The organism is Pseudomonas sp. MWU347, from assembly GCF_017947305.1.
GTDB classification, from domain to species: Bacteria; Pseudomonadota; Gammaproteobacteria; order Pseudomonadales; family Pseudomonadaceae; genus Aquipseudomonas; species Aquipseudomonas putida_A.
This window is the reverse complement of record NZ_JAFGZB010000002.1, coordinates 514674-630016: the sequence shown is the minus strand read 5'-3', so window position 1 is coordinate 630016 and position 115343 is coordinate 514674. Positions and strand designations below refer to the sequence as shown.

Genomic DNA, 115343 nt, shown 5'->3' with positions numbered 1-115343 from the left:
ACTGGATTTCTGGGGCCGCGTGCGACGTGAAACCGAAGCCGCCGATGCCAACCTCGAAGTCGCCGAAAACGACCGTCGCGGTGTGCTTCTGGCGGTGCTCGCCGACACCGCGCAGAACTACATCCAGCTGCGCGGCGTGCAAAACACCCGCGCGGTCACCGAGCAGAACCTCGACGTCGCCCGGCACAGCCTCAAGCTTTCGCAACTGCGCCTGAGCGATGGTGTGGCAACCGATCTGGACGTCGCCGAAGCCGCCGCGCAGGTTTCCGCCATCGAATCGCGCCTGCCGGCCCTCGAGCAGCGTCAGTCGCAATTGATCAACGCGATCAGCCTGCTGATGGGCGAACCGCCGCAGGCCCTGGCCAAGGAGTTATCCACAGACGGCGCGGTGCCGCAGTCACCGCTGCAAGTCGCCATCGGCCTGCCGTCGCAGCTGGCCGAACGCCGGCCGGACATCCGGCAGGCCGAGGCGCGTCTGCATGCCGCCACCGCCAACATCGGCGTGGCCAAGGGTGATTTCTATCCGCGCATCACCTTGTCCGGCAATCTCGGCTCGCAAGCGATGCAACTGAGCGATTTCGGTTCCTGGGGCTCGCGCGCGTTCGGTATCGGCCCGCAATTCAGCCTGCCGCTGTTCGACGGTGACCGCCTGCGCGGCATGTTGCAACTGCGCGAGGCCCAGCAACAGGAAGCGGCCATCGCCTACCAGCAGACCGTGCTGCGCGCCTGGCATGAAATCGACGACCAACTGACGGCTTACAACGCCAGCCAACGCCGCCGCGACAGCCTCGCCGAAGCCGTACGCCAGAACCAGATCGCCCTGCGCACCGCACAGCAGCAGTACGTCGAAGGCGTGGTCGATTTCGTCAACGTCCTCACCGTTCAAGGCGCGTTGCTGGCGACTCAGGAGCAGTGGGTGGAGAGCTCGACCGGGGTGTCGCTGGCGATGGTCGGGTTGTACCGGGCGTTGGGCGGGGGCTGGGAGTCGGTGTATCCGGCGGGGGAGGTGGCGCGGCGCTGAGATTGCGCCTGAGGGAGCAAATCGGCGAATTCGATTGGCCACTATACGGCTATTGCACAGTGGAAGATTCACAGGTTGAAGCGGGTTATGGCTGTTCAGCCTGCGAAATTTTCGATTTTGATTTGCCCGTCGGGAAAGGTCGCGATGATTTCAAGTTCGCCACCCATTGCCCGGATATAGTTGCGCAGCGTGCTGATGTACATATCGGTACGGCGCTCCATTTTCGAGATGGCCGCTTGGTTGACGTGCAGCATTTCAGCCAGCGTGGCCTGGCTCAAGGCCTTGGCTTGTCGCAGTTCGTTAAGCGGCATTTCCTTGATGTGTTGTTCGTAGATCGAATCGGCAAGCGCCCGTGCTTCGGGTGTCATGCGTGCTTCGAGGTCGGCGAATTTCTTAGCCATTGTTGCAACCCTCTTTGCGCAATGTTTCGAGATGCTCATCGTACAGTCGATCGGCGAGCGGGACGTTGAGTTCATACCAGCGGTCCTGACCGGTTTTATCTCCACCGATCAAAAGCAACGCGCAGCGTCTTGGATCAAACGCATAGAGCACGCGATACGGTCGCCCGCCATGCTGGACGCGCAATTCCCGTAAATGACCATGCCGCGCGCCATTGATTGCACTGCTATGCGGAAAACGCAGACCTGGGCCGAATTGCCCAAGCAGTTTGACGCTTGCCGCCACAGAACTCTGCTCGCTCTCAGTCAGTTCTTCCCACCAGTTGCCGAACTCGTCGGTGTATTCGATATCCCAATTCATGGGCACTAATATGAGTGTTATGGAATATTCCATCAAAGTCATATTTTCGATGGGTTGACCATAGCGCTTCGGTCGGATTACAGCAAGCGTAACGGCACAGTGATGGCCTTTCGCTTGACGCTAATCCCCGCTGTCGTAGACTCCGCTCATCCGTCAGGGAGTAGCGGTTATGCAGCGTTTGCGCGGTTGGGTTATCGGATTGACCTTTGTTACGTGTGCAGTTCAGGCGCAAACGCCCGGGCCAGACGATCCGCTGCTGGATAACGCAGCGCCTGCGGCAACCACGGCGAGCAGTGAGGCGCGGGGTGTGTTGCGAGCTCGGGATCAGGCGACGCTGGCCAGCGAGCTGTCGGGGCGGATTGTCGAGTTGCCGTTCAGCGAGGGCGAGTCGTTCAAGAAGGGCGATGTGCTGGCGAAGTTCGATTGCTCGGCGTATCAGGCTCAGCTCAATGCAGCGCAGGCTGCCAATCGCGGTGCCGGTGAGGAGTTGGCGCACAACCGGCAGTTGGCCGCGCTCAATTCCGTCGGGCGTTTCGAAGTGGCGCGGGCCGAGGCCAAGGTCAGCGAAACCCAGGCGCAATCTCAGGTTTATCAGGTTCAGGTCAAACGCTGCAGCGTGGTCGCGCCATTCGACGGGCAAGTGGTCGAGCGCAAGGTCCAGCGTTTCGAAAGCGTGGCGGCCGGCGCGCCGCTGCTGGACGTGGTGGATAACCGCACCCTGGAGATCCACTTGTTGGTGCCGTCGCGCTGGATGGCCAGGCTTAAACCCGGCCAGACCTTCAGCTTTGTCCCCGACGAAACCGGCCAGCCGCTTGATGCCACGGTCAAACGCCTCGGTGCGCGCATCGACGAAGGCAGCCAGACACTGTTGCTGGTCGCCACACTTCCCGAAGCCAAGGGCTTGCTCGCCGGCATGAGCGGCACGGCGCACTTTGCGGAGCTTAAATGAACGCCCCGGTAGCCGGCGCTGCCGAGCAGGTGTTCGCGCGGTTCCTTGACCTCGAACGCCAGACCCGCGCCGCCCGCGATGCCTCGCAACTGGCCTACAGTCTGGTCAATGACGGCCAGTCGTTGTTCGGCTTTCGTCATGCAGCGCTGCTGATCGCCGGCAAGGTACAGGCGGTGACCGGCGTCAGCGCGGTGGAGCCGAATGCGCCGTTCGTGGCGTTTGTCGAGCAAGCCGTGACGCAGTTGTTCCAGCAGGATGTGCTGAAGCAGGCGCGGGTGATTACCCCGCAACTGCTTGCCGAGTCGATTCAGGCCGACTGGCGCTCGCTGTCGGCGGCGCAGGTGTTCTGGCTGCCGCTGATCGACCGCCAGGGCGAGGTGTTCGGCGGTCTGTGGCTGGCCCGCGATGTGCCGTGGAATCCTTCCGAACAAGTGCTGCTGTCGCAACTGGGCGACACCTACAGTCACGCCTGGCTGGCGCTGCAGCCGCGCAAACCGTGGCGCCTGCGCTGGACGCGCAAGCGTCAGGTGGCGTTGGTGGCGGTGCTGTTGCTCGGGTTGCTGATCCCGGTGCGCCAGTCGGTACTGGCCCCGGCGGAGGTGGTGCCGCAGGGCGGGCGCGTGGTCGCGGCGCCGCTGGACGGGGTGATCGCCGAGTTTTTGGTCAAGCCCAATCAACCGGTGAAAACCGGCGACCTGCTGCTGCGATTTGAAAGCACCACCCTCAAGGCCCAGGCCGATGTCGCCGAGCGTGCCTTGGGCGTCGCGGAAGCGGAACTGAAATCCAACTCGCAACGTTCGTTTGCCGATGCCGAATCCAGTGCCAGGGTCGATTTGCTCGCCGCCCGTGCCGAGCAAAAACGCGCCGAGCGCGATTACGCCCGCGAGTTGCTGGCGCGCAGCGAAGTGCGCGCGGAGCGTGACGGCATTGCAGTGTTCGCCGATGCCGAGCGCCTGACCGGCAGACCGGTGCAGACCGGCGAGCGGTTGATGGAAATCGCTGACCCGAATCAAGCCGAACTGCGCATCGAACTGGCGGTGGGCGACGCGATTGCGTTGGCGCCGGGTGCCGAAGTCGCGCTGTTTCTCGACAGCGATCCGTTGCAGCGCCACCTCGCCACGCTGGAGCGCTCGGCTTACGAGGCGCAACCGACGGCGGGCGGGCAACTGGCTTATCGACTGGATGCCAATTTTGCTGATGCGCCACCGCGTATCGGCCTGCGCGGCACGGCAAAAATTTTCGGTGATCGCGCCCCGCTGGCCTTGTACCTGCTGCGCCGCCCTCTGGCCGGTCTGCGCCAGAGCGTGGGCCTGTAAATGAATCTGCCGAGCCTGCGTGCCGACCTGCAACTGTCGCCCGCGGCGCCGGCACTGGACGGTTCACCGCGCTGGACCCTGGCCGATCCGGTGCGCGGTCGCTATTTCAAACTCGGCACGGCGGCGATGCGTCTGCTGCGCCATTGGTCGCTGGGCGATGCCGAACAGGTGCTGCGCGCCGCCAACCGCGAACCGGGCTTGCCGCTGGACGGCGTCGAGCTGGAGCAACTGCTGACATTTCTGCGCGGGCATGATCTGATCAGCGCCCTCGACGATCAGCAGCGTGCCAGTTACTCGCTCAAGGCCCTCGCGCAACGCCAGAGTCTGTGGAAAATCCTGCTGCATCAATACCTGTTTTTCCGTATTCCGCTGTGGCGCCCGGACGCCTTTCTCAACCGCGCCTGGCCCTGGCTGGAGCGCTTCGGCCCGCGGGTGTTGCGCTACGGTTTGCCGCTGACGCTGGGTCTGGGAGTGTTTCTGGTGTCGCGGGACTGGCAGCGCTTTGTCGGTACTTTCCCGCACCTGTTCAGCCTTGGCGGCGCATTGGCGTTCGGCGTTGCGTTGTTCTTTGCCAAGCTGTGCCACGAGTTCGGCCATGCATTCATGGCCAAGCGTGCCGGGTGTCGGGTGCAGAGCATGGGCGTGGCGTTCATGGTCTTGCTGCCGATGTTTTACACCGATGTCAGCGATGCCTGGCGGGTCAATGATCGGCGTGCGCGGCTGCTGATCGGTGCCGGTGGGGTACTCGCGGAACTGCTCCTGGCGTGCATCGCGCTGCTGGCCTGGTCGCTGTTGCCCGATGGCCCTGGGCGCACGGCAGCGTTCATGCTCGCCAGCGCCACGTGGATCACTACACTGGTGGTCAACCTCAACCCGTTCATGCGTTTTGATGGTTATTTTCTGCTCAGTGATCTGTGGGAGGTCGACAACCTTCAGGGGCGAGCCTTTGCCCTGTGTCGCTGGCGGTTACGCGAATTTTTGTTCGGCTATGGCGCTCCGGCGCCGGAGCCTTGGTCGCCGAAGATGCAACGGCGCTTGCTGATCTGGGGGTATGGCTCGTGGTTGTGGCGCGCGGCGTTGTTTTTCGGGATCGCGCTGGCGGTCTATCACCTGTTCTTCAAGGTGTTGGGGATTTTCCTCATGCTGGTGGAACTGGTCTGGTTCATCTTCCTGCCAATCATGAATGAGTGGCGCCAGTGGTGGAGCCGCCGAGAACAGGCCCACGGTGCGCGTGTGCTGCTCAGCAGCCTGGCTGTGCTTGGTCTGCTGCTGGTGCTGATTGTGCCGTGGCGCAGCGCGGTGGAACTGCCGACGATGCTTGAGAGCGGCCGGGCCAGTGCGTTGCATGCGCCGGTGGCGGCGCGAGTCAAATCAGTCAAGGTCGCGGATGGCCAGAAAGTCGCTCAGGGCGATGTGCTGATCGAACTGGAGTCGCCGGACCTCGATTCGCAGCAGGCCATCGTCCGTCGGGAAATCCAGATCCAGCAATTGCTGATGCGCCGACAGGCCGGTCGCAGCGAAACCGCTGCCGACGCCAGTATCATCGAGCAACGCCTCGCCGAAGCCGTGGCGCAATATCGTGGTCTGAGCGCTCGACGCGAGCGCCTGCTGTTGCGCGCGCCCCATGCCGGCACTGTGCGTGATCTGCTGCCGAATCTGACGCCGGGGCGCTGGCTGTCGAGCAAGGATGCGCTGGCGCGGGTGGTCGAGGATGGTTTGCGCCTGCGCGGCTATATCGCCGAGGCCGAGTTGTGGCGGGTCAAACCGGGTGCAACCGGGCGGTTCATCGCCGATGATCCGATGCATCCGGCGATCAGCGTAAAACTGGATGAAATCGATACCAATGGCGTGGCCTATGTCGATCAGGAGGCGCTGACCTCCGATCATCACGGGCCGATTGCCGTGCGCCGTGATCAACAGCAACGAGCCGAGCCTGTACAGGCGCAATATGGCGCGCGATTGACAACGCTGGATCAGCCACCAGCCCCGGTTCAGCCGTTGCGCGGTGTGGTGGTGTTGCAGGGCAGGGGCGAGTCGGTACTCGGCGTGGCCTGGCGCCGGCTGGCGGCGCTGGGGGTCAGGGAAAGCGGTTTCTAGGGAGCGTGAACATGGCGAGCAACGCAGATGTGACGGCAGACGGATTGGTGGTGCGACCTGCGCGGGCCACCGACGAGCCGTTTTTGCACCACCTCTATCAGTCGGCGCGCCCGGATCTGCAATGGATCGACGGCGAGCAGGAAGTGGTGCAGCAAGTGATCGCCCAGCAATTCCAGGTGCAGGAACAGGGCGTGGGTGAAAACCATCCCAACGCCATGCACTACGTCGTGGAAAAACTCGGCACGGCCATCGGTGCACTGAGCACCGACTTCGGCCCCAATGAAATCCGCGTGTTATACATCGCCTTCATCCCCCAGGCGCGGGGCAAGGGTTACGGCCGCGCGGTATTGCAAGGCGTGCAAAAGGCCGCGCAGCAGGTTCGCTGCCCGGTGGCAACGGTGGTCTGGGCCAACAACCCCCACGCGCGGCAACACTATCTGGCGTTGGGCTTTGCGGTGGAGGAGCGTAATCCGGCGGCGGAGCGGCTGGTGTGGTATCCGCAATGAGGTGGGATTTCAGTTGAAGGAAATACAGAAATAACCCAGTTGCGGATCCCGCCCCATTGCTGGCACTCGTGACACGAAAATATCCTCCACTCGCCCCAGTTCCGGCAGTTCCAGTGCGCACAGGCCGTCGACGAACCCGGTCGGCACCAGACTGTTGAATTCGAGGCAGAACGGCATGCGCTCGCTGTAGCGCGTCTTCGCGGCGGGGACTTCGTCGAGGTACTCGATGTGGATCGGCAGCGCCGTGCCATCCGGCAGGTGCAGCGTGTGTTGCTGGCCCAGCAATGCCTGGACGTGTTGGATCTGAACCGCTTGCAACATGGTCTGACTCCAGTGAAGAGAAAAACGGTCGGGGGCCCGAGGCCCCCGACAGTGGTTCAGTTGCGCGAAGGGAACAGCCCGTTCAGCGCAATGCTGAAGTTGACGACCAGAGAGGGGTTGACGATGGGCAACGGCTGACTGCCGCCCGTGGAGGAAATGTCCCCGGTGACAGTCGTGGTCAGGCCTTTGATGGGAACCGGCGTGGCACCTTGGGCATCGGAATAGATGTTCGCCGAGCCAGGGCCGCCGCCGGACGCGCCGATGTACGAGTTGGTGGCGGTCGGCACGGTCGCCGGATTGCTTGCAGGCACAGCCAGTTGCAGGGCGGTGTTGGCAGAAAGGCCGGTCATCGCGTGGGTGTGGTTAGGCATGTTGGCGATCGTGGCCGTGACGTTTTCCGTGCCATACACCTGACCGATGACACGCGGCGTAAGCCCCTGTCCGTTACCCTGTGCCACGGGTACGCGACCTTGCAGGTCAGGCAACTGAAAATTGGTCGTGCCGTTGCCGCCGTAGAAGGTGCCCAGCAAAGCGAACAATGCCTGGTATTGCGAGATGCTCAGGATTTGTCCGTTGCACAAGGCCCAGCCACTGGGGGCGAAGTTGAAGGCGAACGGTTGAATCGTACCCATAAAGACTTCCATGGTTCCTCATCCTTCTGTTATGTGGTCGGCGCGCCGCGCGTTAGCCTTGGTTGCAGGACAGGCACAGATGCTGTGCTGACGCCTTGCGTTTGCGCGGGCAGGTCACGCCAAGCGGTAGCGTAGACCCGGATCGGCGGACTTGCCGGACGTCGTCGTGGCCGCGCGTCGACTTCGACTCTGGCCTACAGTGTGCGCAATGAATGGCGCTGGTTTTTACTCGGTAAATCTGTAAGGGAAGGTTGATGGAAGCGCGTCGCGAGACTCCGCTGGGGGATACCCAGGACCCGTTTGCCGCACCGAATGCCGGTGTCCGGCGTTTATGGCGCTGGGCTCGCCGGCAGTGGCTGATACCGATTCTGTTGTTGGCGACGGTGGTGCGTTTTTATGACCTGAACGCCGCCGCGATCTGGGGCGACGAAGGCTCAAGCCTGTTGCTGGCGAACTATTCGCTGAGTGGTATCTGGGAGCACGCGGCGTTCGACGTGCATCCGCCGTTGTATTTCATGCTGCTGCACGGCTGGATCGGGTTGTTCGGCGACACGATTCTGTCGATCCGCAGCCTCAGCGCGCTGGCCGGCATCGCCACGGTCGGGCTGGGTGTGTGCCTGGTCGATCGCCTGGCCACTCGTCGCGCCGCAATCATTGCCGGGGTGCTGCTGGCGTTGCTGCCGACGGCGGTGCGCTACAGCCAGGAAGTGCGCATGTACTCGCTGCTCGGCCTGCTCCTGATCGGTTCCACACTGGCGCTGATTTGTTGGGTCAGGCGTCCGCAGCGCCACCGGTATCTGCTGATCTATGCATTGCTGATGAGCGCCGCGTTGTATACCCACTACTTCGCCGTGCTGGCGGCGCTGAGCCATTGGCTGTATCTGGGGCTGATTCGCCTGCTGCCTGGCTATCGCCTGCGGCATATCCAGCGCAAGGACTGGTGGCTGGCCAATCTGGCCATCGTTGTGCTCTACCTGCCGTGGTTGCCGAACCTGCTTGATCTGACGCAACACATGGAAGAACTCAAGGTCGGTGGCGATGTGGGCTGGGAAGATCCAGTGACCCTGTCCTCGCTGCCGTCGATGATCTGGCTCTGGTTGATCCAGGACGAGGGCGAGCATCTGCCATTGCTGCTGTTCTGCGGCGTACCGCTGGCTCTGCTGGCGCTGGCGGGCGTGGCCGTGGCCCGCGACCGCAGCGTGAACCATGGCAGCGTTTTGCTGGCGCTTTACACCGGTGTGCCGTTGTTGCTGGTGTTCGCGGTGTCCTTCATCAGTCCGGTGTTCATCGAGCGTTACCTGACAGCCTATGCGCTGGGATTGCCGATGCTGGCGGCGCTGGCCATCGACCGGTTGTACCGCCGCGCTCGTGTGCTGGCAGTGGCGGTTCTGGTGTCATGGGTCGGGGTTGAGCTGGTGGGCGTAAACACCAACGCCACGGTCGACCCGCACGATCAGTTCAATGTCATGGTCGATTACATCAACCGGCATTTCGTCAGCGGTGACCGGATCGTCACCAGCGACATGCTCTGGTATCTCAGTTACGTCTACTACAACCGCACTGACGCTCAGGTGCGCCTGTTTACCCCGCCCGCCGCCGATGGTCGTTCGACGCGCCCGAATCACTACGGTTTCGGCACCCTGGTGTCTGAGGAGGTCTATCTGGATCGACTCGACGACCTGCCCAAGGGCAGTGCTCGCGTCTGGTTGATCGGTGATCTGGATGTGGACGTGCCCGATCCGTTCCGACCCTTGCCGAAGAACTGGCAGTTGCGTGATCAGACCCATGCCGGCGGCGCGAATGCGCGACTTTTTTCGTTGACCACCGATAACGGGACAGCGATGCAATGACTTAAACGGTTCACCTTTTCTTTGGCGATAAAAACAGATCTTCATAGTCCGTTTTGCTCTGTTTTGATATCAAAACACTACTAGTCGAAAGGGTATTGTTGGACTACGCTCGTCGGACAAAAGGACTTACAAAGTAGGGTGAAGGGATTGCAGCAGTTCCACTTTATCTCCGGCTTGCCGCGCTCAGGCTCTACCCTGCTTTCTGCGATTCTTCTGCAGAACCCGCGCTTTCATGCCGGCATGACCAGTCCGGTCGGCGCACTCTTCTCCGGTGTCCTTGAACAGTGCGGCGCCGGCAGCGAATTCGGCGCGGTGATCGACACCGAAATGCGCCGGCGCCTGCTGCGCGGGCTGTTCGATTCCTACTATGCCGACAAGGCTGACAAACCGGTGGTGTTCGACACCAACCGGCAGTGGAGTTCGCGCCTGCCGGCGATCAGCGATCTGTTCCCCAAAGCCAAAGTCATTGCCTGCGTGCGCAACGTCGCCTGGGTGATGGACAGCCTGGAACGGTTGTACCGCGCCAATCCTTATGAAAACACCAAGCTGTTCGGCGATGCTGTCGAACGCAACACGGTCTACAGCCGCTGCGAAACCCTGGCCCAGCGCAATCGTCTGGTTGGTTTTGCCTGGGCAGCGCTCAAAGAAGCCTATTACGGCGAGCACGCCGATTCGCTGCTGATCGTCGATTACGACTTGTTGACCCAGGCCCCGGAGCGGGTGCTGCGGCTGGTCTACGACTTCATTGGCGAACCCTGGTTCGAGCACGATTTCGAACACCTGGCCTATGACGCGCCGGAGTTCGACCAGGCCCTGGGTGTGGCCGGCCTGCACAAGGTCAAACCCAAGGTCGCCCTGCAGTCCCGACGCACGATTCTGCCGCCGGACCTGTTCAAGCAATACGCCGATCTGTCCTTTTGGCTCGATGGCTCAGCCAGCGCTGCCAATGTGATTCGTATGAAGTCCGACGCCGCGATCAGTTGATCGCGGCGTTTTTCATTGATGCGTTTACAACTGTTCGAGTCCGGGTGAGCAACATGTGGTGGAGCAAGCAAAAGTCGCGGGTAACCGAAGGCCAACGGACGCTGGCTGCGCCGCTGATCATGTCGCTGGAACCGCGCATGCTGTTCGACGGCGCTGTCGCGGCCACCGTGGCCGATACCGCTGCGGCCCAGCCCGACAGCCACCCCACTGCCGATGCAGCGAAGGCGCCCACGGCCGATCATCCGTCGGTCAGCAAGGACACCCACGGCCAGGCCGATGCCACGCCGGCTGCCAGCCCTGTCGCCGTACCGGGCCAGAGCGTGGTGTTCGTCGATGCCCGGGTCAAGGATGCCGACAGCCTGCTCAAAGGCGTTGCTCCCGGCGCGCAGGTGGTCAAGCTCGATGCCAGCAAGGACGGCTTGCAGCAGATCGCTGATTACCTCGACCAGCATTCGGGTGTCAGCTCGGTGCAGATCATCGCTCACGGCAACGCCGGTGACCTGTGGCTCGGCAACAGCTATCTGTCGGCGGACAACGTCGCGCAACGCAGTGCGGTGCTGGCGGAAATCGGCAAGGACATGAACGTCGGCGGCGACATTCTCATTTACGGCTGCTACACCGCCGAAGGTGACCGCGGCCTGAGTTTCGTCGACTCGCTGGCACAATTGACCGGCCGCGATGTGGCCGCCTCGAACAACCGCACCGGGGTGGGCGGCGACTGGGATCTGGAAATCGCCACGGGCAGGATCGAGAGCGCCAACGTGCTGTCGACCCTGTCGATGAGCGAGTACCAGTGGGGCCTCGCCACCTGGACTGCCACCAACAATGCGAACACCGGGGTCGGCTCGCTGCGCGCAGCGCTGGCGTCGGCGCAGAACGGCGACATCGTGACCTTCAGCAGCGGCATGACGGTGCAGCTCACCTCGGAATTGCTGATCAACAAGAACATCACCGTTGATGGCGACCTGAACAACGACGGGGTGGCGGACGTCACCCTCGATGGCCAGTACCGGACGCGGGTGGTGGAAATCACCTCCAGCAGCACGGTGACACTCGATGGTCTGGTCATTACTCGCGGATTGGTCTCGGGCAATGGCGGAAATGGCGGCTATGGCGCAACCGGGGCCATGGGCGGGGGGATTTTCAACGCCGGCGTCCTGACCTTGAACAACGTTTCGGTCACCGGTAACGCGGCGGCCGGTGGTGGCGGTGGTGGGGGGGTCACGGGAGCCAACTACGGCGGCGGCGGTGGCGGTGGCGGCGGCCTCGGTGGTCAGGGCGGCGGCCATGGCGGTACGGCCGGGCCGGGCACCGGGACGTTGGGCGGCCAGGCCGGCAGTGGTGGCGTCGGTGGCTACGGCGGTGGCTACGACGCCACGCACATGGGCGGCCGCGGCGGCTCCACCGTCGGCGGTGCCGGCGGCGTGGGCGTGTCCTATTACAGCAACGGCGGCAATGGCGGCACCGCGAACAACGGCACCATTTCGATTGGCGGCGGCGGTGGCGGCTCCGGCTGGGACAAGGTGGGCGGCGTCGGCGGCAATGCGGCCGGCGGCATTTACAACGCCTCCACCGGCACCCTGAAAATTGTCGGCACCTCGGTCATCAGCAACAACCTCGGTGCGGGCGGTGGTGGCGGCGGTGGTAGCGGCCAGGGCAGCAACAACCTGAACGGCGGCGACGGCGGACGGGGTGTCGGTGCGATCTGGAACCAGGGCGGCACGGTACTGATCACCGCCGCCAACTTCAGCGCCATCAGCGGCAACGCGGCCGGCAGCGGCGCCGGCGGCGCAGAACTGGGCGGCGGCGTGACGGGCTCTGTACCGTTGGCCTTCGCGGCGATCTACAACAATGGCGGCACACTCAATACCGCTTATGTGGAACCACCCACCGCAACCATCGTGATGGCGGACACGGCGTTGAAAATCGGCGAAACCTCGCTGGTGACCATCACCTTCAGCCGCGCGGTCACCGGTTTCACCAACGCCGACCTGACCATTGCCAACGGTACGCTGACAGCGGTCAGCAGCAGCGACGGTGGCCTGACCTGGACCGCGACCTTCACTCCGACCAACAACATCACCGACGCCACCAACCTGATCACCCTCGATAACACCGGGGTCAATGCGATCAGCGACGGCGTGGCGGGCGTCGGCACGACCAGTTCCGTCAACTATGCGATCGATACCGCGCGGCCGACCGTGACCATCGTGATGGCCGACACGGCGTTGAAGATCGGCGACACGTCGCTGGTGACCTTTACCTTCAGCGAAGCGGTCACCGGTTTCACCAACGCCGATCTGACCATCGCCAACGGCACATTGTCGGCAGTCAGCAGCAGCGACGGTGGCATCATCTGGACCGGAACGTTCACCCCGACCGCCAGCATCACCGATACCACCAACCTGATCACTCTGGACAACACTGGTATCGCCGACCTCGCCGGCAACGCCGGCAGCGGCACGACTGATTCGGCCAACTACGTGATCGATACCGTGCGGCCAACCGCGACCATTTTCGTGGCCGACAGCAATCTGGCAGCGGGTGAAACCTCGCTGGTGACCATCACCTTCAGCGAAGCGGTCAGCGGCTTCACCACCGCCGACCTGACGGTGGCCAACGGCACCCTGAGCGGTCTGAGCAGCAGCGACGGCGGCATCACCTGGACCGCCACGCTCACCCCGACCACCAACATCACCGACACCACCAACCTGGTCACCCTGGACAACACCGGGGTCGTCGATCTGGCCGGCAATGCCGGCAGCGGCACCACCAATTCCAACAACTACGCCATCGACACTGCGCGGCCGACCGCGACCATCGTGGTGGCCGACAACAACCTGCGGATCGGCGAAACCTCGCTGGTGACCATCACCTTCAGCGAAGCCGTGACCGGCTTCACCAATGCCGACCTGACCATTGCCAACGGCACGATGTCGGCGCTCAGCAGCAGCGATGGCGGCATCACCTGGACGGCGACCTTCACGCCGACTGCCAGCATCACTGATGCGACCAATCTGATCACGCTGAACAATACCGGCATCGCTGACCTGAACGGCAACGCCGGCAGCGGCACCACCGACTCCAACAATTACGCCATCGACACCGTGCGCCCGACCGCGACCATCGTGGTGGCTGACAACGCTCTGAAAATCGGCGAAACCTCGCTGGTGACCATTACTTTCAGCGAAGCGGTGTCCGGTTTCACCAACGCCGACCTGACCATTGCCAACGGCACGCTGAGCGCAGTCAGCAGCAGCGACGGCGGCATCACCTGGACCGCGACGTTCACTCCGAGCGCCAGCGTCACCGATACCACCAACCTGATTACCCTGGACAACACCGGCATTGCCGACCTGGCGGGCAACGCCGGTAGCGGCACCACCGACTCCAACAACTACGCCATTGACACCCAGCGCCCGACCGCAACCATCGTGGTCGCCGACAGCAACCTTACGGCCGGCGAAACCTCGTTGGTGACCATCACGTTCAGCGAAGCGGTGAGCGGTTTCACCAACGCCGACCTGACCATCGCCAATGGCACGTTGACGGCGGTGAGTAGCAGCGATGGCGGCATCACCTGGACGGCAACATTCACGCCGAACGTGGGCATCAACGACGCAAGCAACCTGATCACGCTGGCCAATACCGGTATCGCCGACCTGGCGGGCAACGCCGGCAGCGGCACGACCAACTCCAACAACTACACCATCGACACCGTGGTGCCGACCGCGACCATCATCGTGGCGGACTCCAGTCTGAAGATCGGCGAGTCCTCACTGGTGACCATCACCTTCAGCGAAGCGGTGACCGGTTTCAGCAATGCCGACCTGACGATAGCCAACGGCACATTGTCGGCAGTCAGCAGCAGCGACGGTGGCATCACCTGGACAGCGACCTTCACGCCGACCAGCAACATCACCGACGCCACCAACCTGATCACCCTGGACAACGCTGGCGTACAGAACCTGTCGGGCAATGCCGGCAGCGGCACCACCGATTCCAACAATTACTCGATCGACACTCAGCGCCCGACCGCCACCATCGTGGTGGCTGACACCGCGCTCGGCGTCGGCCAGACCAGCCTGGTGACCATCACCTTCAGCGAAGCGGTGACCGGTTTCACCAACGCCGACCTGACCATCGCCAACGGCACGCTGAGTGCGGTGAGCAGTAGCGATGGCGGCCTCACCTGGACCGCGACGTTCACGCCGGCGGCGGGGATCACCGACACCACCAACCTGATTACCCTGGACAACACCGGCATCGCCGATCTGGCGGGCAACGTCGGCAGCGGTACCACCGATTCCAACAACTATGCGGTCGACAGTCAGCGTCCGACGGCGACCATTGTCATGACCGACAGCGATCTGCGTCCCGGTGAAACCGCGCAGGTGACCATCACCTTCAGTGAGGCCGTGACCGGATTCGACAACTCCGATCTGAGCGTCGCCAACGGCACCCTGAGCAATGTTTCGTCGAGCGACGGCGGCATTACCTGGACGGCCACGTTCACGCCGAACATCGGTATCACCGACCTCACCAACCTGATTGTCCTGAACAACACCGGCATCACCGACCTGGCCGGAAACACCGGCACCGGCACCACCAGTTCGGCCAATTATCAGATCCAGACTCAGGTGCCGACCGCCACCATCGTGGTTGCCGACACGTCGCTCAGGGCCGGGGAAACCTCGCTGGTGACCATCACCTTCAGCGAAGCGGTCAGCGGTTTTGACAACAGCGACCTGACCATCGCCAACGGCACGTTGAGCAATGTCAGCAGCAGCGACGGCGGTATCACCTGGACGGCCGCCTTCACGCCGACAGCCAATGTCACCGACGCCACCAACCTGATCACCCTGAACAATGCCGGGGTGGCCAACCTGTCGGGCAACAGCGGCATCGGTACCACCGATTCCAACAACTTCGCCATCGACACCGCGCTGCCGACCGCTACCATCGTGGTTGCCGACAACCGCCTGGGCATCGGTGAAACCACCACAGTGACCATCACCTTCAGCGAGGCGGTGAGCGGGTTTGACCTGTCGGACATCAGCGTCGCCAACGGTGCGCTGTCGAACCTGACCAGCAGCGACGGTGGCGTGACCTGGACGGCGACTTTCACCCCGACAGCCGGCGTCAATGACGCGACCAACCTGATTCTGATCGACACCGCCGGTGTTCAGGATCAGGCCGGCAATGCTGGGGCGAGTATCGCCATCTCCAACAACTACATCCTCGATGCAACCCGGCCGACGGTGGATATCGTGGTCGCCAATCCGCATCTGGGCATCGGCCAGACCACCACGGTGACCTTCACCTTCAGCGAGGCGGTGAGCAATTTCGACCTGTCCGACCTGAGCGTGACCAACGGCGACCTGAGCAATCTGACCAGCAGCGATGGCGGCAAGACCTGGACCGCGACGTTCACGCCGACCGCGAATGTCACCGACCCGAGCAATTTCATTGCGCTGGACACCAGCAACGTCAGCGACCTGGCGGGCAACGCCGGCAGCACGGTGGCGGTGTCGAACAACTACGCCCTCGACAGCGAACGGCCGACCGCCACGGTGGTGGTTGCCAATCCGAATCTGGGTGTGGGCCAGACCTCGCAGGTGACCATCAGCTTCAATGAGGCGGTGACCGGGTTTGATCTCAGTGACATCAATGTCGGCAACGGCACCCTGTCGAACCTGAGCAGCAACGACGGCGGCAAGACCTGGACCGCGACGCTGACCCCGGGCGCCAACATCAACAGCGCCAGTAATGCGATCAGCGTCAACAGCGCCGGGGTCAGTGACCTGTCCGGCAACAGCGGCAGCGGTGTCAGCAGCTCCAATAACTACGCGATCAATACCGTGCCGCCGGTTATTCCGCCAACGGTGCCGACTACGCCGATCAATGGGGTGATTCCCGATCCGCTGTCCCGCAGCAGCGATCCGGTCGCACCGCCGCCGGCCCCGGACGTGCCGTTGCAACCGTTTGTGTTTACGCCACCGACCGGCAATCTCGGCTCGCCGCTGACCTTCCCGCCGCTGTTCGAGCAGCGTGTACTGGGCGACGGCATCCGGCCGCTGGGGGACATTTTCATCAATCACGGTGCTCTGAGCCCGAGCTTCATCGCCCAGGTATTCAGCAGCAGCGACGGAAGCGGTGACGGCAGCGGGCACGGCTTCCTCGGTTTCGGTGGCGGTGATGGCGGAGTCTTCGCCAGCAGTACGCTGTCGAGCCTGTTCCACCAGAACGACGGCGCCGAGCGGGAGGCGCTGAACGCCTTCGACAGTCACTCGCTCAAGGCCGGTGACATTTCCCAAGGGCTGCGCGGGGTATTTGGCGCGCCGACCCTCGGGCAGCAATTGCAACAACTCAAGGACAGCGAGCAGCACCGGGTCGACGACCTGGCAGCGGCATTGCGCCAGGTCGGCATCAGCGAAATGCAGGCCTGAACACACAACTACTCAACACGGTGCGGCACCTAGGGGCGATCCAGGGATGAAGAAAAGTCAGAAGTTGTTCGGCGCCAGCCTGCTGGCGCTGGCGATCAGCGGATGTGCAGTGACCAGTGAACCGATCGAACGCAGCGTCAGTGAGCAGCGGGCCAAAACCGACCTGCAGAGCATGTACAAGGATCAGGAGCCGCTGCGTGGCCCGCTGACCCTGCATCAGGCCATGGCCCGCGCGGTGAAATACAACCTCGAAGGCCGTTTGAAAATCATGGAAGAAGCGTTGGCCAAGCGGCAGCTCGACCTCGCCAGTTTCGACATGCTGCCGCGCATGGCGCTGGACGCCGGTTACGTCGGGCGCAACAACGTCAACGCCTCCAGCAGCCAGAGCGTGCGCACCGGCACTCAGTCTCTGGAACCCTCGACCTCGCAGGACCGCGACCGCGATGTCGCCGACCTGACCATGGTCTGGAACGTCCTCGACTTCGGCGTCAGCTACATCAGCGCCAAGCAGCAGGGCGACCAGCGCCTGATCGTGCAGGAACGCCGGCGCAAGGTGATCAACACCATCGTTCAGGACGTGCGCTCAGCCTATTGGCGCGCGATGGCTGCCGAACGGTTGCTCAAGCAGATCGACAGCCTGATGGCCCGCGTCGACACCGCCCGGCGTGACAGCCAGAGCCTGAGCGATCAGCGCATCGGCGACCCGGTGCAGGCACTCGGTTACCAGCGTTCGCTGATCGAAGCCACGCGGCAACTGGAAGAACAGCGCCGCGCCCTGTCGCTGGCGAAAACCGAATTGGCAACGCTGATCAACCTGCCGCTGGGCACCAACCTGACGCTGGCGACCGATGACGGTTATCAGATTCCCGAACTCAAGGTCGCCATGGCCAAACTCGAGCAGGAAGCCCTGACCAGCCGCCCGGAACTGCGCGAGCAGGATTATCAGAGCCGCATCAGCGCCGCCGAAACCCGCAAGGCGATGTTGCGCCTGCTGCCGGGTCTGGAGTTTTCCGCCGGCGGGCATTATGACAGCAACTCGTTCCTCGTCGAACAGGGTTGGGCCGACTACGGCGTGAAAGTCACCTGGAACCTGTTCAACGTGATTTCCGCTCCGGCGGCCATCGACGTCGCCAAGGCGGGTGAGGAAGTCGCCGCCGCCCGGCGGCAGGCGATGTCGATCGCGGTGCTGGCGCAGCTGTATGTGGCGAACGCCAACTATCAGGAGGCGCTGCGGCAGTTCAAGACCAATCAGCAACTGTCGGACATCGACGGGCAGATCGTCGGCCAATTGCGCAATCGGCATCAGGCCGCCGGTATCGGTGAACTTGAACTGATTCAGGGCGAGCTGAACAACCTGCAAGCCGACCTGCGCCGTGACTTGTCGTATGCCGATCTGCGCAACGCCTATGGACAGATCTTCGCCAGCGCTGGTCTCGACCCGCTGCCGGATCAGGTGCAGTCCACCGAAGTGCAGTCGATCGCCACGGCGTTGGCCAACCGCGAGTCCGCGTGGGCGTCGGGGGATATCTCGGTGCCTGTGGTGGCGCATGCCGCTGCCCGATAATCTGCTGGCGCCTGTCGCCAGCGTCAGCCGCTCGCAACGCGAAGCCCGCAACGGCCATCGCGGTGCGGCGATTTTGTTGACTGGCCTGCCGGCGGCGGGCAAATCGACGCTGGCTCAGGCGTTGCACGCCGAGCTATTCGCCCGTGGATTGCACAGCGTGGTGCTCGATGGCGACGGCTTGCGGGTCGGGCTCAACCGCGATCTGGGGTTCAGCGACGCCGATCGCCTGGAGAACATTCGCCGTGCCAGCGAGCTGGCAGCGCTGCTGGTGGAGAACGGGCAGATCGTGATTCTGGCGATGATCGCGCCGTTGCTGGAGCTGCGCGAAGTGTTCGCTCGGCGTTTGGCTGCGGACTATCGCGAGGTCTGGTGCAGCGCGTCGTTGGCGGTGTGCGAGCAGCGTGATCCGAAGGGGCATTACGCCCGCGCACGGCGTGGCGAAATGGCCGGTTTCACCGGGGTTTCGGCACCGTACGAGCCGCCCGCGCAGCCCTCGCTGGTGCTCGACACCGGCGTGCAGACTGTGGAGGCCTGTCTGGATCGGCTGCTGACCTGGCTTGGCGAATGCGCGGTGTTGCCCAAAGCATGAGCCGCCCGGTCTGTTCGCGTCTGCCGGTGGCGGTGGACTTGCCGCTGCTGTTGCAGGCGCTGCAGGCGATTGCCGAAGATGCATGGCATGGCCACTTCAACACGGATTACTTCACGGGCGACTGGAGCGGTGTGGCACTGATTTCGGCCGCCGATGCGCTGACCGAGTTATCGCCCGGGCGCGGAGAAACGCTGCAGCGCACGCCTTGGCTGTGCGATGAACGCTGGCGGTTGGGGCTGCGCGGTCTGACGCTGGATATCGTCTGTGTGCGCTTGTTGCGACTGGGGCCGGGCGGGCGAATTCACGAGCATCGTGATTACGACCTGGAAGGGCCGGATGCCGATCTGCGCCTGCATATTCCGTTGCTCAGCCCACCTGCAGTGGATTTCTGGCTCGATGATCAACGGGTGCTGATGGCGGCGGGGGAGTGCTGGTTTCTCGATCTTGCTCGTGCGCATCGGGTGGATAATTTCGATACCTGCGCGCGGATTCATCTGGTGCTCGACTGCCGGCCCGGGGCCTGGCTCAAGCAGAAGATCGCCGAAGGTTTGCGCGACACTCCTGCAACTCAACCGGCCGATTCGGCGTTACAGCAATTCCAGCGACGGGTTGCAGGTGACGCAGCGTTGGCGGCGACTCTGCAGCACATGGCGGAGCCTGAGTTGTTCATCGAGCGCACTCTGGAGCTGGCCGCCGAACACGGCTTGCCATTCTCCCGCGAAGAACTGCGCGCCGCGATGCGCAGCGGTCGTCGGCAATGGAACGAACAATGGAGCGGCTGAATCTGCACGGTTGGTTGCCGATCCGGATCTGGCCGCTGGCGGGGCAGTGGCAAGTCGACTGGTGCTGGTTTGGTGAAACGCCACTGCATCAGCCTTTTTTTCGTGACGCCGTCGAAGAGGCGCTGCGGTTGCCGTTCAATCAGGCTTTTCGCCGGCAGACATCGCTGTCGGTGCTGACCGAGTGGCAAGCGCAAAGCCCGGGGTTGGCGCCGAGTGCCTTTATCCTGCACGCCTCGCGTTGCGGTTCGACGTTGATCAGCCAGATGCTCGCGCGGCTCGATGACCATATTGTGGTCTCGGAGCCACCGCCGCTTGATGCGCTTTTGCGAGGTGAGCTGCCCGAAGTCGAGCGGCGTGCAGCGATCCGTGGATTGCTCTCGGCCTACGGTCAACGTCGACGCGGTGTCGAGCAGCGACTGGTGATCAAGCTCGACGCCTGGAACATCGGCGAGTGGCCGCTGTTGCAGGCATGCTTTCCCGATACGCCATGGTTGTTCGTGTACCGCGATCCGCTGGAAATCGCCGTGTCGCACGTGCGCCGTCCGGGGATGCACATGGTGCCGGGGATGCTTGGGAACTGTGTGCTCGACGATGGTTTGCCGTTTACCGGCAGTGAAGACTTCATCGCACGACGGCTTGGTCGCTTGCTGGCGTCGGCTTATCTGCACTGCCGTGAGGGTGATGGACTGCTGGTGAACTACAGCGAATTGCCCGAGGCCATGGCCGGCCGATTGGCGAATTTTTTCCGCTTGAATGCCGAGCAGCGGCAGCAGGTGTTGGCGGCGACGGTGCAGCACGCCAAGCAGCCGTCCCAGCGTTTTGTCGCTGATGGCGAAGACAAGCGCCGCGAGGCTTCGCCGTGGTTGCGCGAACGGGTTCGGCAATGTGCCCAGGATGCCTTTGTGAATCTTGAGTTGCTGCGATCTTTTGCTGTCAGGTTTTTCCCGACAGATCCGCCATCCCCTTGAGCAACTCGATCGGCAACGGAAAGACAATCGTCGAGCTCTTGTCACCGGCAATCGAACTCAGCGTCTGCATGTAACGCAATTGCATGGCACCGGGCTGGCGGCCGAGCATTTCGGCGGCTTGCATGAGTTTTTCCGAGGCCTGCAGTTCGCCTTCGGCGTGGATCACCTTGGCCCGGCGTTCGCGTTCGGCTTCGGCCTGTTTGGCAATCGCACGCACCATCGATTCGTTGAGGTCGACGTGCTTGATCTCGACGTTGGCGACCTTGATGCCCCAGGCATCGGTCTGGGCGTCGAGCACCTGCTGGATGTCGATGTTCAACTGCTCGCGCTCGGCCAGCAGTTCATCCAGCTCATGTTTGCCGAGCACTGCGCGCAGGGTGGTCTGCGCCAGTTGGCTGGTGGCCGAAAGAAAATCTTCGACCTGAATGATCGCCTTCTGCGGATCGAGTACCCGGAAGTACAGCACCGCGTTGACCTTCACCGAGACGTTGTCGCGGGTGATCACATCCTGTGGCGGCACGTCGAGGACCACGGTGCGCAGGTCGACCCGGACCATTTGCTGCACCACCGGAATCAGCAGGATCAGCCCCGGGCCCTTGACCTGCCAGAAGCGTCCGAGCTGGAACACCACGCCGCGCTCGTACTCACGCAGGATGCGGAAGGTCGACCCGGCGAGGGCGATCACCAACAGCAGCAGTGCAACGAAACCGATTTGCAGACCCATGATCACTCTCCGTGTCGCACCGCATCAGTCGCGGCGACTTTCAGCAGTAAGCCTTTACGCCCGACCACGCGTACCGATTGTCCGGTGTGCAGCGGTGTCGTGCTGTGCACTTGCCAGTGTTCACCCTGCAATTGCACCCAACCGTTGTGGGCGTTTTGCGCTTGCACGGTGGTCACCGCCGTCACGCTGCCGACCAGCCCGGCATCGCCGCTGACGGCGTGGCGCGGGCGGGTTTTCAAGGCGCGGACGATCAATGCGATCAGCAGCAGAGCGCTGAGCAGGCCGAGGCCGATAATCATCGGTACCGGCAAATCGGCATTGCTCAGAATCAGCGCGCCGATGACGAACATGATGATTCCGCCCAGGCCGATCACCCCGTAGTTGGGCAGCGCGGCTTCGGCAATCAGAAAGGCAATCCCGAGGGTGATCAGCCACAGGCCGACCGGATTGACCGCCGTCGGCAGGACATCAGCCGCGAGGGCCGAGCCGCTGGCCAGCAGTATCAGGAAAAACGTGCAACATCGGCTGTTCACGTGACCCTCCGGGAGAGTCATGGGGGTGTTTCCTTAAGTCTAGTTGAGCCTGACGTCGGATGAATTTTGATCAATAAGCGGATGTGTCCAATGAGCGGATTTCCCTTCATCAGCAACTGGCCGAACTAGACTCAGCAGAACAGGCACAACGTTCAGCGGGACACCGAGGTGCAGCATGCGTATGGCAAAAAAAGTGCAGAGCAGCCTGAACCGGGCGCATTGCGAATATGACATCGTGGCCCACCGCCACTCGGCCAGCAGCCTGGAAACCGCGCGGGTTTCCGGGGTGCCCGCCGAACGCGTGGCCAAGTCGGTCATTCTCGACGACCATCACGGGCATTACCTGATGGCCGTGCTGCCGGCCAGCCGGCACCTGGACTTGAGTAAAGTGCGCATTCGCGGCGAATGGCAGATCACCCGGGAGAGCAACCTGGCGCATATCTTCGATGACTGCGAACGCGGTGCGGTGCCGCCGCTCGGTGATTCCTACGGGCTGGACATGGTCATCGATCCGTTGCTGACCCGGCAGAAAGACATTTACCTGGAAGCCGGCAACCACAACTACCTGCTGCACATGAGCATGCCCGAGTTTCTGAAAATGGTGCCGCATGCGCAGGTGCAGGAGTTGAGTCATTAGGTTTTGTGGTGCGGCCACTGACGCCTTCGCGAGCAAGCCCGCTCCCACAGGTTGACCGCAATCCCCTGTGGGAGCGGGCTTGCTCGCGAATAATCGCCCATCCACCGCATTCCTTAAGGAGTCCTCCATGGAGCAGCCCACCCACAGCCTCCCATCCCTGTTCAAGCAACTGGGACTGGACAGCGACCCGACTGGCATCGAGCAATTCATCGCCACCCATTCACCACTCAAACCCGAATTGCACCTCGCAGACGCGTTTTTCTGGAGCAAAAGCCAGGCGGATTTTTTGCGCGGCGAGATTCTTGATGATGCGGATTGGGCGGAGGTGGTGGATCAGTTGAATGTGTTGTTGCGCAATGGGCGGGAGGGATAACCATTATTTTGCGAACGGCCACATCTGTTTACGGTGCGCACGACCAACGGGCAGATTTGTTTCAAAACTTGACTGAAATTCCCCGCCAATGCGATATTGATAGTTAGCAAACTAACAGTGTGCATTTTCCCGTGCCGAATTCCCTCGACGCTCTTCAGATGAACATCAGCAGTGCCATGGTGGTGGCCGCCAGGCATTGGCGGAAGATCTGCCAGACCACGCTGGTCAACTATGGAATCTCCGAAGCCTGCGCCGTGCCGTTGTTGATGATCGGACGGCTGGGCGAGGGTGTGCGTCAGGTGCAGGTGGCGCAGGCGGCCGGGATGGAGAGTCCGTCGCTGGTGCGCCTGCTCGATCAGTTGTGCCACGCCGGCTACGTCTGCCGCACCGAAGATGCGCAGGATCGTCGGGCCAAGTGCCTGAGCCTGACCGACACCGGCCGTGAACTGGTGCAAGCGGTGGAGATCGAACTGGTGCGTCTGCGTCATGAAGTGCTCGAAGGCATCGACCAGAGTGATCTGGAGGCTACGCTTCGGGTACTGCGAGCTTTTGAGGCGGCCAATCCGCCTGTGGTGATCAATTCTTGAACGGTTTTTTCTCTGGCATCCCGCCTGCCCGCGACTGGTTCTACGGGGTCCGTACCTTTGCAGCGTCGATGATCGCGCTGTACATCGCCTTGCTCATGCAAATGCCGCGTCCGTACTGGGCGATGGCCACGGTGTACATCGTTTCCAGCCCGTTTCTCGGCCCGACCAGTTCCAAGGCGCTGTACCGCGCCATCGGCACCTTTCTCGGCGCGGCGGCGGCAGTGCTGTTCGTGCCGATGTTCGTGCAGAGTCCGTACGTGTTGGTGGTGGTGATTGCCCTGTGGACGGGGATTTTGCTGTTCCTGTCGCTGCACCTGCGTACCGCCAATAACTACGCGCTGATGCTGGCCGGCTACACCTTGCCGCTGATTGCCTTGCCGACCGTGGATAACCCGCTGGCGGTGTGGGACGTGGCGGAGGCGCGCACCGAAGAGATTTTTCTCGGCATCGCTGTGGCGGCGGTGGTCGGCGCGATGTTCTGGCCGCGTCGCTTGGCGCCGGTGTTCAACGACGCGGTGGGCAAGTGGTTCGCTGACGCCACCACCTACAGCCTGAAGTTTCTCAGCCGCGACGTGCAGCCTGAACAGATCGCCGCGCTGCGCATGGCCATGGTCGCCAATTTCAACAGCCTCGAATTGATGATCGGCCAGTTGCCCCACGAAGGCGCTCGACCGCAAACCGTGCGCAACACCAAGGAGCTGCGCGGGCGGATGATCCACCTGTTGCCGGTGATCGACGCGCTGGAAGACTCGCTCTATGCCCTTGAGCGACGCACACCGGAACTGGTGGAAAAGTTTGCCCCACTGCTGACCGCGACCCAGCAATGGCTCGGCCATAACGACGCCGATCTCGAACGGTGGCAGGCGCTCAAGGATCAACTCCAGGCCCTGCAACCAAGCTGCGAGGCGCTGGACGATCGCAAGCAATTGCTGTTCTCCAACGCGATTTATCGCCTCGGCGAATTCATCGATCTGTGGCAGGACTGCCGCAGTTTGCAGGACGCGATTCTCTGCGAGCGCCAGGACAGCTGGCGCGCGGTGTACCGGCACTGGCGCCTCGGGCGGCTGACGCCATTTCTCGACCGCGGGATGATGCTGTATTCGGTGGCCTCGACCGTTCTGGCGATCATCGTCGCTTCGGTGCTGTGGATTCTGCTCGGCTGGCCGGACGGTGGCAGTGCGGTGATTCTGGCGGCGGTAGCGTGCAGTTTCTTCGCCTCGATGGACGACCCGGCACCGCAGATCTACCGGTTCTTTTTCTGGACCGGGATGTCGGTGCTGTTCGCCAGCCTTTACCTGTTTCTGATTCTGCCGAACCTGCACGATTTCCCGATGCTGGTACTGGCGTTTGCGGTTCCGTTCATCTGTGTCGGCACCCTGACGGTGCAGCCACGCTTCTTCCTCGGCATGCTCCTGACGCTGGTCAACACCTCGTCGTTCATCAGCATTCAGGGCGCTTACGACGCGGACTTCTTCGCCTTCGTGAACTCCAACCTGGCCGGCCCTCTGGGCCTGCTGTTCGCGTTTATCTGGACCCTGATCGCCCGCCCGTTCGGCGTCGAGCTGGCCGCCAAACGTCTGACCCGCTTCAGCTGGAAAGACATCGTGCGCATGACCGAGCCGGCCAATCTGGCCGAACATCGGCATCTGGGCGTGCAGTTGCTCGATCGTCTGATGCAGCACTTGCCGCGTCTGGCCATGACCGGCCAGGACACCGGGATTGCCATGCGTGAAGTGCGCGTGGGCCTGAACCTGCTCGATCTGCTGGCTTACACGCCACGGGTCAGCGGCGCGCCGAAGGCCCTGCTGCAGCAAGTGGTGGCTGAGGTCGGCGAGTATTTCCGCGCGTGTCTGAAGGCCGGCGAACGCTTGCCGGCGCCGAGTCCGTTGCTGATGACCATGGACCGCGCGCGCCGCGCGCTCAAAGGCCACGGCGACGAAGAAACCCGGCTAAACCTGTTGCATGCCTTGAGCGGTTTGCGCCTGGCGCTGCTGCCCGGCGTGGAATTCGTCAGCACGAGCGATGCCGAAGAACCGCTGCCCGATGGAGCGCCCCTATGATCGGTGATCTGGATATCAGCGGGATTTTCCTGCCGACCCTGCTGGTGTTGATGGGCATCACCTATGTGTTGTTTCTGCTGGTGCATGGCGTGCTCACGCGCCTGCACTTTTACCGTCTGGTCTGGCACCGGGCATTGTTCAACGTGGCCCTCTACGCCGTGATGCTGTACGGCGTGGACTCACTCAGTCGATACCTGATGACATGAAAAAACCGTTTCTGACTATCGGTCGCGTGGTACTGACCCTGCTGATCGTGACTTTTGCCGTCGTCCTCGTCTGGCGCATGGTGATGTATTACATGTTTGCGCCGTGGACCCGCGACGGCCACATTCGTGCCGACATCATCCAGATCGCTCCGGACGTGTCCGGGCTGATCCAGCAGGTCGAGGTCAAGGACAACCAGTTGATCAAACGTGGTCAGGTGTTGTTCAGCATCGATCAGGACCGCTTCAAACTGGCCCTGCGTCAGGCTAAAGCGGCGGTTGCCGATCGCGAGGAAACCCTGGCTCAAGCCCAGCGCGAAGCCAAGCGTAACCGTGGCCTGGGCAACCTGGTGCCGGCCGAACAGCTGGAAGAAAGCCAGTCGAAAGTCGCCCGGGCGCAATCGGCGCTGGCCGAAGCGCTGGTGACGGTGGACAGCGCGCAGCTCAACCTCGACCGTTCGGTGATCCGCAGCCCGGTGGACGGCTACGTCAACGACCGCGCGCCGCGTGTGCAGGAATTCGTCACCGCCGGGCGGCCGGTGCTGTCGGTGGTCGACAGCAACTCGTTCCACATCGACGGTTATTTCGAAGAAACCAAACTCGACGGCATTCATGTCGGGCAGTCGGTGGACATCCGCGTGATCGGCGACAAGGCCAGGCTGCGCGGGCATGTCGAAAGCATCGTCGCCGGTATCGAAGACCGCGACCGCACCAGCGGCAACAACCTGCTGCCCAACGTCAACCCGGCGTTCAGCTGGGTGCGCCTGGCACAACGGATTCCGGTGCGTATCGCCTTTGACGAAGTGCCGGAAGACTTCCGCATGATCGCCGGGCGGACCGCCACCGTGTCGATCATCGACGACAAAACACAGGAGCCCGCGCAATGAACAAGGCCCTGATGATCGCCGGGTTGGGCATGATGCTCTCGGCCTGTCAGATGGTCGGGCCGGACTATCAGCTGCCCGCTGACGCGGCGGTGCAGCGCAAGGACTTTCAGGGCGAACTGGCGGTGGAGGGCAAACCGGTGGTGTCAGCGCCGGTACCGGCTGACTGGTGGCGACTGTATAAGGACCCGCGTCTGGATCAACTGGTGCAGCAGGCCATGGCGTCCAACACGGATTTGCGCGTAGCGGCGGCGAACCTTCAACGGGCTCGCGCGCAAGTCGATGAGGCCGAAGCGGCGGGTGGCTGGAGCGCAGGCGTAAAGATGGGCGCCCAGCGTTTGCAGGAATCCGGTCAGGCGTTCTTGCTGCCGGAAAAAGTCCCGGTCGACAACGTCGGCGATATTGGCATCAGCGCGTCTTATCAGTTCGATCTGTGGGGCACCCTGCAACGCGGTATCGAAGGCGCGAAGGCTAACGCCGATGCGACTCAAGCAGCGGCTGACACCGCACGCATCACTTTGGTGGCCGATGTGGTTCGCGCCTACACCCAAGTGTGCGCGGCCAACGAAGAGCGGGAAATTGCCCAGCATTCCCTCGATCTGCAATCGCAGAGCACCACGCTGATCCAGCGCCTGCGCGATGCCGGGCGTGGTGATGAGACCCAAGTCACCCGTTCGCAAACCCAATTCAAGTCGTTGCGCGCCGACCTGCCGCGCTATGAGGCAGCGCGTCAGGCCGGGTTGTTCCGCCTGTCGATGCTGCTGGCCAAACCGGTCGAGCAATTGCCGGCCGGTACCGCCACTTGTGCCGAACTGCCGAAAATTGCCCAACTGGTGCCGGTGGGCGACGGTGCGGCGCTGCTCAAGCGTCGTCCCGATATCCGTCAGGCGGAACGTCGCTTGGCGGCCTCGACAGCGGGCATCGGCGTCGCCACGGGCGAGCTGTATCCGGACATCAGCATCGGCGCGACCATCGGCACCGTCGGTCTTATTGACGACTTGGGCGATCCGTCGACCAACCGCTGGGGCTTCGGCCCGTCGTTGAGTTGGAAGGTGCCGACCAACGGCGCCCGTGCGCGGATCCGTGAAGCCGAGGCCAACACCCAGGCCGCACTGGCGCATTTCGACGGCGTGGTGCTCAACGCCATCCGCGAAACCCAGACCGGTCTGGCCCAATACAGCGCGCTGCTGCAACGCCGCGACGCCCTGGCCGATGCCGAGCAGTCGGCGAAACTGGCGGCGGACCAGACCCACCGCTTCTTCCAGGCCGGGCGCGAGTCGTTCCTCGCCGACCTGCAGGCGACCCGCACCTACACCGACGTCACCGCGCAACTGGCCGCCGCCAACACCCAGGTCGCCATGAGCCAGATCGATTTGTTCCTCGCCCTCGGTGGCGGTTGGGAAAGCGGACGAACGCAAGCCTCGAGCGCCAGCAAACCCTGAAGCCGTTGCTATGCTTTGAAGTGTTGAAGGGGTGCCACGTGCAACGCACCCTTTCAGCGCACATTGCTAGCGCTGGTCTAGGGGAAACCAATAATGAAAAACCCTTACGCTCTCGGCTTCTGGTGCGCCCTTGTAGCGCTGGTGCTGCTATCGGCCACCTATTTCTACGGCATCATGCTGGCCCATCAGATCGACAAGGCCATGGTCTTCCTCGACAGCGCCACCGCGTTGATCGCGGTGATGGCAATCGTGGTGGTGGCCTGGGCGTCGATCCAGGTGCAGCGGGTCAAGAAAAGACAACTTGAACAAGGCAAGACCCTGGTGCTGATCTGGGACACCAAAGTCGCCCTGCGTCGGGTCGAAACCGTGTTCGACCGCTACTTCTGGGGCAGCTACTGGCAACCGGGACGCACCTTCGCCGAAGTCATGGGCGAACTCACCGGCACGCCGCTGGAAAAAAGCCTCGAAGCCTTGAAAAAACAGTGCCTGGAACTCGACAAGCAGATTGCCGACGAAGGCTGGCACTGGCTCAACAATGCCCGCGAGCTGTCGGATGTCGCCACGGCCATGGCCCGCGAGCGCTATCAGCTGGATTTCTGTGACCCCCGGGCGGATGGGCCGGGCGGGGCGGTGATCGATCGCGACTTTGAAGTGCTGGTCTACACTTGGACGGCGCGGTTGAAGAGCTTCGATCATCAACTCGATGAGATCGAGGTTCAGTATTCCTGAGCTTCTGGGAATCCAGTGGCCCTATCGCGAGCAGGCTCACTCCTACAGGGGAACGCATTTCAATTGTAGGAGTGAGCCTGCTCGCGATAGCGTCCTCAAAAACACTGCAACTCTCCCCGCCTGTCAGCTGTCCACACTCCCCATAGACACTCTTTAACCTTTAAACATTGGGCCGCCTCGCGCTGCCAGTGCTAATCTCCACCGCTAATTTCAGCGGAGTCGAGCCGCGACCCGGTCACGGGTTCAGGGAAGACGACGACACTTACAGCCACGGACATTGATCAGGTCATTCATGAATAAATCAGCAGGCGTGCTTCTCGGGATTGTTGTTGCCATCGGTGCGATCAGCGCCGGCGGGGCCTGGTATACCGGGACCAAGATTGAAGGCGTACTGAACAACGCCGTCAGCAACGCCAACAAAGAGCTGCAGACCGCGATGGCCGGCTCCAATGGCACCGCGTCGCTGGAGCTGGTGTCGCTGGAGCGTCACACTTTCACCAGCACCGCGCACTACCGTCTCAAGGGCGAGGGCGAGATGTTCGGCGACCAGCCGGTCGAGCTGCTGTTTGTCGACCACATCGAGCACGGCCCACTGCCGTTCTCGCGCCTGGTGTCGCTGAAGTGGCTGCCGGTCATGGCCACCAGCAATTACGAGCTGGAAAAGAGCCCGGCCACCGAAAAATGGTTTGCCGCCACCAAGGGCGCCGCGCCGCTTAAAGGTGTGACCAACATCGGCTACGACGAATCCACCACCAGCAGCCTCGAGTTGCTGCCGCTGGAAACCGCGCTGGACGAGCAGTCGAGCCTGAAATTCTCCGGCCTGACCATGAACATCTCCGCCAGTGCCCAGGCGCAGAAGGTCAAGGCTGACGGCTACATGGACAACCTGAAACTGGTCACCGTGTCGCAGGATCAGGCGCCGGTGCAGGTCGAACTCAACGGTCTGACCCTGGCCAGCAACCTTACCAAGAGCAGCTACGGCTACTACACCGGGGAAAACACCCTGGAGCTGACCAACAGCAAAACCACTTTCGGTCCCAAGCAGTCGGTACTCGGCGTGAAGAACTTCGAAATGAAGAACCTCACTGAAGAGAGCGGCAGCAATGCCTCGGGCCGCGCTGATTACAAGGTGGGTGAAGTCACCCTCAACGACAAGAAAATCGGTTCGGCCAACATGGCCATGAGCCTGAAGAACCTCGACATCCCGTCGACCATGTCGCTGATGCAGATCTACCAGACCAAATTGCAGCCGTACGAGAAGGAAGCGGCGGCCGCTGCCGAAGCCGGCCTGCCGGCACCGGAACTGAACCTGACCGAAGCCGAGTCGGCACAGGTCAAGGCTGACCTGCAGAAACTGCTGGCCGCCAGTCCACAGATCGCGCTGGAAAACCTGTCGCTGAAAACCGCCAACGGTGAAAGCCGCGCCAGCCTGGTGATTGATCTGACCAAGCCACAGTCGATGGATCTGCCGCCGGATCAACTGGGTAAACAGTTGGTCGCGCTGCTGGACCTGAACATTCAGGTGTCCAAGCCGATGCTGATCGATCTGCTCAGCGTGCAGGCGCAGCTCGACGGTCAGACTGACGCCAAAGCCATCGTCGACCAGGCGAGCGCCGGTGCCGACATGTTCTCCGGCATGGCCGTCGGTTCGCAGTTGGCGACCGTCGATGGCACCAATGTCGTGACCAAGCTGCATTACGCTGCCAATCAGGTGGAGTTCAACGGCCAGAAGATGACCGTTGAGCAGTTCGTCGGCTTCCTGATGAGCAAGTTCGCTGGCGTCACGCAAGTGCAGTAATCCTGCGTTCTAAATAACAACGCCCGGCCTCTGATCCACAGACGCCGGGCGTTTTGCTGTCTGGTGTGCGGGTTTTCGTCTGAGCCGGCGCCGCGATTCTGAACAATTATTGCGTTCTGGATATTCGACTACGCTTGCATGCAAGACTGCCTGACTAAGCTTGGCTGGGTCTCTTTTGACTCGGTCTCCGTTACGAATGGGCAAGGGGGGCATTGCGACCCGGCTGGCCATGTAAGGATGCTGACGAATGCCGCGTATAGATGTTCCTGTTTTACATCGTGGTTTACGCCCGTTGTTTCGCGTTGCGCTGTGCAGCCAGTTGCTCTGGCCGGCACTGGCGTTTGCCGATACGGCCTATGATCAGATGGTGCGTGATGCCCGTGCCGGGCAGACCACGCCTGCGCTGAACGTGCTGCGCCAGGTGCCACCGGGGCAATCGACCACCGGCCAGATCAGCGATCACCTGCAAATCGCCAGTTGGGCCGGCCTCGATGCCGAGGTGGTGCAGGTCTATGAGACCCAGGGCCGTGACCGGGTGCTGCCGGTGCAGGCACTGACCGCCACCGCACGCGCCTATCGCAACCTCAAGCGTTGGGAGCAGGCGACCCAGGTCTACAACAAGGCCCTGGCGCTGGAGCCGGACAACGCTGACCTGCAACTGGGGCTGGCGCTGACCCAGGCTGACGCGGGCAAACCCGACGAAGCCGTGACCCGCGCCAAGGCTCTGGTTGCCGCCAAACCCGACGATCCCTCACGCCGTCTCGCACTGGGCTATGCCCTGACCCGCGCCGGCAAGCAGTACGACGCATTGTTTGAATACGATCAGGCGTTCATGCGTGCCGGCAGCAAGCCGGAAGTCGCCCGTGAATACGTGGTCGCCCTGCAAAAGGCGCGGCTGCCGGAACCGGCGCTGCGTCTGGCCAATCAACGTCCGGGGCTGATCGACCCGGTCACCCTGCGTCGCCTCGAAGGTGATCTGGCTGCCGAACGCGTGCGTCTGGCCGAACTCGCCACCCGCAGCGAAAAAGAACGCTATGTGATCGCCGACCGCGCGCTGGCCGATTACGACAAATTGCTCGCCAACTGGACTCCGGACGCCAGCGCCCACGATGACGTAATTCGCTGGCGCATCGACCGCATGGGCGCACTCAAGGCGCGGGCGCGCACCGCCGACGTGATCAATGAATATCAGAAGCTGCAAAGCGAAGGCGTGAAGATTCCGACCTACGCCTTGCGCTGGGTGGCGGCGTCGTATCTGGATCAGCGCCAGCCGGAAGTCTCCACTGACCTGTATCGCCAGGTGCTGTCGGCCCCCGACGCTGATGTCGGTGATCGTCTCGAAGACACCACCGCGTTGTACTACTCGCTGCTGGAAAGCGACCGCGCCGATGAAGCGCGCAAAGTCGCCGAGGATCTGGCCAAGACCCAGAAGCCGCGCGTCGAACTCAAGGGCTTGCCGATCGGCAACCCCAACGACGAATGGATGGACGCCCAGCAGCTCGCGGCGCAGGCCGGTACCTACGGCTCCGACCTGCCGCACGGCGAGGAACGCCTGCAGACCCTGGTCGATCAGGCCCCGGGCAACCTCGGTTTGCGTCTGGCCCAGGCCGATCTGTACCTGGCCCGACAGTGGCCACGCCGCGCCGAAAACCAGCTCAAGGAAACCGAGAGCATGGCCCCCCGCGACATGGGCCTGGAGCTGGCTCAGGCGCGTACCGCGATGACCCTGCAGGAATGGCGGCAAATGGATGCGCTGACCGATGACGTGGTCGCGCGTTTTCCCGACAACCGTCAGGTGCAGCGCGCGGCCCGCGAGCGCGAAGTGCACGACATGTCCGAACTGCGTGTCGAAGCCTACGGCGGCAAAGCCAATGGGGGCGGCGGCAGCGGCGGTGCGGGCGCGGTCAGTGGCAGCCGCGATTTCGGCATCCAGAGCACCCTGTACAGCCCGCCGATTGATGAAGACTGGCGGGTGTTCGTCGGCGCCGGTTATGCCACCGGCGATTTCGCCGAAGGCACCGGCACCGACCGCTTCCAGCGCGTTGGCCTGGAACGGCGCACCCGTGACATGAGCCTGGAAGCCGAAGTTTCCAATCACGATTACGGTTACGGCGCCAAACAGGGCGCACGCATCGCGATTGCCCGCGACATCAACGACAACTGGCAGTACGGCGGCAGCTTCGCCTACTTGTCGGCCGAGACGCCGTTGCGTGCGCTCAACAGCGACATCAAGGCCAACGGCGGCAACGCGTTCATCCGCTGGCGCGCCAACGAGAGCCGCGAGTGGAAACTGTCGGTCAGCCCGTCGCACTTCAGCGACGGCAACAACCGTGTCGAAGCCTTGCTCACCGGGCGCGAGGGCGTTTACAGCGCGCCGAACGTGCAGGTCGATGCCGGTCTGGAAGTCGGCACCAGCCACAACTCCAATTCCGAGGATGTGCCGTACTTCAACCCGAAGTCGGACTTCAGCGTCATGCCGACGGTCAACGTCAACCATGTGCTTTACCACCGCTACGAAACCTCCTGGAGCCAGCAATTCCAGGCCGGTGCGGGTACCTACAGCCAGCGTGACCACGGCACCGGCGGCATGGCGATGCTCGGCTACGGCCAGCGTTATGCCTGGAACGACGTGTTCGAGGTGGGCGGCTTGTTCAGTGTGATCAACCGGCCCTACGACGGTGATCGGGAGACCGATCTGCGTCTGCTCGTCGACCTCACTTTCCGCTTCTAGAAGAGTTTGAAGATGCCTTTGATGACGCGTTTCATCCTTCTGCTGGGAGTGCTGCTGATCAGCGCCTGCGCCCAGCAAGCCCCGGCCTTCGCGCCGCCGTCGCAACGTCCGGTGGCGGCCAGTGAAAAACCCTGGCCGAAAAACCATGTGCTGGGCATCGCCTATCACGACGTCGAAGATCGCGACCCCGATCAGGCCGTGGTGGCCGTGCGCACCGAGCGCATGATCGAACAGTTGGCCTGGCTGCGCGAGAACGGCTACCAGCCGGTCACCGTCGATCAGATCATGGCCGCGCGCAAGGGCGGCCCGGAATTGCCGGCAAAGGCGATCCTGCTCAGCTTCGACGACGGTTACTCAAGCTTCTATACCCGCGTGCTACCGGTGCTGCGCGCCTACAACTGGCACGCCTTGCTGGCGCCGGTCGGCACCTGGATCGACACGCCGCTCAATCAACCGGTGGATTTTGCCGGCGCACCCCGCGCACGCTCCGACTTCCTGGCCTGGGATCAGGTGCGGGAAATCTCGCAGTCGGGTCTGGTGGAAATCGCCGCGCACACCGACGCCAGCCACAAAGGCATCCTCGCCAACCCGCAAGGCAACATGCAGCCGGCGGCGGCAACCCGCCGTTACGATCCAGTCACCAAACGCTATGAGTCCGAAGAGGATTTCCGCGCCCGAATCCGCAATGACGTCGCGACCATTTCGGAAAAGATCCGCAAGGTCACCGGCAAGAAACCGCGCATCTGGGTCTGGCCGTACGGTACGGCTGACGGCACATCCCTGACCGTGGTCGGCGAGCAGGGCTACGAGATGGCCCTGACGCTGGATGACGGTCTGGACGCCCTCGACAACCTGATGAGCAGCCCGCGCTTTTTGGTCGCCTCCGATCCTGATGGCGAGCATTTCGCCAACAGCATCGTCGCGGCGCAGTCGGATTTCACCATGCGTGTGGTGCATGTCGATCTGGATAACGTCTACGATCCGGATCCGGCGCAACAGGAAATCAACCTCGGCAAGCTGATCCAGCGCATGGCCGACATGGGCGCTAACACCGTGTTCCTGCAGGCCTTCGCCGATCCGAAGGGCGACGGACTGGTGCACTCGCTGTACTTCCCCAACCGTCACCTGCCTGTACGCGCCGACATCTTTGATCGCGTCGCCTGGCAACTGCGGACTCGGGCGCACGTGAAAGTGTTCGCGTGGATGCCGGTGCTGAGTTTCGGCCTCGATTCGAAGCTGCCGCGTGTTACGCGCTGGGATCCGAAGACCGGCAGCACCTCGGTCGATCCGGGCCAGTATCAACGCCTGTCGCCATTCGATCCGCAAGTACGGCGGATCATCGGTGAAATCTACGAAGACGTGGCGCGTCTGACCTCGGTCGACGGCATCCTTTATCACGACGACGCGGTGCTCTCGGACTTCGAAGACGCCAGCCCCGAGGCCCTGAAGGCGTATGCCGCGCACGGCTTGCCGGGGTCCATTGCTGCGCTTCGCGATGATCCGGCAGCCATGCAGCGCTGGACGCGGTTCAAGAGCAAATACCTGATCGACTTCACCAATGAGCTGACCGCCAAGGTACGTGCGATCCGTGGCCCGCAAGTGCTGACCGCACGCAACATCTTCGCCGAGCCGGTACTCAATCCTGAGAGCGAAGCCTGGTTTGCGCAGAACCTCGACGACTTCCTCGTGACCTACGACTGGACGGCGCCGATGGCCATGCCACTGATGGAAAAACAGACCCAGGCGCAATCCGGCCCGTGGCTTGAAGAACTGGTGGCGAAGATCAAACAGCGCCCCGGTGCACTGGATCGCACCGTCTTCGAACTGCAGGCCCGCGACTGGACGAAAAAGGATCAGGCCGACATCGACGGCGCCCAACTGGCCGACTGGATGGGCCGGCTCAAGCGTCAGGGTGCGACCAGTTTCGGTTACTACCCGGACAACTTCCTCGACAACCTGCCGGACCTGAAAACCGTAAGGCCTGCGCTCTCCAACAAATGGAACCCATGACATGCTGGATAGACTGTTAGCCCTGCTTGTTCTGGCGCTCGTCCTCGGCGTGCCGCTGGGGTTGATCTTCCTGGTCACCGGGCAGTTCCTGATGGACTTCGTGTTCTTCTACCCGTTGTTCATGTCCGGGCTGTGGATTGCCGGCGGCCTGTATTTCTGGCTGCACTGGGAACGCCACTGGCCATGGAAGGACGACACTTTGCCGCCGCCACTGGAAGGCGAGCCGCTGATCTCGATCCTGATCCCTTGCTACAACGAAGGCGAAAACGCTGCCGACACGATTCACGCGGCGCTGGCCCAGCACTATCCGAACATCGAAGTCATCGCGATCAACGACGGCTCGAAGGACAACACCGCCGAAGTGCTCGACCGGCTCGCCCAGGAGGACCCGCGCCTGCGGGTGCTGCACCTGGCGGAAAACCAGGGCAAGGCCGTTGCCCTGCGCATGGGCGCCATTGCTGCGCGCAGCGAATATCTGGTGTGCATCGACGGCGACGCGCTGCTGGCGCCGAACACGGCGGCCTATCTGGTGGCGCCGATGCTCGACAACGCGCGGCTTGGCGCAGTGACCGGCAACCCACGGATTCGCACACGTTCGACCCTGGTCGGGCGGGTGCAGGTCGGCGAGTTCTCGTCGATCATCGGCTTGATCAAACGCACGCAGCGGGTGTTCGGGCGGATCTTTACCGTGTCCGGCGTCATCGTCGCGTTCCGTCGTACCGCGTTGAACCGGGTCGGCTACTGGAGCCCGGACATGATCACCGAAGACATCGACATCAGCTGGAAGCTGCAACTCGATCACTGGAGCATCTTCTACGAGCCGCGCGCGCTGTGCTGGATCCTCATGCCGGAAACCCTGCGCGGTCTGTGGAAGCAGCGCCTGCGCTGGGCCCAGGGCGGTGCCGAGGTGCTGTTCAAGAACATTCGCGGGATCTGGCAGTACCGTCATCGTTACTTGTGGCCACTGCTGTTCGAGTACTGCCTGTCGACCGGGTGGGCCTTCACCTTCCTGCTATCGGTGATCTTTTGGGGCGTGGGCAAGTTCGTGGTCATGCCGGAATCGATTGCCGTGCATCACCTGATGCCCCCGGCGTTCACCGGCCTGTTGCTGGCGTTCGTCTGCCTGGTGCAATTCGCGGTCAGCATCATCATCGACCGGCGCTATGAACCGGGTCTGGGCCGAACCATGTTCTGGGTGGTCTGGTATCCGATCGCGTTCTGGCTGGTCAGCCTGCTCACCACCTTGGTCAGTTTCCCCAAAGTGCTGTTTGGTCAGCATCAGAAGCGTGCACGCTGGGTCAGCCCTGACCGCGGCATCAAGCCGGTTGGCGACGACGAAGAGGAGGTCATCAAATGAAAATCATCCGGACCCGGCAGCGGCCCTTCCTGGTGGTGGTCGATGTGGTCCTCACCGTGCTGGCCTGGGTCGGCCTGCTGTTTCTGCTGATTCGCGGACTGTGGCCGTTGATCGAGACCCACGCCGGTGGGCCACGCATCGACAACTCGGCGTTCGAGGCCCTGGGTACGTTGCAGATCTACCTGTGGGTGGCGCTGGTCAACGCAGTGATCCTGATTGGTTGGGCGCGTTATCAGCAGCGCAAAAGCAGAAGTTTCGCCCAGCGTCGTTTGCCGGCACCGGTGGTCGATGATGAAGGGCTGAGCAAGAGCTTCCGCCTGTGCGATGACCGCCTGGAGAAGCTGCGCACACCCGGGGTGATGACCATCCACAACGATCAGGAAGGTGATATCAGCCATGTGGTGCTGAACTTCCGTCCGCTGCAGCCAGCGGAGTTGCCGCCACCGCTGGCGCCGCCGGAACACCCACGGGTGATCTTTCTGCACGCCGAGGATGATGACAATCGCGACCCGGTGAATCGCCCCACCTGAACAACGACTCCCCTGTAGGAGCTGCCGAAGGCTGCGATCTTTTGATCTTGATTTTAAAGATCAAAAGATCGCAGCCTTCGGCAGCTCCTACATTGTTCAGCATTCAGCAGCGAATCATCTCCCACGCGTCTTCCATCGTCAGCGGCTGTTTCATCCGCTCGGCCAGCATCGCCATGGCTCGCTCTTCCTCGCAAGCCACGGCGGCAACCACCACGCCGTTGTGGCCGAACAGGCCAATAAAGGGCGGATGCTCGGGCTCGCCTTTGAACTCGATTTCATCCCACTGGCTGGCGTGGCCCAGGTAGTCGTAGTTCCTGCCGAAGTGCCAGGTCCAGAAAAACGGCACATCCAGATAATGCTCATCGGCGCCCAACATGTTGGCGGCAGCGATGCGTGCGTGCTGCTGGGCCAGGCGCCAATGCTCAATGCGTTGCGGCTGGCCGCTCAGGGTGAACGTGGCGATATCGCCAATCGCCCATAGACCTTCGCAGACCCGCAGACCGGCATCGACGCGCAGTGACTGGTCTTTCTCCCTTGGCAGCGAAGCGAACGCTTCTGTGGCCGGATGCACACCAACCCCCGCCAGCACCAGATCCGCCGAAACGCGCAAACCGTTGTCCAGCAGCACCGCCTCGACTTTGCCATCACCGGTGATTTCCCGGGCTTCGTGATCGGTGATGAATTTCACCCCGTGTTGTTCATGCAGCGCACGGATCGCCTTGCCCACCGCTTCGCCAAATTGCGCGGCAAACGGGATGGCGTGGCGGGCGATGACTGTGACGTCGAGGCCGAACTGACGCAGGGCCGAGGCGCATTCGAGGGCGATAAAGCTGTCGCCGATGATCAGCGCCCGCTGCTCGGGTTTGGCGGTGCGCATGATCTGTTCGGCCTGGGCTTTCGAGCGCAGAACGAACACCTGCGGCAGGTCGGCGCCGGGTAGTTGCAGCGGATTGGGCACGCCGCCGGTGGCGAGTACCGCGGCGTCGTAGCGCAGGGATTGGCCGTCGTGCAAATGCAGGGTTTTCGCTGAGGAGTCGATGGCAGTGATTGCGCCTTGCTGGCGTTCGATGCGCTGCTCTTGATAAAAATCTTCATCGCGCAGTGGCGGAGTTTCTTGCGCCGACATCTCGCCGGCGAGGACGAATTTGCTCAGTACCGTGCGGTCGTAACCGGCCTCCGCTTCGCGGTCGAGCATGATGATCCGGCCACCGAAACCTTTTTCCCGCAGAGCCGCCGCACATGCCGTGCCCGCTGCACCTGCGCCGACAATCACAAAGGTGCGTGAATCATCGGCCGGAGGCGTGTGAGCATCCGGCAGCGGTTGATCATCGACCCAGACCTCATCGCCACGTAACTCCAGCGGATAACGCTTGAGGCTGTCGAGGGCCGGTGGCTCGCACAACGCGCCGTCTTCGACGCGAAATGCGGCTTTATGCCAAGGACAGATCAGGCGTCCGTTGCACAGCGCGCCGTCAGCCAGTGGCGCCCCGGCATGTGGGCATTCGCCCTTAAATGCGCGCAGTTGGCCATTGGCATGGAGCAGAACAATCTTGCGCTCGCCGATTTCGACTTGCAGGCCACGGTCTTCGGGGACATCGGCGACACGGGCGACACGGTGCAGGCTCATGTTCGTGCTCCTGACAGGCATTTCTCTTACGAGTTTGCGCCGCCGTGCGAGGTTCAGCCAATTGCCACTGCCAAGGTACGAACGGTACAGCTATAGTTTGCAGGCCGACGAAGGCCCAACTGCACAAGGTACTCCCGGAATGACCCGATTGACCTCTCTCAACCCTTGGCTGGCGGCCGTCGCCGTCGCCCTTTGCGTGCAGTTTCCGGCGCAGGCGGCCGAGCGCTTTACCCTCGACATCCCCGGTGTCTCGGACAACCGTCTGTTCACCTCGGCCGCCGCGAGCGATGCGGCCGGTTGCGGTGGCAAGAACCAGTCCCCGGCACTGGCCTGGAACGCCGGGCCTGCCGGCACTCTGAGCTACGCGATCGTCATGCACGACCCGGACGGCCAGAAAGGTGCGGGCGTCGATCACTGGATTCACTACGGCATCAAGGCCACCACCCGGCAGATCCCGGCCGGCGTCGGCGCCAAATCCACTCTCGAAGGCGTGGGCGGTACCAATAGCAAAGGCACCACCCATTACATCGGGCCGTGCCCACCGGTTGGCGACAGCGCCCACCACTACATCATTCAGATTTACGCCCTGGATCTGGCCCCGGACGCCTTGCCAGCCGGCCTGACCCGCGCCGAACTGATGGACAAAATCAAAGGCCACGTACTGCGAAACAGCAGCGTGGTACGGCGTTATCACCGCTGAAAAAAATTTCAGCGGCGTTTAACCCGATCTGAAAGGGCTGCCCGTCTCAGTGGATGAATGGATCACTTTCATCCCGAGGTCAGCCCCCATGTCCCGCTCCCTGCCTTTTCTGCGACCCGTTGCCGTCGGTGTGTTGTTGACCGTCGCCGGTTGCGGCGTGTCTTCCAATCCCGAATCGGCTGCCGTTCCGGCGCCGGCCCAGCCACAGGCGTCGATTCAGCATGAGGCGCTGATCGCCGATGGCGCCATGGCCAAGCGCAGTGCGCGACCGGCGCCGATGGCCAGTTTCGCGGCGATGCCGGCCCCGGAAAGTTATTCACAAGGCTATCGTGACGAGCAGCGCGAGCAATATCAGGCGCTAGCCGACAACCCGATCCACAGCGTGGACGAGGCTCCGGTCTCGACCTTCAGCGCTGACGTCGATACGGGCGCCTACGCCAACGTCCGACGTTTGCTCAATCAGGGACGCCTGCCGCCGGAGGGCGCGGTGCGGCTGGAAGAGATGGTCAATTACTTTCCCTACAACTATGCGCTGCCGACCGATGGTTCGCCCTTCGGCGTAACCACCGAACTGGCCGCCACCCCGTGGAATCCGCACACCCGCCTGCTGCGCATCGGCATCAAGGCCTCTGACCGGGCTGTGGCGGAGCTGGCCCCGGCGAATCTGGTGTTTCTGGTGGATGTGTCCGGCTCGATGGATCGCCGCGAAGGGCTGCCACTGGTCAAAAGCACATTGAAACTGCTGGTCGATCAGTTGCGCGAACAGGATCGGGTGTCGCTGGTGGTGTATGCCGGCGAATCCCGTGTGGTGCTGGAGCCAACGTCCGGACACGAGAAAGCCAAAATTCGCACAGCCATCGAGCAATTGACCGCAAGCGGTTCAACCGCTGGCGCGTCGGGCATCGAACTGGCCTATCAAATGGCGCAGCAGGCGTTCATTCCCAAAGGCATCAACCGCATCCTGTTGGCCACCGACGGTGACTTCAACGTCGGCGTCAGCGACTTCGACAGCCTCAAACAAATGGCTGTGGATAAACGCAAAACCGGGATTTCCCTGACCACCCTGGGTTTCGGTGTGGATAACTACAATGAACACTTGATGGAGCAACTGGCTGACGCCGGCGACGGCAACTACGCCTACATCGACAACCTGCGCGAGGCGCGCAAAGTGCTGGTGGATCAACTCGGTTCGACCCTGGCGGTGGTGGCAAAAAACGTCAAATTGCAGGTGGAATTCAACCCGGCGCAGGTCAGTGAATATCGCCTGCTCGGCTACGAAAACCGCGCCTTGAAGCGTGAGGATTTCAGCAACGACAAAGTCGATGCCGGTGAAGTCGGCGCAGGACACACGGTGACCGCGCTGTATGAAATTGTTCCGACAGGTGAGAAGGGCTGGCTGGAACCGCTGCGCTACGGTAAATCGGAGAAGGTGGTTGCTGCGAAGGGTGGAGAATTGGCGATGCTGCGTGTGCGTTATCAACAGCCCGAAGGTGGGAAAAGTCTGCTGATCGAGCGGCCGATTGCCAATCAGGTCGCACCGGCCAGTGAGGACCTGCGTTTCGCGGCGGCAGTGGCGGCGTTTTCCCAGCAGCTCAAGGACGCTCGCTACACCGGCGACTTCAGCCTCAAGGACACCGAAACCCTGGCCCGTGGCGCTCGGGGCGACGACCGCTTCGGCTTGCGCAACGAGTTCGTGCAACTGGTGGAACTGGCGCAAAGCCTGCGCGCCTCAACCGCATCGAATGCGATGCCCACTGAGCGACGGATTGAATAGTGAGCCGATTGAAAGGCTTCATCAGTCAGCTGTTTGCTACGCCAGACAGCGCGGCCGCCAGCAGCGATGAAACGCTGCTGGCGCGTTATCGCGAGGGCGACGGCGCGGCGTTCGAGATTCTGTACGCGCGCCATCGTCAGGGTTTGTATCGGTTTCTGCTTGGATTGAGCGGCAAACCGGAACTGGCTGACGAAGTCTTTCAGGACACCTGGCTGAGCCTGATCCGCAGCACCAGTCAGCCACAGGGCCGGGCGACGTTTCGTACATGGCTGTTCCAGATTGCGCGCAATCGGCTGATCGATCACTGGCGCAAACACGGCGCACATCAGCCGCTGCACGACAGCTACGACGAACAGCTGCATGAGATTGGCGACGAGACCCACGATCCCGAACAATTGCTGAACCTCAGCCGCGACAGCCAGCGCCTGGAAAGCGCTCTGCAAACCTTGCCTGCCGATCAGCGCGAAGTGTTCCTGCTGCGTGCCCACGGCGACCTCGACCTGGCACAAATCGCCAGCCTCACCGAAACACCGCTGGAAACCGTCAAGAGCCGCTTGCGCTACGCCCAGCATAAACTGCGTCGGCTGCTGGCCGAGGAGGTACTGACATGACTGACGCCCGCCAGACACCCGAAGAATCTGTGATCAAACATGTACGCGAACAGCACAATGTTGAACCGCCGGCGCACCTTGATGCGTTCATCCTCAAGGCTGCTCTCCGCGAAACACCGGTGCCCAAGCCAGGCCTGTGGCAACGCTGGCTGCGGGCCTGTCAGAAACCGCGTTGGCAGGTCGCCTTCGCCAGCCTGGTCGGTGTGGCACTGATGCTGTCGCTGGTGCAACACACGCCGGAACCACAACCGCAATTCGACTTCGCCCCGGCGGCCAAACCGGCCGCGCCATTGGCGCGTAAACAAGCCCCGGAAGCGCAATCACTGCCCGCTCCACCCGCTGCGGCCATGTCCGCGCCGGCGCCGATGATGGAAATGGCCGCGCCGATGCAAAGCGACGCGATCAGCGCCGACCAAGCCAAACTCAACAAACGCGCCGCCGCCCCAGCCAACGGCCTAGATACGCAGCTGCGCGAAGTCCTGCGCCTGCGCGACTCCGGTCAGTTGCAAGCCGCTGACGCGCTATACAACAACCTGCACAAACGCTACCCCGGCGTGGACCTCGACCGGCGACTCGAAAAAATCCGCCAGAACTGACCGCTTGTTCACCCAGCCATTTGGCATTGCCCGGCAAAAACGCGCACTATCGGGCCATGGCTGAAGCGCTGGAGAACAAAGTGGCAGCAAAAATCGACCGCATCGCCCAACTCCTCAACTGCCCGCAGAAGGGCGAGGAGATGCGGCGCGCGATTACCGAGGCGCGCAAGGAATTTCTGCTGAACCAGTCGGAAGAAGACGTCGTGGAAGAAGACGAGGTTTTTGAGGAGGTTGGGGAAGAAGAGGAAGACGACGATTACGACGAGTTTGACTGGACGACGGAGTGACCGTCGTCGCATGAAACACCGCGCCCACAAAAAAGCCCCGGACCATCACAGTCCGGGGCTTTCTCGTTTCAATTCATGGCGCACCAGGCGGGATTCGAACCCACGACCCCTGCCTTCGGAGGGCAGTACTCTATCCAGCTGAGCTACTGGTGCAGCGGGCGACATCATACCTAGGTCGGCTCGGGGCGTCCATGCCGGGTTTTGGCGGGTTTTGTCAGTGCGCGTGTCCGTAGAATCGCTGCATTCCTTAAAGCTGTAACGTCCTGCAAAACCCTCGCTTGGCGCTTTTTCCTGGCTGATCTATGGTTTGGCTGCGGCCGGGGCTTTTTGCTCGTTGATCTGAAAAAACCAGCAAACGCTGGGTTTTTGTTCTTTTTTTCGAACGACCTATTGTCCTTTACCCCCTTTGCTCCTACGATCCGTTTGAGATTTCAAACGCTCTTTGACGGGGTGTGGATGCGCAGATGCTGTGAATAACGCACGATCGCTGCGCCTCACCCGGTAGATGATTTCCCTGACGGCAGCCTTGCGAGGCGCCTTTCTACAATCATAATTTTGCTCCGCGCAGGCCGCGGTGCTGTTAAGGAAAGCCGACATGCAGCTTAAAGACACCCAGTTGTTCCGCCAGCAAGCCTTCATTGATGGCGCTTGGGTCGATGCGGACAACGGTCAGACGATCAAGGTCAACAACCCGGCCACCGGCGAAATCCTCGGCACCGTGCCGAAGATGGGCGCCGCCGAAACCCGCCGCGCCATCGAAGCCGCTGACAAAGCGCTGCCGGCCTGGCGTGCACTGACCGCCAAGGAGCGTGCAGGCAAGCTGCGTCGCTGGTTCGAACTGATGATCGAGAACCAGGACGACCTCGCGCGCCTGATGACCCTCGAGCAAGGCAAGCCGCTGGCCGAAGCCAAGGGCGAAATCGTTTACGCCGCTTCGTTCATCGAGTGGTTCGCCGAAGAAGCCAAGCGTATCTACGGCGACGTGATTCCGGGCCACCAGCCAGACAAGCGCCTGATCGTGATCAAGCAGCCGATCGGCGTGACCGCCGCGATCACCCCGTGGAACTTCCCGGCGGCGATGATCACCCGTAAAGCCGGTCCGGCGCTGGCCGCCGGTTGCACCATGGTGCTCAAGCCAGCGTCGCAAACCCCATTCTCCGCTTTCGCCCTGGCCGAACTGGCGCAGCGGGCCGGCATCCCTAAAGGTGTGTTCAGCGTGGTCTCCGGCAGCGCCGGCGACATCGGCAGCGAGCTGACCAGCAACCCGATCGTGCGCAAGCTGTCCTTCACCGGCTCGACCGAAATCGGCCGTCAGCTGATGTCGGAATGCGCCAAGGACATCAAGAAAGTCTCGCTGGAACTGGGCGGCAACGCGCCGTTCATCGTGTTCGACGACGCGGACCTGGATAAGGCCGTCGAAGGCGCGATCATTTCCAAATACCGCAACAATGGCCAGACCTGCGTCTGCGCCAACCGTCTGTACATTCAGGATTCGGTCTACGACGCGTTCGCCGAGAAGCTGAAAGTGGCGGTGGCCAAGCTGAAGATCGGCAACGGTCTGGAAGAAGGCACCACCACTGGCCCGCTGATCGACGAAAAAGCCGTGGCCAAGGTGCAAGAGCACATCGCTGACGCCGTGGCCAAAGGCGCCACCGTGCTGGCCGGTGGCAAGCCGATGGAAGGCAACTTCTTCGAGCCGACCATCCTGACCAACGTGCCGAAAGACGCGGCTGTCGCCAAGGAAGAAACCTTCGGCCCGCTGGCGCCGCTGTTCCGCTTCAAAGACGAAGCCGAAGTGATCGCGATGTCCAACGACACCGAGTTCGGTCTGGCGTCGTACTTCTACGCTCGTGACCTCGGTCGTGTGTTCCGCGTGGCGGAAGCGCTGGAATATGGCATGGTCGGCGTCAACACCGGGCTGATCTCCAACGAAGTCGCGCCGTTTGGCGGCATCAAGGCCTCGGGCCTGGGCCGTGAAGGCTCCAAGTACGGCATCGAAGATTACCTGGAAATCAAATACCTCTGCCTGGGCATCTAAGCCGGGAAAGGGATCGCTGCAAACGCAAAGGGCACGAGAGCGCTGTCCCTTTGCGTCGTTTCAAACCGGAACTTTCTCTGCGGCCGGGAACGCCGTGACAGTCGATCATCGCATGCTGCCACCGCCGATTCCTCCCGCTTAATCCTTGAACCACGCCGCCCGATGAGCGGTGAATGAGGACTGTAATGAGCAAGACTAACGCTGAACTGATGGCCCGTCGTACCGCAGCTGTTCCACGTGGTGTTGGCCAGATTCACCCGATCTTCGCTGAATCGGCGAAGAACGCTACCGTGACTGACGTTGAAGGTCGTGAATTCATCGACTTCGCCGGCGGTATCGCTGTGCTGAACACCGGCCACGTGCACCCGAAAATCATCGCCGCCGTGACCGAACAGCTGAACAAGCTGACCCACACCTGCTTCCAGGTACTGGCCTACGAGCCGTACGTTGAGCTGTGCGAAAAGATCAACGCCAAGGTGCCAGGTGATTTCGCCAAGAAAACCCTGCTGGTGACCACCGGTTCCGAAGCCGTGGAAAACGCCGTGAAAATCGCCCGTGCCGCCACTGGCCGCGCTGGCGTGATCGCCTTCACCGGCGCTTACCACGGTCGCACCATGATGACCCTGGGCCTGACCGGTAAAGTCGTGCCTTACTCGGCCGGTATGGGCCTGATGCCAGGCGGCATCTTCCGCGCGCTGTACCCGAACGAACTGCACGGTGTGAGCATCGACGACTCGATCGCTTCCATCGAACGCATCTTCAAGAACGACGCCGAGCCGAAAGACATCGCCGCGATCATCATCGAGCCTGTGCAGGGTGAAGGTGGTTTCTACGTCGCGCCGAAAGAATTCATGAAGCGTCTGCGTGCCCTGTGCGACCAGCACGGCATCCTGCTGATCGCTGACGAAGTGCAGACTGGCGCTGGCCGTACCGGCACCTTCTTCGCCATGGAACAGATGGGCGTTGCCGCCGACCTGACCACCTTCGCCAAATCCATCGCTGGCGGCTTCCCGCTGGCCGGTGTCTGCGGCAAGGCCGAATACATGGACGCCATCGCTCCAGGCGGCCTCGGTGGCACCTACGCCGGTAGCCCGATCGCTTGCGCTGCGGCGCTGGCCGTGATGGAAGTGTTCGAAGAAGAGCAACTGCTGGACCGCTGCAAGGCTGTCGGCGAGCGTCTGGTAACCGGTTTGAAGGCCATCCAGGCCAAGTACCCGGTGATCGGCGAAGTGCGTGCGCTGGGCGCGATGATCGCGGTCGAGCTGTTCGAAAACGGCGACAGCCACAAGCCAAACCCGACCGCCGTTGCGGCTGTCGTGGCCAAGGCGCGCGACAAGGGTCTGATCCTGCTGTCCTGCGGCACCTACGGCAACGTGCTGCGCGTTCTCGTACCGCTGACCTCGCCGGACGAGCAACTGGACAAAGGTCTGGCGATCATCGAAGAGTGCTTCTCGGAGCTGTAAGCCCCGGCGCTGTGTGATCCGTTCGACAAAAAACCCGCTTCGGCGGGTTTTTTTATGCCCCTGATACACATCCAACGCTTTTGCGCTGTATCGATAGGCCAGCATTGGCTAAGGTTCAGGCATTGCAAGGGAGAGCGCGCATGACCGCCGTTGATTTACCCGCCGTACCCCGAGTGCTGATTGCCGAGGCCGATCCATGGTCTCGTGACCTGCTTAAACAAGTGTTGCTCAACGTGCGCTGTGATGCGCGGCTGGACTTGTGTGCCGATGGCCAGCAAGCCATGTCGTTACTCAGCGAAGTGCCTTATGACCTGGCCATTGTCGATTGGGAGTTGCCGGGCATTGATGGTTTGAGCGTGCTGCGCAGCGTGCGCCAGCGCAAACGCAATCCGCCGCTGCCGTTCATTCTGATGAGCAGTCGCAACGACAGCGCCAGCGTGCGCGAAGCCATCCCGTTGGCCCCGACGGCCTATCTGACCAAACCGCTGAACATGGAAAGTCTGACCGAGCGGCTGCAGGGTTTGCTGCTGAATGCGGGTGAAGAGGTGTTCTGCGAAGTGCCGACGCTGGCGCCGGGCATGACCTTATCGGTGTTCCTTGAGCGGCGTCGTGAGCAGGCCGATGGCGCGCCGTTGATGACCGATGTGCAAGTGGCGGTCAAACGCAGCCTCAACCCCAATGGCCTCGATCTGAAGCTGCTGGAAGAAGAGATCCGCACCGATCCGCAGATCACCGCCGTGCTGATCGCCGCCGCCAACAGTGCGGCGCAGCATCATGGTGTGGCGGTGCAGACCCTGGGGCAGGCGCTGCACCGCCTCGGCACCGGGCAGAGCATGAACCTGATCCTCGGCCTGGCGCTCAAACGCAGCGCCAGACTCAGTGACCCGTGCCTGGCGGATTACGCCGAGCGCTATTGGGGGCTGTCGCTGCACACGGCGGAATACGCCCGCACCCTGGCGCGCCTGCTCGATCTGGATCAGGAGCGCTGCTACTGCGCGGGCATGCTGCATCGTCTCGGTGACCTGGCGTTGCTGCGTTGTTTGCAGGAGTGGAAGCAGGCTGGCGGCGAGCTGGATGAGTGGGAAGAGGTCGGTGACGCGCTGGCGGAGTTTGGCGCGGCCTACGGTTCGGCGCTGCGTACACGCTGGCGCCTGCCGCTGGAGCTGCGTGAGTTGATTGCGTCGGTCTACCAGCTCGGTGGTGGGGTCTATTCCCGTGAGGCGCTGGTGATGAACATGGCGGCGCAGATGGCCCGTCTGACCGAGCATGAGGGCGTTGAGGAACTGGCGAGGAGTCGTACGGCGCGACTGCTGAAGATCGGGCTGCCGGAATTGATGCGGATGCGTAAGTAATCTGACTTTTCACAAAACCCTGTGGGAGCGGGCTTGCTCGCGAAGGCGGTGTATCAGCCAACATAAATGCTGAATGACCTACCGCCTTCGCGAGCAAGCCCGCTCCCACATTGGATATTTGGGTTGCTGAAATTCTGGATCAGGCAGAAATGATCCGGTTCTTGCCCTGCCGTTTTGCCTCGTACATGGCCGCATCCGCTCTGGCGAACAGGCTCTCGAGACTGTCGTCGCCATCCCTGAGGCTGGTCAGGCCCTGGCTGACGGTGATGCCGAATGTCTGCCCCTCGTGGTTGAAACTCAGGCGCTGAATCTCCTGCTGCAGCCGCTCGGCCACTTGCAGCGCCATGTCCGGTGCGCAACCGGGAAACACCGCAGCGAACTCCTCGCCGCCGATACGTCCGAACAAATCACCCCGGCGTAACGAAGCGCGCCCGCATTCGGCAATCCGTTGCAGCACGTTGTCACCCGCCGGGTGGCCGTAGCTGTCGTTGATCAGCTTGAAATCATCGATGTCCAGCAGCAGGAAGGCCAGTGGTGCACCTTGCAGGCGTGCCTCTTCGAACTCGCGGTTGGCGCATTCGAAGAAGTGTCGGCGGTTGCTGCTCTGGGTCAGTACGTCGGTGGTCGCCAGGCGATGCAGTTCGGTTTCCATGTGCTTCTTGTCGGTGATGTCTTCGGCGATGCCGACGATGATCACCGGTTGCCCGGGTTCGTCCTGACGGTTGATGAAGCATTTGTCGCTGAGCCAGCGCACCTGACCGTCGGCGGCGATGATCCGGTACTCGCGGTCTTCCACAGCACCTTTTTGCAGCACTTCGGCAAGGCTGCGTTCGGCATAGTCGAGGTCGTCGGGGTAGATGCTGTCGCGCCACTGGTTGTAGTCGGCCAGCAACAGGCCTGCGGAGCGACCGAAAATCCGCTCGTAGGCAGGGCTGACATACAGCACCTGACGGGTTTCCCAATTGAACGCCCAGAGCACCGCGTTGACGCTCACCAGCAATGAACTGAACAGTTGTTCGCGCTCGCTCAGCCGGGCGACTTCGCCTTGAGCGTGCATCAGCGCCATCAGGGTTTGCGCGGCCTCGGGCCACTGCGCAAGGGATGAGTCTTTTTGATTGTTGTTGACCATCGGCACATTTCTCAAAAGGTGTGCCGCAATTTCGACAACGGCCACAGTACAGCCCGCCGGGGTGGCGAAGTGTCTTTGAGATAGGGCTTTCGGTGCTAAGTTCCGCGCTTTTGTGGCGAGGGAGCTTGCTCCCGCCGGGCGGTAGATATGACGCGTTTCAGCAATGAGAACGCGTCGACAAATTTGCGGTAGCTGCGCTACCGATCGGGGATGAATCCCCTGTGGCGAGGGGATTCGTTCATGGCGGTCAGGCTGCGGCGGGGCGCAGCGAGTAGGTTTTCAGCTGGTCGGCAAATTCACGCAGGGACTGGATGCCGCTGGCTTCGGCCTCGTGCACCCATTCCTTGATGGCGGCGAGCATGTCGTGGCCATTGGCGCTGGTCTTGACCCAGATCTGCTGCAGGGCCAGACGTTTCTCGTAAATGACCTTCAGCGCCTGGCTGTGCTCGAGCATGTTCTGGATGCGCAAGTGATGACGGTCTTCCAGCAGGCTGGTTTCCCGCGACAGCAGGCGCTTGGCCCGATGGAATTGATGACGTACCGAATGATCGACCTTGTCCAGCTCCTGCTTGACCAGCGGGCCGATCACCAATTTGCGGTACTGGGCCATGATCTGGAAGCGGTTGTTGAGGATCGCCATGGCGGTGTCCATGTCCAGATGGCCCTTGCCTTCGACGCGGTGGGCAATCGGTGCCACACGCTGCACTTTGGCCAGACCGAAGAAGCTGAAGACCTTGATCCACGCCCAGCCGAGGTCGAACTCCCACTTCTTCACCGACAGCTTGGCCGAGTTGGGGTAGGTGTGATGATTGTTGTGCAGTTCTTCGCCGCCGATCAGGATGCCCCACGGCACCAGATTGGTCGCCGCGTCGCGGCATTCGAAGTTGCGGTAGCCGATGGCGTGACCCAGACCGTTGACCACGCCGGCCGCCCAGACCGGGATCCACATCATCTGAATCGCCCAGATGGTGATGCCGATGGTGCCGAACAGCAGCAGGTCGATGACGCCCATGATCGCCACGCCCAGCAACGGGTAGCGGCTGTAGAGGTTGCGCTCGATCCAGTCTTCGGGGCAGTTCTTGCCGTAGATGCGCAGGGTCTCCGGGTTCTCGGCTTCGGCGCGATACAGCTCGGCGCCTTTGCGCAGCACGGTGGACAGACCCTTGATGACCGGGCTGTGCGGGTCATCTTCGGTTTCGCATTTGGCGTGGTGTTTGCGGTGGATGGCAGTCCACTCGCGGGTGTTCTGCGCCGTGGTCAGCCACAGCCAGAAACGGAAAAAGTGTTTCAGGCCGGCATTCAGCTCCAGCGAGCGATGGGCCGAGTAACGGTGCAGATAGACCGTGACGGCGACAATTGTCACGTGGGTCATCAGCAGGGTGACCGCGACCAGAGACCAGGCCGACAAGCCAAGAAAACCTTCGTACCACATAGGCTATAGGGCCCTCGATAAAGATAAAAACAGCCGTTGCATTATCACCAAGCACACAGATAAAACCAGTCGCCCTTTCAGATAAGAGTCGCTGGATGTTTCTTGACCTATAATTCCAGCCTTTTTTGTAGGGACATGGACAGCCGAATGCCTGCCACTTACCGCGATGCCTTGCGTGCAGCGCTGCTCTACCTGTTGCTTGCTGTGGTCTGGCTGCAGGGAACTGGTTACTTATTGAACAGTTTCTTTGATGAGTCTGTCGATCTGCAGCGATGGCAACTGATCAACGGTTACGTCTGGGCTGCCGTCAGCGCTGGCCTGATTTTCCTGGCACGGGCCAGATTGTGCGAATTTCTCGGCATTGGTGCGCGGCTACGCGAGCGTCAGTCCGACCGTGAACGCCTGCGTCAGGCGGCAGCGGTGTTCGATTGCACCCGCGAAGGGGTGCTGGTCACCAATCATCAGGGCCTGATCGTGCACGTCAACCGTGCGTTCATGGAAATCACCGGCTACCAGTACGACGAAGTTCTCGGCCATCAGCCAAGCCTGTTCAAGTCCGGCCACCATCCGCCGGGCTTTTACCAGGCGATGTTCGCCACGCTGGAGAGCGAGGGCGAATGGAGCGGTGAGATCTGGAACCGACGCAAGAGCGGCGAGATTTATCCACAGTGGCAGACCATCCGCGTGATTCACGATGATCAGGGCCGGCTCAGTCACTACGTGGCGGTATTTTCCGACATCAGTGCGATCAAGGACTCCGAACACGAACTCAAGCACCTCGCCCATCACGACCCGCTGACCGACCTGCCCAATCGCCTGTTGTTCAGCGACCGCGCCGAGCAGGCGCTGGCCTCGGCGCAGATCCACAAGCGTGGCTGCGCCCTGCTGATGATCGATCTGGATCACTTCAAGATGATCAACGACAGCCTCGGGCACAACGTCGGCGATCGCCTGCTCAAAGCGGTGGCGGCGCGCCTGCAGGACCTGTTCGGCCCCGGGATTACCCTGGCACGGCTCGGCGGTGACGAATTCGCGGTGCTGGCGGAAAGTTGTCCACAACTGGTTCAGGCAGCGGCGCTGGCCCAGCGCATTCTCGATGCGCTGAAGGAACCGTTCAGCATCGAGCGGCATCAGCTGTTCATCAACGCCAGTATCGGTATCAGCCTGTTCCCCAGTGATGCATTGAGTGCCGATCAATTGCTGCGCAATGCCGACGCCGCGCTGTTCAAGGCCAAGAGCAGCGGCCGAAACGGCTACGCGCTGTACACCGAAGAGTTGACCGCCCATGCGCAGCAACGGGTCGAGATTGCCTTCGAGCTGCGTCGCGCGCTGGAGCAGCAGGAGCTGCGCGTCTATTACCAACCGGTTCACGATTTGCACAGCAGTCGCCTGATCGGCGTCGAAGCGCTGGTGCGCTGGGAGCATCCGCAGCGTGGTCTGGTGTCACCGGCGGAATTCATCCCGATTGCCGAGCGCACCGGGCTGATCGCCGAAATCGACGCCTGGGTGATGCGTCAGGCGTGTTCGCAGATGTGTCAATGGCAGCAGGCCGGGATTGTGTTGTCGTTTGTCGCGGTGAATGTGTCGTCGCGCCTGTTTGCCCGGCGTGAGCTGTATCAGCAGGTGGCGCAGGTGCTGCACGAGACCGGGCTGGATCCGGCGTATCTGGAGCTGGAAGTCACCGAAAGCGCGGTGATGGATGACCCGGAAGTGGCGCTGGAACAGATGCATCGCTTGCGTGAGTTGGGCATTCGCCTGGCCATCGATGACTTTGGCACGGGGTACTCGTCGTTGTTGCGGCTCAAGCGCTTGCCGGTGCAGAAGCTCAAGATCGATCAGGGTTTTGTCGCCGGTCTGCCGTGGGACGAGGATGACGCAGCCATCGTTCGGGTGATCGTCGCCCTGGCACGCAGCATGGGCATGCAGGTGCATGCCGAAGGGATCGAGCAGGCCGAGCAGGCGGCGTTTCTGCTGGAGCAGGAATGTGATCTGGGGCAGGGGTACTGGTTTGGGCGGCCGGTGCCGGCGGGGGAGATTGATTGGACCAGAGCTCCTGTTATCGGTTAGCAGTCCTGTTATGGCTGACACAAAACCTGTGGTGAGGGGATTTATCCCCGATGGGTCGCGCAGCGGCCCTAAAAAACAGGGACTGCTACGCAGTCCATCGGGGATGAATCCCCTCACCAAAAGGTTTCATACAGGCTTCAAACTCGGGGAACACCGCGCAAACCCTTGCCCCGTCAGATAATGTTTTCTAGTTATATAAACATTCTTAAATAGTCTTTTTAAGAATATCTGCGCCTCTCTTATATTGCTCCCACGCCGAACGCAGTGCCGCCCACTGCCAGGCACATCCCATTCAAAGGAGCAGCACCATGAGCGCATCCCTTCGCAGCGTTGACGGTCAGGACGAAACCACCATCTTGCGTGAAATCCAGAGCGCCCTGCGCGATCTGCGGTTTGGCGCGGTGGAGATCACTGTGCACAACGCCCAGGTCGTGCAGATCGAACGCAAAGAGAAATTCCGTTTGCAGCAGCCGGGTAACAAGCCGAGCTGAAAAAGATCGCAGCCTGCGCCAGCTTTTGCAGGGGGCTGTGCGCAAGCGCTGGCGCAGGCGGCGATCTTTGAATGAGCAACCCGATTCCAGCAACACATAAGAAAAAGCCACCACCAAGAATTCCAGGAGCTTTCACCATGTCGTCGATTCGCCGTTACGCTTTGGCCGCGCTGGCCAGTGCTGTGTTTGCCGGTTCCGCGGTTGCCAAGGATTACGAACTGCTCAATGTGTCGTACGACCCGACGCGCGAGCTGTATCAGGACTACAACGCCGAATTCATCAAGTTCTGGCAGAAGGATCATGCCGGCGACACCGTGAAAATCCAGCAATCCCACGGCGGTTCGGGCAAGCAGGGCCGGGCGGTGATCGACGGTCTGCGTGCCGACGTCGTGACCCTGGCCCTGGCCGGCGACATCGACGAAATCGCCAAGCTCGGCAAGACCCTGCCGGCCGACTGGCAGAAGCGTCTGCCGGACGCCAGCACCCCGTACACCTCAACCATCGTGTTCCTGGTGCGCAAGGGCAACCCGAAAGGCATCAAGGACTGGGGCGACCTGGTCAAGAACGACGTTTCGGTGATCACCCCGAACCCGAAAACCTCCGGTGGTGCACGCTGGAACTTCCTCGCCGCGTGGGCCTATGGCCTGAAAGCCAACGGCGGCAGCGAAGAAAAAGCCAAAGAATACGTACAGACCCTGTTCAAGCACGTTCCCGTGCTGGACACCGGCGCCCGTGGCTCGACCATCACCTTCGTCAACAATGGTCAGGGTGACGTGTTGCTGGCCTGGGAAAACGAAGCGTTCCTGGCACTGAAAGAAGATGGCGGCGCCGACAAGTTCGACATCGTCGTGCCGTCGCTGTCGATCCTTGCCGAGCCACCGGTGGCCGTGGTCGACAAGAACGCCGAGAAGAAGGGCAACGAGCAGATCGCCGAAGCCTACTTGAAGCACTTGTACAGCCCGGCCGGTCAGGAGATCGCCGCGAAGAACTTCTACCGTCCGCGTGACAAGGATGTGGCGGCGAAGTACGCCCAGCAGTTCCCGAAACTGGAACTGGTGACCATCGACAAGGACTTCGGCGGCTGGAAATCCGCACAACCGAAGTTCTTCAACGACGGTGGCGTGTTCGACCAGATCTATCAGGCGCAGTAATCTGCTCCACAATGAGCCTGAAGTTTAGGCACTTGAGATGTGGGAGTGAGCTTTTGTGGTGAGGGGATTCATCCCCGATGGGTTGCGCAGCAGCCCCAATGCCGACCTTTGCGGTGAATCAAATCTACCGCGAACTCTGGTTTTGCGACTGCTTCGCAGTCGGTCGGGGATAAATCCCCTCACCACAGGGCTTGCTCCCACATTGGTGCGTTCAGCGGAATGCTTTTTAACCAAGGACTTTTATGTCGCGTCGTATCTCCCCCGTCATACCCGGCTTCGGGCTGACGCTGGGCTACACCTTGGTGTACCTCAGCCTGATTGTGCTTATCCCGCTGGCGGCGATGTTCGTCCACGCCGCCCAACTCACCTGGGATCAGTTCTGGACGATCATCACCGCGCCACGCGTGCTGGCAGCGTTGAAGCTGAGCTTCGGCACCGCGCTGTGTGCGGCGATCATCAACGGCATCATCGGTACGCTGCTGGCCTGGGTGCTGGTGCGCTACACCTTCCCCGGGCGCAAGGTGATCGACGCGATGATCGACCTGCCGTTCGCCCTGCCGACGGCGGTGGCCGGTATCGCCCTGACCGCGCTGTACACCCCGACCGGTCTGGTCGGCCAGTTTGCCGCCGACCTCGGTTTCAAGATTGCCTACACGCCGCTGGGCATCACCCTGGCGCTGACTTTCGTCACCCTGCCGTTCGTGGTGCGCACGGTGCAGCCGGTACTGGCTGACATTCCCCGTGAAGTCGAAGAGGCCGCTGCCTGCCTTGGCGCGAAACCTTTGCAGGTGTTCCGCCATATCCTCTTGCCAGCGCTGTTGCCCGCCTGGTTGACCGGTTTTGCCCTGGCGTTCGCCCGCGGTGTCGGTGAGTACGGCTCGGTGATTTTCATCGCCGGCAACATGCCGATGAAAACCGAGATCCTGCCGCTGCTGATCATGGTCAAGCTCGATCAATACGATTACACCGGCGCCACTTCCATCGGCGTGCTGATGCTGGTGGTTTCCTTCGTCCTGTTGCTGCTGATCAACCTGTTGCAGCGGCGCATCGAAACCCCATAAGGAGGCGCGAACATGTCCCAATCGTCTATTGCGGCCGCGTCCTCGGCCAACGCTGCCCGCCGTGGCAGCGCTACTTCACGGCGCGTGCTGATCGGTCTCGGCTGGCTGATCTTTTTCCTGTTTCTGGTGCTGCCGCTGTTCATCGTGGTGTCGCAGGGTTTGAAGAACGGCCTCGGCGCGTTCTTCACCGCGATCTTTGAACCGGACGCCTTGTCGGCGCTGAAACTCACGGTGATCGCCGTGCTGATTTCGGTGCCGCTGAACCTGGTGTTCGGCGTCAGCGCCGCATGGTGCGTGAGCAAATATTCGTTCCGCGGCAAGAGCATGCTGGTAACGCTGATCGACCTGCCGTTCTCGGTATCGCCGGTGATCGCTGGTCTGGTCTACGTGCTGATGTTCGGCGCCCAGGGCCTGTTCGGCCCGTGGCTGCAGGATCACGACATCCAGATCGTGTTCGCCCTGCCGGGCATCGTGCTGGCGACGATCTTCGTCACCGTGCCGTTCGTGGCCCGCGAGCTGATTCCGCTGATGCAGGAACAAGGCACGCAGGAAGAGGAAGCCGCGCGGTTGCTCGGCGCCAATGGCTGGCAGATGTTCTGGCATGTCACCGTCCCCAACATCAAGTGGGGTCTGATCTATGGCGTGGTGCTGTGTACCGCGCGGGCCATGGGTGAGTTCGGTGCGGTGTCGGTGGTTTCCGGGCACATTCGCGGGGTGACCAACACCTTGCCGCTGCACGTCGAGATCCTCTACAACGAATACAACCACGTGGCCGCGTTCGCCGTGGCGAGCCTGTTGCTGATCCTGGCGCTCTTCATCCTGCTGCTCAAGCAGTGGAGCGAAAACCGTATCAACCGCCTGCGCGCCAGCGCCGCGGAGGAATAATTCATGTCGATCGAAGTGCGTAACGTCAGCAAGAATTTCAATGCGTTCAAGGCGCTGGACAACATCAGCCTGGACATTCACAGCGGTGAACTGGTGGCGCTGCTCGGCCCGTCCGGCTGCGGCAAGACCACGCTGCTGCGGATCATCGCCGGCCTGGAAACCCCGGATCAGGGCAACATCGTGTTTCACGGCGAAGACGTCTCCGGCCACGACGTGCGTGATCGCAACGTCGGTTTCGTGTTCCAGCACTACGCCTTGTTCCGCCACATGACGGTGTTCGACAACGTCGCGTTCGGCCTGCGCATGAAACCGAAAAACCAGCGCCCGAGCGAAAGCCAGATCGCGACCAAGGTCCACGAACTGCTGAACATGGTGCAGCTGGACTGGCTGTCGGATCGCTACCCGGAGCAACTCTCCGGCGGTCAGCGTCAGCGTATCGCCTTGGCCCGTGCCTTGGCGGTGGAACCGAAAGTGCTGCTGCTCGACGAGCCGTTCGGCGCTCTCGACGCCAAGGTGCGTAAAGAGCTGCGCCGCTGGCTCGCGCGCCTGCACGAAGACATCAACCTGACCTCGGTGTTCGTGACCCACGACCAGGAAGAAGCGATGGAAGTCGCCGACCGCATCGTGGTGATGAACAAGGGCGTGATCGAGCAGATCGGCTCACCGGGCGACGTCTACGAAAACCCGGCCAGCGATTTCGTTTATCACTTCCTCGGCGACTCGAACCGCTTGCTGCTCAGCGATGACAACCATGTGCTGTTCCGTCCGCACGAAGTGTCGTTGTCCAAGCATGAACTGGAAGATCACCACGCCGCTGAAGTGCGTGATATTCGCCCATTGGGCGCGACCACGCGGGTGACGTTGAAGGTGGAAGGGCAGACCGATCTGATCGAGGCGGAAGTGGTGAAGGATCACGACAGCCTGATCGGACTGGCCAAGGGTGAAACGCTGTTCTTCAAGCCGAAGGTCTGGCAGAAAGTCGCCGGCCTCTAAAGTCAAAAGCTTCGCGAGCAAGCCCGCTCCCACCTTTGGAACGCATTCCATTGTGGGAGCGGGCTTGCTCGCGAAAGCGGCCTATACAGCCGCACGATTCGGATTGACCCGCACCACCCCCGCCCGCGCCTCGATCTGCTCTTTCAACTCATGGCGCATGCCGAGCAGGAACGCCACTTCGGCCACCACAAACAGCGGCCCGACAATCAGCCCGCTCACGTCATCGACAAACGCCGGTTTGCGCCCCTCGTAGTGGTGCCCGACAAACTGGATCACCCAGCCAATCACGAACATCGCCAGCCCGCTGCTCAGCCAGACCATGGTGCTCTGCTGCGCCAGCGCATGCCCGGCCCAGACCGACAGGCCCATCAACAGCGTCATCAGAACGCCGAGCTTCAGTTCCAGGCGCAGGTAGAACCACGCCGACGCCAGCGCCAGCAGCACCGCCGGAGAGATCCACAAGCCGCCCAGTGACCATTCTGGTCGCGACAACAACACCGCCACCGCCACCACGATCAGCGGAATGCCGATAAAGTGACTGGCGATGTTGCGCGGGTCGCGGTGGTAGGCGGCGTATTGACTGAGATGGTCGACGAGGCTTTTCATTGTTGTTCCTCCTGTAGGGTGCGTGCAGCATGCCTCGGGTTCGGCGTTCGCTCTGTCAGGCAGGCGACAATTGGGAGTGATCATGGATAAGCGTTCACGGCTGCTGACCGGGCAATGGTTCAGTCATCTGCCGGCATCCTTTCAGGATAGTCTGCTGGCGGCGGCCCGGGAGCGGCGGCTGGCGGCGGGGCAGCGCCTGTTCCAGCGCGGCGATCCGCCCTGCGGCCTGTACGCGGTGCTCGACGGCGCGATCCGAATCGGCGCGGTGAGCGAGCAGGGCAAGGAGGCGTTGCTGAGCCTGGTGGAGGCGCCGCACTGGTTCGGCGAAATCTGCCTGTTCGACGGCCAGCCACGCACTCATGATGCGTATGCGGTCGGGTCGTGCACCCTGCTGAATATCCCGCAGGCCACGCTGCTGAAAATCCTCGACGAACAGCCGGTGTACTGGCGCCATCTGGCATTGCTGATGAGCCACAAACTGCGCCTGACCTTTATCAATCTCGAACAATTGAGCCTGCTGCCGGCTCCGGCACGCCTGGCCCATCGCTTGCTGATGATCGCCGAGGGCTACGGTGAGATTGATGCGCCACGCCGGGTCCTGCAACTGCCGCAGGAGCAGCTGGCGTCGATGCTGTCGCTGTCACGGCAGACCACCAACCAGATCCTCAAGGATCTGCAAGGGCAGGGGATTATCGGGTTGGGGTATGGCGAGATCGAGATTCTCGATGCCAAGCGATTGCGCGCTCTCGCCACACTCTAAAATTTCACACCGATCCATTGCTGGAGTGGGCCTCTGTGGTGAGGGGATTTATCCCCGATGGGGGGCGCAGCCGCCCCCAACCTGTGATGAAGTCCGGCGACTGCTACGCAGTCGATCGGGGATAAATCCCCTCACCACAAGGCTCATTCCTACAGGGGAAACATGTGTGGCTTACGAGCCGCGATAGGTCGAGAAGCCATACGGGCTGAGCAGCAGCGGGATGTGGTAGTGCTGGTCAGTCTGCTTCACTTGGAAAATCACCGGAATCTCCGGGAAAAACGTCTCGCGCTTGTTCTTCTCGAAATACTCGCCGGTCTTGAACACCACCCGGTATTCGCCCGCCTCGAAAGGCTGCTTGGCCGGGAACAGTTCGGCGATGCGCCCCTGTTCGTTGGTGGTGCCCTGAGCCAGTGGCTGCCAGTTCTGGCCGACGTGTTTTTCCAGGGTCACGTTGACGCCCGGGGAGGGCAGGCCGTTTTCCAGGTTGAGCACGTGCACGCTCAGCGGGTTGCCGGCGGCCAGCGCCAGGCTGGAGAAGGCACTCAGGCCGAGTGCGGCGAAGGTCATGCGCAGGGTGGTCATGGTCAGTCTCCTTATTGGGAACGGGTCAGGGTCAGGCCGGCCTTTTCGGCGGCCTTGATCGCACAGCTTTCGTCTTGCTCGCCGCCGCCGGAGCCGGCCACGCCCATGGCGCCGACCAGTTCATCAGCGGCGAATAACGGGATCCCGCCGCCGAGCAACAGCAGCTCATCGAGGGTGTTGAGGTTGGCGGTTTCCGGATTGCTGCGGGCGCGCTCGGCGAACAGCCGGGTCGGGGTTTTCGTCGACAGCGCGGTGTAGGCCTTGCGCTGGCTGGCAGCGGTGTTGTGCGGGCCGATGCCGTCGCCGCGCAGGGTTACCAGCAAGTTGCCGCCACGGTCGAGCACCGATACCGTGGCGGTGCAATTGCTCAACGCGGTGTCGGCCAGCAGGCGTGCGGTTTTCAGATCGAGGTCAGCGTGGCGCGGCAGTTCAGGGGCGGCGAAAACACTGACGCTGAGGCCGAGGGCAAGGCTGGCTGCAAGGTATTTGACGGTCATGAACAGGCTCCGAAAGCGAAGGACATCACCTTAGCCGCCGCTCTTCGTCAGAACCCCGACAGTCGGATTACAAGTTTGTAATGGGCAACGCCGCCGAAGGCGCCTAGCCTGTGTGCCTGATCAATCGAGGTGTGCCATGCGTTTGCTGGTCGTAGAAGATGAAGCCAAAACCGCGAATTTCCTGGCCAAGGGCCTGGGCGAGTCGGGTTTTGCCGTGGACGTGGCGCTCAATGGTCTCGATGGGCGCTATTTCATCGAGCAGCAGGAATATGACCTGATCATCCTCGACGTGATGCTGCCGGGCCTCAATGGCTGGCAGCTGCTGCAACTGATCCGCCAGCGCGGCGCCACGCCGGTGCTGTTCCTCACCGCCAAGGACGCCATCGAAGACCGCGTGCGCGGCCTCGAACTGGGCGCCGATGATTACCTGCTCAAACCCTTCGCCTTCGCCGAATTGCTCGCGCGGGTGCGCACGTTGCTGCGGCGCGGGCCGCTGCGCGAGGCCGAGTCCTACAGCATCGCCGACCTGGAAATCGACGTGCTACGGCGTCGGGTCAGTCGCGGCGGTCAGCGCATTGCCCTGACCAACAAGGAATTTGCCTTGCTGCAATTGCTCGCCAGCCGTCAGGGCGAAGTGCTGTCGCGCACGCTGATCGCCTCGCAGGTGTGGAACCTGAATTTCGACAGCGACACCAACATGGTCGAAGTTGCAGTGCGGCGTTTGCGGGCCAAGGTCGATGACCCGTACATGCCGAAACTGATCCATACCGTGCGCGGGGTCGGCTATCAGCTGGAGGCGCCCGACGATGCGGTCTAGGTCGATCGCCTGGCGTCTGGCGCTGGCGTTCGCTGTGGTTTGCGCGTTGGTGTTGAGTGCGATCGGTGTGTTTCTCTACCGCTCGCTCGACTCGGAAATCGCCTACCGCGACGACCTCGCGTTGCTCGGCCGTCTGGAGCAGGTGCGCGCCTTGCTCGCCGACAGTGACAGCCTCGGCGCCTTGCAGGCGCGGCCACGTCTCTATCAGAACATGCTCGGTAACCTCGACAGCCTGCTGTTGGTGCGGCGGGCCGATGGCTCGAACGTGATTGCGATCAACCCGCGCCAGCGCGAGCTGCCGCCATTGAACGCAATCGCACGCGAGCAAACGCCGCAGCGTCGCGATGTGCTGACCTGGCAAGCGCCGGACGGCGCTGAGCTGGCGCTGTTGTCCGGTGAAGCCCAAGGGCCGAACGGCGAACCGCTCACCGTGATCGCCGGCAAGGTGCTTACTGAGCGTGAACAGATGCTCGCCAGTTATCGCCTGCGCCTGTACCTGGCCGTCGGGCTTGGCGCGTTGCTGGCGTTCGCGCTGGGCCTGGTTTTGCTGCGCCGTGGTCTGCAACCGTTGCGCCAGTTAAGCGCGGCGGTGCGCGGCATTGATCTGCGCAGCCTCGACCAGCGTCTGCCCGCCAGTGGCACCCCCGCCGAACTGCTCGAACCGGTGCAGGCGCTCAACGGCATGCTCGCGCGGCTGGACGACAGCGTGCAGCGGCTGTCGCAGTTTTCTGCCGATCTGGCCCACGAGATCCGCACCCCGTTGCACACCTTGCTCGCCAGCAACGGCCAGGCGCTGAATCACCCGCGCAGCACGGCGGAGTATCAGGAGCTGCTGGCGTCGAACATGGAAGAATTCGAACGCCTCAAACGCATGGCCGAGAACCTGATGTTCCTCGCCCGCGCCGAACAGGCGGAGCGTGCGCTCGACTTGCGCACGCTGGAATTGCACGAGGTCGGCAATGAATTGTGCGATTACTTCGAAGCGCTGGCGGACGACCGCAATATCCGTCTGGAAAATGCGCTGCACGGCGAACTGCTGGCCGACCAGCAACTGCTGCAACGCGCGCTCGGTAATCTGTTGGCCAACGCGGTGCGCCATGCCGATGAAAGCACGCTGATCAGCCTGCGCCGCCACGATGAGCCGGGCGTGTGCTGGTTACAGGTACACAACCACGGCCCGGTCATCGCGCCAGAACATCTGGGCAAACTGTTCGACCGCTTCTATCGCGTCGATCCTTCACGGGCGCAGCCTGGGGATTCCGGTGGGCTGGGGCTGGCGATCGTGCAGTCGATCATGCTGTTGCATGGCGGACGGGTCAGGGTGAGCAGTGATGCGAGTGGCACAGTGTTTGAGTTGGGTTTTGTCCTGAGCCAATGATGCGCCGTGCAAGTATTCTGAAACTCAGCTAGAGTTTGGTGACTAGTGCATCACATGTGATGCATTTCATTGATTTATGTATAAATGCATCGTAAACAGTGCAGGTTTGCGCAATGGAACAGATCGGCGAAGTGATCAGAAGTTTGCGTAAGGCGCGCAAACTCTCCCAGCAGGCACTGGCTCAACAATATGGCATGAGCCGCGCCACCATCTCGGGGATCGAAAACAACACGGTCTCCGAAATCGGCCTGCGCAAGGTTGAGGCGATACTCAACGGCTTCGGTTACGAGCTGGTTGCCGTTCCCCGGAAGTCCAATCGCCCAACCCTCGACGCTCTGCAAAAAGTGAATTTCCATGACTGAAACGCCGGACAGGTTGCAAATCCGTGTAGGTGAGCAGGTGGTCGGGACGCTGGGGCGCGGGCAGATTCGCGACGACAGCGTGTTCAGTTACCGCGAAGACGCCAGCGCTGACAATGCGGTATCGCTGACGATGCCCACTCGCCTGGACAGCTATGGCTGGGAACATGGCATCCACCCTGTCTTCGAGATGAACTTGCCCGAAGGCGCGCTACTTGAGGAGTTGATGCGGCGCTTCAGTAAAGCCGTGCGTGGCTTCGATGATTTTGCTTTGTTGGCTATCGTCGGCCCCCATCAGCTCGGCCGTCTGGCAATTGCCAGCGCACCGGCGACTGATCAGCCTCCGGCAACATCCCTCAGCGATCTGCTGGTGCACGATGGTGCTCAGGGGCTGTTCGAAGACCTGTTACAGACCTATGGTCAGTATTCCGGAGTGTCAGGCGTGCAGCCCAAAGTGCTGGTGCGTGACAGCGCCGCCGCGATTGATCGCCTGACCCATCGGGGCGCGACTCATCTGGTCAAGGCCTTTCGCGCCGAAGAGTATCCGCAGCTGGCAACCAATGAGTATTTCTGTATGCGGGCGGCGCAGCACTGCGGCCTCGAAGTGCCAACATTCGAGCTCAGCGAGCGCGGCAAATTTCTGGTGGTCGAGCGTTTTGACCTGAGCGATTCGGGGTACCTCGGTTTCGAAGATTTCTGTGTACTGAACGGGTGGCCGTCGAAAGCCAAATACGACGGTTCCTATGAAGGTGCCGCGCGGCAGATCAAGGCATTTGTTTCGCCGCAGTTGCTGGGCTCTGCCTTGGAAGCGTTTTTCAAGATTGTCGCGTTGTCTGCAGGGCTGAAAAACGGTGATGCGCATCTGAAGAACTTCGGCGTGCTTTACGAAGATTGTGCAGAGCAGTCATCCGTCAGGCTCGCGCCGGCGTACGACATCATCACAACGTCGGTTTATATCAAGAGCGACAGCATGGCGCTGCTGCTGGGCGGTTCAAAAGCCTGGCCCAAGTACAAGATGCTGGTGCGGTTCGGTCGTACGGCATGCAACCTGACCGAGGCGCGTTGCAACGAATTACTGCAACAAGTGGCTCACGGCATGCAGATGGCGATCGAGGAAATGGCCAGACACTGCCGCAAGTACCCCGATTTTGCCGAAGTAGGCGAGGCGATGATCGAACAGTGGACTTCCGGCCTGCAACGCAGCTTGATCAAGGGCTGATGTTCAGCGCAACTGATCGCGAAACTGCCCCGGCGTCATCCCCGTCCAGCGCTTGAACGCGCGGCTGAAGCTGCTGGTGTCGGCAAACCCCAGCAGGTAACTGACTTCACTCAACGAACACTGCGGATCGCGCAGGTGCAGCAGCGCGAGGTTTTCGCGGCTCTCGTTGAGCAGCGTGTCGAAGCGACAGCCCTCATCCGCCAGATGCCGTTGCAGGCTGCGCAGGCTCAGGTGCAAGGCCTGGGCGATGCGTTCGGCGCTGGGTTCGCCTTCCGGCAGTTGCTCCTCGATGGCATCGCGCACCTTGCGCTCCCAGGTCAGCGGCTGGAGTTGGGCCATCGTGCGCTTGAGCACCGCTTCGTTGTGTTCGGCCAGTTCCGGGTTGGCGTCGTCGAGGTGGCTGTCGAAGTCGGCGAGGGCAAACTCCAGGCGATCTTCGGCGCAGGAGAAATGCACCGGAGCGCGGAACACTTTGTGCCACTGATGCGCATCGGACGGTTCCGGGCGGCGCAGGTACACCGCCAGCGGCGCGTAATCGCGACCCAGGCGATTGCGGCAGGTACGCACGTAGATCGCGGCAAAGGCATCGATGGCTTCGAAGGCCGGCGCCGGATTGCCTGACGGAATTTTCAGACGAAACAGATAGCGGTCATCGCTGCGGCTCAGCTCCAGTTCCAATGCATCGCTGACCACCGGGTGATAACGCACGATGCGCTCGAATACCTCACGCAGGCTGCCGCTGGCCACCAGCGCGTAACCCAGCGCATGGAACGTGGTCGGGCTGACGAACCGCGACACTCGCAGGCCGATCGCCGGATCGCCGCTGAACTGTACTGCCAGTTGCCACAGGCGCGTGGTGCCGGACAACGGATAACGCGCGTTCGGGTCGTCCATCAACTGCGGATCGAGTCCGGCCTGTTGGCACAGGCCGAGACTGTCCAGCCCCAGCGCATCGAGTTGCTTGCGCAAGGCACGGGTCCAGCTGGCGAGAGAGGTCGGTTCCTTCATGCTGATTGGCGCTTCCGGTCAACAGGTTGGCGTTCACGGCTACCATCAATAAAGCTTTCGCAAGGCAGGATGCGAACATCAATAACCAGAGGATGGAAGCATGGACCGTACTTCTGCAAGTCCCCAGCGACACAATGCTGCCCAGCGATCAGCGCATATTCGCGAAGTGGTGCTGGCCAAGGGCGTCGAGTTGCGTCAGCGCTACCCGATTTTGCAGCACCAGGACGCCCTCGGCGCGGGGATTCTGGCCTTCGCCCTGGCCGGGATGATCGGTTCGGCGACGCTGTACATCACTGGCCACATGGCGTGGTGGGTATGCCTGTTGCTCAACGCGTTTTTCGCCTCCCTGACCCATGAGCTGGAACACGACCTGATCCACAGCATGTATTTCCGCAAGCAGCGCGTGCCGCACAACCTGATGATGGGCCTGGTGTGGCTGGCGCGGCCGAGCACGATCAACCCGTGGATCCGCCGCCATCTGCACCTCAATCACCACAAGGTCTCCGGCACCGAAACCGATATGGAAGAACGCGCGATCACCAACGGCGAACCGTGGGGTTTTGCGCGGTTGCTGATGGTCGGCGACAACGTGATGTCGGCGTTCATCCGCATGCTGCGGGCCAGGACCTGGGCGCACAAATTCAACATCATCAAACGTACCCTGAAGGTTTACGCGCCGCTGGCGCTGGTGCATTGGGGGGCGTGGTACGTGTTCCTCGGCTTTCATGCGGCGAATGGCATTGCCTACCTCATGGGTTCGCCGATTGAATGGTCGGCGACCACGCTGTCGGTGATGCAGATGATCGACATCGCGGCGGTGGTGATCATCGGCCCGAACGTGCTGCGCACCTTTTGCCTGCACTTCATCAGCTCGAACATGCATTACTACGGCGACATCGAGGCGGGCAATGTGCTGCAGCAGTGCCAGGTGTTGAACCCTTGGTGGCTGTGGCCGCTGCAGGCGTTCTGCTTCAACTTCGGCAGCAGCCACGGGATTCATCATTTTGTGGTGAAAGAACCGTTTTACATCCGGCAGCTGACCGTGCCGGTGGCGCATAAGGTGATGCGTGAGATGGGCGTGCGCTTCAATGATTTCGGTACGTTTGGGCGGGCGAACCGGTTTGTTCGTCGGGATGAAGTGGTAGCGGAGGAGGCGCGTACGGCTCAGGCTTGATGGTGAATTTGCGGGCCTCTTCGCGAGCAAGCCCGCTCCCACAGGGGAACGCATTTCAACTGTGGGAGCGGGCTTGCTCGCGAAGGCACCGGATCAGGCAACCTCAATCCGGCTGAAATGGCGAAGCACTGAGAATCACCCCGGTCTCCTCCACATACTGCTGCCAATGCCCGATCAGGGTGCTGAGCTTGTCCGGCTGACTCGACGCCAGATCATGAATCTCACCCGGATCGCTGCTCAGGTCGTAAAGCTGCCAGGTCGCCGGCCCCACCGGCCCGGGGATCCACACGGCTTTCCACGACCCTTGGCGAATTGCCCGCCGGCCAAACAACTCCCAACCAGTCACGGTGTGTTCGTCATGCACCTGCGCCGTCTCGCCAGACAAAAAGCCCAGCCATGATTTACCGCGCAGCGGCGCCACCGGTTTGCCGTGCCATTGCTTGCCCGGATGGCGCACGCCGGCCAGATCGAGAATGGTCGGGGTAATGTCCATCACCGTGCCAAAGCCGTGGCTGATCTGCCCTTTGATCGGCAGTTGCGGATAGTGCAGCAGCGCCGGTACGCGAATCCCGCCTTCGGTGGTGAACGCCTTGAACAGCCGTGACGGCGCGGTCGCCACCTGCGCCCAGCTCGGCCCGTACCACACGTAGGAATTGGCGCGGCCGATGTTGTCGAGGCTGTTGTCGTAATGCTGATTGAGGTAGGTCAGCAGTTCCGGGCCGAACTTGGGAAACGCCTCCAGCAGTGCGCCCTCGGCACCGTTGTCGGACATGAACAGGATGAAGGTGTTATCGAGTTGGCCCTGCTGGCGCAGGTAATCGACCACCCGGCCGATGTTCCAGTCCATACGCTCGACCATGGCCGCGTAGACCTCCATGGCCCGCGCGGAAATCTGCCGTTGCTCATCACTCAGCGCGTCCCATTGCGCATTCAGTTGAATCAGCGGATGTGGCTCGACATCCGGCTCGATCAGCCCCAGCGCCTTGAGTTTTTCCAGGCGTTCGAGGCGCAAGACTTCAGGACCGGCGTCGTAGCGACCACGGTATTTTTCGACGATGTCGGCCGGTGCCTGCAACGGCCAGTGCGGTGCGGAGAAGGGGAGATAAGCGAAGAATGGCCGGCTCTGATCGCGCTCCTTGAGATACTGCAGCAGCTTGTCGCCGAAGGCGTCCGACGAGTAGAAATCCTTGGGCAGCTCATCGATAAAGGTGTCGTCTTCGATGTACAGCGCCGGAGTCGACTTCAGCAGGCCAGGGGTGTGTTCATCGTAGGTCGGCTCGAAACCATAGTGGTTGGCCGCGCCCGGCAGCAACGAAAACGAACGCTCGAAACCACGGGCCTGCGGCGCCAGTTCAGCAGTCAGGCCGAGGTGCCATTTGCCGCTCATCAAGGTTTGATAACCGGCCTCGCGCAGCAGCTCGGGCAGGGCCACAACGCGGTCGTTGAGATAGCCTTCGTAACCCGGTTTGCCGATCAGCTCCGGGGTCAGCGCTTCGGCCATGGTGCCGATGCCGGCGATGTGGTGGTCGGTGCCGGTCAGCAGCATCGAACGCGTTGGCGAGCAGGTCGGAGCGGTGTGGAAATCTGTCAGGCGCAGGCCATTGTTGGCCAGAGCATCGAGGTTCGGCGTGGCGATTTCGCCACCGAACGCGCCGATGTCGGAGAAGCCGAGATCGTCGGCCAGAATCACCAGAAAGTTGGGGCGTTGCGGCATCGAAAAGCTCCTCTCAGCAGGCAATGAACGACAGCGGCAGATCGCGGATCTGGACCGGCAGGCTCGGTTGGTAATGGTCGTCACTGGTCAGTTCGTGCAGCAGCTCTTCACGCAACTGATGGAAGTCGAAACTGCTGCGCTGACGCGGGTGCGGCAGGGCGATATCGACCACTTGCTTGATCCGCCCCGGACGCGGCTCCATCACCACCACGCGGTCGGCGAGAAAGATCGCTTCTTCGACGTCGTGGGTGACGAGGATCGTGGTGATTTTTGCCCGGTCGCGGATCGCCAGTAGTTCGTCCTGCATCTGCTGACGGGTCAACGCATCAAGGGCGCCGAACGGTTCGTCGAGCAGCAGGATCCGTGGGCTGGCGACCAGTCCGCGAGCAATCGCCACGCGCTGGGCCATGCCGCCGGAGAGCTGGTGCGGATAGGCGCGGGTGAAATCGTGCAGGCCGACCAGATCGATGAAATCGTTGATGCGCTGCTGCTTTTCGGCGGTGCTCAGCGGCTCGTTGACCAGGCCCAGACCGATGTTGTCGGCCACCGTCAGCCACGGGAACAGCCGATGCTCCTGAAACACGATGCCGCGCTCGCCGCCGATGCCGCTGACCGCTTTGCCATCGACGCTGATCTGCCCGCGAAACTGCGTATCCAGACCCACCAGCAAACGCAGCAAGGTGGATTTGCCGCAACCGCTGGACCCGACGATGGCGACAAATTCGCCCTCGGCGATGTCGAGGTTGAATTCGCGAATCGCCTCCAGTTCGAAACCGTCGACGTCGAAGGATTTGCCTACGTGGGTGAAGCTGACAATCGGTGCGTTCATGCGTGTCTCCAGCGAGTAGCGCGAATTTCCAGGCGTTGGCCGATGAGGTTGAGCAGGGCGCCGGTGAGGCCGACCAAAAGCATCGCGGCCATGATCAGGTCCATGCGCAGCAGTTGTTGGGCGCCGATCATTTGGCTGCCGATGCCGCCGTTGGACGGCATGAAATATTCGGCGCCGATGGTGCCGAGCCAGGCGTAGATCAGACTCAGGCGCAGCCCGGCGAAAATCCCCGGCGCCGCACCCGGCAGCACCAGACGACGCAGGCGCTGGCCGAGGCTCAGGCGCAGCACCTGCGCGGCTTCGTTGAGTTGTGGCGAGAGGTTGGCGACGCTGCGCTGGGTGGCGATGAACAGCGGGAAAAACGCGGCGAGGGCGACGAACACCCACTTCGCCAATTCACCCAATCCGAACCACGCGGTGAGCAGCGGCACCCAGGCGAAAATCGCGATCTGGCGAATGGCGGCGAGAGTCGGGCCGAGCAGCCGTTCGCTGGTGCGCGACAGACCCAGCAACAGGCCGAGGGCGAAACCGAGTCCGCCGCCCAGCAGCAACCCGCCAAGGGTACGACCGAGGCTCAAGGCCATGCCGCTGATCAGCGTGCCGTCGAGCAGACCGTTCCTGGTCGTTTCCAATACCGCCAGCGGGCTGACCAGAATATTCACATCGACCCACTGCTGATCGCTCGCCACTTGCCAGACGCCAATCAGGCCCAGTGGCAACAGCCACGGTTGCAGCCGCTGCCAGCCTTCATAGCGCGGGCCACGACGGATTTCCGCAGTCGCCGGGTGCGGCCAGTGCACCAGTTTGCCGTCGAGAAAACCGATGCCGCGATCCATCGCGACACCGAGCACACCGATGACGACGATGCACACGAACACGATGTCGAGCATGAACAGTTGCCGTGCCCAGACCATCAGGTAACCGATGCCTTCGCTGGACGCCAGCAGCTCCACCGCCAGCAATGAAGTCCAGCCGGCGGCCAGGGCCAGACGTACGCCGGCCATGAACGCCGGCAGCGCGGCAGGCAACACCAGACGCCGGATCAGCAAGTACGACGGCAGGCGCAGTACGGCGGCGGCTTCGCGCAGTTTCGGTTGCGCATCACGAACGCCGACCAGGGTGTGCAGGGTCACCGGCACCACGATGGCCTTGATCAGCACCACCAGTTTCAGCACTTCGCCGATGCCGAAAAACACCATGAACAGCGGAATCCACGCCAGCGTCGGTACCTGTGCCAGACCGGCGAACGTCGGGAAGACCAGGCGTTCGAGACGCCGGCTGAAGCCCAGCGCGGCACCCAGCAGCGCACCAGCTGAGATCCCTGCCAGCAAGCCCCAGAGCAGACGTTGCAGGCTGATCCACAAATGACTCCACAACTCGCCCTGGGACAGCTCGATGGCGCTGTTCCACACCAGCGATGGCGCCGGCAGGATCTGCTCGCTCATCCATTGATTGCGTGCGGCCAGCCACCACAGAGCGAACAGGCTGATCGGCAACAGCCATGGCAACAGACGTTGGTTGAGGCTCGGCCACGCGCGCCGGCTTTTCAGAGGTGGCGCGGGCAGCGGCAGGCTGAGCAGGGAATCACGGGCCATGGGTGACCTCCGTTGTCGGGTTGCATGGCGAACCGCTGTGCCTGTGTGGGAGTGGGCTTGCTCACGAAGACGGAGTGTCAGGCACCGATGATGGTGAATGACACGGCCTCTTCGCGAGCAAGCCCGCTCCCACAATTGGCTAGCGGTGTATGCAAAATCGATCTATAAAAATTCAAATCAATTCTATTGAGAGATAAGCCAGACCATTTAAGGCTCGCAGCGCGACGCGCATCCAATGCATTTGAAGAATATTTTCGATGCTGTTAATGCATACGCGCTGCAGCCCGCGTTGTTGCTTGCTTAGCGTTAATGGTTATAAAAATGTGCATTTATAGTATTTAAGCGAAGGTCTTGCTTCGGCCTACTTTCGGCTCCTCAACGCCTGTCGTGATCAAGGAGCCGTACCCATGAACTTTCCCTTCAAACGAGTCTTCAGTCTGTTTGCCATTCCGGCACTGGCGGGCCTGTTGGCGATTACCGCGCAGGCCGACGAGCTCAAGGAAATCAGGATCGCTGTGCCCGACCTGAGCGCCGGCACCCAGCACAGCGGCGGCGGTGTGGTGGATGTGCTGCGTGATCAGCAGATCTTCGAAAAAGCCTTCGCCGATCAGGGCATCAAGATTCAGTGGAGCTTTTTCAAGGGCGCCGGGCCGGTGATCAACGAGGCGTTTGCCAACGGTCAGGTCGATCTGGCGTATCTGGGCGACCTCGCGGCGATCATCGGCAAGTCCAATGGCCTCGACACGCGTTTGCTCAGCGCCAGTGCGCGCGGGGTGAAACAGTATCTGGGCGTGGTGCCGGGGTCGGGGATCAAGACCCTGCAGGATCTGAAAGGCAAGCGCGTGGCGATCTTCCGTGGCACCGCCACGCAGTTGTCGTTTGATGCGGCGTTGGCCAGTCAGGGCTTGAGCGAGAAGGATCTGAAAGTGATCAATCTCGACTTCAGCGGCGCGGTCGCGGCCTTGGCGGCGAAACAGATCGACGCGTCGTGGGGCAGCTCAGGGCTGACGGCACTGCAAGCCAAGGGGCTGGCTGAATTGCCGCTCAATACCAAGGATCTGGGTGGCGCCGGCAGTGTGCAGTCAGTGCTGGTCGGCACCGGCAAGTTCGTCGACGGGCACCCGGAGGTCGTGGCAAAACTGCTCAAGGCGCAGCAGCAGGCGGTTGAGTGGCTGACTCGGGACAGCAACAAGGACGCTTATGTGCAACTGGTGTCGGGGCTGGCGAGTTATCCACCGGTGATCCTGACCCAGGATCTGGCGGATCAGAAACTCAGCGAAGTGTTCCCGTCGACGCTGGACCCGGTGTTCCTCGGCAAGTTGCAGGATTCGGTGGACCTGGCGGCGCAGCAGAAGCTGATTCGCAAGCCGTTCAAGGTCAGTGATTGGGTGGCGCCTGAACTGGCGGCGGCCAAGCTCTGAATCTCCAGTGTCGGGACGGGCCTCTTCGCGAGCAAGCCCGCTCCCACAGTGGATCGGCGTGAATACAAAATCTGTGTTCACCACACTCCACTGTGGGAGCGGGCTTGCTCGCGAAGCCGTCCTCAAACCGCGACGCTGACTTCCTGCTTATCCACCGCCACCAATGTCTCGATCATCGCTCTGGCTGCCGGCGACAAGCGAAATCCTGTGCGACTGACAATCCCGCAGCGCGCGTTCATGCTCTCCAGATTCTGCGGCAGATTGCGCCAGTGCAGCAGCGCCAGTGAACCCTGGGCAATATCCTCGTAAAACGCCTCTTCCGTACCGATGCCGATGGCATTCGATTGCAGCACCACTTTCACCAGCGCCGGGAAATGCTCGGTCTCGATGGTCGGCGAAAAATCGATCCGGCCGCTGAGGTTCGCCAGCAGTTTGCGAATCCCCGGCGGGATCAATGTGGTCGCCAGCGGGTAGTCGAACATGTCGTTGGTCGACAGGCTCTCCTTGGCCAGCAGCGGGTGCCCGGGACGGCAGAAAAACACCCCGCGCTTGGGCGTCAGGGCCTGGGTCTGGAAGTTCGGGTCGGCTTCGAAGTGGCGGATGTCGGCGATGAAGAATTCGATCTCTTCGCGGCTCAGCGCACGGCTGAGTTTTTCCCAGTTATCCACCTGAAAACAGGTGCGCACTTTCGGGTGCGCGTTGATGAATTGCGCCACCGCATCCGGCACCAGTTTCACCGCCGGGGCCGGGCCGCAGCCGAAGTGCAGTTCCCCGGCATCAAGCTTGGTCATCTGCGTCACTTCCGCGCTGAGCAGCGCCGCGCCTTGCACCAGGGTCAGGGCGTGTTGCAGCACCACCTGGCCTTCGGGTGTCGGGCGCAGATCCTTGTTGCCGCGATCCACCAGCACGCAGCCGAACTCTTGCTCCAGCCCTTGAATGCTGCGGCTGAACGCCGGTTGAGTGATGCCCATCGCGTCTGCCGCACGGACAAAACTGCGGTGTTCGTTGAGGGCGATGAAGTAGCGCAACTGGCGAAGATCCATATGCTTTTCCGGCATCCTAAAAATAGCTCGAAGGCATTTGCGACGAGGGTTGCTTGAGGTTTTAAATGCAAGCTCTTATTCCGTCAACGAAGCATGTGAATATCTATTAGATGCAAATGGAATATAGATAGAGCGATGTTTCGCTGCCGCCTAACCGCAAGCAGTCGATGAGGGTCTACCCATGAGCAATGCCGCACTCGCTGTAAAACCTGCTGTCCACGCGCTGGACATCCATCCGGTGGCCGGCCGTATCGGCGCCGAGATCCGTGGCGTGCACCTGTCCGGTGAGCTGGACGCCGCCACGGTCGAAGCCATTCAGCAGGCGCTGATCCAGTACAAGGTGGTGTTCTTCCGCGAGCAGACTCAGCTCGACGATCAGCGCCAGGAAGCCTTCGCCCATCTGCTCGGCGAGCCGGTGGCGCATCCGACCGTACCGGTGCGTGAAGGCACGCGTTATCTGCTGGAGCTGGACGGGGCCGAAGGCCAGCGCGCCAACTCCTGGCACACTGACGTGACCTTCGTCGACGCCTACCCGAAAGCCTCGATCCTGCGCTCGGTGGTGGCGCCGGCCTTCGGTGGCGACACCCTGTGGGCCAACACCGCGACCGGCTACAACGAACTGCCAAGCGAACTGCGCGAGCTGGCGGACAAACTGGTCGCCGTACACAGCAACGAATACGACTACGCCGGGGCCAAGCCAGACGTGTCGGCTGAGAAGCTTGAGCGCTATAGAAAGGTCTTCACCTCGACCGTCTACGAGACCGAGCATCCGGTGGTGCGTGTGCATCCGATCAGCGGCGAGAAAAGCTTGCTGCTGGGGCACTTCGTCAAACGCATCAAGGGGTATTCGCAAGCCGATTCGGCGCACCTGTTCGGCCTGTTGCAGAGCCATGTGATTCGTCAGGAAAACACCGTGCGCTGGCGCTGGAAGGCGGGTGATGTGGCGATCTGGGATAACCGTTCGACCCAGCATTATGCGATTGATGATTACGGCACCCAGGATCGTATCGTGCGGCGGGTGACGCTCAAGGGGGAAGTCCCGGTTGGGGTTTCGGGGCAGCGTAGTCAAACCATCAAAGGTGCCGAGCTCGTCGGCGTCTGATCGGGCCTCTTCGCGAGCGAGCCCGCTCCCACAGTGGAAATGTGTTGAACACAGTGGATGTGAACGACACAGAACCCTGTGGGAGCGGGCTTGCTCGCGAAGCTCTTTCACCAAACTCCAATCTGCACGACCTTCTCGGTCTCCGGCTCGCCATAGCGAAACCGCTGCCCACGCAAATCAATCTCCTGATAACTGATCGTGGTCCGCCGCTTCAACCCGCGCACCCATTCGAACAGATACCCCGCATGCTCTTCGCGCACCGCCGCGTAGGCCGGGTCCTCACCCAGATCGCGCAACTCCTGCGGATCATTCAGCAGATCAAACAACTGCGGCCGGAAGCCGTCGTACGCCAGGTATTTCCAGCGCTCGCTGCGCACCATGGTCATGCGGCAGCGGTCGATCGGCTGGCCAAGTCGCTCGCGTGCCGGGGCCTGAAAGGCGTAGTCGTATTCGCTGATGGCGTAGCGGCGCCAGTCGGGATTTTCTCCGTGTAAAAGCGGGATCAGCGAGCGTCCTTCCAGCCGATGCTCGGCTTTCGGCAGGCCCAGTGCCTGGAGAAAAGACGGCAAGGCATCAATGGTTTCCGCCAATCGCTCATCCACCGTACCGCGGGTGATGTCCGCCGCCGCGCGCGGGTCGCGCACGATCAATGGCACACCCACCGCTTGCTCCAGCAAAAACTCCTTCTCGCCCAGCCAGTGGTCGCCGAGAAAGTCGCCGTGATCGCTGGTGAACACGATCAACGTGTCATCCCAGCGACCGTTGCTCTGCAGAAAATCGAACAGCCGCCCGAGTTGATCATCCACCTGCTTGATCAGACCCATGTAGGTGGGGATTACATTCAATCGTACTGAGTCACGGGAGAAGTTGAGGCTTTCCTCATGCTGGCGAAACGCCGTGTATACGGGGTGTTTGCTGGCTTCGGAGGGCGTCGCGCGGACCGCTTCGAGAATCGATTTCGTACTGTACAAGGCATGGTATGGCGCCGGTACGATGTAGGGCCAGTGCGGTTTGATGTAGGAGAGGTGTAAACACCAGGATTTCTCACCTTGCTCGGTGATGAAGTCGATGGCTCGATTTGTAGTGTAGACAGTCTCTGAGAATTGCTCGGGAATTCGTGCTGGCAAATGCGCATGACGCATCTGCCAGCCGCTGAGGATTTCGCCGTTCTCGCCTTCGGCGGCGTTGGCCCAGTCGTGCCAGGGGTTGCGCCCGTCGAAGCCCTGCTCGCGCAGGTAATGGGTGTATGGCGCGGATTCGCGTTTGTCGTCGAAAAGCGGGTCGTCGGGGAAGATTCCGTCGTGGCGGAAGTACGGCTCGAAACCGACCTCGTTGAGCACTTCGGCCTGCGCGCTGTCCGGGTTGATCGCCAGACGCTGCAAGGCGTCGACATTGGCCGTGGCGTGGGTCTTGCCGACCAGCGCGGTGCGGATGCCGTGGGGGCGCAGGTAGTCGCCGATCGTCAGTTCTTCCAGCGGCAACGGCACAGCGTTCCATGCGACCTGATGGCTGCTGACGTAGCGTCCGGTATAGGCCGACATCCGCGACGGGCCGCAGATCGTGCCCTGGGTGTAGGCACGGCTGAAGCGCACGCCTGCGGCGGCCAGGCGATCGATGTTCGGCGTGTGCAGATGCGGATGACCGTAACAGGACAGGTAATCGCGGCGCAGCTGATCGCACATGATGTACAGGACGTTGCGCACAGGGTTTTGCGGGGTGGGCATGGGGTTCACCGGTCAGAAGGACAGGCGAGGGTTGTCGCTTTCGGCAGGGGTGTTCGGCAAGTGCATTTGGGGAATGGGTTTTATGCAGTGGATGCATCGGTGTGAGTGGCGACGCCTTCGCGAGCAAGCCCGCTCCCACAGGAGTACGCATTCCAAATGTGGGAGCGGGCTTGCTCGCGAAGGCAGTGGCTCAGACGGCAAAATTCTCCAGCGAACACACCTCATCATCCACCGCATCAATCGCCTTGATCTGCTCAATCATCGCCTCGGCCAACGGCGACAACCGATACCCCGCCCGACTGACAATCCCGTAGCGGGTGTACAGCTCTTCCAGATCATCCGCCAGACCCTCGATCCGCAAACACACCAGCTCACCCTTGGCCTGATGCAGCGCATCTGAATACGCCCCGACAATCCCGATCGCCTCCGAACGTAGTACCACGCTGAGCAGGCTGGAACTGTTTTCGCATTCGACATTGGGGGTGAAATCCGGGCGACCGCTGAGGTCGACGATGACCTTGCGCAGGTTCGGCGGACGAATGCTCACCGCCAGTGGATAGCTCATCAATTGCTCGGCCGTGACTCGTTCAAGAGCGGCCAGCGGATGCCCGGCACGGCAACAGAAATGCCATTTGCGCGGCCGCAAGCGGTACGTCAGGTAATCCGGATCGGCTTCGAAGTGTCGGGTGTCGGCGACGAAGAATTCGAATTCCTCACTGAGCAGGCGTTTGCTCAGGCTCTGCCAGTCATCGACCTGAAATTGCACCCGCGCTTTCGGGTAGCGCCCGATGAACGCGCCGATCGCGCGCGGGATCAATCCGGCCGCCGGCGCCGGGCCGCAACCGAAGCGCAGCTCGCCCGCCTCCAGGCCATTGAACTGACTGATCTCGTTGGCCATCTGCTGCGCGCCGCTGACCAGTCGCCGTGCATGTTCGAGCAGCACTTGGCCCTGTTTGGTCGGCGGCAGGTCCTTGCGCCCGCGATCGACCAACTGACAGCCGACGCTGTGCTCCAGCGCCTGAATGCTGCGGCTGAACGCCGACTGCGACAGGTTCACCGCCTGCGCGCCGGCGACGAAGCTGCGTTGTTCGGCGAGGGCGATGAAGTGTCGAAGTTGGCGCAAGTCGATATGCATTTTTCACATAAAAAATATCCGGGAAATGCATTGGATATGCATTAGGTCGACTCCTTATAAAGGCAATCTCTTATGCAGTAAATATTTGTAAATCCATAAATAAATAACTGAAAAGAATATGCAGCGCTGAAGATGTCTGTGTGTTTTTTGACCAGGAGCCGCGCCATGAGTCCGTTGAACCTTGCGTCACCCTTAACGCCACGAAGGCTCAAACGCCTGCCTCTGGCCCTGTTGCTGGCGGGGAGTGCCAGCTGGACTCACAGCTACGCCGCCGACGCCGAAACCGCGCCGCCAGCTCCTGCGGGCAAACCCGCGGCCAACAGCTCGCAGCTGGAAACCGTGACCGTCACCACCCGCCGTCGCGAGGAAAGTTCGCAAGATGTGCCGACGCCGATGAGCGTGGTCAGCGGTCAGAATCTGGAGACGCAGCGGGTCTACCGGATTCAGGATTTGCAGCAACTGGTGCCCAGCGTCAACGTCGCCTACATGCACGCGCGCCAGTCCAGCGTGTCGATTCGCGGCCTGGGCAACAACCCGGCCAGCGACGGTCTGGAAGGCAGCGTCGGTCTGTACATCGACAACGTGTATCTGGGCCGTCCGGGGATGGCGGTGTTCGACCTGATGGACATCGAACAGCTCGAAGTCCTGCGCGGGCCGCAAGGCACGCTGTTCGGCAAGAACACCACCGCCGGGGTGATCAACATCAGCACCCGCGCGCCGACCTTCACCCCTGAGCGCAGCATCGAAACCTCGTTCGGCGAGGACGGCTACTTCCAGACCAAGGGCACGATTTCCGGGCCGCTCAACGATCAACTGGCCGGACGTTTCTCGGCCTATCGCACCCGCAGCGACGGCGACATCAAGAACGAATACAACGGCCATGACCTGAACGGTGGCTCGCGCGATGGCTTCCGTGCGCAGTTGCTGTTCAAGCCCAACGAAGACTTCAATCTGCGCTGGATCGGCGATTACAACGAAGAGGATTCCAGCGCCGGCACCCGCGTGCTGTACAACACCGGGCCGACCATCAACGGCGTCAATCTCTACCAATCGCGGGCCAATGCCGCCGGTGCGACGCTGGTCAACGGCTCGCACCGCAAGGTCAATCTGGACAACGACCAGCACGTCACCGTGCATCAGGGCGGTACGTCGGTGGAGGCCAACTGGACGTTGCCGAGCGATTTCACCCTGACCTCGATCAGCTCGTATCGCTTCTGGAATTTCACCCCGGCCAACGACGACGGTCTCAACGTTGCGGCGACTTACAACGCCGGGGTTTCGGTCGAAGACAAACAGTACTCGCAGGAATTCCGCCTGGCCTCGCCCAAGGGCGAGTTCTTCGACTACGTGGTGGGCGCGTACTACTTCGGCTCGGATCTGGACAACAAATCCTTCGCCTATTACGGCCCGCAGGCCGACATCTGGAACGGCACGCCACGCGGTGCGTTGGCCAATGTCGGTAGCGTCGGTAACGGCCACATCAAGACCGACAGCTTCGCCCTGTTCGCCCAAGGCACCTGGCACCTCACTGAGCGCCTGGACTTCACCGCCGGCGTGCGTGGCACCTATGAAGAGAAGAACGCCTGGGTCACTCGCAATGCTCCGGTCGGTGGCGCCACTGTCACCGGTGCAGCGGCCACGGCACGCCGCGGACGCACTGGCGCCTACGATTCCGGCGATCTCAATCAGTACAGCTCAAGCCCCTCCGGGTTGCTCAACCTCAGCTATCGCATCACCGATGATCTGCTCGGCTATGCCACGCTGTCTCACGGGGAAAAATCCGGTGGGGTGAACCTTGCGGTGGGTTCGGCGCCAACCGCCGGCGCCGACTCGCTGCTGATCGGCACCGAGCGCGCCAACAACGCCGAACTCGGTTTTAAAAGCACCCTGTGGGATCGGCGTCTGCAACTCAACGCCAACGTTTTCTGGACTCAGGTCAACGCCTATCAGACCAACGCCTACGACGACGTCAACCGCGTGCAATACCTGACCAACGCCGGCTCGGTGCGCTCGCGCGGCGTCGAATTCGAAAGCACCGTGATCCCGTTGCGCGGCCTGACGCTGAACTTCAACGGCTCGTACAACGACGTCAGCTACCTCTCGTACAAAGATGCGCCATGCCCGCCGGAAGTCAGCCAGGCACCGGGCGCACCGGCGTCCTGCGACCTCAGCGGCCATCAAGTGGTCGGCGCGTCGAAATGGATCGGCAATGCCAATGGCGAATACAAATGGAATCTGGCCAACGGCTTCGAACCCTACGTCACCGCCAGCTACGCGTTCCGTTCGAAAGCGGTGGGCACGGTCGAGGATTCCGACTACGGGCAGATCCCGAGCTACGCGGTGGTCAACCTGTCCACCGGTCTGCGCGGCGATTTCAATCAGGGCCAGTGGGACGTTTCGCTGTGGCTGAAAAACGCCTTCGACAAGACCTACTACACGACCCTGTGGACCGGCGGCAACGGCGGTTATGAAGGCCTGCTCGGTACGCCGCGCACCCTCGGCGTTACCGGTCGCTACGACTTCTGATCTGTCATTCAAGGAGCTGCATCATGTTGCCAGACAAAACCGCTTTAGCGCTGTTGTTATCCGGCGCAGCGTTGAGTACCTCGGTGTTCGCCGCACCCAGCGTGTACCCGACCGGCGTCACCCGCTACGACCCGAACAAGGCGTTCAACCAATACGTGATTTTCAGTGGTGCCGACAAGCAGACGCACCTGATCGACATGAACGGCAACGAGGTGAAAACCTGGCCGCAGGCGGGGTTTCCGTCGGCGATCATCGACCCGCAACTGGTCGGCGGCGAGCGCGGGCATGTGCTGTTGCAACTGAGCGACAAGGATCCGGGCAAGCTCGGCTCCGCCGGTAACGGCCTGGGCAATCAGAGCGTCGGCGAGCTGGACTGGAACGGCAAAGTTGTCTGGCAGTGGGGCGACAAGGCGCCCGGCGGCGCAGCGCAGCAACACCATGATCAGCGGCGCCTGAGCAACGGCAACACCGTGGTGCTGGCGAACAAGGTGCATAAGGTCAAAGGCTTCAAATTCCCAGAGGTGATCGACGATGCAATCTATGAAGTCAGCCCCGACGGGCAGGTGAAATGGCAGTGGCTGGCCTCGGAACACCTCAACGAATTCGGCTTCACCCCGGAGCAACTGAAGCTGGTGCGCACCAGTGACAACCCGGATTACCTGCACATCAACAACCTCAGCGTGGTCGGGCCGAACAAGTGGTTCGATGCCGGGGACAAGCGCTTCAATCCAGACAACCTGTTGCTCGATTCACGCAACGCCAACTTCATCGCAATCATCGACAAACACAGCGGCAAAGTGGTCTGGCGCCTCGGCCCGAACCTGCCGCTGATCAACCCGAAAACCGCACAGACACTGCCGCGTCCGGTGGATCAATTTGTCGGCCAGCACGACGCGCACATCATCCCGGCCGGGCTGCCCGGCGCGGGCAACTTGCTGGTGTTCGACAACCAGGGTTCGGCGGGGTACCCGAATGTCACCCTCGGGCTGATTTCCGGCTCGCGAGTGCTGGAAATCGACCCGCAGAAAAATGAAATCGTCTGGCAGTACAGCGCGGCGAATTCGAAGCAGCCGGGGTGGGCGTTCTATAGCTCGTTCATCAGCAGCGCGCGACGTTTGCCCAACGGCAATACGCTGATCGACGAAGGCATGAACGGGCGCTTTTTCCAGGTCACGGCCAGCGGCGAAAATGTCTGGGAATACGTCAGTCCTTATCTGGGTAAAGCACCGGGCAGCGACGCGATCAGCAACTGGGTCTATCGGGCGTTGCCCGTGAGTTACGACTGGGTGCCGAAGGGTACGCCGCGCTCCGAGACCGCCGTGATTGCCCCGACATCGGCAGTGCAGCAGACCAGTGCCAGTCGTTAGTTGAAAAGGAATTAATGCTCGAATGAATGGCGATAAGTTATGTGCGGTTTGAATACTACTTATTGCAATTTCGTTGAAAAGTCGCGTGGACAATAAGTGAATGGCCAACCATCCTGAGTGTCGTGAGTTTCCAGGAGGGAACTTGCTCTCATCGGAAGACACTTATCCAACGATAAAGGAAATCACGTTATGTCGAGCATTAATGGCAATTATGTAAACGCTAACGCTGGCGCCAAACTGACGATTACCGATGGCAACGATTCCAACGGCACCTTCAGCGGCAAGTTCAGTCAGAACGGCGTGAACTACGACATCGCTTACGGGCATTACCATTTCCAGAACAGCACCGGGCAGCCTACGATCATCACCTTCGCGGCTCTGAATGACGGCACCGGTTATCAATCCTGGACGCTGTTCTCGCCGGATCACAACTACTCAAAAGTTCGTGCGGTGGGTTCGCGTACCAACTTTGATGGTGATGTTGTTGGCCTGGCTGGAGAGTTTGTTAAACAGTAATTTTGTGTCACAAAAAAGCCGTCATGCTATTGAGCCTGGCGGCTTTTTTCTTACATGAAATAAGTCATTTTCATGTTGGTTATGTTTGCTGTGGATGACAGCGTTTTCTGGCGTCTGATTCTAAGCTCGAGGTGAACTCAATCATTCGAGCAGGACGCTTACATGCAAAACGCGCTTTATTCCAATACCCTCGATGGGCCCTCTCTGACCATTGTCGATTCCGATGACCGCATCGGGGTCTTCGGCGGCACGTTGCATCACCAAGGCATCAACTACGGCATCGTCAATGGCCGTTATGCCAGCCTCAACGGCTACCAGCCGCCAACCGTGGTCACGCTGATTGCCAATAACCAGGATCACGGTTATTTCGCCCTGACCCTGTTCTCGCCAAGTCGCGGCACTCATGAACTGCAGGGGCACTGCGTGCGCGTTACCTATGACGGCGTGGTCAGCAGCCTGCCGGGCGACTTCGTTCGCCACGCATGAGGCGCAGCCAGCGCCAGATTTCTTCTCAAACACAAGCAAGGATGCTGCACATGTCCACGATCAATGGCGTTTATCGTCATGAACCTTCAGATACAACCTTGACCCTGACCGAGGGCGATGACCGCACCGGCAGTTTCACCGGCACGTTGTCCGTGTCCGGCACCGATTACCCGATCGCATTTGGCAATTTTCATTTCAGGCATGGCTTTTCAACAGGCCCGGTCGCTATCTCTTTCAATACGCTGACGGTCGATGGCACGGCGCAAGCCTGGGTGATGTTCTCGCCCGATCAGGCCTACACGCGCTTGCGGGCAATGGGCAGCGCGGCGGACATGATGGGCAACACCGGGTTGAATGGCCTGGAATTCATCCGGCAAAACCGCTGAAGAAGCGCGAAATGAGCGGGTTTCGCATGCCTTCGCCGAATATTTTTCATGCTTGAAAAGCATTGTAAATTCAGCCCTCGGCGCCAGGCCTTGCAGGCCGTGGCTTCGCGACAATCTGCGAAAACTGATATTCGTAAAAAATCTAAACACATCGATAAAAGTTACTTTCGGAGATAAGCGATTGCTCCAATGATTCACCCAACGACCGGCCGCCCGGGGGATGTTTGCGGCGACCGGTCGGGTACTTCGCAAAGAGACCGCAGGGAGTGAATCAATGGGCAATGTCCAGACCGCCGCCAGCGCACAGGAATTGCTGTGGCGTCAGACGCCGAGTGGCGAATTGGTCGATCTCGGCCGGCCGCATCGTGTGCCGCTGGGGCAGTTGCGTTTGCAGCGTGCACCCAAGGGCATTCTGAGCCGCCGTGAAACCATTCTGCTCGGCGTGCTGGCGCTGCTGGTGCACGGTGCGGTGATCTACTGGATCAACCAGCATCCGACGCCGGCGTTGCCGATCGTGCCGCCGGAAATTCCGCCGATGACCATCGAGTTTTCGCGGCCGGCGCCACCCGCGCCACCAGTGGTCGAACCGCCGCCACCGGCACCGGTGGTTGAGCCACCGCCGCCGGTTGAAGACGAGTTGGCGGTGAAGCCTCCGCCACCCAAACCGATTCCCAAACCCAAGCCGAAACCGGTGGCCAAACCGGTGCCGAAACCGGCGCCCAAAGCTGTTGAACAACCGCCCGCGCCGCCGCAACCGGCCGCTCCGGTTGCCGCCCCGGCACCGCCCGCCCCACCGGCTCCCGCGCCAGTGACACCGGCCTCGGCCAACGCCGCGTATTTGAAGAACCCGGCGCCGGAATATCCGTCGCTGGCCCAGCGTCGCGGCTGGGAAGGCACGGTGTTGTTAAGGGTGCACGTGTTGGCCAATGGCAAGCCGGGTGAAATTCAGATTCAGAAAAGCAGTGGTCGGCAACAGCTCGACGATGCGGCACTCAATGCCGTCAAACAGTGGAGCTTCGTGCCGGCCAAGCAGGGTGATGTCGCCCAGGACGGCTGGGTCAGCGTGCCCATCGATTTCAAGATTCATTAAACCGAAACCTATTCGCGCTAAATGTTTACACGAGGGAATACATCATGACGTTACTGGCCTCTCCACTGGAATCCATCGAAAGCGCGGTGATCTGGCTGCTGGTGGTTTTTTCCGTTGCCACCTGGGGACTGGCGCTGCTCAAGGCTGTGCAGTTCGGTCGTCTGAAGGCGCAGGATCGCAAGTTTCATAAACGTTTCTGGGCGGCGTCGAGTCTGGATTCCGCCGCTGAGTTGAGCGAAACCCAGCCTGGTGCTGCGGCACGAGTCGCTCAGGCCGGTTACGCGGCGATTCAGGTGGGTGAGGCGCCGCAGGCCAATGACCTGAGCCAGGCGATCAACCATCAGGATCGGTTGGAGCGTGCCCTGCGTCAGCAGATCGTCCGTGAACGCCGTTCGCTGGAAACCGGTCTGGCAGTGGTCGCAAGTATTGGCAGCACCTCGCCGTTCATTGGTCTGTTCGGCACGGTGTGGGGAATCATGGAGGCGTTGAAAGGCATCAGCGCGGCAGGCTCGGCGAGCCTGGAAACGGTCGCCGGTCCAATCGGTGCGGCACTGGTTGCCACCGGTGTGGGGATCGCCGTCGCGGTACCGGCGGTGCTGGTTTACAACTACTTTTTGCGGCGTCTGAAACTGACGGCGGCGGATCTGGATGACTTCGCCCACGACTTCTACAGCCTGGCGCAGAAGAGTGCGTTCCGTGTGCTGATCCACCCGACTGCAAACAAGGTAGCGGCACCGGGCAACGCACCAAAAGTGAAGGAGGCGTCCTGACATGGCCTTCTCCACACAAGACAGCGACGAGGTGCTGAGCGAGATCAACGTGACACCGCTGGTGGACGTGATGCTGGTGCTGCTGGTGGTGTTTATCGTCACCGCGCCGCTGCTGACCAACGCGATCCCGATCAACCTGCCAAAGACCGAAGCGGTAGCACCGGTCGAGCAGAAAGATCCGCTGGTGGTGAGCATCGACGGCGCCGGCAAACTGTTTATCAACAAGGATGAAATCCAGCCGGACTTGCTGGAATTCAACCTCAAGTCGGCCAAGGCCAAGGACCCGGAAGTGCGCGTGCAATTGCAGGCCGACGACGGGGTGAACTACGGCGAAGTGGCGCGGGCCATGGCTTCGATCGAGCGGGCAGGGATTACCAAATTGTCGGTGATCACCGCGCGGTAACAGGATTTACGTTTTTCCGGGGCCGTCTCCTTGGCAGGGTGCGGCCCTTTTTTTATTTCTGGCATAGAAAACAAAGCCCTCACCCTAGCCCTCTCCCAGAGGGAGAGGGGACTGATCTAGGTGTTTGGTAGACGTACGCTGACGTGGGATATCTAGTCGAACTCAGGATTTGAAAAGCTCAAAAATTAGCTCCCTCTCCCTCGGGAGAGGGCTGGGGTGAGGGGTAAAGGATTTAAAGTCGTACACAAATCATATATTCAATTTAGGTCTTAATAAATAGCTTCTTATTCCTTAACGAATATAAATCCCGTCCCTATACTCGATCAGGAACAGACACGACGCAGGAGAGCTCCCCATGCGCAACGAATCAATCCGCTACCTGATTGTGCCGGGCTGGCAAGGATCGCCAGAAGATCATTGGCAAACCCACTGGCAGAACAGTCTGCCCAACAGCGCACGCGTGGAGCAGGCCGACTGGCTGACCCCGCGCCGTGAAGACTGGGTTGCGGCGCTGGCCGAAGCGATTGCCGCCGACAGCACACCGGTGATCCTGATTGCTCACAGCCTGGGATGCATCACCGTTGCGCATTGGGCTGCCACCGCGCCCGTGCAATATCTGCGTCAGGTGCGCGGTGCGTTGCTGGTCGCACCTGCCGATGTCGAGCGTCCGGCCTGCGCGCCTGCGTTGCGCAATTTCGCGCCGATCCCGACCGATCTGTTGCCGTTCCCCAGCCAGGTGGTCAGTTCCGACAACGACGCCGCCGTCAGCGCCCCGCGTGCCCTGGAGCTGGCGCGCAACTGGGGCGCCGAGGCGGGAATTCTTGCCGGGGCCGGGCACATCAACGTCAAGTCCGGGCATCAGCGTTGGGAGCAGGGTTTCGCTTATCTGTATCGCCTGCAGAACCGTATGGAACACCACGCCCGGCGTCGCGCTTGAACCTTTTTCTTTTCTGAACGCCCCCGTCTGCCGGCGGTTCTGGGCGGGAGTCTGCCATGAGTTTCGAAACGTTCGGTCAGCCGTTGCTGACCTTTCCCGATGCGGAAAAAAGTCCCCTGAGCATTCGCGCCAAGGCGCTGGTGTTCGTCGATCCCCGTTCCCGCAAGTTGCGTGAGGAGCTGGAGCACCTGGCGCCGCGTGCCATCTCGGTATTGATCCGTGGCGAGACCGGTACCGGTAAAGAGTTGCTCGCCCGTCACATTCACCGAGCCAGTGATCGCAGCGGTCTGTTCGTCTCGGTCAACTGCGGTGCGATCAGCCCGACCTACGCCGATGCCGAGCTATTCGGCTATGCCGCCGGCAGCTATACAGGTTCGGCGAGCAGTCGGGCCGGCTGGTTCGGTTCGGCCAATGGCGGCACCTTGTATCTGGACGAAATCGGCGATCTGCCGTTGCCGATCCAGATCAAACTGCTCGCCGCCCTGGAAAACCACGAAGTCACCCGCGTCGGCGCGCATCAGCCAAGCCCGGTGGATGTGCGGTTGGTCGCAGCCACCAGCATCGATCTGGCACAAGCGGTGGACGCCGGAAAATTCCACGAACGGCTCTACCACTACCTCAGCGAAGGTCAGCTGGAATTGCCGGCGCTGCGCGAGCGGATTGGCGACATCCTGTCGCTGGCGGAGTATTTCCTCGGCATCTACAGCCAGCGCCTGGATCTGCCGGTGCCATTGATCAGCGAAGCGGCGCAGCACCTGCTGGAGCGACACAGCTGGCCGGGCAATACCCGCGAGCTGGAAAACGTCATTCACTTTGCGCTGCTGGTCAGCACCGGCGATGAAATCCTGCCAGAGCACCTGAACCTGCCCGAAGTGTCTGGGCCGCAGCTTCAGATCGAACGACTGGTAGCTCAAATCAATATCGGTGGTAGCGTCGACGAACGTAAGGCTTTGAAAGATCTGCTGATTGGTTTGAGCCAGCAGTTGTAGCCGTTTGGTTCTGTATGAACGAAATGGAATATCAAAGTGAATAAACGTTATTGTGCGGGAATAAAAAATCCCGGTATTGTCCGCTTCACGCCAGAGATAGCACTTCAATGGCACTCGTATTAATGGCCGTCGCCATTCGCGACCGTGATTCTCGATAAGGACACTGCATGAAAAAGGTTCTGTTGTTTACCGCATTGGCGGCTGCTCTGACTGCTTCCCTGGCCCAGGCCGGCGAGAAACTGGTAGTGGCGGCGACTCCGGTGCCGCACGCGGAAATTCTTGAGCTGATCAAACCGACCCTGGCTAAAGAAGGCGTGGATCTGGAAATCAAGGTCTTCACCGACTACGTGCAGCCGAACGTGCAGGTTGGCGAGAAGCGTCTGGATGCCAACTACTTCCAGACCAAGCCTTACCTGGACAGCTTCAACGCCGGCAAATACAAGGACGATAAGTCCAAGTACCTGGTGACCGTGCAAGGCGTGCACGTTGAACCGTTTGGTGGCTACTCGAGCAAGTACAAGAAACTGGCTGATCTGCCGGATGGCGCGACCATCGCTATCCCGAACGAAGGCAGCAACAGCGGCCGTGCGCTGATCCTGCTGCAGAAGGCGGGTCTGATCGAGCTGAAAGATCCGAAAAACGCTCTGGCGACCCCTAAGGACATCGCCAAGAACCCGCACAACTTCAAGTTCAAGGAACTGGAGTCGGCCCTGCTGCCACGCGTGCTGAAGGAAGTTGATCTGGACATGATCAACACCAACTACGCGCTGGAAGCCAAGCTGAACCCGACCAAGGATGCGCTGGTGATCGAAGGCGCTGACTCGCCTTACGTGAACTTCCTGGTAGCCCGTGAGGACAACAAAAACAGCGACGCCATCAAGAAACTCGCCGCTGCGCTGACCAGCCCGGAAGTCAAAGCGTTCATCGAGAAGAAGTACAACGGCGCGGTATTGCCGGCGTTCTGATCCGAGGCTTGAACCACCCCTTCAAGGTATGAAAACGCCGATGGCCAGTGATGGGCATCGGCGTTTTTGTGCGTGCGTTGAAAAGCCCCTCACCCTAGCCCTCTCCCAAAGGGAGAGGGGACTGATTGGGGGATGCTGTAGAAGTACACCGACGTGAAAGTTTTCTGCCGAATCCATAATCGACTCTATCTTTCAGGTCGATGTTAATCGCCAGACACTGCGGTCGGCCCCCTCTCCCTCGGGGAGAGGGCTGGGGTGAGGGTGCTGTTGATCCTGACCTCAGGTTACCTGAGCCTTCAACGCCCGGCGCAACGCCACGAGCAATTTCACGATGTCCTGCGGATCCAGTCGCTGCGGCACTTTTACGTCCATGTTGTCTTCCTTGTAATGGTTTGGCCGGGGAAGTCTGGCCAAAAGCTGTTCGTCCTTGGAGGGCTTTCATGCAAAAAAGATCCTTCCTACAGCGCAAGGGAAAATAGCCTTCTTATTCCTTCCCGGCAAACCCACAGGATAGTTTTTTGCGTGATATCAATATGCTTTAACGGTATTTAAATTCTTGTTTTTATACCTATAAAGTCAGCGCCTGCCGGACAGTTACCCGCTGTCCATGGACTGCATGACCGTCGCTTACCGAGCGACGTCCAGGATGCTTCATGACTTTCGATTACGCCTTTATCCTCAGTACCCTGCCGGCCTTTCTCAAGGCTGTGGGCGTGACGCTGCAAGTCGGGTTCATCGCCATCGGCACGTCGCTGCTGGTGGCGCTGCTCAATGCAACGATCCTGGTGTTCCGCACGCCTTACCTGCAACGCGCCGTCGGCCTGTATGTGGAACTGGCGCGCAACACGCCGCTGCTGATTCAACTGTTCTTCGTCTACTTCGCCCTGCCGGCGCTGGGGATCAAGGTTTCCGGATTCACCGCGGCAATCATCACCATGACTTTCCTTGGCGGTGCCTACCTCACCGAAGTGCTGCGCGCCGGCGTCGATGCGGTACCGCAGGCGCAACTGGAATCGGGGCGTTCCATCGGCCTGTCCCACGGCCAGTTGCTGCGCTACGTGATCCTGCCGCAAGCGGGGATTCTCAGCCTGCCGTCGCTGTTCGCCAATTTCATTTTCCTGCTCAAGGAAACCACCGTGGTCTCGGCGGTGGCCGTGCCGGAAATCCTCTACACCACCAAGAGCTACATCGCGCTCTATTACAAAACCTACGAAATGCTCGCCGTGCTGACGCTGATCTGCGTGCTGTTGTTCTTGCCGCTGTCGCTGTTGCTCAGTCGTTTGGAAAGGAGGCTCCAGCATGGCCAGTTCGGGTCTTGAACTGCTTTGGGTGTCGTTGCCGCAACTGGCAAAAGGCGCCGGGCAAACCTTGTCGATCTCGTTCCTGAGCATTGCGATCAGCACCATTGGCGGCGTGCTCTACGGCGTATTGCGCACGCTCAACGTGAGGTGGCTGAACGCGATCCTGCGGGTCTATCTGGAACTGTTCCGGGCGATCCCGGTGCTGGTCTGGCTGTACCTGCTGTTTTTCGGCCTGCCGATTTTCTTCGGTTTGAGCCTGCCGAGCTTCTGGTGCGCGGTGCTGGTGCTGTCGCTGTGGGGCGCCAGTGAGGTCGGCGAAGTGGCGCGCGGTGCGCTGCATTCATTGCCGCGCGGGCAGCGTGAGGCGGGGCTGTCGATCGGCCTGAACGCGGCGCAACTGTACGGCTACGTGCTGCTGCCGCAGGCGCTGAAACGCATGACGCCGCCGACCATCAACGTCTACACGCGAATCATCAAGACCAGCTCGCTGGCGGTGCTGATTGGCGTGGTCGATGTGATCAAGGTCGGCCAGCAGATCATCGAGCGCACCTACGAATCGGTGCTGATCTACGGCGCGCTGTTTCTGTTTTTCTTTTTCATCTGCTACCCGCTGTCGGCCGCCTCGCGCGTGCTGGAGCGGCGCTGGACGCAAGCATGAGCGCATTGATCGAGTTTCAGGGTTTCAACAAATTCTACGGCGAACAGCAGGTGCTCAAAGGCATCGACCTGCAAGTGCGCAGCGGCGAAGTGATCGTCATCCTCGGCCCCAGCGGTTGCGGCAAAAGCACGTTGCTGCGCTGCCTCAACGGCCTGGAAAGCGCACACAGCGGCAGCCTGAAATTTGCCGGACGCGAGTTGCTGGACAAGGTCACCGACTGGCGCGAAGTGCGTCAGCAGATCGGTATGGTGTTCCAGAGTTATCACCTGTTTCCGCACATGAGCGTGCTCGACAATTTGCTGCTCGGCCCGCTCAAGGTGCAAAAGCGCCAGCGCCGTGAAGCGCAGCAGCAAGCCGAAGCCTTGCTTGAGCGCGTGGGCCTGGCGGACAAGCGCGATGCGTTCCCGCGCCAGCTCTCCGGCGGCCAGCAGCAACGCATCGCCATCGTCCGTTCGTTGTGCATGAACCCGCGGGTCATGCTCTTCGATGAAGTCACCGCCGCCCTCGACCCGGAGATGGTCAAGGAAGTGCTGCAAGTGATTCAGGGCCTGGCCCGCGAGGGCATGACCCTGCTGATCGTCACCCACGAAATGGCCTTCGCCCGCGCGGTGGCCGACCGCATCGTGTTCATGGATGCCGGACGCATCCTTGAACAGAACCCGCCCGAGATTTTCTTTACGAACCCGCAAACCGCACGCGCGCAGCAGTTTCTGGAGAAGTTCTCCTTCGTTGCAACACTGCCTGAAACGAATCCGACAAAGGAACTGGAACCGCTATGAAAACTGCCAAGTCATCCCTGTTTTTACTGCCGCTGCTGGGGCTCGCGCTGCTCGCCGGCTGCAACAAATCCGAAGAACCGGCCAAGCCGAAAGTCGCCAGCGAAAGCACCGCGCCAGCCGGTTACCTGGACAAGATCAAAGCCCGCGACAAACTGATTGTCGGCGTGTTCACCGACAAGCCACCGTTCGGTTTCGTCGATGAGGCCGGGCGCTACGTCGGCTTCGACACCGACATCGGTCGGCGCTTCGCCAAGGATCTGCTGGGCGACGAGAACAAGGTCGAGTTCGTGGCCGTGGAACCGGCGAGCCGCATTCCGTTCCTGCAGAGCGACAAGGTCGACCTGATCCTCGCCAACATGACCGTGACCCCGGAGCGCAAGGAAGCGGTGGAATTCACCAACCCGAACCTCAAGGTCGCAGTCCAGGCGCTGGTACCGCAGGGCAGTTCCGTGAAGAACCTCGATGACCTGGCGACCCGCACCACTATCGTCACCACCGGCACCACCGCCGACATCTGGCTGACCAAGAATCATCCGGACTGGAAACTGCTGAAGTTCGAGAAAAATTCCGAGTCGTTGCAAGCACTGGCCAACGGTCGCGGCGATGCCTATGCGCAGGACAATCTGGTGCTGTTCAGCTGGGCCAAGCAGAACCCGGGCTACCGCGTGCTGGAGGAAAAACTCGGCGCCGAAGCACCGATTGCCCCGGCAGTGAAGAAGGGCAACGTCGAGCTGCGTGACTGGGTGAATACCGAACTGGCCAAGTTGGGTGAAGAGAAATACCTGCTCAAGCTGTATGACCAATATGTGCGTAAAGAACTGAGCGATGACACCCAGCCTGAGAGTGTGATTGTCGAGGGTGGCAAGTGGCAGGGGTGATTGGCCGTTAAATCTGCGCTGACCTGAAGGCCCTCTTCGCGAGCAAGCCCGCTCCCACAGTTGGAATGCATGCCCCTGTGGGAGCGGGCTTGCTCGCGAAAGCGGTGGTTCAGGCGCCGCTCAATCCGGCCAGTTCCACGCCGGCTCATCGAGCACCCGCTGGCCAACAATTCCGGTCTGCCCCAGTGTCTTCTCCAGCACGATGCAGTTGCATTCGGGATCTTCCTGCAACGCCGATATCAATCGCCGCGCATGCGACACCACCCACACCTGACACCGTTCCGACGCGCGAATGATCAAGCGCGCCAGCGCCGGCAACAGATCCGGATGCAGACTGGTTTCCGGTTCGTTGAGCACCATCAATGACGGCGGGCGTGGCGTCAGTAGCGCGGCGATCAGCAACAGATAACGCAGCGTGCCGTCCGACAACTCTGCCGCCGACAATGGCCGCAGCAACCCCTCCTGAAAGAACTCGATGGCAAAGCGTCCGCCGGCCAGCGGTGCGATGTTCAGTCTTGCGCCGGGAAACGCGTCGCTGATCGCCGCCTGCAACGCCTCGGGGTCGCCGATTTCATTGATGGTCTGCAGGGCTGCGGCGAGGTCGCGGCCGTCGTGGTGCAGCACCGGCGTGCGCGTACCCAGTTGCGGTTGGCGCACCGGGGCGTCGGCGTCGCTGCGAAAGTGATCGTAGAAGCGCCAGCGGCGGATGAACTCGCGCATCTGGAACACCTCCGGCGAACTGCGCAGGCTGCCGATCTGATCGAACAGGCTGTCAAAATTCGGGGTGTGCTGCGCCAGCACGTCCCAGCTGCGGCCTTCGCGGGCGCGAATCATCGGGCCGTTGCGATCCACCAGCAGGCTGGCCGGGCGATAGAGCGGCCCGGCCCAGATGCATTCGCGCTTGATCTGCGGATCGAGACTGAAGCGCGAGGGGCTGGGATGAGTGTCCCCCGGCAGCATGAAATGTCCGTTGGAGTCGGGCAATCCGAGGCTGATCGAATAGCTGAAATCCTCGCCGGCAAACCCCAGGCGCAGACGTTTGACGCCCTGACGCACCGTCGGCTCGACCGCCACTTCGCCGTTGCGCATGCGCCGACTGATGGTTTCCGGCCCGGCCCAGAAGGTCGAATCCAGCCCGCCCTCGCGGGCCAGTGCATTGACCACGCCGCCCTGAGCGGTCTCCGCCAGCAGGCGCAAGGCCCGATAGAGATTGGACTTGCCGCTGCCGTTGGGGCCGGTGATCAGGTTCAGCCGGCCCAGCGGAATCACCAGTTTGTTGATCGAGCGGTAATTGGCCACCGCGAGGGTCTTGAGCATGAAAATCCTTCTCTTGAGGCGACCATTGTAGGAGCTGCCGAAGGCTGCGATCTTTTGATCTTGCTTTTGTAAAGTCAAAAGATCGCAGCCTGCGGCAGCTCCTACAGGGGAAATATAGAGATCACGCAGGCGAACGTTGAACCCTGTTCTAAGCTCACAGTCGTATCGTCACTTGCACGTTCGTACACAGGAAGGAGTCTGCATGGCGAGTCCCGGATTGAAAACAGTTGTCGTGCTGAGCCTGCTCACGTTGCTGACCGCTTGCGGCAAGAAAGAAGCCCCGGCGGAGTACTTGCCACGGGTCTTCGTGCAAGAGGTCAAACCGGCGGACTATGCCGCTGCCGTGACCCTCACCGGTGACGTGCAGGCGCGGGTGCAGACCGAACTGTCGTTCCGGGTCGGTGGCAAGATCATTCAGCGCATGGTGGATGTCGGCGACCGGGTCAGCGCCAAGCAGGTACTGGCCAAACTCGATCCCAAGGATTTGCAGACCAACGTCGATTCCGCGCAAGCCCAGGTCATCGCCGAACAGGCGCGGGTCAAGCAGAGTGCGGCGGCGTTCGTGCGTCAGCAGAAGCTGCTGCCCAAGGGCTACACCAGCCAGAGCGAATTCGATTCCGCACAAGCCGCCTTGCGCAGCAGCCAGAGCGCCCTGAGCGCGGCGCAGGCGCAACTGGCCAATGCCAAGGATCAACTCAGTTACACCTCGCTGGTCGCTGACGCCCCCGGCATCATTACCGAGCGCCAAGCCGAAGTCGGCCAGGTGGTCCAGGCCACCGCGCCGATTTTCAAACTGGCCCGCGATGGCGATCGTGACGCGGTGTTCAACGTTTATGAGTCGTTGCTGGCTGAGCGCCCGGCGGAGCGTTCGATTGTCGTCAGCCTGCTCGACAACCCCAACATCAAGACCACCGGCACGGTGCGCGAAATCACCCCGGCGGTGTCGGCGCAGTCCGGCACGGTGCAAGTCAAGGTCACCCTCGACAGCCTGCCGCAGGGTATGCAGCTCGGCTCGGTGGTCAGCGCCACGGCCAAGGGCAGCGGCAAGTCGGCGGTGGAATTGCCGTGGTCGGCGCTGACCAAAAACATCAGCGATCCGGCGGTGTGGATGGTTGACGACAAGGGCGAAGCGCAGCTGCACAACGTCACCGTCAGCCGCTACCTGATCGGCAAGGTCATCATCAGCGACGGCCTCAAGGGCGGTGAGAAAGTGATTGTCGCGGGTGGGCAACTACTGCACCCGGGCATGAAAGTCGAAATCGCCGAAAACACCTACGAAGGTCTGCAACCGGGAGCACAGCCATGAAGCGTCTGGGGCTGTTGTCCATCGGCGTGCTGCTGGCTGCCTGCTCGAAAAGCGAGCCACCGCCGGAGCCGGTGCGGCCGGTGCTGTCGATCAAGGTACAGGCGCTGAACGAGGAAACCCTCGGGCGTTTCGCCGGCAGCATTCAGGCGCGTTACGAGAGCAACACCGGGTTCCGTGTCGGCGGGCGCATTGCCAGTCGCAACGTCGATGTCGGCGCCGAGGTGCAAAAGGGTACGCTGCTGGCGACCCTCGACCCGTCCGATCAGCAGAACCAGTTGCGTTCGGCCCAGGGTGACCTGGCCAAGGTCCAGGCGCAACTGATCAACGCCCAGGCCAATGCCCGTCGGCAGCAAGCGCTGTTCGATCGCGGGGTTGGCGCGCAGGCGCAACTTGACATCGCCACCACCGACCTGAAAACCACTCAGGCCTCGCTCGATCAGGCGCGGGCGGCGGTCAACCAGAGCCAGGATCAACTCGCTTACACCGAACTGCGCGCCGACCACAAAGCCGTGGTCACCGCGTGGAATGCCGAGGCCGGGCAAGTGGTGACAGCAGGTCAGCAAGTGGTGACCCTGGCGCAACCGGACATCAAGGAAGCGGTGATCGATCTGCCGGACACGCTGGTCGATGAAATTCCTTCCGACGTGGTGTTTCTGGTGGCCGGGCAACTCGACCCGAGCATCAACACCACCGCAACCATTCGCGAAATCGAACCGCAGGCCCAAAGCGCCACGCGCACCCGCCGCGCACGGCTGACCCTGGCCAACACGCCGGACGGTTTCCGCCTCGGCACGGCGATCAGCGTGACCCTCAGTTCAGCGATCAAGCCGCGCATCGAATTACCTGCCACCGCCCTGCAGGAAGCCGACGGCAAGACCCGCATCTGGGTGATCGACACCCAAAGCAAAACCGTCGCTCCCCGTGACGTCAGCGTGATCAGCCGTACCGACGGCACGGTGGTGCTGGCCGGCGGGGTCAAGTCCGGCGAGCAGGTGGTCACCGCAGGCGTCAACAGTCTCAAACCCGGACAAGCCGTGAAACTCGACGAGGACAGTCAATGAAAGGCTCTTTCAATCTCTCCGAATGGGCCCTCAAGCATCAGTCGTTCGTCTGGTATCTGATGTTTGTCGCGCTGCTGATGGGGGTGTTTTCGTACTTCAATCTGGGCCGTGAAGAAGACCCCTCGTTTACCATTAAGACCATGGTCATCCAGACCAAATGGCCGGGCGCGACCCAGGAGGAAACCCTCAAGCAGGTTACCGATCGCATCGAGAAAAAGCTCGAGGAGCTCGACTCCCTCGACTACGTGAAAAGCTACACACGCCCCGGTGAATCTACGGTCTACGTGTACCTGCGCGACACCACCAGCGCCAAGGACATCCCGGAGATCTGGTACCAGGTGCGCAAGAAGATCGATGACATTCGCGGCCAGTTTCCCCAGGGCATTCAAGGCCCCGGGTTCAACGACGAGTTTGGCGATGTGTACGGCTCGGTCTACGCGTTTACCGCCGACGGCCTGACCATGCGCCAGTTGCGCGACTATGTGGAGCAGGCCCGCGCCGAGATTCGCAACGTCCCGGGGCTGGGCAAAATCGAAATGATCGGCCAGCAGGACGAAGTGATTTACCTGAACTTCTCCACCCGCAAACTCGCCGCGTTGGGCATCGACCAGCGTCAGGTGGTGCAGAGCCTGCAATCGCAGAACGCCGTGACCCCGGCGGGGGTGATCGAGGCCGGCCCGGAGCGCATTTCGGTGCGCACCTCGGGGCAGTTCGCTTCGGAGAAGGATCTGGCCGAGGTCAATCTCAAGCTCAATGACCGCTTCTATCGTCTGGCCGATGTCGCCGACATCAGTCGCGGTTACGTCGACCCGGCCACGCCGGAATTCCGTTTCGACGGCAAGCCGGCAATCGGTCTGGCGATTGCCATGCAGAAGGGCGGTAACGTCCAGGAATTCGGCAAGGCGCTGCACCAGCGGATCGACCAGATCACCGCTGATTTGCCGGTTGGCGTCGGCGTCCATACGGTGTCCGATCAGGCCGTGGTGGTGGAAGAGGCGGTCGGCGGTTTCACCAGTGCGCTGTTCGAAGCGGTGGTGATCGTGCTGGTGGTTAGCTTCATCAGCCTCGGCGTGCGCGCCGGGCTGGTGGTGGCATGCTCGATTCCGCTGGTGCTGGCGATGGTCTTCGTGTTCATGGAATACAGCGGCATCACCATGCAGCGGATTTCCCTCGGGGCGCTGATCATCGCCCTTGGCCTGCTGGTGGACGACGCGATGATCACCGTGGAGATGATGGTCACGCGCCTGGAAATGGGTGAGACCAAGGAGCAGGCGGCGACATTCGCCTACACCTCGACGGCATTCCCGATGCTCACCGGTACGCTGGTGACCGTCGCCGGTTTCGTGCCCATCGGCCTCAACGCCAGCTCCGCCGGCGAGTACACCTTCACCCTGTTTGCGGTGATCGCGGTGGCGATGCTGGTGTCGTGGGTGGTGGCGGTGTTCTTTGCGCCGGTGATCGGCGTGCACATCCTCAGCACCAACGTGAAGCCCCATGAAGCCGAGCCGGGCCGCATCGGTCGGGCGTTCAACGGTGGTTTGCTGTGGTGCATGCGCAATCGTTGGTGGGCGATCGGCATCACCGTGCTGCTGTTTGTGCTGGCGGTGTTCTGCATGCGCTTTGTGCAGAACCAGTTCTTCCCGTCGTCGGATCGCCCGGAAATTCTCGTCGACCTGAACCTGCCGCAAAACGCCTCGATCGACGAAACCCGCAAGGCCGTGGACAAGCTCGAAGCCACGCTCAAGGGCGATCCGGACATCGTGCGCTGGAGCACCTACATCGGTCAGGGTGCGATCCGTTTCTACCTGCCGCTCGACCAGCAATTGCAGAACCCGTACTACGCGCAACTGGTGATCGTCAGCAAGGATTTCGAGGCCCGTGAGGCGCTGAGCCAACGCCTGCGCGAGCGTTTGCACAAAGACTTCGTCGGCATCGGCAGTTACGTGCAGGCGCTGGAAATGGGCCCGCCGGTGGGACGTCCGATTCAGTATCGGGTCAGCGGCAAGGACATCGATCAGGTGCGCAAGCACGCCATTGATCTGGCGACCGAGCTGGACAAGAACGAACACATCGGCGAGATCATTTACGACTGGAACGAGCCGGGCAAAGTCCTGCGCATCGACATCGCCCAGGACAAGGCGCGTCAGCTCGGGCTGTCCTCGGAAGATGTGGCGAAGTTGATGAACAGCATCGTCAGCGGCTCGCCGTTGACCCAGGTCAACGACGACATTTACCTGATCAACGTGGTCGGCCGGGCGGTGAACTCGGAACGCGGCACGCCGGAAACCCTGCAGAACCTGCAGATCGTCACACCCAACGGCACGTCGATTCCGCTGCTGGCCTTCGCCACCGTGCGGTATGAGCTGGAGCAGCCGCTGGTGTGGCGTCGCGACCGCTTGCCGACCATCACCATCAAGGCTTCGGTGCGTGACGAGATCCAGCCGACCGACCTGGTGAAACTGCTCAAACCGTCGATCGATGCCTTCGCTGAAAAACTGCCGGTCGGCTACAAGGTCGCCACCGGGGGTACGGTCGAGGAAAGCGGCAAGGCCCAAGGGCCGATCGCCAAGGTCTTGCCGTTGATGCTGTTCCTGATGGCGACCTTCCTGATGATCCAGCTGCACAGCGTGCAGAAGATGTTCCTGGTGGCGAGTGTCGCGCCGCTGGGGCTGATCGGCGTGGTGCTGGCGCTGGTGCCGACCGGGACGCCGATGGGCTTCGTGGCGATCCTCGGGATTCTGGCGCTGATCGGCATCATCATCCGCAACTCGGTGATTCTGGTGACGCAGATCGATGAATTCGAGCGCAACGGCTCTGCGCCATGGGATGCGGTGGTGGAAGCGACTGAGCACCGCCGCCGACCAATCCTGCTGACCGCGGCGGCGGCGAGCATGGGCATGATTCCGATTGCCCGGGAAGTGTTCTGGGGGCCGATGGCCTACGCGATGATTGGCGGGATCGTGGTGGCGACGTTGCTGACCCTGCTGTTTCTGCCGGCGCTGTATGTGGCCTGGTACAAGATTCGCGAACCGCAGAAAGAGACCCGCTAAAAGCGAGTGCTGCGCACTCTATTCGCGAGCAAGCCCGCTCCCACAGGGGGTACGCATTCCAACTGTGGGAGCGGGCTTGCTCGCGAAGGCGTCAGAACTGACTACGCAGATTTACGCCAGACGCTGGCCAGCCAAGGCTGTTGCTCGCGCGGCAATCCCGCCGGCCGGTAGTAATGCTCAAGCTCGACAAACCCCGCTGCCGTGAGCAACCCGCGCCACGCTTCCAGATCGTGGTACGAACCATAGCGCGGCCCATTCCAGCCCTCACGGTTATCCCCGCGCGGATTGGAACTGAACAACACCCCGCCCGGTTTCAACGTGCCATGCAACTGCTTGAGCACTCGCGGCAACTCCTGCAACGGCACATGAAACAGCACCGCATTGGCGAAGATTCCGTCGAAGCGCTCGGCCGGCAGATCAAGTTTCAGAAAGTCCTGACACCACACTTCACAGCCACTGTCTTCGCGGGCCATCTGCGCAAATTTTTCCGCGCCATCGAGACCGACCGCGACATGGCCCAGGCGGGTGAACGCCTGCAAGTCGCGCCCCGGGCCGCAACCGAAATCGAGAATCGTGAACGGCGCAGTGCCGTGGATATGCCGTAGCAGCGCGTCGATGTTCTGGCTGACATCGTGGTCGCGGGTGCCTTCGCGGAAGTCTTCGGCCACCGAGTTGTAGTGGCCGAGGGTGGTGGCGGTGATCTGTTCCAGATCGGTGGGGGTTTGCTTCATGGTCGAGGGCTGCGCGGCAGTTGGGATTCGCCGAATATACGCCAACCAGCGGGGCCGCTGCGCAGCCTATCGCGAGCAGGCTCACTCCTACATTTGAAATGCGTCCCCTGTAGGAGTGAGCCTGCTCGCGATAGCGGTTTCAGAGGCGCGGCATGCCTTAACGCTTGTTCAGGCCCCGTGCCAGACGATCTCCACCCAACTGAATCACCGCCACCAACGCCACCAGCAACACAATCACTGTCAGCATGATCTGGCTGTCGAAACGTTGATAACCGTAGCGGTAAGCGATATCGCCCAAACCGCCGGCACCAATCGCCCCGGCCATGGCTGACGAGTTGATCATCGTCACCAGCGTAATCGTGAACCCTCCAACGATCCCCGGCAGCGCTTCAGGCAACAGCACATGCCAGACGATGTGCCAGCGCCGGCAGCCCATGGCCTGCGCCGCCTCGATCAAGCCGTGATCGACCTCACGCAGACTCACTTCGGCAATCCGCGCAAAGAACGGCGTCGCGGCGATGGTCAGCGGCACCACCGCCGCCCACACACCGTACGTGGTGCCGACAATCAGTCGGGTAAATGGAATCAGCGCGACCATCAGAATCAGAAACGGGATCGAGCGGAACAGGTTGACGAACGCGCCCAGCGCCCGGTTGAGCAGCGGCGCCTGATAGATGCCGCCCTTGTCGCTGGTGACCAGAATCACCGCCATCGGGATCCCCACCAGCAACGCGATCAGCGACGACACGCCGACCATCAGGAAGGTGTCGATGAATCCCTGGAGCAAACGATCAAACCACATAACCCGATACCTCCACTCGTTGCGCCCACTGCCCGGCGCGCTCGCGCAATTGTTCGGCGCTCAGGGCCGAGCCGCTGACCGCCAGTAACAGTTGTCCCAGCGCATGCCCCTGAATCCGTTCGACGCCGCCCTGCAGCAACTTCACGCGTCCGCCGAGAGCGGCGAACAGCGCCGCCAGATCCGGCTCGTCGGCGGCGCCACCGGTGAACTGCAAACGCAATACCACCGCCGCGCCCGGGGAGGGCGGCTGGGCATGCAGACGGCTTTGCAGTTCTGCCGGCAAGGCGTGTTGCAGCGGCGCGAGCAAGGTCTGGCTGACCTCGTGCTGCGGATTGCCGAACACCTCCCAGACCGGGCCTTGCTCGACGATCCGCCCGTGTTCCAGGACTACCACGCGGTCGCAGATTTCGCGGATCACCGCCATTTCATGGGTGATCAACACGATGGTCAGGCCGAGGCGCCGGTTGATCTCGCGCAGCAGGCCGAGGATCGACTGCGTAGTCTCGGGATCGAGCGCCGAAGTGGCTTCGTCGCACAGCAGAATGTCCGGGTCATGCACCAATGCGCGGGCGATGCCGACACGCTGTTTCTGCCCACCGGAGAGCTGCGCCGGATAGGCCTTGTGCTTGGCTTGCAGGCCGACCAGTTCGAGCAGTTCACGCACCTTCTGCTCGCGTTGCGCCTTCGGTACACCCGCGACTTTCAGCGGCAGTTCGACGTTCTGCCACACGGTCTTGGCCGACATCAGGTTGAAGTGCTGGAAGATCATGCCGATGCGACGCCGCAGCGTGACCAGACGGTCTTCGTCGAACTCGCCGATGTCGACCTGATCGATCAGCACCCGCCCCGAAGTCGGTTGCTCCAGACGATTGATCGTGCGGATCAGCGACGACTTGCCGGCGCCGCTGCGCCCGATGATGCCGAACACCTCGCCGCGCTGGATCGCCAGATCGATGCCTTGCAGGGCCACCACCGGGCCTTGTCGACCTTCGTAGGTTTTACCCAGGCCGATGAAGCGCACATGGGCGCGATTCAGCTCGGGATGCAGTTCGGTTTTTTCAGCATTTTCTGGCTCTGGAATCTCCAGTCGCCGTTGGATCGCGGCCGTCATGTTCAGCTTTCCCAACCGGCCTGATACAGCTTGCCGTGAGCCTTATCCAGCGCGGCGCGAACGGCCGGCGAGTGCTGGTAGATGTCGACGAATTTGATCAGGCGCGGGTCGTCCTTGCTCTTGGGCTGGATGACGAACTGGATCACGTATTCCTTGTGGTCGAGACCGTCGAACAGCAGCGCCGAGCCGGCATCGAAGGTTTTCGCCAGACGGATGTAGGCCGGGTAGCCCTGGACCAGATCGGCGTCATCGTAGGCGCGCACCAGTTGCACGGCTTCGACTTGCAGGATCTTGATCTTCTTCGGGTTGGCGACGATGTCGTCTTCGGTGGCCTTGTAGCCGACCCCCGGTTTCAGGGTGATCAGACCAGCCTTGGCCAGCAGTTGCAGACCGCGACCGCTGTTGATCGGGTCGTTGGCGATGGCGACGCTGGCGCCTTCCGGCAACTCGTCGAAGCTTTTGTATTTTTTCGAATAGAGGCCGACGTTGTTGATGATCCCCGGGGCGAACGGCACCAGGTCAAAACCGGAGGCAGCCTTGGCGTTTTCGAGGAACGGGATGTGCTGGAAGTAATTCACATCGATGTCGCCGGCGGCGAGGCTGACGTTCGGTGCGATCCAGTCGGTGAACTCAACCAGCTCGACTTTCAGGCCTTGTTTGGAGGCCTCTTCGACGGCGGCTTCCAGTGGAATGGCGAAGGCGGCGGTGGTGCCGATTTTCAGTGGCGCATCGGCGGCGAACACCGCCGAGCTGAACAGGCCGAAGGCCAGGGCCAGTGCTTTGACTGGGTGGGACAGAAGTTTCTTGGTCATGGTGATTTTTCCAGTCAGTGCATAAGTTTGTGGTGTCTATTTGGGCCTCTTCGCGAGCAGGCTCGCTCCCACAGGGGAAATGCATTTCAAATGTGGGAGCGGGCTTGCTCGCGAAGCTTTTAGCGGCGAAATGAAGACCCGATGTGTTGCTCAGGGAGTTGCGCCGCCCCGTGAAACAGCTTTTCGCGCAAACTGCCGCTGTCATACGCAGTCTTGTACGACCCACGCCGTTGCAGCTCCGGAATCACCAGCTCAATGAAATCGACATAGCTTTCCGGGGTCACGATGCGCGTCAGGTTGAAGCCGTCCAGCCCGGTTTCGGCGATCCACGCTTCCAGTTCATCCGCCACCTGCTCAGGCGAGCCGACCACGGTGATGTAGCGGCCACCGAGGGCGTGCTGATCGAGCAATTTGCGTCGGGTCCAGTCGTTGTTCTGCAGGTTCTTGGTCGCGGACTGGATGGCATTGCTCTTGACGTACTGGATCGGTTCGTCGATTTCGTACTGGGAAAAGTCGATGCCGGTGGAGGCTGAGAAATGCGCGACGCCGGCCTCGGCGCTGGCATAACTCAGGTACTCGGCGTGCTTGGCCCACGCGGCCTCTTCGGTCGCGCCGACGATCACGTTGAGGCCCATGAACACCTTGATGTCCTCGGGATTGCGTCCGGCTTCGACGGCGCTGGCGCGGACCTTGTCCACCTGCACTTTGGTCGACGGTTTGTTCTGGCCGCTGATGAACACGCACTCGGCGTGACGCCCGGCGAACAGCAAACCGCGGTCCGAACTGCCAGCCTGGAACAGCACCGGCGTGCGCTGCGGCGACGGCTCGCAGAGGTGATAACCCTCGACCTGATAGAACTCGCCATGGTGCTCGACCTTGTGCACCTTCTCCGGCTGCGCGTAGATGCGCTGCTCGCGGTCATTGAGCACCGCGCCGTTTTCCCAACTGCCTTCCCAGAGTTTGTAGAGCACTTCGAGGTACTCGTCGGCCTGATCGTAGCGCCGGTCATGCTCGACCTGTTCGCGCAGGCCCATGGCCTTGGCGGCGCTGTCGAGGTAACCGGTGACGATGTTCCAGCCGACCCGACCACGACTCAGATGATCGAGCGACGACATGCGCCGGGCGAACAGATAGGGCGGCTCGTAAGTGAGGTTGGCGGTGAGGCCGAAGCCGAGGTTTTTCGTCACCGCAGCCATCGCCGACACCAGCAGCAGCGGGTCGTTGACCGGCAACTGGATCGACTCTTTGAGCGTGACGTCCACCGAGTTCTGGTAGACGTCGTACACGCCGACGATGTCGGCGATGAACAGTCCGTCAAACAGCCCGCGCTCCAGCAACTGCGCCAGTTCTGTCCAGTACTCGATGGTGTTGTAGCGCGTTGACGTGTCGCGTGGATGCGTCCACAGGCCATGGTTGATGTGGCCGATGCAGTTCATGTTGAACGCGTTGAGCAGGATCTTCTTTTTCGCGGCGCTCATCAGATGGTCCCTCGCAGCGGAGGCTTTTCATCGTTGAGGTAGTAATTGCCGACCGCGTGATACTTCCAGCGCACCGGGTCGTGCAGGGTGTGCACCCGAGCGTTGCGCCAGTGGCGGTCGAGGCCGTGCTCGATCAGGGTCGCCTGACTGCCGGCCAGTTCGAACAGCGTGCTGCCTGCGGCGAGCGAGATTTCGGTGCTGATCGCCCGTGCTTCGGCGACGGCAATCGAGGCGGCAGCGACGGTTTCGGTGTTGGTCTCGGCCTGGGCCTTGTCGAGGAATTCGCCGGAGCGCTCCAGCAGTGCTTCGGTGGCGTGCAGACGAATGCTCAAGTGGCCGAAGCTCTTCAGGGTCAGAGGGTCTTCGGTGGCCTTGTCGTTACCGGAGTCGATCCATGGCCGGGTCTTGCTGCGCACGAAGTGCAGCGCATCTTCATAAGCGGCGCGAGCGATGCCAGTGTCGATGGCGGCGTGAAGGATCTGCGCCAGCGGGCCGACCGTGGTCGGACGCTCGAAAGCGCTCTGGAACGGGATCACGTCCTCGGCGGCAACGTAGACGTCTTCGAACACCACGGATCCGCTGCCGGTGGTGCGCTGACCGAAACCACTCCAGTCGTCGATCACCGTCAGGCCCTTGCTGTCACGCGGGACGAAGGCCAGTTGCTGCACGCCGTTTTCATCGACGACGGAAGTCGGGATACGCTGCGCGTAGATCGCGCCGGTCGCGTAAAACTTGCGTCCGTTGATGCGATAGCCGTCGCCGTCACGCGTGAGGCTGGTGACGCGGTCGTGGGCGGTTTTGGTACCGAGTTCCGCCAAGGCGTTGCCGAAGCGCTGGCCGGCCAGCACCTCGGCGTACAGGCGTTGTTTCTGCTCGTGGCTGCCGTTAACGCGCAGCACTTCAAGGGCGTAAAAGTGGTTTTGTGGAATCTGCCCGAGGGAGCCGTCAGCCTGAGCGATCAGGGCAATGACTTTGGCCAGGGTCACGTTGGACACACCGGCGCCACCATTCTCCTTGGGCACGCTGATGCCCCACAGGCCAGAGCGGGAAAATACGTCGAGCTCCGGCAGTGGCAGGCGGCGTTCACGGTCGCGCACGGCACTGTCGCGTTTGAAATCTTCGGCCAGGTCGCTGGCGACAATCAGGGCTTGCTCATCGCTGGTGATGACCGCGACGGGGTGAGAATAAGTCATATGCTTCTCCAGATGTCTGGTCGTTAAATCCAGGAATGGCGAGCCGGCAAAGTGCCGTTGAGGCGATAGGCGCCGACCGCGTGATACTTCCAGCGCACCGGGTCGTGCAGGGTGTGCACCCGGGCGTTGCGCCAGTGGCGATCAAGGTTGAATTCGGCGAGGGTCGCGCGGCTGCCGGCCAGTTCGAAGAGTTTTTCGCTGGCCTGCAGCGAGATCTCGGTGGTCAGCACTTTGGCCTCGGCCACCGCAATCGAAGCGCGGGCGGCGGACTCGGCGGTCAGCGGCGCGGCATGGACTTGGTCGAGCACTTTGCCGGCCTTGCGCAACAGTGCTTCAGCCGCGTGCAGTTCGATTTTCAGTTTGCCGATGTCGGCGATCACGTAGAGGTCATCGCTGGCGCGCTCAACCTTGGCGTCGATCCAGGGCCGCGCGCGAGTTTTGACGAACTCGATGGCATCGTCGATGGCGCCACGGGCGATGCCGGCGTCGATGGCTGCCTGAATCAGCTGCGACACCGCGCCTTGAGTGTTGGGCTTCTCGTTGATCTTCCAGTTATCGACGACCAGGCTCGACTCGACGCGCACGTTGTTCAGCAGAATCGTGCCGCTGGCAGTGGTGCGCTGACCGAAGCCCGACCAGTCATCAACGATGCGCAGGCCCGGGGTGCCACGGCGGACGAAGGCCAGCACTTGTTTGCCGTCGTCATTGAGCGCCTTGACCGCCACCCAGTGCGCGAACAGCGCGCCGGTGGAGTAGAACTTCTGGCCGTTGATCACGTAATCGTCGCCGTCGGCGGTGATGCGCGCTTTCAATTCCAGGGTGTTTTTGGTGCCGCGCTCAGGACCCGCATTGCCGATGCGCCAACCTTCCAGCACACTCTGGAACAGCTGTTTTTTCTGCGCTTCGGTGGCGCTGCCGAGTACCAGATTGATGATGCCGAACTGGTTCTGCGGGATCTGTCCCAGCGCCGGATCGGCCGCGGAAATGATCGCGAACACTTCGGCCAATGTGACGAATGAAACCTGTGGGCCGCCGTACTCACGCGGGATGGCAATGCTGCCGAGGCCGCTGCGGGTGAACTGTTCGATTTCCGACCACGGCAGCTTGCGCTGGCGGTCGCGTTTGGCGGCCTGCACACGGGCAACCTGCGCCAGTTCGTGGGCAGCCTTGATGGCTTGGGCGTCGTTGCGCAAAACCTGCGCGGGCAACAACAGTGGGGCGATGTCCAGATCAGACTGGACGTTTGCGTCTGCCAGACTGGACATCAGTGCCGCTCCTTGGCTGCACGCAATGCCCTGGCGATTTGCACTGGGGTGATTGTGTTCCGGACCATACTACCTACCTCACATCTCATGAAAAACGCCGCAAAAGTGCGGCGAACGAAAGAATGTCCGGTGGTCCGGTCCATATACCCTAAGCGTGTATAAATATTAAATAAACTAACTTTTAGGAATATGTATAGAAGGGGCGGTGGTCGGGTTGGTTAACAGGCTCTCAGCCGTGGCAATACAACCTGTGGTGGGGGGATTCATCCCCGACAGGCCGCGCAGCGGCCTTTTCTGAGTCATAAAAAACGGGATTGCTTCGCAGTCCATCGGGGCGGTGCGACGTTTCGCTAAATCACCTCACTACAAAGCCCCATGAGCACAGGAATGCGGCATCAATCCTTGGTCGATTCAGCGGCCTTCAGCGTTTGGCGCAGCGGCACCTTCAGATAAGGATTCACGCAACCGATCTTCAGCGTCCGGGGCGGCGCCCAGCGTGAGTTGTTGCCCACCCAGTCGATGACGCAGTAGGTCACGTCCAGGCGCAGATCCTCACCGCCCTCGACGATCACTGCCGGTGGCACCCAGACCTGAATCGGCAGGCCAACATCGGCAGCGGTGATCCGGGCCAGGTCCATACGCACGTCGCCCCAGCGCAAGGTGATGGCGTCGTCCTCGGCCATGTTCAGGTAGGGTTCGATGGTCAGCGGCACGCCGCGTTTGATCTGATTGGGGTTCACGCCCTGGCGGCGGATGGTGTCGGGCAGCGTGACGGGCGCCAGTTGCTGATTCTCGTCACCGCACAGCGGCGAAGGCTGGCCGCCGGGGCAGTCGAGCTTGACCTGAACCCGCGTTGCCGCCGACAGCGCCGGTCCCTGACCGATCTGCATCACTCGATAGTGAATCCGTGCGGTGCCACTGGCGATAAAGCTTTCCGGCACCCGCAGGCTGATCGAGGCGCCGACGTCTTCGCTGGTCAAGACTCGCGAGGCGACGTAGCAGTTGTTCCAGAACAGTTCGATCAGATCACCGGCGTCCATGCCGGAGTAGGGCAGGACATCGATCAGCAAATGCGCGGCAGCGGTCAGATTGATGGCGTTTTTGGATGCGGACGCCAGATTCGGCGCTGCCAGTTCGGGGGCGTGCGAAGTGCGGGTCATCGGGTTCTCTCCTTGAAGTCTTGCAGCGAATTCCGTTTCTTGAAACAACAAAAGGCGTGATGAATCGGTAATACAACCGTGAACTTTGTTCGGGCTGAGTAAGCGTTGATTCAACTAATGGGTGCCGGTTGGCGACTAGATAAGAGCGTGCCGGAAAGAGTGTCAATAGAGTGCCTTAGTTAATCTGTGAATTACCGATTAATCAGAAGCGTCCTACGCTGATGAGGCATCCTGCCTAGCGGTGATGGCGAATGGAACTACGGTTTTTCGCGAGTTTTGCGATTTTTGTGCCGGTCGATTTAGATCATTTCACAGGCACGAAAGCGCGCCGCAGATTACTTGTATCTGTTGCAGAACATATATGTATTGTTTTGACAGGTTTAAGCTGGAGGGATTTGGAAGTTTTCAGGCGCGGTAAGTAAAACTTCCGTCCATGGAAGTTAATGACTCAAGACAATAAGTATCTCAGGCGTGATTCAGGAACTTGCTGAGGAACTGTCTGGTGCGTTCTTCTTTCGGGTTGGCAAACAACGCCTTGGCTTCGCCTTGCTCGACGATCACGCCCTTGTCGAAAAACACCACACGGTTGGCCACGTCGCGGGCGAAACCCATTTCGTGGGTGACGATGACCATGGTGCGTTTTTCTTCAGCGAGACCGCGAATGGTCGCCAGTACTTCGCCCACCAGTTCCGGGTCGAGGGCCGAGGTCGGCTCGTCGAACAGGATCACTTCCGGCTCCATCGCCAGCGCCCGGGCAATCGCCACGCGCTGTTGCTGACCACCGGACAGACGACGCGGATACGCATCTTCCTTGCCGGCCAGACCGACCTTGGCCAGCAGCTTCATGCCCAGGGCAACGGCTTGCTCGCGCGGCATCTTCTTGACCACGATCGGCCCTTCGATGACGTTTTCCAGTGCGGTGCGGTGGGGGAACAGGTTGAAGTTCTGGAACACGAAACCCACGTGCTGGCGCAGGTTGCGCACCAGACTCTGCTGCTGGCTCAGCGGGCGGCTGGTATCGATCTCGATATCGCCGACCTTGATCCGGCCGCTGGTGGGCTCCTCAAGGAAATTCAGGCAGCGCAGGAACGTGGTCTTGCCCGAACCGCTGGGGCCGATGATGGCCACGACCTCGCCTTCCTTCACCTCAAGATCGATGCCCTTGAGCACCTCTTGACCCTTGAACTGCTTTGTCAGTTTTTCCACGACAATCATGGGGTCAGGACTCCTGGTCGTGCCGATTGGCCCGCTCTTCCAACTTGTTCTGCAGATGCGACAGCACCGTGGCCAGAATCCAGTAGATCAGCGCGGCGGCAAGATACATGGTGAAGACTTCGAAAGTCCGGGCGGTAATCAGTTGCGCCTGGCGGAACAGTTCCGGCACCTGAATGGTGGCGGCCAGTGCCGTGTCCTTGACCAGCGAAATGAAGCTGTTACCCAGTGGCGGCAGTGCCGTGCGCATGGCCTGCGGCAGAATGGCCCGGCGCAAGGTTTGCGCGCGGGTCATGCCGATGCTTGCGGCGGCTTCCCACTGGCCGCGCTCGATCGAACCGATTGCCGCACGGAGGATTTCACAGGCGTAGGCAGCCATGTTCAGCGAGAAGCCGATCAGCGCCGCTGGCAGTGGATCCAGTTCCAGACCCAATTGCGGCAAGCCGTAATAGATCACGAACAGTTGCACCAGCAACGGCGTGCCGCGAAAGAACGACACGTAGATGCGGGCAATCCAGCTCACCAGTTTGAAGCGCGACAGGCGCATCAAGGCCAAGCCGAAGCCCAGCAGCAAGCCGAAGAACATGCCGCCCAGACTGAGGATGACCGTGTAATACGCGCCCTTGAGCAGAAAGGGCGCGGAGTCCAGTGCGAGTTGGAAAGCTTCTTCCATTATTTGGTGACGTCAGCGTTGAAGTATTTCTTCGACAGCTTCTCAAGGGTACCGTCGGCACGCAGTTCGTCGAGAGCCTTGTTCACCGCAGCCAGCAGCTCAGGCTCGCCTTTGCGCAGGGCGATACCGGATTCCTGACGGGAGAACGCTTCACCGGCAGCCACGGTTTTCGGGGCTTTCTTGGCGTATTCAAGTGCAGCCAGACGGTCGATCAGGATGGCGTCGGTGCGGCCGTTGTTCAGGTCGGCGAACTTGGTCGGATCATCGTCGTAGGTACGCACGTCAGCGCCCGGCACGTTGGCGCGGACCCATTGTTCGTAGTTGGTGCCCAGGCCGACACCGACTTTCTTGCCGGACAGATCGGCGGCAGTCTTGATGTTCAACTTGGCTTCCTTGTCCTTCAGCACCAGCGCCTGAATCCCGGAAACGGTGTACGGCTCGGAGAAGTCATACTTCTTCTTGCGCTCGTCGGAGATGGTCACCTGGTTGACCACGACGTCGAGACGTTTGGATTCCAGTGCAGCGAGGATACCGTCCCACTTGGTCGGCTGAATCTTGGCTTTGACGCCGAGTTTCTGCGCCAGGGCTTCGGAGAGTTCGACTTCGAAACCGGACAGTTTGCCGTTCTCGTCAACGAAGCTGAACGGTGGATAAGTGCCTTCCAGGCCGACGTTGATGACGCCTTTGTCCTTGATCTGTTTCAGCTGCTCACCGGCGGTTGCCTGGCCGATCAGGCCGGCGCTCAGTGCAAGGCCCAGCGAACCTACCAGCAGATTGCGACGTAGTGCGGAAAAATTCATGACAAGCCCCTGTGTTTTCTTATGGAAGACGCTTAAGGAAGGTTGGCGAATCCGGGAATTGAACGACTGCGTTATCGTGCCCTAAAGCAGCTTATGCGTCTTGCCCGAAATTCGCCTGCGGCGAGACTATAAGATGTCTGCTTTAGACTTGAAAATACTTAATGATCTTTCTGTTATTCCAATTTCGAATATACATGATCAATTGTGGCGAGGGGATTTATCCCCGATGGGGCGCGAAGCGGCCCTCTCTTCTGACTTGAAGAGCAGGGGACTGCTGCGCAGTCCAACGGGGATAAATCCCCTCACCACAGAAATTCTTGCAGCAGGGAGGATCAGCTTGTCAGCGAATCCTTATAGGCAAACAACGCCGGCGCCCCACCGGTATGCAGGAAGATGATCGGGCCCTCGTCGAAACGCTGGCGGCCGATCCCGTCGAGCAACCCGGCCATGGCCTTGCCGGTGTATACCGGGTCGAGCAGCACCGCGTCCTGACTGGCCAACAGTTTCACCGCCGCCAGTGTCCCGGCATTCGGTTCGCCGTAACGCGGGCCGAAGTATTCGTCCCACAACACGACCTTGAAGTTCACTGGTAATTTCACACCCAGCAGCTCCGCCGTGCGTTCGGCCAGACCCTGCACTTTCGGGCGCTGATCTTCTTCGCTGCGCGAGACGGTCACGCCGATCACCGGCAACTGCGGCAGCGCTTCGCTCAAGGCCAGCGCCAGACCGCTGTGGGTCCCGGCGCTGCCCGAGGCCAGCACCACGGCGGCGAAATTCAGGCCGGTGTCCTTGATCTGTTCCGCCAGTTCCAGACCGGCACGTACGTAGCCCAATGCACCGAGGGCATTCGAGCCACCGATCGGCACCAGATACGGTTTTTTGCCATTGCTGCGCAGGCGCACAGCGAGTGCGGCGAGTTGTTCGTCGGCGTTATCGAGGTTGTCCACCAGCTCGACCTTGGTGTCGAACAGATCGAGCAGCAGGCGGTTGCCGTTGCCGGTGTAGTTGCTGTCGTCGGTGCCCAGCGGATTCTCCAGCAGCGCCACGCACCCCAGGCCGAGTTTGGCCGCCAGCGCGGCGGTCTGGCGCACGTGGTTCGATTGCAGGGCACCGGCGGTGATCAGCGTGTCGGCGCCCTGAGCGAGGGCATCGGCGGCGAGGTATTCAAGTTTGCGCAGCTTGTTGCCGCCCATGGCCAGCGGCGTCAGGTCATCGCGTTTGATGTACACATCGCGGCCCAGCCAGGCGGACAGACGTTCAAGTTTTTCCAGCGGCGTGGGTTGGCCGAGCAGGTCGAGACGGTTAAAGCGATCCAGCTGTTGTTTGATCATGAGTCCGTACTGGCGGAGAAAGATGACAGGACTATAGGCACGCCGTTTTACCGGGGCAACCGTGAATCGCTTATAGCCAAATGTGCTTAGTCCAGCACTATCGGTTCTTAATTCGCCCTCACGGGCATGCCGTAAAGTATTCGCCGTTGACGCGGCCAGACCGTCCGGCCGCCCGTGAGGAGTCTTTACCGTGAGCGAGCGTTCCAGCCATTGGCAATTGCAGACCATCGTCAGCCAACTGCGTACCGCGCGGGATCAGTGGCGTACCCAGAATGGCCGGGCCAGCGGCGAGCAGGGTGGTCGCGAGTTACCGTCCCGCGCGGCGATGGCCGAGATTCTCGAGGCGCTGTGTGGTGCGTTGTTCCCAATGCGGCTGGGGCCGGTGGATCTGCGTGAGGAGAGTGAGGACTTCTATGTCGGTCACACCCTCGATACCTCATTGAATGCCTTGCTGGCGCAGGCGCGGCTGGAGTTGCGTTATGTCGCGCGGCACAGCGCTCAAGGCGATGCTGACGTCGAAGCTCAGGCGATCCGCATCATTCAGGATTTCGCCCTGGCCTTGCCGGGCCTGCGCAGCCTGCTCGATACCGACGTGCTGGCCGCCTATCACGGCGATCCGGCGGCGCGCAGCGTCGATGAAGTGTTGCTGTGCTATCCGGGAATTCTGGCGGTGATTCACCATCGTCTGGCGCACCATTTGTACCGCGCCGGGTTGCCGTTACTCGCGCGAATCAGCGCGGAGATTGCGCATTCGGCCACCGGCATCGATATCCATCCAGGCGCGCAGATCGGCCGCAGCTTTTTCATTGATCACGGTACCGGTGTGGTGATCGGCGAGACCGCGATCATTGGCGAGCGGGTGCGGATCTATCAGGCCGTGACTTTGGGCGCCAAGCGCTTCCCGGCGGATGAAGACGGGCAGTTGCAGAAGGGCCATCCACGCCATCCGATTGTCGAGGACGACGTGGTGATTTATGCCGGCGCGACAATTCTGGGACGGATCACCATCGGCCAGGGTTCGACCATCGGCGGTAATGTGTGGCTGACGCGCAGCGTGCCGGCAGGGAGTAACCTGACTCAGGCCAATCTGCAGCATGATGACGGGACGCAGAAGTAAAACATCAAAAGCCACCCTCACCCCAGCCCTCTCCCCGGGGGAGAGGGAGCCGACGGAGGTGTCTGGCGCTATACATCGACCTGAAAAAAACAGTCGATTATGGATTCGGTACAGCAAGATCAGGTCAGCGAAATTCTCAAGCATCCCCCAATCAGTCCCCTCTCCCCCCGGGAGAGGGTTAGGGTGAGGGCGCTTTTGACTTTGATTTTTCCACTGAACGAATCCCCTCAAACCCGCGTCATACCCCTCCTTGGGCTATTGTAGGAAAACTACCGCCTGGCCCTGCGATTAGTCCTTACCACCCTATCCATGTTTAACTTGAACGTTCATTCAAGTTAAACCGGTGGTTCGCTGCCCGCTCACAACAGGAGGCTTGCCTTTGCTGAGTCCGATCATTTCAGCCACGTTTCAACCCCTCGAGGTGCACGTTTCATGAGTGCATCGTCTACCCCCGCCAGCGGTCTGGTGCGCATGAATCCGCCGGTGTTCTACTTCGCCGCGACGGTGATTCTGCTGTTTGGTCTGGTTGTCATCGCCATGCCGGAGCAGGCCGGCGCCTGGTTGCTGACTGCGCAAAACTGGGCGGCCAACACGGTCGGTTGGTACTACATGCTCGCGATGACCCTGTATCTGGTCTTCGTGGTGGTCACCGCGTTATCGGGCTACGGCAAGATAAAACTCGGTGCCGACCACGACGAACCCGAGTTCAGTTACCTGTCCTGGGCCGGCATGCTGTTCGCCGCCGGGATCAGTATCACGCTGTTTTTCTTTTGCGTGTCGGAGCCGCTGACGCACCTGGCCCAACCGCCGCAAGGCGAGGCCGGCACCGCCGATGCAGCGCGCCAGGCGATGCAGATTCTATTTCTGCACTGGGGCCTGCACGGCTGGGGCGTGTTCGCCTTCGTCGGCATGGCGCTGGCCTATTTCGCCTACCGGCATAACCTGCCGCTGGCCTTGCGTTCGGCGCTGTACCCGCTGATCGGCAAGCGCATCAACGGCCCTATCGGTTATGCGGTGGACGGCTTCGGCATCATCGCCACGGTGTTCGGTCTGGGCGCCGACATGGGCTTCGGCGTATTGCACCTCAATTCCGGTCTCGACTACCTGTTCGGCATCGCACACACCCAGTGGATTCAGGTCGGCCTGATCACGCTGATGATGGGCGCGGCGATCATCGTCGCCGTGTCGGGTGTGGACAAGGGTGTGCGGGTGATGTCCGACATCAACATGCTGCTGGCCTGTGCGCTGCTGCTGTTCGTATTGTTCGCCGGACCTACCCAGCACCTGCTCAACACCTTGATCCAGAACCTCGGCGATTACCTCGGCGCGTTGCCGATGAAGAGTTTCGACCTCTACGCCTACGACAAACCAAGCGACTGGCTCGGCGGCTGGACCGTGTTCTACTGGGCCTGGTGGATCGCATGGTCGCCGTTCGTGGGCCTGTTCATCGCGCGGATTTCCCGTGGTCGGACCATCCGCGAATTCGTCTTCGGCGTGCTGTTGATTCCGCTCGGTTTCACCCTGGCGTGGATGTCGATTTTCGGCAACAGCGCCATCGATCAGGTGCTCAACCACGGCATGTCGGCGCTGGGCATGTCGGCCCTCGACAATCCGTCGATGAGCCTTTACCTGCTGCTGGAAACCTACCCGTGGAGCAAGACTGTCATCGCGGTGACGGTGTTCATCAGCTTCGTGTTCTTCGTCACTTCCGCCGACTCCGGCACCGTGGTGCTTTCGACTCTGTCGGCCAAGGGCGGCAATCCGGACGAAGACGGGCCGAAATGGCTGCGAGTGTTCTGGGGCGCGATGACCGCGTTGATCACCAGTGCGCTGCTGTTCTCCGGCAGCATCGATGCGCTGAAATCGGCGGTGGTGCTGACCTCGTTGCCGTTCTCGATGATTTTGCTGCTGATGATGTGGGGCCTGCACAAGGCGTTCTATCTGGAGTCGCAGAAGCAGATCGCGCAACTGCATTCGCTGGCACCGGTCTCCGGTTCGCGGCGAGGCACGGGCGGCTGGCGCCAACGTCTCAGTCAGGCGGTGCACTTCCCGTCGCGGGACGAGGTGTACCGCTTCATGGATACCACGGTGCGCCCGGCGATTGAAGAAGTGACGGCGGTGTTCGTCGAGAAGGGCCTGAACGTGGTCACCCAGCCGGATCCGGCGCACGACAACATCAGCCTGGAAATCGGCCACGGTGAGCAGCATCCGTTCATCTACCAGGTGCAGATGCGCGGCTACTTCACGCCGTCGTTTGCTCGGGGTGGCATGGGGTCCAAGCAACTCAACAACCGCCGCTATTACCGCGCTGAAGTGCACTTGAGCGAGGGCAGTCAGGACTACGATCTGGTCGGCTACACCAAAGAGCAGATCATCAACGACATCCTCGACCAGTACGAACGCCACATGCAGTTCCTGCATCTGGTGCGTTGATCGGCAACTGAGCGCCGGGACGTCTCACGACTCGGCGCTCAGCACCATGAACAACACCATCGCCGCCATCGGCACCCCGAACACCGCACTGCCCACCGCGATCTCCGAACCCAGCGGCTGCCCGGCATGCACCACCCCCACCGCACCATTGATCACCGTCAACGCCAGCCACAGCGCGGCGAAGCTGTAGGCCAGGGTCTGCCGGCTGAAGCCAATGCGCTCGCCGATGTAGAGCATCAGGGCCAGCAGGGCCAGGCCGAAGAAGATGATGATTGCGGTGTGCATAGGCGTGCCTGCGGGTCATGCGGTGCTTGATCGGACGCTTTCGCGGGCAAGCCCGCTCCCACAGTGATCTCGGTCATTCACAGATTCTGTGTACAACCAAAATCCTGTGGGAGCGGGCTTGCCCGCGAAGGGGCCACCTCGGTGTTACTTGGAGCATAGCCAATCCAGCCTAGGCCATTTTGGTCAGGTGCTCTCGCGCTCGATCACATTGCACTGCAACAGATTCAGGCGCTGCACATCATCGCTCGGTAATACCCCAAGGCTTTCCAATACCCGCGTTGCCGCCAGCACGCCGATCTCCAGTGCCGGTGGTTTGATCGTGCTCAGGCTCGGCAGGAGCATCTCGGCGAACGGGTAATCGCCGAAGCCGAGCACGGCGCAGTCTTCGGGGATCTTGATGCCTGCGCGTTGCCCGGCTAGCAGGCCGCCGGCGGCGAGGTTGTCGTTGGCGAAGATGATCGCGTCGGGGCGGGGGGAGGCGTTCATCAGCGCTTCCATCGCTTGCTTGCCGGCTTCGAACGGCGCGCGGTCGGCGTCCGGGGCGAATACCCACGGCTGCAGTCCGAACTCGCGCACGGTGGCGGCGTAACCATCGCGGCGTTCCAGTGCGCTGAGGTCGCCGGGGGCACTGTTTTGCACGAAAGCGATACGGCGATAGCCTTTGCCGTGGAGATATTTTGCAGCCGTGACGCCGACTTCGTAGTGCGAAAAGCCGATCTGCATCGGCTCGCGATCCGGCTGGTAATCCCAAGTCTCGATCACCGGAATCTCTGCCTCGGCGATCATCTTTTCAGTGCCCGAACTGTGGAAGTGGCTGGTCAACACCAGCGCCGCCGGCGACCAGCCGAGAAATGCGCGCACGGCGTTTTCTTCCTGCTCGGTGCTGAAGTAACTCGACGCCAGCAGCAGTTGATAACCGTGGCGGCTGAGGGTGTCGCTGAAGCCCTGGATGGTGTTGGCAAAGATCGGCCCGGAGATGTTCGGAATCACCATGCCGACGATTTTCCCTCGCGCCGAGGCCAGGCCGCCGGCCACCAGATTCGGCACATAACCCAGCTCGGCGACTACTACTGCAATGCGCTCGCGGCGCTCCGGCGAGACGGTTTCCGGCTGATTGAAATAGCGCGACACGGTGATTGCCGAAACTCCCGCTTCGCGCGCCACCGCATTCAGAGTCACGCGTCCGGCGCCACGGCGTTTGCGGGGCTTTTCCTGGCTCAAGGCTTGATCCTTCTTAAAAACCAAAACGCATATAAAAGTAATTTTTCAGTATTGGACGCTCTATGCCGAGCTTGCCAATACTGGCGATGTTAGCGCTAACAAGGCGCATTGTCTGCTACTCGCTCGAGCGAATGCCCAAGACACCGATTCAGGCGCTGTCGTCGCAGAACGGCAGCGGTTCAGGGCCAATTTCGAGCGGGCAACCATGCACAACATTCCTGGGGCGACACACAAACTGGCGCAGTCGATTCGCGCCGCTGGCTGGATCTTTACCGGGCTGGCGGCGTTGCCACTGCCCACTGCGTTCGCCGCTGACAGCAGCGATCAAGAGCCGACCCTCAAGTCCGTCACGGTCACCGCCACCCGCCGCGAAGAGTCGTTGCAGAAGGTGCCGGTGGCGGTTTCGGTGATCGACGGCGAACAACTGGAGCGCGATAACCGCAATGGCGTGGCGAGCATCGTCCAGCAAGTGCCGTCGCTGAATTTCCGTACCGGTGCGTCGAACAAGGACACCTCGTTGTTCGTGCGTGGCGTCGGCACGATTTCCACCTCGCCCGGCGTCGAGCCAACGGTGGCCACGGTGATCGACGGCGTGGTCTATGCCCGCCCCGGTCAATCAACCCTAGACCTGCTGGATCTGGAGCGCGTCGAAGTACTGCGCGGCCCGCAGGGCACGCTGTTCGGCAAGAATGCCTCGGCCGGTGTGCTCAACATCACCAGCAAGGCGCCGACCAACGAGACCCACGGTTACATCGACCAGTCGTACTACAGCGGCAATGAAAGCCGCACCCGCTTCGGCATTGGTGGCAGCCTGATTCCGGATACGTTGAAGGGCTCGATCAGCACCCTGGTCAGCAGCTACGACGGCAACGTCGACAACAAATACAACGGCCAGGAGGTCAACGGCTACAACCATCGCGGCGTGCGCG

Annotated in this window: 102 protein-coding genes and 1 tRNA gene (2 of these 103 cut by a window edge); 68 read left to right on the top strand and 35 right to left on the bottom strand. The window is 61.4% G+C overall.

Going from position 1 to position 115343, the window contains the following annotated elements:
• Positions 1 to 1021, top strand: partial view of an efflux transporter outer membrane subunit gene (locus KCG87_RS06390; protein ID WP_210556921.1) — the 3' portion only. It extends 527 nt beyond the left edge of the window; only the last 1021 of its 1548 coding nucleotides appear in the window; the start codon falls outside the window, past its left edge; it ends in the stop codon at positions 1019 to 1021.
• 95 nt (positions 1022 to 1116) lie between these two features.
• Here the strand turns inward: KCG87_RS06390 and KCG87_RS06385 are convergent, their stop codons facing one another.
• A complete protein-coding gene (locus KCG87_RS06385) occupies positions 1117 to 1422 on the bottom strand; it encodes an XRE family transcriptional regulator (protein WP_098966556.1) in 306 nt (101 codons plus the stop codon).
• Positions 1415 to 1780, bottom strand: coding sequence for a type II toxin-antitoxin system RelE/ParE family toxin (locus KCG87_RS06380; RefSeq protein ID WP_047290723.1), 366 nt, complete (start codon positions 1778 to 1780; stop codon positions 1415 to 1417). The genes KCG87_RS06385 and KCG87_RS06380 overlap by 8 nt, the downstream gene beginning before the upstream one ends.
• Before the next feature lie 169 nt (positions 1781 to 1949).
• Between KCG87_RS06380 and KCG87_RS06375 the strand changes: the two genes are divergently transcribed.
• From KCG87_RS06375 to KCG87_RS06360, 4 genes are read left to right on the top strand one after another with little or no spacing between them, the layout of a single operon-like run.
• Positions 1950 to 2729, top strand: a complete 780-nt coding sequence (locus tag KCG87_RS06375) for an efflux RND transporter periplasmic adaptor subunit (RefSeq protein ID WP_098966558.1) — start codon at positions 1950 to 1952, stop codon at positions 2727 to 2729.
• Complete coding sequence (locus KCG87_RS06370) at positions 2726 to 4045, top strand: HlyD family efflux transporter periplasmic adaptor subunit (protein ID WP_098966560.1); 1320 nt, start codon at positions 2726 to 2728, stop codon at positions 4043 to 4045. Before KCG87_RS06375 ends, KCG87_RS06370 begins: the two co-directional genes overlap by 4 nt.
• The gene (locus KCG87_RS06365) at positions 4046 to 6142 is read left to right on the top strand and encodes an efflux RND transporter periplasmic adaptor subunit (protein WP_210556919.1); all 2097 of its coding nucleotides are present in this window, start codon (positions 4046 to 4048) and stop codon (positions 6140 to 6142) included.
• A gap of 11 nt (positions 6143 to 6153) precedes the next feature.
• Entirely contained in the window at positions 6154 to 6648 is a 495-nt protein-coding gene (locus KCG87_RS06360; protein ID WP_098966563.1) for a GNAT family N-acetyltransferase, read from the top strand.
• A gap of 9 nt (positions 6649 to 6657) precedes the next feature.
• Here the strand turns inward: KCG87_RS06360 and KCG87_RS06355 are convergent, their stop codons facing one another.
• Together KCG87_RS06355 and KCG87_RS06350 are read right to left on the bottom strand one after the other, a co-directional pair.
• Positions 6658 to 6969, bottom strand: coding sequence for a hypothetical protein (locus KCG87_RS06355; protein ID WP_139053654.1), 312 nt, complete (start codon positions 6967 to 6969; stop codon positions 6658 to 6660).
• 56 nt (positions 6970 to 7025) lie between these two features.
• On the bottom strand, positions 7026 to 7613 hold the full coding sequence (locus tag KCG87_RS06350) for a tail fiber protein (protein WP_098966567.1): 588 nt from the start codon (positions 7611 to 7613) through the stop codon (positions 7026 to 7028).
• A gap of 242 nt (positions 7614 to 7855) precedes the next feature.
• Between KCG87_RS06350 and KCG87_RS06345 the strand changes: the two genes are divergently transcribed.
• The 7 genes from KCG87_RS06345 to KCG87_RS06315 all read left to right on the top strand — a co-directional run bounded on the left by KCG87_RS06345 (position 7856) and on the right by KCG87_RS06315 (position 20787).
• On the top strand, positions 7856 to 9451 hold the full coding sequence (locus tag KCG87_RS06345) for a glycosyltransferase family 39 protein (protein ID WP_098966569.1): 1596 nt from the start codon (positions 7856 to 7858) through the stop codon (positions 9449 to 9451).
• 138 nt (positions 9452 to 9589) lie between these two features.
• Complete coding sequence (locus tag KCG87_RS06340) at positions 9590 to 10435, top strand: sulfotransferase (RefSeq protein WP_135294699.1); 846 nt, start codon at positions 9590 to 9592, stop codon at positions 10433 to 10435.
• Positions 10436 to 10572: 137 nt separating this feature from the next.
• Complete coding sequence (locus KCG87_RS06335) at positions 10573 to 16884, top strand: Ig-like domain-containing protein (RefSeq protein ID WP_246881665.1); 6312 nt, start codon at positions 10573 to 10575, stop codon at positions 16882 to 16884.
• Positions 16885 to 16930: 46 nt separating this feature from the next.
• Positions 16931 to 18448, top strand: a complete 1518-nt coding sequence (locus KCG87_RS06330; protein ID WP_134785133.1) for a TolC family protein — start codon at positions 16931 to 16933, stop codon at positions 18446 to 18448.
• Positions 18432 to 19037 (top strand): adenylyl-sulfate kinase, encoded by a 606-nt coding sequence (cysC, locus tag KCG87_RS06325; protein WP_134785134.1) that lies wholly within the window; start codon positions 18432 to 18434, stop codon positions 19035 to 19037. Before KCG87_RS06330 ends, cysC begins: the two co-directional genes overlap by 17 nt.
• Complete coding sequence (locus KCG87_RS06320) at positions 19034 to 19819, top strand: aspartyl/asparaginyl beta-hydroxylase domain-containing protein (protein WP_210556915.1); 786 nt, start codon at positions 19034 to 19036, stop codon at positions 19817 to 19819. Before cysC ends, KCG87_RS06320 begins: the two co-directional genes overlap by 4 nt.
• The gene (locus tag KCG87_RS06315; RefSeq protein ID WP_134785136.1) at positions 19807 to 20787 is read left to right on the top strand and encodes a sulfotransferase family protein; all 981 of its coding nucleotides are present in this window, start codon (positions 19807 to 19809) and stop codon (positions 20785 to 20787) included. The genes KCG87_RS06320 and KCG87_RS06315 overlap by 13 nt, the downstream gene beginning before the upstream one ends.
• On the opposite strand, the gene KCG87_RS06310 is transcribed toward KCG87_RS06315, so the two are convergent.
• Both KCG87_RS06310 and KCG87_RS06305 read right to left on the bottom strand, forming a co-directional pair.
• Positions 20753 to 21511 carry a slipin family protein gene (locus tag KCG87_RS06310; RefSeq protein WP_041070974.1) on the bottom strand — a complete coding sequence of 253 codons (759 nt, stop codon included), beginning with the start codon at positions 21509 to 21511 and terminating at the stop codon, positions 20753 to 20755. The genes KCG87_RS06315 and KCG87_RS06310 overlap by 35 nt on opposite strands.
• A gap of 2 nt (positions 21512 to 21513) precedes the next feature.
• On the bottom strand, positions 21514 to 22065 hold the full coding sequence (locus KCG87_RS06305) for an NfeD family protein (protein ID WP_134785137.1): 552 nt from the start codon (positions 22063 to 22065) through the stop codon (positions 21514 to 21516).
• A 154-nt stretch (positions 22066 to 22219) separates the two neighbouring features.
• On the opposite strand from KCG87_RS06305, the gene KCG87_RS06300 reads away from it, so the two are divergent.
• The 13 genes from KCG87_RS06300 to pgaD all read left to right on the top strand — a co-directional run bounded on the left by KCG87_RS06300 (position 22220) and on the right by pgaD (position 37385).
• The gene (locus KCG87_RS06300; protein WP_202370914.1) at positions 22220 to 22681 is read left to right on the top strand and encodes a YbaK/EbsC family protein; all 462 of its coding nucleotides are present in this window, start codon (positions 22220 to 22222) and stop codon (positions 22679 to 22681) included.
• Positions 22682 to 22808: 127 nt separating this feature from the next.
• On the top strand, positions 22809 to 23054 hold the full coding sequence (locus KCG87_RS06295) for a DUF2789 domain-containing protein (protein WP_098966581.1): 246 nt from the start codon (positions 22809 to 22811) through the stop codon (positions 23052 to 23054).
• Between the two features lie 158 nt (positions 23055 to 23212).
• Positions 23213 to 23641, top strand: a complete 429-nt coding sequence (locus tag KCG87_RS06290; protein WP_007961473.1) for a MarR family transcriptional regulator — start codon at positions 23213 to 23215, stop codon at positions 23639 to 23641.
• Positions 23638 to 25701, top strand: coding sequence for an FUSC family protein (locus tag KCG87_RS06285; RefSeq protein WP_134785139.1), 2064 nt, complete (start codon positions 23638 to 23640; stop codon positions 25699 to 25701). The genes KCG87_RS06290 and KCG87_RS06285 overlap by 4 nt, the downstream gene beginning before the upstream one ends.
• Positions 25698 to 25907, top strand: a complete 210-nt coding sequence (locus tag KCG87_RS06280; RefSeq protein ID WP_098966584.1) for a DUF1656 domain-containing protein — start codon at positions 25698 to 25700, stop codon at positions 25905 to 25907. The genes KCG87_RS06285 and KCG87_RS06280 overlap by 4 nt, the downstream gene beginning before the upstream one ends.
• The gene (locus KCG87_RS06275; RefSeq protein ID WP_041070994.1) at positions 25904 to 26791 is read left to right on the top strand and encodes an HlyD family secretion protein; all 888 of its coding nucleotides are present in this window, start codon (positions 25904 to 25906) and stop codon (positions 26789 to 26791) included. Before KCG87_RS06280 ends, KCG87_RS06275 begins: the two co-directional genes overlap by 4 nt.
• Complete coding sequence (locus tag KCG87_RS06270) at positions 26788 to 28230, top strand: TolC family protein (RefSeq protein WP_210556912.1); 1443 nt, start codon at positions 26788 to 26790, stop codon at positions 28228 to 28230. The genes KCG87_RS06275 and KCG87_RS06270 overlap by 4 nt, the downstream gene beginning before the upstream one ends.
• A 93-nt stretch (positions 28231 to 28323) precedes the next feature.
• Positions 28324 to 28959, top strand: coding sequence for a hypothetical protein (locus KCG87_RS06265; protein ID WP_025113416.1), 636 nt, complete (start codon positions 28324 to 28326; stop codon positions 28957 to 28959).
• 292 nt (positions 28960 to 29251) lie between these two features.
• Complete coding sequence (locus KCG87_RS06260; RefSeq protein ID WP_097086798.1) at positions 29252 to 30757, top strand: YdgA family protein; 1506 nt, start codon at positions 29252 to 29254, stop codon at positions 30755 to 30757.
• Positions 30758 to 31004: 247 nt separating this feature from the next.
• Complete coding sequence (pgaA, locus tag KCG87_RS06255) at positions 31005 to 33488, top strand: poly-beta-1,6 N-acetyl-D-glucosamine export porin PgaA (RefSeq protein ID WP_210556910.1); 2484 nt, start codon at positions 31005 to 31007, stop codon at positions 33486 to 33488.
• 12 nt (positions 33489 to 33500) lie between these two features.
• The gene (gene pgaB, locus KCG87_RS06250) at positions 33501 to 35498 is read left to right on the top strand and encodes a poly-beta-1,6-N-acetyl-D-glucosamine N-deacetylase PgaB (RefSeq protein ID WP_210556908.1); all 1998 of its coding nucleotides are present in this window, start codon (positions 33501 to 33503) and stop codon (positions 35496 to 35498) included.
• Between the two features lies 1 nt (position 35499).
• Positions 35500 to 36855 (top strand): poly-beta-1,6-N-acetyl-D-glucosamine synthase, encoded by a 1356-nt coding sequence (gene pgaC, locus KCG87_RS06245; RefSeq protein ID WP_007961454.1) that lies wholly within the window; start codon positions 35500 to 35502, stop codon positions 36853 to 36855.
• Positions 36852 to 37385: a poly-beta-1,6-N-acetyl-D-glucosamine biosynthesis protein PgaD gene (gene pgaD, locus KCG87_RS06240; protein ID WP_135294709.1), complete on the top strand. Its 534-nt coding sequence runs from the start codon at positions 36852 to 36854 to the stop codon at positions 37383 to 37385. The genes pgaC and pgaD overlap by 4 nt, the downstream gene beginning before the upstream one ends.
• 103 nt (positions 37386 to 37488) lie before the next feature.
• Here pgaD and KCG87_RS06235 read toward each other — a convergent pair whose 3' ends face one another.
• The gene (locus KCG87_RS06235) at positions 37489 to 39012 is read right to left on the bottom strand and encodes an FAD-dependent oxidoreductase (protein ID WP_210556906.1); all 1524 of its coding nucleotides are present in this window, start codon (positions 39010 to 39012) and stop codon (positions 37489 to 37491) included.
• A 139-nt stretch (positions 39013 to 39151) separates the two neighbouring features.
• On the opposite strand from KCG87_RS06235, the gene KCG87_RS06230 reads away from it, so the two are divergent.
• The 5 genes from KCG87_RS06230 (at position 39152) to KCG87_RS06210 (ending at position 42980) form a co-directional block, all read left to right on the top strand.
• Entirely contained in the window at positions 39152 to 39712 is a 561-nt protein-coding gene (locus tag KCG87_RS06230; RefSeq protein ID WP_103367783.1) for a YbhB/YbcL family Raf kinase inhibitor-like protein, read from the top strand.
• Between the two features lie 88 nt (positions 39713 to 39800).
• Entirely contained in the window at positions 39801 to 41486 is a 1686-nt protein-coding gene (locus KCG87_RS06225; RefSeq protein ID WP_210556904.1) for a VWA domain-containing protein, read from the top strand.
• Entirely contained in the window at positions 41486 to 42097 is a 612-nt protein-coding gene (locus KCG87_RS06220; protein ID WP_210556902.1) for an RNA polymerase sigma factor, read from the top strand. The genes KCG87_RS06225 and KCG87_RS06220 overlap by 1 nt, the downstream gene beginning before the upstream one ends.
• Positions 42094 to 42693 carry a hypothetical protein gene (locus tag KCG87_RS06215; RefSeq protein ID WP_210556900.1) on the top strand — a complete coding sequence of 200 codons (600 nt, stop codon included), beginning with the start codon at positions 42094 to 42096 and terminating at the stop codon, positions 42691 to 42693. Before KCG87_RS06220 ends, KCG87_RS06215 begins: the two co-directional genes overlap by 4 nt.
• A 20-nt stretch (positions 42694 to 42713) precedes the next feature.
• The gene (locus KCG87_RS06210) at positions 42714 to 42980 is read left to right on the top strand and encodes a hypothetical protein (RefSeq protein WP_225137024.1); all 267 of its coding nucleotides are present in this window, start codon (positions 42714 to 42716) and stop codon (positions 42978 to 42980) included.
• Positions 42981 to 43056: 76 nt separating this feature from the next.
• Here KCG87_RS06210 and KCG87_RS06205 read toward each other — a convergent pair.
• Positions 43057 to 43133: transfer RNA gene (locus KCG87_RS06205), tRNA-Arg, on the bottom strand.
• Positions 43134 to 43575: 442 nt separating this feature from the next.
• Between KCG87_RS06205 and gabD the strand changes: the two genes are divergently transcribed.
• The 3 genes from gabD (at position 43576) to KCG87_RS06190 (ending at position 47833) form a co-directional block, all read left to right on the top strand.
• Positions 43576 to 45018, top strand: a complete 1443-nt coding sequence (gene gabD, locus KCG87_RS06200; RefSeq protein ID WP_007963502.1) for an NADP-dependent succinate-semialdehyde dehydrogenase — start codon at positions 43576 to 43578, stop codon at positions 45016 to 45018.
• Positions 45019 to 45203: 185 nt separating this feature from the next.
• The gene (gene gabT, locus KCG87_RS06195; protein WP_003220503.1) at positions 45204 to 46481 is read left to right on the top strand and encodes a 4-aminobutyrate--2-oxoglutarate transaminase; all 1278 of its coding nucleotides are present in this window, start codon (positions 45204 to 45206) and stop codon (positions 46479 to 46481) included.
• A 140-nt stretch (positions 46482 to 46621) separates the two neighbouring features.
• A complete protein-coding gene (locus tag KCG87_RS06190) occupies positions 46622 to 47833 on the top strand; it encodes a response regulator (RefSeq protein ID WP_096796911.1) in 1212 nt (403 codons plus the stop codon).
• A gap of 139 nt (positions 47834 to 47972) precedes the next feature.
• Here the strand turns inward: KCG87_RS06190 and KCG87_RS06185 are convergent, their stop codons facing one another.
• On the bottom strand, positions 47973 to 48962 hold the full coding sequence (locus KCG87_RS06185) for a sensor domain-containing diguanylate cyclase (protein ID WP_098966601.1): 990 nt from the start codon (positions 48960 to 48962) through the stop codon (positions 47973 to 47975).
• A gap of 247 nt (positions 48963 to 49209) precedes the next feature.
• Positions 49210 to 50394, bottom strand: a complete 1185-nt coding sequence (gene desA, locus KCG87_RS06180; RefSeq protein WP_027611144.1) for a delta-9 fatty acid desaturase DesA — start codon at positions 50392 to 50394, stop codon at positions 49210 to 49212.
• 147 nt (positions 50395 to 50541) lie between these two features.
• Between desA and dibA the strand changes: the two genes are divergently transcribed.
• The 6 genes from dibA (at position 50542) to KCG87_RS06150 (ending at position 57042) form a co-directional block, all read left to right on the top strand.
• Entirely contained in the window at positions 50542 to 52461 is a 1920-nt protein-coding gene (gene dibA / locus KCG87_RS06175) for a phosphodiesterase DibA (RefSeq protein WP_134785155.1), read from the top strand.
• A gap of 308 nt (positions 52462 to 52769) precedes the next feature.
• On the top strand, positions 52770 to 52952 hold the full coding sequence (gene oscA, locus KCG87_RS06170; protein WP_003220508.1) for a sulfur starvation response protein OscA: 183 nt from the start codon (positions 52770 to 52772) through the stop codon (positions 52950 to 52952).
• Between the two features lie 137 nt (positions 52953 to 53089).
• A complete protein-coding gene (locus KCG87_RS06165; RefSeq protein ID WP_027611146.1) occupies positions 53090 to 54103 on the top strand; it encodes a sulfate ABC transporter substrate-binding protein in 1014 nt (337 codons plus the stop codon).
• A gap of 242 nt (positions 54104 to 54345) precedes the next feature.
• Positions 54346 to 55164, top strand: coding sequence for a sulfate ABC transporter permease subunit CysT (cysT, locus tag KCG87_RS06160; RefSeq protein WP_027611147.1), 819 nt, complete (start codon positions 54346 to 54348; stop codon positions 55162 to 55164).
• 12 nt (positions 55165 to 55176) lie between these two features.
• Positions 55177 to 56049 carry a sulfate ABC transporter permease subunit CysW gene (gene cysW / locus KCG87_RS06155; RefSeq protein ID WP_003220512.1) on the top strand — a complete coding sequence of 291 codons (873 nt, stop codon included), beginning with the start codon at positions 55177 to 55179 and terminating at the stop codon, positions 56047 to 56049.
• Positions 56050 to 56052: 3 nt separating this feature from the next.
• Positions 56053 to 57042 carry a sulfate ABC transporter ATP-binding protein gene (locus KCG87_RS06150; protein ID WP_025113397.1) on the top strand — a complete coding sequence of 330 codons (990 nt, stop codon included), beginning with the start codon at positions 56053 to 56055 and terminating at the stop codon, positions 57040 to 57042.
• 81 nt (positions 57043 to 57123) lie between these two features.
• Here the strand turns inward: KCG87_RS06150 and KCG87_RS06145 are convergent, their stop codons facing one another.
• Positions 57124 to 57648, bottom strand: coding sequence for an Mpo1-like protein (locus KCG87_RS06145; protein ID WP_098966608.1), 525 nt, complete (start codon positions 57646 to 57648; stop codon positions 57124 to 57126).
• An 82-nt stretch (positions 57649 to 57730) separates the two neighbouring features.
• Between KCG87_RS06145 and KCG87_RS06140 the strand changes: the two genes are divergently transcribed.
• Entirely contained in the window at positions 57731 to 58408 is a 678-nt protein-coding gene (locus KCG87_RS06140) for a Crp/Fnr family transcriptional regulator (protein WP_210556899.1), read from the top strand.
• A 171-nt stretch (positions 58409 to 58579) separates the two neighbouring features.
• Here KCG87_RS06140 and uraH read toward each other — a convergent pair whose 3' ends face one another.
• Positions 58580 to 58990 (bottom strand): hydroxyisourate hydrolase, encoded by a 411-nt coding sequence (gene uraH, locus KCG87_RS06135; RefSeq protein ID WP_097086822.1) that lies wholly within the window; start codon positions 58988 to 58990, stop codon positions 58580 to 58582.
• An 11-nt stretch (positions 58991 to 59001) separates the two neighbouring features.
• A complete protein-coding gene (locus KCG87_RS06130) occupies positions 59002 to 59487 on the bottom strand; it encodes a heme-binding protein (RefSeq protein WP_098966609.1) in 486 nt (161 codons plus the stop codon).
• 136 nt (positions 59488 to 59623) lie between these two features.
• Here KCG87_RS06130 and KCG87_RS06125 point away from each other — a divergent pair, with 136 nt between their 5' ends.
• The 4 genes from KCG87_RS06125 (at position 59624) to KCG87_RS06110 (ending at position 63260) form a co-directional block, all read left to right on the top strand.
• Entirely contained in the window at positions 59624 to 60304 is a 681-nt protein-coding gene (locus KCG87_RS06125; protein ID WP_027611153.1) for a heavy metal response regulator transcription factor, read from the top strand.
• The gene (locus tag KCG87_RS06120; protein WP_210556897.1) at positions 60294 to 61682 is read left to right on the top strand and encodes a heavy metal sensor histidine kinase; all 1389 of its coding nucleotides are present in this window, start codon (positions 60294 to 60296) and stop codon (positions 61680 to 61682) included. Before KCG87_RS06125 ends, KCG87_RS06120 begins: the two co-directional genes overlap by 11 nt.
• Before the next feature lie 113 nt (positions 61683 to 61795).
• On the top strand, positions 61796 to 62044 hold the full coding sequence (locus KCG87_RS06115) for a helix-turn-helix transcriptional regulator (RefSeq protein ID WP_103368632.1): 249 nt from the start codon (positions 61796 to 61798) through the stop codon (positions 62042 to 62044).
• Positions 62037 to 63260: a type II toxin-antitoxin system HipA family toxin gene (locus KCG87_RS06110; protein ID WP_210556895.1), complete on the top strand. Its 1224-nt coding sequence runs from the start codon at positions 62037 to 62039 to the stop codon at positions 63258 to 63260. The genes KCG87_RS06115 and KCG87_RS06110 overlap by 8 nt, the downstream gene beginning before the upstream one ends.
• A gap of 3 nt (positions 63261 to 63263) precedes the next feature.
• Here the strand turns inward: KCG87_RS06110 and KCG87_RS06105 are convergent, their stop codons facing one another.
• Complete coding sequence (locus tag KCG87_RS06105; protein WP_007963478.1) at positions 63264 to 64268, bottom strand: AraC family transcriptional regulator; 1005 nt, start codon at positions 64266 to 64268, stop codon at positions 63264 to 63266.
• A gap of 100 nt (positions 64269 to 64368) precedes the next feature.
• Between KCG87_RS06105 and KCG87_RS06100 the strand changes: the two genes are divergently transcribed.
• Positions 64369 to 65442 (top strand): fatty acid desaturase, encoded by a 1074-nt coding sequence (locus KCG87_RS06100; RefSeq protein WP_210556894.1) that lies wholly within the window; start codon positions 64369 to 64371, stop codon positions 65440 to 65442.
• Positions 65443 to 65545: 103 nt separating this feature from the next.
• Here the strand turns inward: KCG87_RS06100 and KCG87_RS06095 are convergent, their stop codons facing one another.
• From KCG87_RS06095 to KCG87_RS06085, 3 genes are read right to left on the bottom strand one after another with little or no spacing between them, the layout of a single operon-like run.
• Positions 65546 to 67156 carry an arylsulfatase gene (locus tag KCG87_RS06095; RefSeq protein WP_134785162.1) on the bottom strand — a complete coding sequence of 537 codons (1611 nt, stop codon included), beginning with the start codon at positions 67154 to 67156 and terminating at the stop codon, positions 65546 to 65548.
• Between the two features lie 13 nt (positions 67157 to 67169).
• On the bottom strand, positions 67170 to 67985 hold the full coding sequence (locus KCG87_RS06090) for an ABC transporter ATP-binding protein (protein ID WP_139053629.1): 816 nt from the start codon (positions 67983 to 67985) through the stop codon (positions 67170 to 67172).
• Positions 67982 to 69580 carry an ABC transporter permease gene (locus KCG87_RS06085; protein ID WP_210556893.1) on the bottom strand — a complete coding sequence of 533 codons (1599 nt, stop codon included), beginning with the start codon at positions 69578 to 69580 and terminating at the stop codon, positions 67982 to 67984. The genes KCG87_RS06090 and KCG87_RS06085 overlap by 4 nt, the downstream gene beginning before the upstream one ends.
• 407 nt (positions 69581 to 69987) lie before the next feature.
• On the opposite strand from KCG87_RS06085, the gene KCG87_RS06080 reads away from it, so the two are divergent.
• A complete protein-coding gene (locus KCG87_RS06080) occupies positions 69988 to 71001 on the top strand; it encodes an ABC transporter substrate-binding protein (RefSeq protein ID WP_210556892.1) in 1014 nt (337 codons plus the stop codon).
• Between the two features lie 122 nt (positions 71002 to 71123).
• Here the strand turns inward: KCG87_RS06080 and KCG87_RS06075 are convergent, their stop codons facing one another.
• Complete coding sequence (locus KCG87_RS06075) at positions 71124 to 72044, bottom strand: LysR family transcriptional regulator (protein ID WP_045122247.1); 921 nt, start codon at positions 72042 to 72044, stop codon at positions 71124 to 71126.
• Between the two features lie 181 nt (positions 72045 to 72225).
• Here KCG87_RS06075 and KCG87_RS06070 point away from each other — a divergent pair, with 181 nt between their 5' ends.
• Positions 72226 to 73146 (top strand): TauD/TfdA family dioxygenase, encoded by a 921-nt coding sequence (locus tag KCG87_RS06070; RefSeq protein WP_210556891.1) that lies wholly within the window; start codon positions 72226 to 72228, stop codon positions 73144 to 73146.
• Positions 73147 to 73253: 107 nt separating this feature from the next.
• Here the strand turns inward: KCG87_RS06070 and KCG87_RS06065 are convergent, their stop codons facing one another.
• Entirely contained in the window at positions 73254 to 74870 is a 1617-nt protein-coding gene (locus KCG87_RS06065; protein WP_210556884.1) for an alkaline phosphatase family protein, read from the bottom strand.
• Positions 74871 to 75060: 190 nt separating this feature from the next.
• The gene (locus tag KCG87_RS06060; protein ID WP_135294725.1) at positions 75061 to 76005 is read right to left on the bottom strand and encodes a LysR family transcriptional regulator; all 945 of its coding nucleotides are present in this window, start codon (positions 76003 to 76005) and stop codon (positions 75061 to 75063) included.
• Positions 76006 to 76170: 165 nt separating this feature from the next.
• Between KCG87_RS06060 and KCG87_RS06055 the strand changes: the two genes are divergently transcribed.
• The 15 genes from KCG87_RS06055 (at position 76171) to KCG87_RS05985 (ending at position 90056) form a co-directional block, all read left to right on the top strand.
• Complete coding sequence (locus KCG87_RS06055; protein ID WP_210556883.1) at positions 76171 to 78531, top strand: TonB-dependent receptor; 2361 nt, start codon at positions 76171 to 76173, stop codon at positions 78529 to 78531.
• A 23-nt stretch (positions 78532 to 78554) separates the two neighbouring features.
• The gene (locus tag KCG87_RS06050) at positions 78555 to 79898 is read left to right on the top strand and encodes an aryl-sulfate sulfotransferase (protein ID WP_210556881.1); all 1344 of its coding nucleotides are present in this window, start codon (positions 78555 to 78557) and stop codon (positions 79896 to 79898) included.
• Between the two features lie 189 nt (positions 79899 to 80087).
• The gene (locus KCG87_RS06045; protein WP_007952780.1) at positions 80088 to 80414 is read left to right on the top strand and encodes a hypothetical protein; all 327 of its coding nucleotides are present in this window, start codon (positions 80088 to 80090) and stop codon (positions 80412 to 80414) included.
• 162 nt (positions 80415 to 80576) lie between these two features.
• Complete coding sequence (locus KCG87_RS06040) at positions 80577 to 80900, top strand: hypothetical protein (RefSeq protein ID WP_210556879.1); 324 nt, start codon at positions 80577 to 80579, stop codon at positions 80898 to 80900.
• Between the two features lie 50 nt (positions 80901 to 80950).
• Positions 80951 to 81286 carry a hypothetical protein gene (locus KCG87_RS06035; RefSeq protein ID WP_210556877.1) on the top strand — a complete coding sequence of 112 codons (336 nt, stop codon included), beginning with the start codon at positions 80951 to 80953 and terminating at the stop codon, positions 81284 to 81286.
• 274 nt (positions 81287 to 81560) lie between these two features.
• Positions 81561 to 82376 (top strand): energy transducer TonB, encoded by an 816-nt coding sequence (locus KCG87_RS06030; RefSeq protein ID WP_097086849.1) that lies wholly within the window; start codon positions 81561 to 81563, stop codon positions 82374 to 82376.
• 44 nt (positions 82377 to 82420) lie between these two features.
• A complete protein-coding gene (locus KCG87_RS06025; protein ID WP_098966635.1) occupies positions 82421 to 83146 on the top strand; it encodes a MotA/TolQ/ExbB proton channel family protein in 726 nt (241 codons plus the stop codon).
• 1 nt (position 83147) lies between these two features.
• Positions 83148 to 83549, top strand: coding sequence for a biopolymer transporter ExbD (locus tag KCG87_RS06020; protein ID WP_003220570.1), 402 nt, complete (start codon positions 83148 to 83150; stop codon positions 83547 to 83549).
• Between the two features lie 355 nt (positions 83550 to 83904).
• Positions 83905 to 84486: an alpha/beta hydrolase gene (locus KCG87_RS06015; RefSeq protein WP_003220572.1), complete on the top strand. Its 582-nt coding sequence runs from the start codon at positions 83905 to 83907 to the stop codon at positions 84484 to 84486.
• Between the two features lie 56 nt (positions 84487 to 84542).
• Positions 84543 to 85475, top strand: a complete 933-nt coding sequence (locus KCG87_RS06010; protein ID WP_096797445.1) for a sigma 54-interacting transcriptional regulator — start codon at positions 84543 to 84545, stop codon at positions 85473 to 85475.
• 167 nt (positions 85476 to 85642) lie between these two features.
• On the top strand, positions 85643 to 86440 hold the full coding sequence (locus KCG87_RS06005; RefSeq protein WP_027611172.1) for a MetQ/NlpA family ABC transporter substrate-binding protein: 798 nt from the start codon (positions 85643 to 85645) through the stop codon (positions 86438 to 86440).
• Positions 86441 to 87093: 653 nt separating this feature from the next.
• Positions 87094 to 87759, top strand: a complete 666-nt coding sequence (locus KCG87_RS06000) for an amino acid ABC transporter permease (protein ID WP_003220579.1) — start codon at positions 87094 to 87096, stop codon at positions 87757 to 87759.
• On the top strand, positions 87740 to 88399 hold the full coding sequence (locus tag KCG87_RS05995) for an amino acid ABC transporter permease (protein WP_134785172.1): 660 nt from the start codon (positions 87740 to 87742) through the stop codon (positions 88397 to 88399). The genes KCG87_RS06000 and KCG87_RS05995 overlap by 20 nt, the downstream gene beginning before the upstream one ends.
• The gene (locus KCG87_RS05990; RefSeq protein WP_098966639.1) at positions 88396 to 89178 is read left to right on the top strand and encodes an amino acid ABC transporter ATP-binding protein; all 783 of its coding nucleotides are present in this window, start codon (positions 88396 to 88398) and stop codon (positions 89176 to 89178) included. Before KCG87_RS05995 ends, KCG87_RS05990 begins: the two co-directional genes overlap by 4 nt.
• Positions 89175 to 90056, top strand: a complete 882-nt coding sequence (locus tag KCG87_RS05985) for a transporter substrate-binding domain-containing protein (protein WP_210556875.1) — start codon at positions 89175 to 89177, stop codon at positions 90054 to 90056. Before KCG87_RS05990 ends, KCG87_RS05985 begins: the two co-directional genes overlap by 4 nt.
• 120 nt (positions 90057 to 90176) lie before the next feature.
• Here the strand turns inward: KCG87_RS05985 and KCG87_RS05980 are convergent, their stop codons facing one another.
• Positions 90177 to 91373, bottom strand: a complete 1197-nt coding sequence (locus tag KCG87_RS05980) for an AAA family ATPase (protein ID WP_210556873.1) — start codon at positions 91371 to 91373, stop codon at positions 90177 to 90179.
• A 202-nt stretch (positions 91374 to 91575) separates the two neighbouring features.
• On the opposite strand from KCG87_RS05980, the gene KCG87_RS05975 reads away from it, so the two are divergent.
• Genes KCG87_RS05975 through KCG87_RS05965 form a run of 3 tightly spaced genes read left to right on the top strand, consistent with a single transcriptional unit; the run spans position 91576 to position 96790 of the window.
• A complete protein-coding gene (locus KCG87_RS05975) occupies positions 91576 to 92679 on the top strand; it encodes an efflux RND transporter periplasmic adaptor subunit (RefSeq protein ID WP_096797448.1) in 1104 nt (367 codons plus the stop codon).
• Positions 92676 to 93740 (top strand): efflux RND transporter periplasmic adaptor subunit, encoded by a 1065-nt coding sequence (locus KCG87_RS05970; protein WP_098966644.1) that lies wholly within the window; start codon positions 92676 to 92678, stop codon positions 93738 to 93740. The genes KCG87_RS05975 and KCG87_RS05970 overlap by 4 nt, the downstream gene beginning before the upstream one ends.
• Complete coding sequence (locus tag KCG87_RS05965) at positions 93737 to 96790, top strand: efflux RND transporter permease subunit (protein WP_027611180.1); 3054 nt, start codon at positions 93737 to 93739, stop codon at positions 96788 to 96790. Before KCG87_RS05970 ends, KCG87_RS05965 begins: the two co-directional genes overlap by 4 nt.
• A gap of 101 nt (positions 96791 to 96891) precedes the next feature.
• Here the strand turns inward: KCG87_RS05965 and KCG87_RS05960 are convergent, their stop codons facing one another.
• The 12 genes from KCG87_RS05960 to KCG87_RS05905 all read right to left on the bottom strand — a co-directional run bounded on the left by KCG87_RS05960 (position 96892) and on the right by KCG87_RS05905 (position 109358).
• On the bottom strand, positions 96892 to 97521 hold the full coding sequence (locus KCG87_RS05960) for a class I SAM-dependent methyltransferase (RefSeq protein ID WP_098966646.1): 630 nt from the start codon (positions 97519 to 97521) through the stop codon (positions 96892 to 96894).
• 157 nt (positions 97522 to 97678) lie between these two features.
• Positions 97679 to 98323, bottom strand: a complete 645-nt coding sequence (locus KCG87_RS05955; RefSeq protein ID WP_027611182.1) for a methionine ABC transporter permease — start codon at positions 98321 to 98323, stop codon at positions 97679 to 97681.
• Positions 98313 to 99434 (bottom strand): ATP-binding cassette domain-containing protein, encoded by a 1122-nt coding sequence (locus KCG87_RS05950; protein WP_210556871.1) that lies wholly within the window; start codon positions 99432 to 99434, stop codon positions 98313 to 98315. Before KCG87_RS05950 ends, KCG87_RS05955 begins: the two co-directional genes overlap by 11 nt.
• A 2-nt stretch (positions 99435 to 99436) precedes the next feature.
• A complete protein-coding gene (locus KCG87_RS05945) occupies positions 99437 to 100246 on the bottom strand; it encodes a MetQ/NlpA family ABC transporter substrate-binding protein (protein WP_098966650.1) in 810 nt (269 codons plus the stop codon).
• A gap of 119 nt (positions 100247 to 100365) precedes the next feature.
• The gene (locus KCG87_RS05940) at positions 100366 to 101724 is read right to left on the bottom strand and encodes an LLM class flavin-dependent oxidoreductase (protein ID WP_210556869.1); all 1359 of its coding nucleotides are present in this window, start codon (positions 101722 to 101724) and stop codon (positions 100366 to 100368) included.
• On the bottom strand, positions 101724 to 102917 hold the full coding sequence (locus KCG87_RS05935) for an SfnB family sulfur acquisition oxidoreductase (protein ID WP_210556866.1): 1194 nt from the start codon (positions 102915 to 102917) through the stop codon (positions 101724 to 101726). Before KCG87_RS05935 ends, KCG87_RS05940 begins: the two co-directional genes overlap by 1 nt.
• Positions 102918 to 102940: 23 nt before the next feature.
• Positions 102941 to 104182, bottom strand: a complete 1242-nt coding sequence (locus tag KCG87_RS05930; RefSeq protein WP_112997808.1) for an SfnB family sulfur acquisition oxidoreductase — start codon at positions 104180 to 104182, stop codon at positions 102941 to 102943.
• Between the two features lie 395 nt (positions 104183 to 104577).
• Positions 104578 to 105342 carry a hypothetical protein gene (locus KCG87_RS05925; protein WP_210556864.1) on the bottom strand — a complete coding sequence of 255 codons (765 nt, stop codon included), beginning with the start codon at positions 105340 to 105342 and terminating at the stop codon, positions 104578 to 104580.
• A gap of 465 nt (positions 105343 to 105807) precedes the next feature.
• The gene (gene tcyN, locus KCG87_RS05920; RefSeq protein ID WP_098966659.1) at positions 105808 to 106557 is read right to left on the bottom strand and encodes an L-cystine ABC transporter ATP-binding protein TcyN; all 750 of its coding nucleotides are present in this window, start codon (positions 106555 to 106557) and stop codon (positions 105808 to 105810) included.
• A gap of 4 nt (positions 106558 to 106561) precedes the next feature.
• The gene (tcyL, locus tag KCG87_RS05915) at positions 106562 to 107227 is read right to left on the bottom strand and encodes a cystine ABC transporter permease (RefSeq protein WP_003220607.1); all 666 of its coding nucleotides are present in this window, start codon (positions 107225 to 107227) and stop codon (positions 106562 to 106564) included.
• The gene (tcyJ, locus tag KCG87_RS05910; RefSeq protein ID WP_139053612.1) at positions 107227 to 108027 is read right to left on the bottom strand and encodes a cystine ABC transporter substrate-binding protein; all 801 of its coding nucleotides are present in this window, start codon (positions 108025 to 108027) and stop codon (positions 107227 to 107229) included. Before tcyJ ends, tcyL begins: the two co-directional genes overlap by 1 nt.
• 332 nt (positions 108028 to 108359) lie before the next feature.
• Positions 108360 to 109358 carry a D-cysteine desulfhydrase gene (locus tag KCG87_RS05905; protein ID WP_210556863.1) on the bottom strand — a complete coding sequence of 333 codons (999 nt, stop codon included), beginning with the start codon at positions 109356 to 109358 and terminating at the stop codon, positions 108360 to 108362.
• A 190-nt stretch (positions 109359 to 109548) separates the two neighbouring features.
• Between KCG87_RS05905 and epsC the strand changes: the two genes are divergently transcribed.
• Positions 109549 to 110475 (top strand): serine O-acetyltransferase EpsC, encoded by a 927-nt coding sequence (epsC, locus tag KCG87_RS05900; RefSeq protein WP_095137901.1) that lies wholly within the window; start codon positions 109549 to 109551, stop codon positions 110473 to 110475.
• A 471-nt stretch (positions 110476 to 110946) separates the two neighbouring features.
• Positions 110947 to 112908 carry a choline BCCT transporter BetT gene (gene betT / locus KCG87_RS05895; protein WP_210556960.1) on the top strand — a complete coding sequence of 654 codons (1962 nt, stop codon included), beginning with the start codon at positions 110947 to 110949 and terminating at the stop codon, positions 112906 to 112908.
• Between the two features lie 24 nt (positions 112909 to 112932).
• Here the strand turns inward: betT and KCG87_RS05890 are convergent, their stop codons facing one another.
• Together KCG87_RS05890 and KCG87_RS05885 are read right to left on the bottom strand one after the other, a co-directional pair.
• The gene (locus tag KCG87_RS05890; protein ID WP_007964717.1) at positions 112933 to 113193 is read right to left on the bottom strand and encodes a hypothetical protein; all 261 of its coding nucleotides are present in this window, start codon (positions 113191 to 113193) and stop codon (positions 112933 to 112935) included.
• A gap of 183 nt (positions 113194 to 113376) precedes the next feature.
• Entirely contained in the window at positions 113377 to 114414 is a 1038-nt protein-coding gene (locus KCG87_RS05885; RefSeq protein WP_210556861.1) for a LacI family DNA-binding transcriptional regulator, read from the bottom strand.
• A gap of 205 nt (positions 114415 to 114619) precedes the next feature.
• On the opposite strand from KCG87_RS05885, the gene KCG87_RS05880 reads away from it, so the two are divergent.
• Positions 114620 to 115343, top strand: partial view of a TonB-dependent receptor gene (locus KCG87_RS05880; RefSeq protein WP_210556859.1) — the 5' end (the start) only. The gene runs 1502 nt beyond the window's last position; the window shows 724 of its 2226 coding nt (coding positions 1–724); the start codon lies at positions 114620 to 114622; its stop codon lies off the right edge, out of view.

Coding starts and splice junctions, on each gene's coding strand:
- KCG87_RS06385 (WP_098966556.1), bottom strand. CDS start 1,422: ATGGCTAAGAAATTCGCCGACCTCGAAGCACGCATGACACCCGAAGCA.
- KCG87_RS06380 (WP_047290723.1), bottom strand. CDS start 1,780: ATGAATTGGGATATCGAATACACCGACGAGTTCGGCAACTGGTGGGAA.
- KCG87_RS06375 (WP_098966558.1), top strand. CDS start 1,950: ATGCAGCGTTTGCGCGGTTGGGTTATCGGATTGACCTTTGTTACGTGT.
- KCG87_RS06370 (WP_098966560.1), top strand. CDS start 2,726: ATGAACGCCCCGGTAGCCGGCGCTGCCGAGCAGGTGTTCGCGCGGTTC.
- KCG87_RS06365 (WP_210556919.1), top strand. CDS start 4,046: ATGAATCTGCCGAGCCTGCGTGCCGACCTGCAACTGTCGCCCGCGGCG.
- KCG87_RS06360 (WP_098966563.1), top strand. CDS start 6,154: ATGGCGAGCAACGCAGATGTGACGGCAGACGGATTGGTGGTGCGACCT.
- KCG87_RS06355 (WP_139053654.1), bottom strand. CDS start 6,969: ATGTTGCAAGCGGTTCAGATCCAACACGTCCAGGCATTGCTGGGCCAG.
- KCG87_RS06350 (WP_098966567.1), bottom strand. CDS start 7,613: ATGGAAGTCTTTATGGGTACGATTCAACCGTTCGCCTTCAACTTCGCC.
- KCG87_RS06345 (WP_098966569.1), top strand. CDS start 7,856: ATGGAAGCGCGTCGCGAGACTCCGCTGGGGGATACCCAGGACCCGTTT.
- KCG87_RS06335 (WP_246881665.1), top strand. CDS start 10,573: ATGCTGTTCGACGGCGCTGTCGCGGCCACCGTGGCCGATACCGCTGCG.
- KCG87_RS06330 (WP_134785133.1), top strand. CDS start 16,931: ATGAAGAAAAGTCAGAAGTTGTTCGGCGCCAGCCTGCTGGCGCTGGCG.
- cysC (WP_134785134.1), top strand. CDS start 18,432: ATGCCGCTGCCCGATAATCTGCTGGCGCCTGTCGCCAGCGTCAGCCGC.
- KCG87_RS06320 (WP_210556915.1), top strand. CDS start 19,034: ATGAGCCGCCCGGTCTGTTCGCGTCTGCCGGTGGCGGTGGACTTGCCG.
- KCG87_RS06315 (WP_134785136.1), top strand. CDS start 19,807: ATGGAGCGGCTGAATCTGCACGGTTGGTTGCCGATCCGGATCTGGCCG.
- KCG87_RS06310 (WP_041070974.1), bottom strand. CDS start 21,511: ATGGGTCTGCAAATCGGTTTCGTTGCACTGCTGCTGTTGGTGATCGCC.
- KCG87_RS06305 (WP_134785137.1), bottom strand. CDS start 22,065: ATGACTCTCCCGGAGGGTCACGTGAACAGCCGATGTTGCACGTTTTTC.
- KCG87_RS06300 (WP_202370914.1), top strand. CDS start 22,220: ATGCGTATGGCAAAAAAAGTGCAGAGCAGCCTGAACCGGGCGCATTGC.
- KCG87_RS06295 (WP_098966581.1), top strand. CDS start 22,809: ATGGAGCAGCCCACCCACAGCCTCCCATCCCTGTTCAAGCAACTGGGA.
- KCG87_RS06290 (WP_007961473.1), top strand. CDS start 23,213: ATGAACATCAGCAGTGCCATGGTGGTGGCCGCCAGGCATTGGCGGAAG.
- KCG87_RS06280 (WP_098966584.1), top strand. CDS start 25,698: ATGATCGGTGATCTGGATATCAGCGGGATTTTCCTGCCGACCCTGCTG.
- KCG87_RS06275 (WP_041070994.1), top strand. CDS start 25,904: ATGAAAAAACCGTTTCTGACTATCGGTCGCGTGGTACTGACCCTGCTG.
- KCG87_RS06270 (WP_210556912.1), top strand. CDS start 26,788: ATGAACAAGGCCCTGATGATCGCCGGGTTGGGCATGATGCTCTCGGCC.
- KCG87_RS06265 (WP_025113416.1), top strand. CDS start 28,324: ATGAAAAACCCTTACGCTCTCGGCTTCTGGTGCGCCCTTGTAGCGCTG.
- KCG87_RS06260 (WP_097086798.1), top strand. CDS start 29,252: ATGAATAAATCAGCAGGCGTGCTTCTCGGGATTGTTGTTGCCATCGGT.
- pgaA (WP_210556910.1), top strand. CDS start 31,005: ATGCCGCGTATAGATGTTCCTGTTTTACATCGTGGTTTACGCCCGTTG.
- pgaB (WP_210556908.1), top strand. CDS start 33,501: ATGCCTTTGATGACGCGTTTCATCCTTCTGCTGGGAGTGCTGCTGATC.
- pgaC (WP_007961454.1), top strand. CDS start 35,500: ATGCTGGATAGACTGTTAGCCCTGCTTGTTCTGGCGCTCGTCCTCGGC.
- pgaD (WP_135294709.1), top strand. CDS start 36,852: ATGAAAATCATCCGGACCCGGCAGCGGCCCTTCCTGGTGGTGGTCGAT.
- KCG87_RS06235 (WP_210556906.1), bottom strand. CDS start 39,012: ATGAGCCTGCACCGTGTCGCCCGTGTCGCCGATGTCCCCGAAGACCGT.
- KCG87_RS06230 (WP_103367783.1), top strand. CDS start 39,152: ATGACCCGATTGACCTCTCTCAACCCTTGGCTGGCGGCCGTCGCCGTC.
- KCG87_RS06225 (WP_210556904.1), top strand. CDS start 39,801: ATGTCCCGCTCCCTGCCTTTTCTGCGACCCGTTGCCGTCGGTGTGTTG.
- KCG87_RS06215 (WP_210556900.1), top strand. CDS start 42,094: ATGACTGACGCCCGCCAGACACCCGAAGAATCTGTGATCAAACATGTA.
- gabD (WP_007963502.1), top strand. CDS start 43,576: ATGCAGCTTAAAGACACCCAGTTGTTCCGCCAGCAAGCCTTCATTGAT.
- gabT (WP_003220503.1), top strand. CDS start 45,204: ATGAGCAAGACTAACGCTGAACTGATGGCCCGTCGTACCGCAGCTGTT.
- KCG87_RS06190 (WP_096796911.1), top strand. CDS start 46,622: ATGACCGCCGTTGATTTACCCGCCGTACCCCGAGTGCTGATTGCCGAG.
- KCG87_RS06185 (WP_098966601.1), bottom strand. CDS start 48,962: ATGGTCAACAACAATCAAAAAGACTCATCCCTTGCGCAGTGGCCCGAG.
- desA (WP_027611144.1), bottom strand. CDS start 50,394: ATGTGGTACGAAGGTTTTCTTGGCTTGTCGGCCTGGTCTCTGGTCGCG.
- dibA (WP_134785155.1), top strand. CDS start 50,542: ATGCCTGCCACTTACCGCGATGCCTTGCGTGCAGCGCTGCTCTACCTG.
- oscA (WP_003220508.1), top strand. CDS start 52,770: ATGAGCGCATCCCTTCGCAGCGTTGACGGTCAGGACGAAACCACCATC.
- KCG87_RS06165 (WP_027611146.1), top strand. CDS start 53,090: ATGTCGTCGATTCGCCGTTACGCTTTGGCCGCGCTGGCCAGTGCTGTG.
- cysT (WP_027611147.1), top strand. CDS start 54,346: ATGTCGCGTCGTATCTCCCCCGTCATACCCGGCTTCGGGCTGACGCTG.
- cysW (WP_003220512.1), top strand. CDS start 55,177: ATGTCCCAATCGTCTATTGCGGCCGCGTCCTCGGCCAACGCTGCCCGC.
- KCG87_RS06150 (WP_025113397.1), top strand. CDS start 56,053: ATGTCGATCGAAGTGCGTAACGTCAGCAAGAATTTCAATGCGTTCAAG.
- KCG87_RS06145 (WP_098966608.1), bottom strand. CDS start 57,648: ATGAAAAGCCTCGTCGACCATCTCAGTCAATACGCCGCCTACCACCGC.
- KCG87_RS06140 (WP_210556899.1), top strand. CDS start 57,731: ATGGATAAGCGTTCACGGCTGCTGACCGGGCAATGGTTCAGTCATCTG.
- uraH (WP_097086822.1), bottom strand. CDS start 58,990: ATGACCACCCTGCGCATGACCTTCGCCGCACTCGGCCTGAGTGCCTTC.
- KCG87_RS06130 (WP_098966609.1), bottom strand. CDS start 59,487: ATGACCGTCAAATACCTTGCAGCCAGCCTTGCCCTCGGCCTCAGCGTC.
- KCG87_RS06125 (WP_027611153.1), top strand. CDS start 59,624: ATGCGTTTGCTGGTCGTAGAAGATGAAGCCAAAACCGCGAATTTCCTG.
- KCG87_RS06120 (WP_210556897.1), top strand. CDS start 60,294: ATGCGGTCTAGGTCGATCGCCTGGCGTCTGGCGCTGGCGTTCGCTGTG.
- KCG87_RS06115 (WP_103368632.1), top strand. CDS start 61,796: ATGGAACAGATCGGCGAAGTGATCAGAAGTTTGCGTAAGGCGCGCAAA.
- KCG87_RS06110 (WP_210556895.1), top strand. CDS start 62,037: ATGACTGAAACGCCGGACAGGTTGCAAATCCGTGTAGGTGAGCAGGTG.
- KCG87_RS06105 (WP_007963478.1), bottom strand. CDS start 64,268: ATGAAGGAACCGACCTCTCTCGCCAGCTGGACCCGTGCCTTGCGCAAG.
- KCG87_RS06100 (WP_210556894.1), top strand. CDS start 64,369: ATGGACCGTACTTCTGCAAGTCCCCAGCGACACAATGCTGCCCAGCGA.
- KCG87_RS06095 (WP_134785162.1), bottom strand. CDS start 67,156: ATGCCGCAACGCCCCAACTTTCTGGTGATTCTGGCCGACGATCTCGGC.
- KCG87_RS06090 (WP_139053629.1), bottom strand. CDS start 67,985: ATGAACGCACCGATTGTCAGCTTCACCCACGTAGGCAAATCCTTCGAC.
- KCG87_RS06085 (WP_210556893.1), bottom strand. CDS start 69,580: ATGGCCCGTGATTCCCTGCTCAGCCTGCCGCTGCCCGCGCCACCTCTG.
- KCG87_RS06080 (WP_210556892.1), top strand. CDS start 69,988: ATGAACTTTCCCTTCAAACGAGTCTTCAGTCTGTTTGCCATTCCGGCA.
- KCG87_RS06075 (WP_045122247.1), bottom strand. CDS start 72,044: ATGGATCTTCGCCAGTTGCGCTACTTCATCGCCCTCAACGAACACCGC.
- KCG87_RS06070 (WP_210556891.1), top strand. CDS start 72,226: ATGAGCAATGCCGCACTCGCTGTAAAACCTGCTGTCCACGCGCTGGAC.
- KCG87_RS06065 (WP_210556884.1), bottom strand. CDS start 74,870: ATGCCCACCCCGCAAAACCCTGTGCGCAACGTCCTGTACATCATGTGC.
- KCG87_RS06060 (WP_135294725.1), bottom strand. CDS start 76,005: ATGCATATCGACTTGCGCCAACTTCGACACTTCATCGCCCTCGCCGAA.
- KCG87_RS06055 (WP_210556883.1), top strand. CDS start 76,171: ATGAGTCCGTTGAACCTTGCGTCACCCTTAACGCCACGAAGGCTCAAA.
- KCG87_RS06050 (WP_210556881.1), top strand. CDS start 78,555: ATGTTGCCAGACAAAACCGCTTTAGCGCTGTTGTTATCCGGCGCAGCG.
- KCG87_RS06045 (WP_007952780.1), top strand. CDS start 80,088: ATGTCGAGCATTAATGGCAATTATGTAAACGCTAACGCTGGCGCCAAA.
- KCG87_RS06040 (WP_210556879.1), top strand. CDS start 80,577: ATGCAAAACGCGCTTTATTCCAATACCCTCGATGGGCCCTCTCTGACC.
- KCG87_RS06035 (WP_210556877.1), top strand. CDS start 80,951: ATGTCCACGATCAATGGCGTTTATCGTCATGAACCTTCAGATACAACC.
- KCG87_RS06030 (WP_097086849.1), top strand. CDS start 81,561: ATGGGCAATGTCCAGACCGCCGCCAGCGCACAGGAATTGCTGTGGCGT.
- KCG87_RS06025 (WP_098966635.1), top strand. CDS start 82,421: ATGACGTTACTGGCCTCTCCACTGGAATCCATCGAAAGCGCGGTGATC.
- KCG87_RS06020 (WP_003220570.1), top strand. CDS start 83,148: ATGGCCTTCTCCACACAAGACAGCGACGAGGTGCTGAGCGAGATCAAC.
- KCG87_RS06015 (WP_003220572.1), top strand. CDS start 83,905: ATGCGCAACGAATCAATCCGCTACCTGATTGTGCCGGGCTGGCAAGGA.
- KCG87_RS06010 (WP_096797445.1), top strand. CDS start 84,543: ATGAGTTTCGAAACGTTCGGTCAGCCGTTGCTGACCTTTCCCGATGCG.
- KCG87_RS06005 (WP_027611172.1), top strand. CDS start 85,643: ATGAAAAAGGTTCTGTTGTTTACCGCATTGGCGGCTGCTCTGACTGCT.
- KCG87_RS06000 (WP_003220579.1), top strand. CDS start 87,094: ATGACTTTCGATTACGCCTTTATCCTCAGTACCCTGCCGGCCTTTCTC.
- KCG87_RS05995 (WP_134785172.1), top strand. CDS start 87,740: ATGGCCAGTTCGGGTCTTGAACTGCTTTGGGTGTCGTTGCCGCAACTG.
- KCG87_RS05990 (WP_098966639.1), top strand. CDS start 88,396: ATGAGCGCATTGATCGAGTTTCAGGGTTTCAACAAATTCTACGGCGAA.
- KCG87_RS05985 (WP_210556875.1), top strand. CDS start 89,175: ATGAAAACTGCCAAGTCATCCCTGTTTTTACTGCCGCTGCTGGGGCTC.
- KCG87_RS05980 (WP_210556873.1), bottom strand. CDS start 91,373: ATGCTCAAGACCCTCGCGGTGGCCAATTACCGCTCGATCAACAAACTG.
- KCG87_RS05975 (WP_096797448.1), top strand. CDS start 91,576: ATGGCGAGTCCCGGATTGAAAACAGTTGTCGTGCTGAGCCTGCTCACG.
- KCG87_RS05970 (WP_098966644.1), top strand. CDS start 92,676: ATGAAGCGTCTGGGGCTGTTGTCCATCGGCGTGCTGCTGGCTGCCTGC.
- KCG87_RS05965 (WP_027611180.1), top strand. CDS start 93,737: ATGAAAGGCTCTTTCAATCTCTCCGAATGGGCCCTCAAGCATCAGTCG.
- KCG87_RS05960 (WP_098966646.1), bottom strand. CDS start 97,521: ATGAAGCAAACCCCCACCGATCTGGAACAGATCACCGCCACCACCCTC.
- KCG87_RS05955 (WP_027611182.1), bottom strand. CDS start 98,323: ATGTGGTTTGATCGTTTGCTCCAGGGATTCATCGACACCTTCCTGATG.
- KCG87_RS05950 (WP_210556871.1), bottom strand. CDS start 99,434: ATGACGGCCGCGATCCAACGGCGACTGGAGATTCCAGAGCCAGAAAAT.
- KCG87_RS05945 (WP_098966650.1), bottom strand. CDS start 100,246: ATGACCAAGAAACTTCTGTCCCACCCAGTCAAAGCACTGGCCCTGGCC.
- KCG87_RS05940 (WP_210556869.1), bottom strand. CDS start 101,724: ATGAGCGCCGCGAAAAAGAAGATCCTGCTCAACGCGTTCAACATGAAC.
- KCG87_RS05935 (WP_210556866.1), bottom strand. CDS start 102,917: ATGACTTATTCTCACCCCGTCGCGGTCATCACCAGCGATGAGCAAGCC.
- KCG87_RS05930 (WP_112997808.1), bottom strand. CDS start 104,182: ATGTCCAGTCTGGCAGACGCAAACGTCCAGTCTGATCTGGACATCGCC.
- KCG87_RS05925 (WP_210556864.1), bottom strand. CDS start 105,342: ATGACCCGCACTTCGCACGCCCCCGAACTGGCAGCGCCGAATCTGGCG.
- tcyN (WP_098966659.1), bottom strand. CDS start 106,557: ATGATTGTCGTGGAAAAACTGACAAAGCAGTTCAAGGGTCAAGAGGTG.
- tcyL (WP_003220607.1), bottom strand. CDS start 107,227: ATGGAAGAAGCTTTCCAACTCGCACTGGACTCCGCGCCCTTTCTGCTC.
- tcyJ (WP_139053612.1), bottom strand. CDS start 108,027: ATGAATTTTTCCGCACTACGTCGCAATCTGCTGGTAGGTTCGCTGGGC.
- KCG87_RS05905 (WP_210556863.1), bottom strand. CDS start 109,358: ATGATCAAACAACAGCTGGATCGCTTTAACCGTCTCGACCTGCTCGGC.
- betT (WP_210556960.1), top strand. CDS start 110,947: ATGAATCCGCCGGTGTTCTACTTCGCCGCGACGGTGATTCTGCTGTTT.
- KCG87_RS05890 (WP_007964717.1), bottom strand. CDS start 113,193: ATGCACACCGCAATCATCATCTTCTTCGGCCTGGCCCTGCTGGCCCTG.